The following is a 112,905-nucleotide window of genomic DNA, read 5'->3' as shown; positions in this document are numbered from 1 at the left end:
GTGCCAGTTCCTTGCTCCCCAACGGCAGCAGGAAGGCGATGCCGAACAGCAGGCTGGCCTGCATCACGGCAGCCTGCATCAGCACCGGATGGAAAGGGGCGGTCTGCAATTCCTTGCGCGCCTTGCGCATGGCGGCGCGTGGTGCGGCGTCCGAATCGGCTGCTACGCATTGGCTGCCGGTTGGCAGGCGGCACTGCATGTTCAGCAGCGACGTGCTGGCGGTATTCAGGAAGGCGAACAGCATGAAGGCCGATAGCACGAAGGTGACCAGCCAGCGCGCACTCTTCTTGCCGCGCGTCGGTGCGCGGCTGGTGCCGGGCGGCCCTTTGCCGAAGCGCAGCGCATTGCCGATGTTCAGGAGCCGCAACAAGCGTAGCCTTGCCAGCAACCAGAATGCGCGCGGGGCGCTGGGCAGGGCCATCATGCTGCCAGGCTGTCTTGCTCGGTGAATTTGAGGAACAGCTCTTCCAGCGTGCTGTTGTCGCTGCTGGCACCGCGCAGTTCTTCCAGCGAGCCGGTGGCGACCAGGGCGCCGCGGTTGATAATGCCGACGCGGTTGCACATGCGCTGCGCCATGTCGAGCAGATGGGTCGACACAAATATGGTTTTGCCGGCGGCGGCGCTGGCAATCAGGCGGTCCTGTACTTCGCGCGCCGCGCGCGGATCGAGGCCGTTGATCGGTTCGTCCAGGATCAGCACGGCGGGATCGTGCACCAGGGCGCAGGCCAGGCCCAGTTTTTTCTTCATGCCCATCGAGTAATTGACGGCGAATTCCTCGCTCACGTCCTGCAGTCCGAATTCTTCCAGCAACTGTGCGGCGCGTTCGACGGCGGCCTTGCGCGGCATGCCGTGCATTTCGGCGACGAATTGCAGGATCTCGCGCCCGCGCAGGAAGTCGTAGAAGATCGGGTTGTCCGGCAGGTAGCCGACATGCCGCTTGACCTCGGCGGCATCGGCCTGGCAATCCAGGCCGTCGACCAGCACGCGGCCTGCGCTGGGCACCAGGATGCCCATCATCATGCGAATGGTGGTGGTCTTGCCGGCGCCGTTCGGTCCAAGGAAGCCAAACACTTCGCCGCGCTGCACTGCCAGCGTCAGCGGCTGCACGGCGGAGAAATCACCGTACTGCTTGGCCAGTCCCTGGAAATCGATCATGGCCGCAAGCTCATGCCGATACGTTCCGTGCGTGGCGCCCAGTTGCCCAGGATGTCGGCGGAAACCAGCACGCGTTCGGCGCGGCCGATCAGCAGCTTGCGCGGCACGAAGCCGATGAAGCGGGAATCGCGGCTGTTGTTGCGGTTATCGCCCAGCATCAGGTAGCTGTCGGCCGGCACGGTGACGGGACCGAAATCGCGCTTGGCGTCGACTTGCGGCAGGACCTGGATGCTGTAGCTGGCGCTGGCATTGTGTTCCTGCAGTTGCAGCGCCTGCAAGTCGCCGACCTTGTCGATATGTTCGGTGGCGTTGCCCAGCACCACGTAGTCGGCAGTCTTGCCGTTGATGATCAGGTGTTCGCCGCGGATTTCCACACGATCGCCAGGCAAGGCCGCGATACGCTTGATCAGGCGGGTACGGTCTTCCGGCGAGAAGAAGGTGACCACGTCGCCGCGCTGTGGTTCGCCCAGATGGCTGACGGAGTAGTCGGTCAGCGGTACTTTCAGGTCATAGGCGATGCGGTTGACGAAAACCACGTCGCCTTCCAGCAGGTTGGGGTGCATGGAGGCGGACGGAATCGGGTTCCAGTCGGCGATTGCGGTACGGAACACGCCCAGCGTCAGCAGGAAGACGATGAAGCCCTTGTTTTCACGAATGAGTTTTTTCACGACCGGAGTCTCCGCCTTGGTTCAGGAAACTGCATCATCTTATCAAAACCTTAAGCGCCGCTTAGACCGAAGGCTGCCAGCATCTGGCGTTGACCTTTCGGCGCTACTTGCAGCGCGCGGCTGTCGAGATCCTGCTCGACCCAGCCGCGTTTCAGGGCCAGTTGCAGCAAGGCCGCGCCGAGCGCCCCGCCGAGGTGCGGCTTGCGCTCGCTCCAGTCCAGGCAAGGGCAGGCAAAGCGGCGCCGCAGCTTGCGCAGGGCCGGCAAGTCCAGCCCCAGCTGCGCGAACTGCTGTTCGCCCGCTGCGCTCAATTCGTAGCCGTCGCTGGCATCGGCCAGCCAACCCTGGGCGGCGAAATGATCATGCAGCCTGACTGCCACCGTGCCTGCCATGTGATCGTAGCAGGTGCGCGCGTGGCGCAGGCGATCGGGCGTGCTGGGCTTGAATTCGCCGCGTGGCAGGCCGGCAACGACCAGCAAGGCTTCCAGTGCGCTGGCGACTTCCTGGCTGGCGAGCTGGTAGTAGCGATGCTTGCCTTGCGCGAGTTGCACCAGCAATTGCTCGTCCTTGAGGCGCGCAAGATGGGCGCTGGCGGTGGACGGGCTCACTTCGGCCACGACCGACAGCTCCGTTGCGGTGCGCGCATGGCCGTCCAGCAGGGAGCACAGCATGCGGGCGCGGGCAGGTTCGGCGATGGCGCCGGCAATGTTGGCAAGCTTGGAATCCATATTTCGGTGTCGGACGAATTGTCGTTGCGCTTTTTTCAGCATACTGCAATTTCTTGAACGTTGCCGGAGATTGGAATGCAGAACCTGGAATGGGATGAAGGGCGGGGATTGTGGATCGCCGCCGGTACCGCGCTGGTGGAACAAGTGCTGGGCCATCCGGCACTACGCGTGCGTCCGTTGGCCGAGCCGGTGCCTGCCGCCATCGCCGGCGGTGGCGCCGGCGAGGTGTTTGGCGCACTGGTGCGCATGAACGATGGCGCGCGCCACGCCGCGCCCAAGCTGGCCCTGCAGCGTGCGTTGGCTGGCGTGGCCACTGGCGATGCCGCCCGGCAGCGTGCCCACGCCGTGGCGGCCGACCTGCTTGCGCAGGGGCGTCCAGTCGGCGCCTGGTGTTTCGAAGCGCCCGTCAGCACGGTTGCCAGCCTGCTGGGCTTCGCCAATGCGCAGTTGCCCGCCGTGGCGCGCTGGATGGCCGATTTCGTGGCCTGCCTGTCGCCTTTGAGCAGCGCTGGGCAAATCGAACAGGCACACGCGGCGAGCCTGCGCCTGCTGGCCGCCATGCGCGAGCTGCTGCAAGCGGCGCCGGAAAATTCGCTGGCTGCAAGCGTGGCGCAGGAAGCCGCCGCCGCCGGCTGGCGCAACGACCACGCCATTCTCGCCAACCTGGTCGGCCTGCTGTCGCAAACCTATGAGGCCAGCGCCGGCCTGCTTGGCAACAGCCTGGTCGCCATCCAGCAAGGCGCCGCCTGCGCGGACGCCAACGCACTGGTGGCGCATGTCATGGAGACGGACCCGCCCATCATCAACACCCGCCGTTTCGCCGCCGAGCGCTGCCAGGTCGGCAGCGTGACAGTCGAAGCAGGGCAGGCGATACTGGTCATGCTCGGCGCAGCAAGACGCGGCTTTGGCCATGGCCGCCATGCCTGCCCCGGGCAACAGCTTGCGCTGCAGATTGCCGCCGGCTGTCTCGAAGCGCTGTGCAGCAAACCGCTGCCGCAGCTGAGCTGGACTTACCGCGCATCGCTCAACGCGCGCATACCGGAGTTCCACCAATGATTGCAGTGATTTTTGAAGTAACGCCCGCCGAAGGCCGCAAGGACGCCTACCTGGACATCGCCGCGCGGCTGAAGCCAACGCTGGAGCAGATCGATGGTTTCATCAGCGTCGAACGCTTCCAGAGCCTGGCCAATCCCGGCAAGATGCTGTCGCTATCGTTCTTCCGCGATGAACAAGCGGTGCAGGAATGGCGCCGGGTGGAAGCGCATCGCGCCGCCCAGCAAGCCGGGCGCGAACACCTGTTCGCGGATTACCGGCTGCGCATCGCCAGCGTGGTGCGCGACTATGGCCTCAATGAGCGCGCCGAGGCGCCGTCCGACAGCCGCGAGCGGCACGGATGATCAGTGCCCGCGCTTTTGCACCAGGGCGCTTCCCACGCCATGGCGCTTGCCTTCGCTGACCGCGGTCACCGTGCCATCGGGATTGAAGACGATGGCGTTGGCGGCGCCGATCTCCTCGGCCGAGGCGTCCCAGCGCTGGCCGAAACGCTCCAGTGCCTTGGCTTGTGCGCTGTCGGCAAATCCGGGTTCGACCGACGTGGCCTGGCCGTTACGCTCCGAAATGCGTGGTGCGTTCAGTGCTGACGGCATGTCCATGCCCAGGTCGATATGGTTGAAGATGGTCTGCAGCACCGTGGTCACGATGGTGGCGCCCCCCGGGCTGCCGATGGTGAAGGCCGGTTTGCCGTTGCGGAAAGCGATGGTCGGCGACATGCTGCTGCGTGGGCGCTTGCCGGCTTCCGGCACGTTCGGATGCGGGCCGGTGAAATCGAAGTCCGTCATCTCGTTGTTCAGGATGAAGCCGTAGCCCGGCACCGTGATGCCGCTGCCGCCCCATGACTCGATGGTGAAGGTATAGGCCACGATATTGCCGTCCTTGTCCGACACCGCCAGGTGGGTGGTGTGCGCGCTTTCAGAAAGCAGCCTGGCCTTGGCGGCGCTGGCCGGGCGCAGCGGCACGCTCGGGTCTTGCTGGAACAGGTAAGGATCGCCAGGCTGAGCGTGGTGATGCGCCTGCGTCGGGTCGATCAGCTCACGGCGGCGCGCAGCGTACTCCTTGCTGACCAGGCCCGCTACCGGCGCATCGACGTATTCGGAATCGGCCAGGTAGGCGTTGCGGTCGGCGAAGGCCAGCCGCACCGCTTCCATGTACAGGTGTTCGGCTTTCTCGCGCGGCATGGACTTCAGGTCGAAGCCCTCCAGGATATTGAGCGCCTCGGCAATCGTCACGCCGCCGCTGCCTGGCAAGGGCATGCCAACCAGCTCATAGCCGCGGTAGCTGCTACGCACCGGCTGGCGCCAGCGCGCCTCGTAATTGGCCAGGTCGGCCAGCGACATCTGGCCCGGGCGCACTGAAACGCCGGCAGCGACCGGCGGCCGGTTGACCGAGTCGACGATCGCCTGCGCCAGCTTGCCCGAATAGAAGGCCTTCACGCCGCCGGTGGACAGCAGCCTGTAAGTCTTGGCCAGGTCGGTATTGCGCAGCAAAGTGCCGGCCGGCAGCGCCTTGCCGTCCCGCATATAGCGTGCTGCTGTCTCGGGGAACAGCGCGAACTTTTTCTCGTTTTCCTTGACCAGGGCGACGAAGTTGTCATTCAGCTTGAAGCCGTCTTGCGCCACCTTGACGGCCGGTGCCAGCACTTGTTTGAAGGACATGGTGCCATAGCGCTCGAGCGCATCGTGCCAGCCGCGCACCGTGCCCGGCACGCCGACCGCCATGCCGCTGGCAACCGCCGTGTCGAAGTCCATCGCCTTGCCGTCCGCTGCGAAAGCGTCGGCGCGGAACGATGCCGGCGCCACCTCGCGGTGATCAAGCGTGATCACGCGGTTTTCCTTGGCCAGGTAAATCACCATGAAGCCGCCGCCGCCGACGCCGCAGCTGAACGGATCGGTCACGCCCAGCGTGGCCGCCGCCGCCACGGCCGCATCGACCGCGTTGCCGCCCTTGTTCAGGATCGCCAGCGCCGCTTGCGAGGCCGGCTCGCTGATGGTCGCTACAGCGCCCCCGGTGCCGCTGGCAACCGGGGTCTTGGCCCAGGCCGGGGCGCTGAACGCCAGCGCAATGATGATGGTGGAAGTCAGTCGTCGGGGCTGGGCGTTTGGCGTCATGGGCAGCTATGTGGGCTGGGAAATATTTACCCGCAAGCTTACCCGATAATCCGGCGCCGGTGCCTTCAGCGATGGCGGTTCAGCGGGCTCCACTCCCTGTAGCGTGAAGGTCAGCCCGTTGCGCGTCACTGCCTTGCTGGCGCCCGGCATGTCCTCTGCCAGCACGAAGCTGGTGGCGCCCTGCTGGTCGGTCAACACGAAACTGTAGCTGATATAGCCAGCCCAGACGCAAACTGCGCCTGTTTTACAGCGGCTGTCATTAACGCGCTCGAGCTTGAGCGTGACGGCAGGAGCCAGCGTGACGACTTCCCCTTGTGCCAGGACGTAGCTGGCGCTGGTGCGCGGTGCCGGGCGACTGGCTGCGTCCTCGGCAGTACTGCGGGTTGAGCCGCAGGCGGTGGCAATGGCGAGGACCAGGCCCGCCATGCCCAGACAGATCAGTCTAGCTTGCATGATGTTCTCCTCTGGCCTGTGAACAGCTTAGCAAATCGCAAACTACCGTGTTGCACTGTTGAGTCCACTCAACAGTGGGGTGTAAATATTCCCGATCAAGAAAAAAAAACGCCCCGCAGGGCGTTAGTTTTTATGGTTGGTTTTCACAACTTATTTTGTGCGGCGACGGCGGGCCACCCCCAGGCCCATCAGCCCGACGCCAAGCAGTGCCAGGGAGGCAGGTTCAGGAATTTCTTGTGCAGTAACAGGAGGATCGATCGGTCCGGTTGGATCGGTCGGGTCGGTTGGATCAGTTGGATCAGTCGGATCGGTCGGATCAGTCGGGTTGGTCGGGGCGTTGATATTGCCCGCCATAAGCTTGAAGGAAACGTTGGTGTTGTTGTCGTGGGTATTCAGGGAGTTCAGCTGGAAGGTGTACACCACTCCGGCCACCAGCGTGATGTCGTCCCAATAGGCCGAATATCCGCTGGGCTTGGTCTTGGTAACCGAGGAACCGTCGAGGAGGAAGTCGAAATCGAAGTCTTGCACGGAACCGCCGTTTGGCGGGTTGATGCCGAAGTCGAAGACGGTATCGGAATTGACCTTGACGTACAGCACTTCCTGGTCCTTGATATGGAGCCAGTCGGCGAAGGTCCAGACGGATTCACCGTCCGGATTCCAACTCGCGCTGAGCGTAGTGTCGGTCGACAGCAGCAACGGCTTGCCATAGGCCTGACCGTCTTTGGTTGGGCCTGCAACTGCGGAGCTTGCTGCTAGGGCGCAAATTGCGGACAGTGCGAGCTTCTTGAACATGGGTGACTCCTCAGTGGATTAGGCTCAAGAGTCATGTAGCAATCGTTATGCCAGAAACTAAAGTTCATCGATATCAAAGACTTAGTCACTGTTGCATATGGGAATGTAAAAATTCCCGACATTAAAAAGTTTGCTTAAAAATAAAAAAAGCACCGGTCCTCGCGGAAACGGTGCCTTTCACCAGAGTAGCCGGCTTAGATAAAGGCGGCCAGCGCCCCTTTCATTTTCTTCAAGGCCGCCGCTTCGATCTGGCGGATACGCTCGGCCGATACGCCGAACTCTTCAGCCAGCGTGTGCAGCGTTGCGCCGGAACCATCGTCATTGGCCAGCCAGCGTGCTTCCACGATGCGGCGCGAACGGGCATCGAGCTTGGACAGGGCGGTTTCCAGTCCTTCGGACTGCAGGCGCACCACCTGCTCCGCTTCCAGCACCTTGGTCGGCTCCATATTGTCAGAGGACAGGTAGGCGATCGGGGAGAACTTGTCGTCTTCGTCGTCGGAAGGCGCTTCCAGCGCGATGTCGCGGCCGCTCAGGCGGGTTTCCATCTCGATCACGTCCTCGCGTTTCACGTTCAGGGTCTTGGCCAGTTCGTCGATCTGTGCCGGCGACATGGCGTCCAGGCCCTGCTTGTGGCTGCGCAGGTTGAAGAACAGCTTGCGCTGGGCCTTGGTGGTGGCCACTTTGACCAGGCGCCAGTTCTTCAGGATGTACTCGTGGATTTCAGCCTTGATCCAGTGCATGGCGTACGACACCAGGCGCACGCCCTGGTCAGGGTCGAAGCGCTTGACGGCTTTCATCAGGCCGATATTGCCTTCCTGGATCAGGTCGCCGTGCGGCAGGCCGTAACCCAGGTAGCCGCGTGCGATCGACACCACCAGGCGCAGGTGGGAAGTCACCAGCGTTTCCGCGGCCTTGATATCGTTCCTTTCCTTCAAGCTCTTGCCGAGCGCCACTTCTTCCTCTTGGGTCAGCATAGGCAAGCGATTGACGGCCGAAATATAAGCGTCCAGATTGCCCAGGCTCCCGCTGAAGCCAAGGGTCAGCGCGTTGCTGCCGGCAGGTACCAGTGCGTTTATTGCGGTCATCTTATCTATCCTCGCTTGAAGGGAATGCTTTTCAGAGTTACCAGCATGCACGACAGAACTTAAATGATTCTTAACCTCTAACATGCCGTTCTGAACATATATTAGCACTCCCCCTTGGTGAGTGCCAATCGCTGAGATTTTATGGCTCTGATAGCAAAAACACTATCGGCGCAGCGCTATTTCTTGCGTTGGATCAAAGTCAGGATACGGCGGGGATGGCGTTGGCTCCGTGCGGGTACGCACGGAGCATTTTCAGTTCAGGCGCGACAGGTGGCGCTGGACGGACAGCAGGGCGCCCACCAGGCCGAGGCTGGCGGACAGGGCCAGCAGGGCTGCGGTGGTCAGCGGATCGAGCGGAACCAGCTGGAATTCGGACGCGTACAATCTTGCCAGGTCGGCAATAGTGCGGTTCAGCGGCTGCAGGGCCAGCGCGACGCCGCCGAGGGCCACGCCGCCGGCGCACAGGCCGAGCAGGGCGCCGGTGTAATAGAAGGGGCGGTGGATAAAGCTGTCGGAAGCGCCGATCAGCTTGGAAACCAGGATCTCTTCACGCTGGGTCATCACCTGCAGGCGAATCGTATTGAAGACCACCGCCACCACCACGCTGCCAAGCGTCACTGCCAGCAGCAGCAGGGCCTGGCGGACCACGCCAAGGATGGCCGCCAGGCGCATGACCCAGGCCGAATCCACCTGCACCGATTCGACGCCCGGCAAGGCGCGCATCTGCTCGGCAATGCTGTCGATCCGGGCCCCTTCTGCCGCATTCTGGAAGGCATTCAGCTTGATCACATAGCTGTCCGGCAGCGGGTTTTCGCCCAGGGTTGCCACCACGTCGGATAGGCCGTTCTTGGCGTTCAGCTCTTCCAGCGCCGCTTCGCGGGTCTTGAAGATGATCTTGGCCTGCGGCGTAATGCTGCGCAGCGACGACGCCAGCCCGGCGGCCTGCTCGCGCGGGGTGTCGGCCTTGATGAAGACGCTCAGTTCCGGTTCCACCCCCATGTGGCCGGACATCGGCCGCACGTTGTCGAGCAGTGTCACGCCCATGAAGGGCAGGGCCAGCGCAATCGCGACCACCAGGATATTGAACAGGAAAGAGCCCGGCGCCCGGCGCACATGCACCAGCGCGGAGCCGAGGGCGAACCAGTGGTGGCGCAGCCAGCTGCTCATGCTGCCTCTTTCATCAGTTCGCCGCGTTCGAGATGGATCACGCGCGCCGCCGCGTCCAGGATCTGCTCATCGTGCGAGGAAATCAGGCAAGTCACGCCCACCGAGTGGAAGGCGTGCAGCGCATCGATCACCTTGCTGGCGCTGGCACGGTCGAGATTGGCGGTTGGCTCGTCGGCCAGGATGATTTGCGGACGGTTGACGATGGCGCGGGCGATCGACACGCGCTGCTGCTCGCCGCCGGACAGGGCCAGCGGCTGGGCATCGGCACGGTCCAGCAGGCCGACTTTGTCGAGCGCGGCGCGGGCGCGCTGTTCCGCGGCCGAGCGCGCCGCTCCGGTCACCAGCAGCGGCATCATGACGTTGGCCAGCACGCTGCGGTCGTTCAGCAGGCGCTGTTCCTGAAAGATCAGCCCCAGGTTACGGCGCAGGAAAGGAATGCCGGCACGTTTCAGGGCGCCGATGTCCTGGCCATTCACCAGTACCTTGCCGGAGCTCGGGCGCTCCATGGCGGCGATCATCTTCAGCAGGGTCGACTTGCCGGCGCCGGAAGGGCCGGCCAGGTACACCAGCTCGCCTTTGGCAATGGTGAGGGAAATGTCGCGCAGGGCGACACCGTCGGGAGAATACTGTTTGCTGACGTGCTGGAATTCGATCATGTCGGCCGCTTAGGCGAGCAGTGCTTCAACAAATTCAGCTGCATTGAACGGCTGCAGGTCTTCAATCTTCTCGCCGATGCCGATGAAGTACACCGGAACCGGGCGGACGCGGGCGATGGCAGCCAGGATGCCGCCTTTCGCCGTGCCGTCGAGCTTGGTGATGATCAGGCCGGACAGTTGCAGTGCGTCGTCGAAGGCCTTGACCTGGGCCAGTGCATTCTGGCCGGTATTGCCGTCGATTACCAGCAGGGTTTCGTGCGGCGCCCCTTCCATGCCCTTGCCGATCACGCGCTTGATCTTCTTCAGCTCTTCCATCAGGTGCAGCTGGGTCGGCAGGCGGCCGGCGGTATCGATCATCACCACATTGGTGCCGCGCGCCTTGCCGGACTGCACTGCGTCGTAGGACACGGCAGCCGGGTCGCCCGATTCCTGGGAAATCACCGTGACGTTGTTGCGCTGGCCCCACACCATCAGCTGTTCGCGGGCAGCCGCGCGGAAAGTGTCGCCGGCAGCCAGCAATACCGACTGGCCGTGGGCCTGCATATGCTTGGCCAGCTTGCCGATGGTGGTGGTCTTGCCTGCGCCGTTGACGCCGGAAATCATCATCACCAGTGGCTGGTGGCGGCCCAGTTCGAATTGCTTTTGCAGCGGCTGCAGCAGGTCGATCATCAACTGCTTGAGCGCCTCCTTGACCTGGGCAGCGTCGAGCAGCTTGTCTTCCTTGACCTTGCGCTTGAGTGCATCGAGCAGGTACTGGGTGGCGTCGACGCCGGCATCGGACATCAGCAGCGCCGCTTCCAGCTCGTCGTACAGGTCGTCGTCGATCTTGGCGCCGACGAACAGGATGGACAGGTTGGCGGAAGTTTTCGACAAGCCGGCCTTCAGGCGGCTCATCCAGCTTTGCTTGGGTTCGGGCCTGGCGGCGGTTTCGACTTCAAACGCCAGCGGCGCCGCAGTCTCGGTGCTGGCCGGCACGGCAGGAGCAGCGACCGCAGGGGTGGCGGCCGGTGCCGTTGGCGCGGCTTCCGGCGCGACCGGTTTCTTCTTGAAAAAACTGAACATGGACAGGTTGGCAGAGGGTCCTTCAATCGAACCGCGTATTCTACCAGAGGCTAGCTGAGGGCTTGCCGTTGGCGCTGCCGCCATGCGGTGACGGCCGCGCAGATTTCCTCCAGTTCGCACACCGTCACATGGCTTGGCGGGCGCTTGCGCAAGGCGAAGTTGTTGCCGCCGGCCCAGATCTCGGCCTGTTCCGGCAGGCGGGCATGCAATTCGCGCAGGCTGTCGCTGACGTGGCGCGGATTCATGGTGGCGGAAAACGACAGCGCAACGATGTCGGCCTGCAGGGCGCGCGCGCCCTCGACAATGTCAGGCAGCGGCGTCTGAACCCCAAGCGGGATGCATTGCGCGCCTTCGGCAGCGAACATGGCCTCGGCCATCAGCAGGCCCAGGCCGTGGCGCTCCTGGGGTAGGGTGGTTAACAGCACGCGCGGACGCGGCGCTGCACTGCTGTGGTTTACCTGCGGCACCGAGAAAACCGCGCTGCGCAGCACGATCTGCACCGATTCTGCAAACAAATGCTCTTCAAATACCGCGAACTGGCCACAAGCCCAGGCTTCGCCCACCAGTGTGGCGAGCGGCGCGACCAGCTTGGTGACGAAGTTCTTCAAGCCCATCACCAGCATCGCCTGCGTCAGTTTGCGGCGAAATGCTTCCATTTGATGCGATTTGCACAAATCTATATAGGCTTGCAGTTCGGGGTCGGGCGCGGCCTGCTCCCTCTGGCTGGCGCCGCTCTTCTGCGCCAAGGCCTGCAATTCATCAGCCGAATAGCCGATGACCTTGCCGGGACGATAGCCCTGATCAATCAATCTCTTGATCAATCTCAATTTAATTACTTGTTCGCTTGGATAGACTCGCTCTCCGAACGTGTCGCGCTCGGGGCGGGGGAAATCGTAACGGCGCTCCCAGACCCGCAAAGTTTCCTTGGCCAGCCCGGTGTCCCGTTCCACGTCGCTGATGGTGGATGGAATTGTTACAGAAATCGCACTCGTTTTCATTCGCCGCCAGCGCCCCCAGATTGATACGCGACTTGCATTCTAACGCCGAAGTCCGCTCGAAAGTTGCCTACGGTGCAGGGCAGTTTCACTATGAAACCGGGGTTCGCGGTCCTTGTCCATGACACAATGTTGGCACTTCGCGTTTAGCCCCCAAAAGCCTGGAAAGTGTGAATTATGTCCTGAACAAAAAAGTTTCAAGTTAGATAAATTTTATTCGGTTTGCAGTAGCAAAAGCCGTCATCTTGCAATACGTATTACTACGTGAATAGCAGGAAATATTGAGATCATATAAAATGGCGGGCGATCAGTGCCGGAGAGCCCTGGTGATCGATAACAAAGTAAACAAAAGGAAGAAGCACATCATGAAGAAAACCCTGATTTCCCTCGCAGTCCTGGCAGCAGCATCCGGTAGCGCATACGCCCAGTCGAATGTAACCATCTTCGGTATCATGGATGCCGGCATCGTGTCCGAACACGGTGGCAAGAACGGTAACGTGACCAAAGTGTCGTCCGGCGTCGCCAATGCATCGCGCATCGGCTTCAAAGGCACCGAAGACCTGGGTGGCGGCCTGTCCGCAGTGTTCCTGCTGGAAGGCGGCATCAAAGGCGACACCGGTGAATCCGACGTGTCCGGTTCCGTATTCCAGCGTCAGGCTTACGTAGGCCTGGTGTCCAAATCGGCTGGTACCCTGACCCTGGGCCGCCAGTACACCCCCTTGGTACAACGCCTTCGTGCAAGTTGGCGATCCGTTCCAGGCTGGCCTGTCCGGTTCGGCTAAGAACATCTTCCCAGCAAACGGCATCAACGTACGCAACAGCAACTCCGTGTACTACAAGTCGCCAGACCTGATGGGCATCACCGCTGAAGTGTTCTACGCTGCCGGCGAACAGAAAGAATCCTCGACCGGCCGTCAACTGGGCGCGTCGATCGGCTACCAGAACGGCGACTTCAACGCCCGCCTGGCCTACAACAACCGTAACAACGACACCGTTGCCAACAACATCGTGACCGGCCGTGACATTGGCCGCAACACCCTGCTGGCTGTGAACTACGACTTCAAAGTCGTTAAAGCCTTCGGTATGTTCGGTGTCAACAAGGGCCTGAGCAGCGTTGCATACCCTAATGGTACCGCTTACACCGCAGCAGCAGTGGCTCCTTCGACCGACAGCCGCAACTACCTGCTGGGCGCGACCGTGCCTGTGTCGGCAGCTGGCTCCCTGGTGGCTTCCGTCGCCCGCGCGGATGACCGTGAAATCGCCAACCGCGATGCCAACCAGTTCGCAATCGGCTACCTGCACAAACTGTCGCCACGTACCACCACCTACATGTCCTACGGCAAAATCAAGAACCGTAACGGCGCTTCCTTCACCGTTGGCAACAACGCTGAATCCGGCTCCGGCGACTCCGCTTACAACGTAGGCATCCGTCACACCTTCTAATATCTGCCAGTTGCAGGTCAAAACGGCTGCCTCGTGCAGCCGTTTTTTTTTTACAATGCTGAAATGAAAACCTCACATCGCATCGGCAGCGCGCTGCTGCTCGCTTCAGTCACAGTCTTGCCTGCCGCGCTGGCGGCCAACAAGGCCGGCGGCCTGCCGCGCTACGGCGTGGTGGTCTACTCCGACCTGTGCGTGCACGAAGGCAGCGGCGAATATGGCGGCCAGCGCATGACGCTGCAGCGTTTTGCCGAAGTCGATACGGTGATTTACGAATATACGGCCGGTGGCCTGAGCTGGCCGCTGGTGGCGACCGATGTGAATGTCGACCCGCGCGGCAAGATGATGTATTTCACCGTGCAGGAGGGCGAGGAGGAGCGCACCATCAGCGGCAAATTTTCGCCCGGCGGCGAAACCCTGACGCTGGAGGGCGGCTATTGCGACGACCAGTCGCAGCCGATGGTGCTGTCGAAAGTGCGCGACTTCAGCCGCACAGCCAGGGCCTGCAAGGCCTGCCCCGCGCCGAAGCGGCAGGGCAGGGAATGATTACTTGCCGGCGGCGACAGCCTGCTGGCGCAGGGTGTCGAGGGTGGCGCCCGGGGTGATCAGGTTGCCGTCGTAGCGCAGCTCGATGATGGCCGGCAGGTTCTGCTCGCGGGTGAAGGCGAGGGCGCGCTGCAGGGCAGGCGCGAATTCCTCGGTGGCGGCAACGGTTTCGCCATGGCCGCCAAAAGCGCGTGCCACTGCGGCGAAGTCCGGGTTGTGCAGCGTGGTGCCGGAAACGCGGCCAGGGTATTCGCGCTCCTGGTGCATGCGGATGGTGCCGAACATCTGGTTGTTGAACACGATGATGACCACGCCCGCCTTGTATTGCACGGCGGTAGCCAGTTCCTGGCCGTTCATCAGGTATTCGCCGTCGCCCGCGAACGTCACGACGGTGCGCTCCGGGTCGATGATCTTGGCGGCTACGCCGGATGGTACCGAGTAGCCCATGGCGCCGCTGGTCGGCGCGAGCTGGGTGCGCATGCCGCCGTAAGGCCAGTAGCGGTGCGCCCAGGTGGCGTAGTTGCCGGCGCCGTTGGTGATGACGGTGTCGGCCGGGCATTGGGCCTTCAGCTCCTGCACTACCTGCCACAGGTTCAATGGGGCGTTGTTGTCCTTGAAGATCGACGGCTGCTGCTGCCAGGCGTTGTATTCGGCGCGCGCCTGCTCGACGCTGTCGCGCCATGCGCTCGCATCGACCGGCTCCATGGCAGCCAGCATGGCCGCGGCCTGCGGCATGCCGGAGGCGATCATCATTTCAGCCTGATACACGCTGCCCAGTTCTTCCGGGCTGGCGTGGATGTGCACCAGGCGCTGTTGCGGCACCGGCGAGGCGATGATGGAGTAGCCGCTGGTGGTCATTTCGCCCAGGCGCGGGCCGATGGCGATCAGCACGTCGGCTTCTTTCACGCGGGCGGCCAGCTTTGGATTGATGCCGATGCCGACGTCGCCGATGTAGTTCGGGTGCGCATTGTCCAGCAGGTCCTGGAAGCGGAAGGCGCAGCCGACCGGCAGGTGGTTCGCTTCGGCGAATTTGCGGATGTCGGACGTGGCCTGCTGGTTCCAGCCGCCGCCGCCCAGCAGCAGCAGCGGGCGTTTCGCTTCGGACAGCATCTGGCGCAGTTGTGCGATCTGCGGCGCGGAAGGCGCGCCTTGGGTCGGCACATAGGCGCGGGTGTCGGCCACGCTGGCTTTCGCGGTCAGCATGTCTTCCGGCAGGGCCAGTACCACCGGGCCCGGACGGCCGCTGGTGGCGACCTGGAAGGCACGCGCGATGTATTCCGGAATGCGGTCGGCGCGGTCGATCTGGGCCACCCATTTCGCCATCTGGCCGAACATGCGGCGGTAGTCGACTTCCTGGAAGGCTTCGCGGTCCATGAAATCGCTGCCGACCTGGCCGATGAACAGGATCATCGGGGTCGAATCCTGGAAGGCGGTGTGCACGCCGATCGAAGCATTGGTGGCGCCCGGGCCGCGGGTCACGAAGCAGATGCCCGGCTTGCCGGTCATCTTGCCGTAAGCGTCGGCCATGAAGGCAGCGCCGCCCTCCTGGCGGTTGATGATGAAGCGGATGCCGGATCCGTGCAGGGCGTCCAGCACGTCCAGGTAGCTTTCGCCGGGCACGCCGAAGGCGGTATCGGTGCCGTGGACTTGCAGCGCATCGACCAGGATCTGGCCGCCGGAACGAGGAGTTTGCGTCATGGTACTTGCCTTCTTATACATGGATTTGGCATTCTATGCCTGCTCTGGAGAAATAGCTTTTCGAAATGCGACACCGTTTTATGGTTGGTGTCAGGTATCAGGAGCTGACACCAATGATGTAGAATAACGCCCGAAGCAAGCCAGACAGCCGCTGGCTCATGTCGCAAGACATGGGCGGGAGGAAGGTCCGGACTCCACAGAGCGGGGTGACGGTTAACGGCCGTCCGCTGAAAGCCTGCTCCAGCGTACTTGTACGCTGGAGGTGGTATAAGGCGAGGAATAGGGCCACAGAGACGAGCGTATTAAGTTACGGTGAAACGCGGTAACCTCCACCTGGTGCAATTTCAAATAGGCACGCGATGATGTTGCTCGCGGAGCGTGCGGGTAGAAAGCTTGAGCGGCGGAGTAATCCGTCGCCTAGAGGAATGGCTGTCATAGCACCTTCGGGTGCCGTAACAAAATCCGGCCTATCGGCTTGCTTCAACTAATTCGTGAGAGATGACTCAATACATCCTCGCCCTGGACCAGGGCACAACCAGTTCGCGCGCGATCCTGTTCGACCACGAGGGCAACATCGCAGGATGCGCGGCGCAGGAATTTCCCCAGCATTTCCCCCAGCCAGGCTGGGTTGAGCACGACCCCAACGAAATCTGGAACAGCCAGATCACCGTGGCCCGCAAGGTCCTGCAGGACCGCGGCGTCGATGCAAAACAGGTGCGCGCCATCGGCATCGCCAACCAGCGCGAGACCACCGTGGTGTGGGACCGCAAGACCGGTGAGCCGATTGCGCCGGCCATCGTATGGCAGGACCGCCGCACCGCCGATTACTGCGAAGCGCTGCGCGCCGCCGGCAAGGCGAAAATGATCAGCGATGCGACCGGCCTCGAGCTGGACGCCTACTTCTCCGCCACCAAGGTCAAATGGATCCTGGACCACGTGCCGGGTGCGCGCGAGCGTGCGCGTAAAGGCGCGCTGTGCTTCGGCACCATCGACTGCTGGCTGGCCTGGAAGCTGTGCGGCGTGCATGTGACCGACGTGTCGAATGCCTCGCGCACCATGCTGTTCAATATCCACCTGATGCGCTGGGACGCGGACTTGCTGCAGCTGTTCGACATCCCGCAGGAAATGCTGCCGCAAGTGGTGTCTTCCAGCGAAGAAGTCGGCGCCACGCGCGAAGCGCTGTTCGGCCATGCGATCCCGCTGGCCGGCATCGCCGGCGACCAGCAGGCTGCCACCTTCGGCCAGGCCTGCCACAAGCCGGGCATGGTGAAGAATACCTACGGCACCGGATGCTTCATGCTGATGCACGCCGGCCGCCACCCGCGCACCTCGCACAACCGCCTGCTCTCCACCGTGGGCTGGCGCGTCGATGGCGCCACCGATTACATGCTGGAAGGCTCGGTCTTCATGGGCGGCGCCACCGTGCAATGGCTGCGTGACGGCCTTGGCATCATCCAGCAATCGGGCGACGTGGAAGCGCTGGCCAACAGCGTGCCTGACAGCGGCGGCGTGTTCCTGGTACCGGCCTTTGTCGGCCTCGGCGCGCCGCACTGGGACCCGTATGCGCGCGGCACCATCGTCGGCCTGACGCGCGGCAGCAACAAGGCGCACATCGCGCGCGCCGCGGTCGAATCGATCGCCTACCAGAGCGCCGAACTGCTGGCGGCCATGCAGAAAGATGCGGCGATGCCGGTGACGGAGGTGCGCGCCGACGGCGGCGCCGCCCGCAACGACATGCTGATGCAGTTCCAATCCGACCTTCTTGGCGTTCCCGTGCTGCGCCCGAAGGTCACCGAAACCACGGCGCTGGGCGCGGCCTACCTGGCCGGCCTGGCCGTCGGCTTTTGGGAATCGCAGGAAGAAATCGCCAGGCAGTGGGCCTGCGAGCGCCGCTTCACCCCATCGATGGGGGATGACCAGCGGGCCGAGTTGCTGGCAAAATGGAATCGCGCCACAGAGCGCGCCAAAGCATGGGAGACACCTTTATGACGGACCGTCCTTGGAACGTGGAGCTGGACGCGATCGAGAAACTGTTCGACGCGATGACTGAAGTAGCCTTCTTCGTGAAGGATCGCGACGGCCGCTATGTGGCCGTCAACAACACGTTGGCCCGCCGCTGCGGCTTGCGCAGCAAGTCCGACATCCTCGGCAAGACCGTGATGGACGTGCATCCGCGCCCGCTCGCCGCCGCCTATGAGGCGCAGGATCGGCAGGTGATCGACATGGGCGCAACCATCGAGAAGCACCTGGAACTGCACCTGTACCCGAACCGCCGCCGCGGCTGGTGCCTGACCCACAAGGCCCCGCTGCGCAACGAGCAAGGCGATATCGTCGGCCTGGTCGGCACCTCGCACGACCTGGGCCTGGTGGACGAACAGCATCCAGTGTACCGCCAGGTGGCGCGCATTGCGCAGCGCATCCGCGACAACTTCCACATGCAACTGAACCTGGCCGACCTGGCGCGCGAAGAAGGCCTGTCGCTGGCGCGTGTTGAGCGCCTGTTCCAGAAAGTCTTCCACTACAGCCCGCGCCAGCTCCTGCTGCAATCGCGGCTGGAAGGCGCGCTGGCGCTGATCGAAGCCTACCCTGCGCGCAGCATCGCCGACATCGCGCGCGAATGCGGCTACACCGACCACAGCGCCTTCAGCCGCCAGTTCAAGGCGATGACGGGTTATACGCCAAGCCAGTTCCGCAGCGGTTCCGGTTCGCGTTCCCCTGTGGCTTTTTCGTCGATCGCCTGTGCAGTTCCCGTTGCCTGAAGCGGCGAAATCACCATAACGGCGCGCACGATTGAAATCGCGCCACCTCTCCTCGTTAGCATGGGCGCTCCCATTACATAACAGAAGAGGTGGAGACATGATGTTGAAAGTAATCGGCGCCGCAGCCCTGCTGCTCGCCGCGCAAGCCCAGGCCGATAGCGGTAACAAGCTGCATCAGCCGCCCGCGCCGCACCAGCGGCAAACCCTGCCGCCATCGGTGGAACAGAGCAAGTACGACCTGGCGCCAACGCGCAAGCCGCGCAATGACCTGATGCCGCGCAGCCTGAAGACCAGCATGGCGCCGATGGCCGCAACGCCGCAGTGCAAGGACATGAACACCCTGGCCAGCTACAGCGGCGCGGCACTGGCCGAATACGTGGCCACGCTGCCGGACTATGAGTGCACCTATCCGCTGTTTTCCGCCGCGCCGGCGCTGGCCGCCAGCATCTACTCCAGTGCCAACGTGAGCGCCGTCGCCAGCCGCCTGGCCAGCGAAGCGGCCAGCTACAACGGCAGCAATATGAAGCTGGTGAACCTGGTGCTGTACCTGCGCGCCGGCTATTACCAGGCCAGCGGCGGCACCATTCCGGCCCTGACCGAATCGGTGCGCGCTCCGCTGCGCACGGCCATCCACGGCCTGGTGCAGGGCAGCGGCCTGTACGCCAACAACACCGTAGCGCCTAGCACGGCAGGCGAAACCTGGAAGCTGGTCACCAATATGCACGACGAAGTGCAGTTCCTGCCCGACGCGAAAGCAACCGTGGCCCGGTTCACCAACAGCTCGGCCACGGCGCCAGGGCCGGCAGAGCTGTTGAAGCAGGACAGCGCCGGCGCGGGCATGACCGGTGCGCTGACCGTGCTGTTCCGCGCCCATGCGATGCCCGAGGTGGGCACCATCCTGTCGAACGACATTTCCTATGCCAACGCACTGTACAAGTTCATCACCAACAACAAGCCAGCCCTGCTGAACAGCAATGCCGCCTACCAGTTGACCGATGCATCGAACGAAACCTTCCGCTTCATGCAGTACGCCGGCCTGAAGGCGCAGGTCAAGCCGATGGTGCAGAACACCCTGAACAGCAGCACCATGCTGGGCGCCGACAGCGGCATGTGGCTGGCGGCAGCATCGGCTGTGAAGTACTACGACAACGGCAATTGCGCGCAGTATGGCGTGTGCAACTACGAAGACCAGTTGGCCAATGCGGTGCTGAAGACCAGCTATAACTGCAGCCCGACCCTGCGCCTGCGCGCGCAGGACGTGACCCAGGCGCAGGTGCAGGAAATCTGCTCCGCACTGGCAACCGAAGAGGGCTATGCCCACGCCATGCTGCAGACCAACCGCACCCCGGTTGCGCATGATAACAACACCGCGCTGGAACTGGTGGTGTTCGACGACTACACCAACTACAGCAAGTACGCCAGCGTGATCTACGGCATCGACACCAATAACGGCGGCATGTACCTGGAAGGCGATCCGTCCGTGGTGGGCAATCAGGCGCGCTTCATCGCCCATGAGGCTTCGTGGCTGCGCCCGACCTTCAAGGTGTGGAACCTGGAGCATGAGTACGTGCACTTCCTGGACGGCCGTTACGACATGTACGGCGACTTTGGCCAAGGCACTTCGGTACCGACCGTGTGGTGGATCGAGGGTATCGCGGAATACCTGTCGCTGAAGAATAACAACCAGCCGGCCATCGACATGGCGCGTAGCCGCAAGTACCGCCTGAGCGACATCTTCGGCAATACCTACGCGATGTCGGACTACCAGGACCGTGCCTACCGCTGGGGCTATATGGCGACCCGCTTCATGATGGAGCGCCACCGTTCCGATGTGGACCAGGTGCTGGCCAAGTTCCGGGTCGGCGACTATGCGCGCTATAACGATTTCATGCGCGACATCGGTAGCCGCTACGACAGCGAGTTCGCGGCCTGGGCCGACGCGGCCACCACCGCCGGTGAGCCGCCGCTGCCGGACAGCGTGTCCAGCCTGCCGGCCTGCAGCGGCCAGGCGTCGCCAAGCTATCTTGGCAAGAACTGCGCGATCCGCAACCTGTCTTCCGGTTCGCGCAGCTACCTGCACCTGATGGTGCCGGCCGGCGCCAGGAACGTGAAGATCATGAGCGCAGGCGGCAGCGGCAATATGGACATGTACGTGGCCCTGAACCGCTACCCAAGCACCACGTCTTATGATTACGCTTCCAGCAACTCCGGCAATGCGGAAAACATCAGCATTCCGAACCCGGTGGCCAACCAGTGGTATTACCTCACGCTGGAAGCCAAGCAGCCGTTCAGCGGCGTCACGGTAGGCGTCACTTACGAGTGAGAAGTGGCGCAAGCCGTATAATGTAGGCAAGCGGCGGCAGCGCCATTTGTCTATACAAATTGCCGCCCAGTCCACACTGGGCGGCATGTTTTTTTCGAGGGTAAAGATCGCGCGCAAAGCGCGGCAGGCAGTGATTCTCCGGTGCTTCCGGGTCTACGCCATTTGTTGCTATTTTGCTCAAATGTCGTTGTCTTCAGGCAACCATCTGCGGTTTTCCAGATTTATTTCTAGTCATTTTTCCCGCATTTGACCAGCCCTGCATGTGAAGTAGCACTTTCAGTATCTTTCATAAGTCCCTAATTTCTCAATGGTTTTTACTTCGGCTATTTCTCAAGGAATGCCGCTAAGTCCTTAATTTCATTGGACAAATCGCTGTTTTCGCTTGGGAAATTCGCTTGACCACCTTGTGCGCTTCCTCTAAAGTGGGCGATAGTGTGAAAAAGTGTAGTTTTGTGGGATTTTTTAGAGAAGGTTAAGTCGTGTTCCAAGGCGCGTCCGCGATCACATTAGATGCGAAAGGCAGGATGTCCATCCCGGCCAAGCATCGTGACGCACTGATGATTCAGTGCGAAGGACGGCTCACGCTTACCAAACACCCGGACGGCTGCCTGTTGATGTACCCGCGCCATGTCTGGGAAGCCAAGCGCGACCAGATTGCCGCATGGCCGATGTCGGCCCGCGGCTGGCAGCGCATCCTGCTGGGTAACGCCGCCGACGTCGAGATGGATTCGGCCGGCCGCATCCTGGTTGCCCCTGAACTGCGCGACGCCGTCGGCCTTGGCCGCGAAGTCGTGCTGTCCGGCATGCTGACCCACTTCGAAATCTGGGATCCGGTCAAGCGCGCCGAAAACGAGCAAACCACCATCGAGGTGGGCATGCCCGATACCCTGTCCGATTTCTCCTTCTGAGGCCCGGTTCAATATGACGACGACCTCGGTGCCAGAGTTCCAGCATCGCACGGTGCTATTAGATGAAGCGGTGGATGCGCTCGACCTGACCGGCGCGCGCGCCAACGGCATCTATATAGATGGCACCTTCGGCCGCGGCGGCCATAGCCGCCTGATCCTGTCCCGCCTGGGCCCGGAAGCCCGCCTGATCGCCTTCGACAAAGACCTGCAAGCTATCGCCAACGCCGAAACCATCGGCGACAAGCGTTTCACCATCGTGCACGACAGCTTCGCCACCATGGCGGATGCACTGGCCGAACGCGGCATTCCCGCCGTCGACGGCATTTTGCTGGACCTCGGCATCTCGTCACCACAAGTGGACGATGCGGCGCGCGGCTTCAGCTTCCGTAACGATGGCCCGCTCGACATGCGCATGGATACCACGCGCGGTATCTCCGCCGCCGAGTGGCTGGCCACGGAATCAGAAAAAACACTGGAAAAGGTGATAAGGGATTATGGGGAAGAACGGTTTGCTTTTCAGATTGCAAAGGCGATTGTTGCTCGCCGGGCAGTCGAACCAATTTCAAGCACACGACAGCTTGCCGGTATCGTGGCAGGCGCGGTCAAGACTCGCGAGAAGGGCAAAGATCCGGCCACCCGCACCTTTCAGGCTATCCGGATTTTCGTCAATCAGGAGCTTGAGGACCTCGAATCGGCCCTGAGCCAGGCGTTCGACGCCCTGAAACCGGGCGGCATCATGGCCATCATCAGCTTCCATTCGCTGGAAGACCGCATGGTCAAGCAGTTCCTCGCTTCCAAGGCCAAGGTGGAGCAGCCGGACCGGCGCCTGCCGATCAGGGCGGTCGACCTGCCGCAGCCGGAACTGAAGCTGCTGGCGCGCATCAAGCCGTCCGATAAGGAGGTCGATGAAAACCCGCGCGCCCGTTCGGCCGTGATGCGGGTTGCCATGCGCCTGCCTGCGAGCGGAGGCGTGCCATGAGCAACAAGATCAATATCGTGTTGACGGCACTGCTGGTCGCTTGCGGCCTGTCGGCCGTTAACGCGCAATACCAGGCGCGCCACCTGTTCGTGGATAAGGAGCGCGCGGAAGCGCAGGCACGCCAGCTCAATACCGAATGGGCCCAGCTCCAGCTCGACCAGTCGACGCTGGGCAAGCATGCCCGTATCGAGGAAATCGCGCGCCGTGAACTGAACATGACCCAGCTCACGCCGAACCGTACCCAATACCTGACGGAGGGCGAAAAGTGATGCGCTCCAGCGGCGGAAACGGGACGGCGCGCGTGGCGCGCTCGCAGGGCGTGGCCTTCTCCAAGAGCCCGGTATTGGCGGTGCGCCTGCCAAGCTGGCGTTCGCGCGTCGTGCTGTTCGGGATGTTTATCGCCTTCGGGGCATTGGCGGCACGCGCGGTCTGGCTGCAAGGGACTTCCAGCCAGTCGCAGTTCCTGCAGAAAGAGGGCGCCAACCGCTACCAGCGCACGCAGGAATTGCCGGCCGTGCGCGGCAAGATCACCGACCGCAATGGCCAGGTGCTGGCTTCGTCGATCCCGGTGCGCGCCATCTGGGCCGCGCCGGACGAATTGCTGGCTGCGCCGAAAGAAAAGATCCGCGCCCTGGCCGGTTTGCTGGAGATGAGCGAGGCCGAGCTGCGCAAGAAGCTCGATTCGGACCGCAACCTGGTCTACCTGAAACGCCAGGTCGAGGTGGAAACCGCCGACAAGATCAAGGCGCTGGACCTGGACGGCATGGATATCCGGCCCGAATACAAGCGCTTCTACCCGCAAGGCGAGGTGATGACGCATATGGTCGGCTTCACCAATGTGGATGACAAGGGCCAGGAGTCGATGGAACTGGCGCAGCAGTCCAACCTGGTCGGCAAGCCCGGTTCGCGCCGCGTCATCAAGGATGGCCAGGGCCGCATCGTCGAAGACATCGGCGGCAAGGTGGAACCGCACAACGGCAATGACGTGCTGCTGTCGGTCGACAGCAAGATCCAGTACATCGCCTACACCCAATTGAAATCCGCGGTCGAGCACTTCGGTGCCAAGGCCGGTGGCGCGGTGGTGCTGGACGTGCATACCGGCGAGGTGCTGGCGCTGGCCAACTACCCAAGCTACGACCCGAACGACCGCCGCAACCTGACCGGCGCCCAACTGCGCAACCGCGTGATGACCGACACCTTCGAACCGGGTTCGACGCTGAAGCCGATCACGGTGGCGCTGGCGCTGGATAGCGGCCGCGTCAAGCCGAATACCTTCATCGATACCGGCGGCGGCAAGCTCACCATCGCCGACCGCACGATCTCCGATACCAAGGCGCACGGCGTGATCAACGTGGGGCAGATCATTGAAATGTCGTCCAATATCGGCACGTCGAAAATCGCACTCAGCATGCCGGCCCAGGATATGTGGGAAATGTTCACCAAGGTCGGGTTCGGCCAGCAGCCCAAGTGGGGCTTCCCCGGGGCGGTGGCGGGAAGGGTGCGGCCTTATAAATCATGGCGGCCGATCGAACAGGCGACCATGAGTTACGGTAACGGTATCTCGGTGTCGCTGATACAGCTGGCGCGCTCGTACATGATGTTTGCCCGGAATGGTGACACCATTCCTTTGTCGTTTGAGAAGGTCGAAAAAGAGCCGCTGGGCCAGCAGATCATCAAGCCCCAGACCGCCGCGCAGATGCGCGAAATGCTGGAGAACGTGGTGTCGGGCAAGGACGGCACCGCCAAGAAGGCGCAGATTCCGGGCTACCGCGTGGGCGGCAAGACCGGCACCGCCTACAAGGTGGAGAACGGCCGCTACGCGATGCCGCGCAAGTACATCGGCTCCTTCGTCGGCATGGTGCCGATGTCGGCGCCGCGCTTCATCATTGCGGTCATGATCGACGAACCGACCCAGAACGGCCACTTCGGCGGCTCGGTCGCAGCACCAACTTTTGCGGCTGTCGCAATCAATGCATTGCGCGCCTCCAATGTGCCTCCTGACTCCAACGTCACCGAAATCGTGGTGCCGGCGGACACCGGACCGGAGGCCATGTAAATGACTACGATGAATCATCAAGAAATTATCGACTGGATGCGGGATGCTGCGCCAAACGCGCAGCTGGCATCGGACTCGCGCCGCATCCAGGCTGGCGACGTTTTCTTCGCCTATCCCGGCGACGCCAAGGATGGCCGCAGCTTTATCGCCGCGGCCATCGCCAACGGCGCCGCCGCCGTGCTGTACGACGACACCGGGTACGCCTGGGATGCCGCTCATGCCGTGCCGCACCTTGCCGTGCCGGGCCTGAAGAAGCAGGCCGGCCCGATCGCGCACGCCTGGTATGGCCAGCCCGATGCGAACATGTTCACCGTGGCCGTCACCGGCACCAATGGCAAGACCTCCTGCGCGGTGTGGACCGGCCAGGCGCTGGCCAAGATTGGCGAAACGACCGCGGTCATCGGCACGCTGGGCGTGGGCATGTTCCGTGCCCGCGGCGAAGTGGAATTCGACGAAACCGGCTACACCACGCCGGATGCCGTGCTGCTGGCACGCAAGCTGAACGAAGTGCATGCCGACGGCGCCCAGGCGCTGGCGATCGAGGCTTCCTCCATCGGCCTGCACCAGGGCCGCACCGACGGCATGCATTTCGATGTGGCGGTGTTCACCAACCTGACCCGCGACCACCTGGATTACCACGGCGACGAAGCGAATTACGAAGCCGCCAAGACCATCCTGTTCGACTGGCCTGGCCTGAAGCACGCCGTGGTGAACCTGGACGACCCGATGGGCCACCGCCTGGTGGCGCACATCAAGGCTTCCAAGGCGGCGCGCAAGCCGGCCATCATCGGCTACACGCTGAAAGACATCAAGGCGCAGGCGAATGTGCCGGGTATTTCGATGCTGCGCGCCAGTGCGCTGCGCAGCCGCAACCTGGGCACGGAATTCAACCTCGATTCGACCTTCGGCCATGCCCATGTGCGCACCCAGCTGGTGGGGCCGTTCAACGTGAGCAATGCGCTGGCCGTGCTGGCCGCGCTGCTGGCGAAAGGAGTCGCCTTCCGCACTGCCATCGACGCCATCGAATCGCTGCAGCCGGCCCCAGGGCGCATGCAGCAGATCGGCGGCCAGGAGGCGCCGATGGTCGTGATCGACTACGCCCATACGCCCGATGCGCTGGAAAAGACGCTGCAGGCGCTGCGTTCCGTGGTGGCCGACCGTGGCGGCCACCTGTGGTGCGTGTTCGGCTGCGGCGGCGACCGCGATCCGGGCAAGCGTCCGCAGATGGGCAGGATCTCGCAGATGGCGGAGCATGTGCTGGTCACCAGCGACAACCCGCGCAGCGAAGATCCAGCCGAAATCATTCGCCAGATCGTGGCGGGCATGGACCCGCAACATCCGAATTCCGAATTCCTGACGGTGGAAGACCGCGCCGCGGCAATCCTGTCCGCCGTGCGCAATGCCGGCAAGGCGGACGTGATCCTGCTGGCAGGGAAGGGCCATGAGCCCTACCAGGAAATCAAGGGCCGCAAGATGCCGTTCTCGGACGCCGAGCACGCCCAGCTTGCGTTGTCTGCACGCCTGACCATGATGAGGCCGCACTGATGCGCAGCACGATCGCCCATATCCTGCCTGCGCTGAGCGGCGCGCACCTGCATCACGGCGTGCTGTCCAATGACGCCGCGCTGGCGCTGGACTTCGACGGCGTGTCGACCGACACCCGCACCGCCGGCGCCGGCCAGTTGTTCGTGGCCCTGCGCGGCGAAGTGTTCGACGCCCACCACTTCCTGCAGCAGGTGATCGACAAGGGCGTCGTCGCGGTCGTCGTCGAGCAGCTGCCGGAAGGCTGGACCCTGCCGGCCATCGTGGTGCCGGACAGCCTGGTGGCGCTGGGCCAGATCGCCAACTACTGGCGCCAGCAGTTTGCGCTGCCGCTGATCGGCGTGACCGGCTCCAACGGCAAGACCACTGTCAAGGAAATGATCGCCTCCATCCTGGCCGCCGCCCATGGCGAAGACGGCCGGCTGGCGACGCGCGGCAACCTGAACAACGAGATCGGCGTGCCCTTGACGCTGTTCCGCCTGAATGCTTCGCACCGCTCCGCCGTGGTGGAACTGGGCATGAACCATCCGGGCGAGATCGGCCGCCTGAGCGCGATCGCCGCGCCGACCATCGGCATGGTGAACAACGCCCAGCGCGAGCACCAGGAATTCATGCACACCGTGGAAGCGGTGGCGCGCGAAAACGGCAGTGTGCTGACGGCATTGCCGGGCGATGGCGTGGCCGTGTTCCCGCATGGCGACGAATTTACCCCGATCTGGCGCGAGCTGTCCGTCGGCCGACGCGTACTGACCTTCGGACTGGATGCGGCCGCCAACGTGAGCTGCACCTACGCCGCCGGCGACTTCGGCTCCGAGCTGGAAGTGACCGTGCGCCCGGCAGCCAATGCGCACGCTGCCGGCCATGGCGCCGCGGCGTCGTTCTCCGCGCCGGACGCGGTGCAGCGCCACTTCAGCGTCTCGCTGCAGGCTGCAGGCGAACACAATGTGCGCAATGCGCTGGCCGCGATTGCCTGCACCTATGCCGCCGGCATCGATACTTCCACCATCCGCACAGGACTGGAAGCGTTCGCGCCTGTAAACGGCCGGCTGCAGAAAAAGCAGGCCGCCAACGGCGCGCTGCTGATCGACGACACCTATAACGCCAACCCCGATTCGGTGCGCGCTGCCATCGACGTGCTGGCCAAGGCCAAGGCACCGCGTGTGCTGGTGCTGGGCGACATGGGCGAAGTCGGCACGCAGGGCAAGGAGTTTCACGAAGAAGTCGCCGCCTATGCTGCGACGAAAGGCATCGAGCACTTCTTCGCCACCGGCACGCTGGCCGCCCACATGGCGCCACATGCCGAGCACCACCAGGAATTCGACGCGCTGCTGCAGGCCGTAAGCGCCGCGGCAACGCCGGATGCAACCGTATTGATCAAGGGCTCCCGCTTCATGAAGATGGAACGGGTCGTGCAGCATTTGATTGGATCGCAACACGCTACAAAGGAAACACACTAATCATGCTGCTCTGGCTGGCACAAATCCTGCAGGACGACATTGGGGCTTTCCGCCTCTTTAACTACATCACCTTCCGCGCCGTGATGGCTACCATCACGGCCCTGCTGATCGGCCTGATCGCCGGTCCCGCCGTGATCCGCAAGCTGACCGTCATGAAGTACGGCCAGGCGGTGCGTACCGACGGTCCGCAGACCCACCTGAAAAAGCACGGCACCCCGACCATGGGCGGCGTGCTGCTGCTGATTGCCGTCGGCGTCGCCACCGTGCTTTGGTGCGACTGGTCGAACCGCCTGATCTGGCCGGTGATGATCGTGACCATGGGCTTTGGCGCCGTGGGCTGGGTGGACGATTACCGCAAGGTGGTGCGCCAGGACCCGGAAGGCATGCGTTCGGCTGAAAAATACTTCTGGCAGTCGCTGGTCGGCATCGCCGCCGCGCTGTACCTGGCATTCTCGGTGTCGGCGCCGACCCCGGCCAAGGTATTCGAGCTGTTCTTCCAGTGGGTGCAGTCGGGCTTCTCGATGGACCTGCCGCCGAAGGCCGACCTGATCGTGCCGTTCGTGAAGACCATCAGCTACCCGCTGGGCGTATGGGGCTTCATTGCGCTGACTTACTGCGTGATCGTCGGTACTTCGAACGCGGTGAACTTCACCGACGGCCTCGATGGCCTGGCCATCATGCCGACCGTGATGGTGGGTTCGGCGCTGGGCCTGTTCGCCTACCTGACCGGCTCCGCGACGTATTCGAAATACCTGTTCATCCCGCACATTCCAGGCGCCGGTGAGCTGATCATCTTCTGCGGCGCCATGGCGGGTGCCGGCCTGGCCTTCCTCTGGTATAACGCGCACCCTGCGCAAGTGTTCATGGGCGACGTCGGCGCACTGGCGCTGGGCGGCGCGCTTGGCACCATCGCCGTCATCGTGCGCCAGGAAATCGTCCTGTTCATCATGGGCGGCATCTTCGTAGCGGAGACCGTGTCGGTGATCATCCAGGTCGGCTGGTTCAAGTACACCAAGAAGCGCTACGGCGTCGGCCGCCGCGTGTTCCTGATGGCGCCCTTGCACCACCACTTTGAACAGAAGGGTTGGAAAGAGACCCAGGTTGTCGTGCGCTTCTGGATCATCACGATGATGCTGGTGCTGGTTGGCCTGTCCACTCTGAAGCTGCGCTGATGATATATAACGGCAAAATTGCACTGGTGCTGGGGCTCGGCGAATCGGGCCTGGCGATGGCGCACTGGCTGGCGCGCTGCGGAGCGCTGCTGCGCGTTGCCGACACGCGCCCGGTGCCGGAGCGCCTGCCGCTGCTGCGCGAGCAGCTGCCGGGCACGCAGTTCATTTCCGGCCCGTTCACTGCTGCGCTGCTGGATGGGGTGGATTTCGTCTGCGCCAGCCCGGGCCTGGGCCCGAACAAGGAACTGGCCGAGATCATCCCGGCCGCAGCGGAGAAGGGCATTCCGGTCTGGGGCGAGATCGAGATCTTTGCCCAGGCGCTGAAATGGCTGAAGGACGACCGCGCCTACGTGCCGAAGATCATCGCCATCACCGGCACCAATGGCAAGACCACTGTCACCAGCCTGACCGGCCAGCTGTGCGAACGCGCCGGCCTGTCGGTGCGCGTGGCAGGCAACATCAGCCCGGCCGCGCTGGACGTGCTGCGCGACGTGATGGAGAACGACAGCTTGCCGCAAGCATGGGTGCTCGAGCTGTCCAGCTTCCAGCTGCACACGACTTATAGCCTGAACGCGGATGCGGCCACGGTGCTGAACGTGACCCAGGATCATCTGGACTGGCACGGCAGCATGCAAGCCTATGCCGACGACAAGAAACGCATCTTCGGCGACGACACCGTGCGCGTGCTGAACCGCGACGACAAGTGGACCATGGCGATGGCCAACCCGATCGGTGAAAACGTCACCTTCGGTACCGATGCCCCGGAACTGGCGCACAGCTTCGGCCTGGTCAACGAGCGCGGCGTGTACTGGCTCGCAACGGCCGAACCGAGCGACGAGGCCGAACCGCCGAAGCGCCGCAAGAAGAATGACCCGCCGCCACCGCCGGTGGAGTGCTATACCAAGAAGCTGATGCCGGCCGATGCGCTGCAGATCCGCGGCACCCACAACGCGTCCAACGCACTGGCCGCGCTGGCACTGTGCCGCGCCATCGGCCTGCCGTTTGCGCCGCTGCTGCACGGCTTGCGCGAGTACAAGGGCCAGCCGCACCGCGTGGAACTGGTGGCCTCGATCAATGGCGTCGATTACTACGACGATTCCAAAGGCACCAATGTGGGCGCAACCGTCGCCGCGCTGGTGGGTCTGGGCCAGTCGTTTGCCGGCGGCGAGCAAAAGCTGGTGGTGATCGCCGGCGGCGACGGCAAGGGCCAGGAGTTCGACCCGCTGGCCGGCCCGGTACGCCGCTTCGTGCGCGCCGTGGTGCTGATCGGCCGCGATGCGCCGGCCATCCGCGCGGCGCTGGAGCCGACCGGCGTCAAGATGGAAGATTTCGCGACGCTGGAAGAGGCCACCAAACGCGCCGCAGCGCTGGCCCATGCCGGCGATGCCGTGCTGCTGTCGCCGGCCTGCGCCAGCCTGGACATGTTCAAGAACTATGCGCACCGCGCGCAGGTGTTCATCGACACCGTGCGCGAAATCGCACTTGATGCGGGGCAGGAGATCTGATGGCAATCCAGCTTCCATTCCGCTTCGGTGGCGCCGAGTCTCCAGCTCCGCTGGATGGACGCGCACGCCACTCGAAGATGATGGAATACGACCAGCCGCTGGTCTGGTCGGTGCTGCTGCTGATGCTGTTCGGGATGGTGATGGTGTATTCGGCTTCCATCGCGCTGCCGGATTCGCCCAAGTTCGCCGCCTACAAAAACCATTACTTCGTGCAGCGCCAGGCGATCTTTATCGGCATTGCCATCGTGGCCGCCGCCGTGGCATTCCGCGTGCGCGTGGAAATCTGGCAGAAGGCCGCGCCCTACCTGTTCATTGCCACGCTGGTGGCGCTGGTACTGGTGCTGGTGCCCGGCCTGGGCGTCAACGTGAACGGCGGCCGCCGCTGGCTGAACCTCAAGCTGTTCCAGTTCCAGCCGTCCGAGCTGATGAAGCTCTTCATCGTGCTGTACGCGGCCGACTACACCGTGCGCAAGCAGGAATTCATGCACCGCCTGTCCAAGGGCTTCGCGCCGATGGCGCTGGCGGTGGCGTTTGTCGGCCTGTTGCTGCTGCTGGAGCCCGACCTGGGCGCGTTCGGCGTGATCGTCTGCATCGCCATGGGCATCCTGTTCCTGGGCGGGGTCAACGCAGTCTGGTTCGGCGGCATCGCCGGCATGCTGGTGACGATTTTCGTGGCCATCATCTGGCTTTCGCCGTTCCGCCGCGCGCGCCTGTTCGCTTACCTGAATCCCTGGGAAGAAGAGAACGCCCTGAACAAGTCCTACCAGCTGACCCACTCGCTGATTGCCTTTGGCCGCGGTGAGATCGGCGGCGTGGGCCTGGGCGCCAGCGTGGAAAAACTGCACTACCTGCCGGAAGCGCATACCGACTTCCTGCTGGCAGTGATCGGCGAAGAGCTGGGCATGATCGGGGTGCTGGTCACCATCGGCATGTTCTACTGGATCGTCAAACGTGCTTTCGACATCGGCCGCCAGGCTATTGCCATGGACCAGACCTTCGCCGGCCTGGCCGCAAAAGGCATCGGCATCTGGATCGGCGTACAGACTTTTATCAATATGGGCGTGAACCTCGGCTTGCTGCCAACCAAAGGGCTGACCCTGCCGCTCATGAGCTATGGCGGCACCGGCATCATCATCAACTGCGTGGGCCTGGCGATTTTGCTGCGCATCGATTTCGAGAACCGCCAGATGATGCGGGGAGGGCGGGTATGAGCAAGCGCCTGATGATCATGGCAGCCGGTACCGGCGGCCACATTTTCCCCGGCCTGGCAATTGCCCAGGTCATGCGCGCCCGCGGCTGGGAGGTTTCCTGGCTCGGTACTTCGCACGGCATGGAAACGGAGCTGGTGCCGAAGCATAACGTTGAAATGGACCTGGTCAACTTCAGCGGCATGCGCGGCAAAGGCCTGGCCCACTCGGTAAGCGGTGCATTCAGGATGATCGGCGCCTTCATCGATTGCTTCCGTTTCATCGGCAAGCGCAAGCCGGACGTGGTGCTGGGCATGGGCGGGTATGTCTGCGTGCCGGGCGGCGTGATGGCCAGGCTGCGCGGCGTGCCGCTGGCCCTGGTGAACGCCGATGCGGGCCTGCTGCTGTCGAACAAGACCCTGGCGCCGATGGCGAAGAAGGTCTTCTTCGGCTTCACCGCCGATTTCGGCGCGGTGGCCGGCAAGGCGGTCGTCACCGGCAACCCGGTGCGCAAGGAAATCCTGGCGCTGCCGGCGCCCGAACAGCGCTTCGCGGGCCGCGAAGGCGTGCTGCGCATCCTGGTGGTAGGTGGCAGCCTGGGCGCCAAGGCGCTCAACGACGCGCTGCCGGCGGCACTGGCGCTGATCGCGCCCGAACAGCGTCCGCTGGTGACCCACCAGTCGGGCAAAAAGAATATTGAAGCCCTGCGCGCTGCTTACGCGCAGGCGCATGTGGAAGCAAACGTGGTCGATTTCATCGACGACATGGCGGGCGCCTATGCGCAGGCGGACGTGGTGGTCTGCCGCGCCGGCGCCATCACCGTGTCGGAACTGACTGCCGCCGGCGTCGCCAGTGTGCTGGTGCCCCTGGTGGTCTCGACCACCAGCCACCAGCGCGACAACGCGCAATGGATGGCAAAGCAGGGCGCGTCCATCCACATGCCGCAGACGGAACTGAATCCGGAAAGCCTGGCAGCGCTGTTGCAGACCTTGAGCCGCAGCACCTGCCAGAAGATGGCGGCCGCCGCGCTTGCAGTGGGCAAACGCGATGCGAATGACGCCATCGCACGAGAATTGGAAGCACTAGCATGAAACATAAAGTAAAGAACATTCACTTCGTCGGCATCGGCGGCAGCGGCATGAGCGGCATCGCCGAAGTGCTGGTCACGCTGGGCTATAACGTCTCCGGCTCGGACCTCGGTTCGAATGCCGTGACCCAGCGCCTGGTCGACATGGGCGCCATCGTGCACCAGGGCCATGATGCAGCTTTCATCGGCAATGCCGACGCGGTCGTGACCTCGACCGCCGTCAAGGCCGACAACCCGGAAGTGGTTGCCGCGCGCGCGCGCAAGATCCCAATCGTGCCGCGCGCCGTGATGCTCGGTGAGCTGATGCGCCTGAAGCGCGGCATCGCCATTGCCGGCACCCACGGCAAGACCACCACCACCAGCCTGGTGGCGTCGGTGCTGGCCGAAGGCGGCCTGGACCCGACCTTTGTGATCGGCGGCCGCCTGACCGCGGCCGGCGCGAACGCCAAGCTGGGCTCCGGCGAATACCTGGTGGCCGAGGCGGACGAATCGGATGCATCGTTCCTGAACCTGACCCCAATGATCGAAGTCATCACCAACATCGATGCCGATCATATGGAAACCTACGAGCACGATTTCGAAAAGCTGAAGCAAGCCTTCGTGCACTTCACGCATCGCCTGCCGTTCTACGGCCGCGCCATGCTGTGCGTCGATGACCCGCACGTGCGCGCCATCATCCCGCAGGTGACTAAGCCGGTCACCACCTATGGCTTCGCGGAAGACGCCGAAGTACGCGCCGTCAATGCGCGCGCGGTCGGCACCCAGATGCATTTCACTGTGCTGCAGGAAGGTTTCCCGGACCTGGACATCGTGCTGAACCAGCCCGGCATGCATAACGTGCAGAACGCCTGTTCCGCTGTCGCCATCGCGCGCGAGATCGGCGTGCCGGATACGGCCACGCAAGCCGGCCTGGCGGGCTTCGCCGGCGTGGGCCGGCGCTTCACCAAATACGGCGAAGTGGCCATCCCATCGGGCGGCAGCTTCACCCTGGTGGACGACTTCGGCCACCACCCGATTGAAATGGAAGTGACCACCGCCGCCGCGCGCGCCGCCTATCCTGGCCGCCGCCTGCTGCTGGCCTTCCAGCCGCACCGCTACAGCCGCACGCGCGACCTGTTCGAAGATTTCGCCAAGGTCCTGAGCACGGTCGACGTGCTGGTGCTGTCGGACGTGTATGCAGCGGGCGAGGCGCCGGTGGTGGCCGCCGATGGCCGCGCGCTGGCGCACGCCATCCGCGCGCGCGGCAAAGCCGAGCCGGTATTCGTCGAAAACATCGCCGACATGCCGGAAACGATCATGAACGTGGTGCGCGACGGCGACGTCGTGCTCACGATGGGCGCAGGCTCGATCAGCGGCGTCCCTGCAAAACTCACGAACTGGAAGGCTTGACGCGATGACGAAACTGACTGCACAAGAAGCGCAAGCATTCGGCAAGGTGGGCGTGCTGTTCGGCGGCAAATCCGCCGAGCGCGACGTGTCCATCATGTCCGGCACCGGCGTGCTGGCGGCCCTGCAATCGCAGGGCGTCGATGCCCACGCCTTCGATCCAGGCCAACGTTCGCTGGCCGAACTGGCCGGCGAAAAATTCGACCGCGTGTTCATTGCGCTGCACGGGCGCTACGGCGAAGACGGCAGCATCCAGGGCGCACTGGAGTTACTGGGCATTCCTTACACCGGCTCAGGCGTGATGGCCAGCTCGGTAGGCATGGACAAGATCACCACCAAGATCCTTTGGTTGCGCGAAAACCTGCCGACGCCGGAATATGCGGTGCTGGGCGCCGATTCCGACCTGGACGCTGAAGCTGCGCGCCTCGGCCTGCCATTGATCATGAAGCCGCCGCATGAAGGTTCGACCATCGGCATCACCAAGGTGAGCGACTCGGCCGGCCTGAAAGCCGCCTACGATGCCGCCGCCGCGCTGGACGACTGCGTGCTGGCAGAGGAATTCGTGGAGGGCCGCGAGTTCACCGTCGCCGTGCTGGGCACCGGCAAGGACGCGCGCGCGCTGCCGATCGTGGAAATCGTCGCCCCGCAAGGCAATTACGACTACCAGAACAAGTACTTCACCGACGACACCAAGTATTTTTGCCCGCCGCAGCTTGACCAGGCGATGCAGGACGACATGCAGCGCCTGGCCGTGGCGGCCTACCGCGCCGTCGGTTGCGAAGGCTGGGGCCGGGTCGACGTGCTGCTGCGCGCCAAGGACCACAAGCCATTCCTGCTGGAGGTGAATACCTCGCCGGGCATGACCGGCCACTCGCTGGTGCCGATGGCTGCCCGTGCGACCGGCGTGAGCTACGAGGAACTGTGCGTGGAAATCCTGCGCACCGCGCGGCTGAAGCTGAAGAAGTAAAAGGAGCAAAGACGAACCATGTGGCACGACGTCAAAGCCTTGAATGCATCCGCCAGCGGCTTGGTCGCGCTGTCGGTGCTGGCTTGCGCCGTTGCCGGCGTGTGGTGGGTGGCGAATCGTCCTGTATTCGATTTGCGCGCCATCCGCGTTGAAACCATGGACAAGTCGGAGTTCAAGCATGTGAACCACCTGACGCTGCGCAACGGCACCCAGGGACGCCTGCTTGGCAACTTCTTCACCGCCGACCTGGAGCAGGTGCGCAAGGTGTTCGAGTCGGTGCCGTGGGTACGCCGCGCCAGCGTGCGGCGCGAATGGCCGAACCAGCTGATCGTGTCGCTGGAAGAGCATGAAGCGCTCGGCACCTGGGGCGAGGATGGACGGCTGCTGTCGGTGAAAGGCGATGTCTTCACCGCCAACCTGGCCGAAGCGGAAGAGGATCACGAGCTGCCGGAGTTTTCCGGCCCGGACGGCAGCGAGAAGGAAGTTTTGGCGCGCTATGGCGAGTTGAAGAACTGGTTTGCAGCGGCCAGCCTGGTGCCGAAGAGCGTGGCCCTGTCTGGACGCTATGCGTGGACGGTGAAGTTGGACAACGGCGCCAGTGTGGCGCTGGGACGCGAGGCAACGCATGACACCCTGCATCAGCGGGTGCAGCGCCTGGTCGGGATCTGGCCGCAGATTTCCAGCCGCGTGCCGAATATTGAAACGATTGATATGCGCTACCAGAACGGCCTGGCTTTGAGCGCAGCGGGATTGAAGATCCCGTCGGATACGAAGAAACGTTGAAAGCAGGGCATAGAGATGACTAAAGACGCTAAAAACCTGATCGTCGGCCTCGACATCGGCACCTCCAAAGTGGTGGCCGTGGTGGCCGAGGTGATGGGCGATGGACGCCACGAAGTGATTGGCCTGGGCCAGCACGAATCCAGCGGCCTGAAAAAAGGCGTAGTGGTGAACATTGAAGCGACTGTCGAATCGATCCAGCGCGCGCTGGAAGAAGCGGAGCTGATGGCCGACTGCAAGATCCGCAATGTGTATGCGGGCATCGCCGGCAGCCATATCCGCAGCTTCAACTCCAGCGGCATGGTGGCGATCAAGGACAAGGAAGTCACCGCCACCGACGTGGCGCGCGTGATCGAAACGGCCAAGGCAGTCAACATCCCGACCGACCAGCAGCTGCTGCATACGGTGCCGCAGGAATTCATCGTCGACTCGCAGGACGACGTGCGCGAGCCGATCGGCATGAGCGGTATCCGCCTGGAGGTGAAGGTGCACATTGTCACCGGCGCGGTGAGCGCGGTGCAGAACATCGTCAAGTGCGTGCGCCGCTGCGGCCTGGAAGTGTCGGACCTGATCCTGCAGCCGATGGCTTCCGCCGACGCGGTGCTGACCACCGACGAAAAGGAATTGGGCGTGGTGCTGATCGACATCGGCGGCGGCACCACCGACGTGGCGGTGTTCAGCGACGGTGCGATCCGCCACACGGCCGTGATCCCGATTGCAGGCGACCAGATCACCAACGATATTGCGATGGCGCTGCGCACCCCGACCGGCGAAGCGGAAGAAATCAAGATCCGCTACGGCGTGGCCAAGCAGGTGCTGGCCGATCCGGGCGAGCACCTGGAAGTGCCGGGCCTGGGCGACCGCGGTCCGCGCAACCTGTCGCGCCAGGCGCTGGCCGCGGTGATCGAGCCGCGCGTGGAAGAACTGTTTGCGATGGTGCACCAGGTGGTGCGCGAGTCCGGCTACGAGGGCGTGCTCTCGTCGGGCATCGTGCTGACCGGCGGCACCTCGATCATGCCGGGCATGGTGGAGATGGCGGAAGACATCTTCCTCAAGCCTGCGCGCCTGGGCACGCCGGACTACCGCGGCCAGTTGGCCGACGTGGTGCGCAGCCCGCGCTATGCAACCGTGTTGGGCCTGTTGTTGGAAGCTAAGAAGCAGTATCTGCGCGGCCACATCGTGACGCGCCAGGATGGATCGGTAAAGGCAGTTTGGCAGCGCATGAAGGAATGGTTCCTGGGTAACTTTTAATACTAATTTTTGAATAATAAACCCCCGCAGTTTTCAATCTCCAGTTCTCCTATTCATATGAGGCCTGGCGCTTGAAAACCGCATTCTAGATAGGAGTAAATCATGGAGTTCGATATGGTTGATAACGCAACACTGGGAACGGTCATCAAGGTCGTCGGCGTTGGCGGTGCGGGCGGCAATGCCGTCCAGCACATGATCAACAAGGGCATGAGCGGCGTGGAATTCATCGCTGCCAATACCGACGCACAAGCGCTGGCCACCTCGAAGGCAAGCAACATTATCCAGATCGGCGGCAGTGGCCTGGGCGCGGGCATGAAGCCTGACGTCGGCCGCGCGCTGGCAGAAGAATCGCGCAGCCGCATCGAAGATGCGCTGCGCGGCGCGCACATGGTGTTCATCGCTGCCGGCATGGGCGGCGGCACCGGTACCGGCGCAGCGCCGATCGTGGCGGAAATCGCCAAGCAGCAGGGCGCGCTGACTGTGGCGGTTGTTTCCAAGCCGTTCTCGCACGAAGGCCAGAAATGCCTGGACATCGCCGAGGCAGGCCTGGAAGCGCTGTCGCAGAATGTCGATTCGCTGATCGTGATCTGCAACGAGAAGCTGGAAGAGATCTACGAAGACGAATCGCTGATCGAGTGGCTGCAGCACGCTGACGACGTGCTGAACAACGCCGTAGCCGGTATCGCCGAAATCATCAACGTGCCTGGCCACATCAACGTCGACTTCAACGACGTGAAGACCATCATGGGCGAGCAGGGCAAGGCGATGATGGGTACTGCCACCGCTTCCGGTGTCGACCGCGCACGCGTGGCTGCCGAGCAGGCAGTTGCATCCCCGCTGCTGGACGGCGTCGACCTGGCGGGCGCACGCGGCGTGCTGGTGAACGTCACGGCATCGCGCGGCCTGAAAGGTAAGGAGATCAAGGAAGTCATGGCAGCCGTACGCGCTTTCGCCGCACCGGATGCGTCGATTGCACAAGGCATTGCCTACGACGACGCGATGGGCGACGACATCCGCGTGACCGTGGTGGCCACCGGCCTGGGTAAAGCCAAGAAGCATGTGCAACTGGTACCGCAGCAGCAACTGCGTACCGGCACCCACGGCGGCAACCCGCTGAACGTCAATGCAGGCCTGGGCGGCGGTGCGGCAACTGCTGCAGTGGGCGGTTTCGGCAACGCAGGCTTTTCCGGCAGCGCGTCCGACGTGCAGAAGCAGCCAGCTGTGTGGCGCCGTGAGTCGGCCACCGAGCAGGTGAACGCACTGGCCAAGTCGGGCATGGAAACCTACGACATTCCTGCCTTCCTGCGCAAGCAGGCTGACTGAATAAGGTCAGCCGCGCCGCCGGATCACGCGTCCGGCGGCGCGGAGTTATACTCTGGGTTTTCACAAGAAGGAGAACCCGAAATGACCATCAAGATCGGCGACAAACTGCCGGAAGGCCAGCTGTCCGAATTCATCGAGACCGAGACCGAAGGCTGCGCGCTCGGCCCGAATACCTTCAATGTGCAGGACATCGCCAAGGGCAAGAAGATCGCGATCTTTGGCCTGCCAGGCGCCTACACCCCGACCTGCTCCGCACAGCACGTGCCAGGCTACGTCAAGCACGCTGCCGACCTGCAAGCCAAGGGCGTGGATGAAATCTGGTGCATCTCCGTGAACGACGCCTTCGTCATGGGCGCATGGGGCCGCGACCAGAAAGCCACCGGTACCGTGCGCATGATGGCTGACGGCAACGCTGCTTACTCCAAGGCCCTGGGCCTGGATGCGGACTTCTCCAAATTCGGCATGGGCACCCGCTCCCAGCGTTACTCGATGCTGGTGGAAGACGGCGTGGTCAAACAGCTGAACGTCGAGCAAGGCGGCAAGTTCGAAGTGTCGAACGCAGAGACCATGCTGGGCCAGCTGTAATCTGCTCCCGCAGGCTCAAAAGCAACACGCTCGGCATGCCGAGCGTTTTTTATTTCAGGTCCAGGAATCCTTGCTGCTAAAATTGCAACCTTTGTTTTCTCGAGGAATTCCGTAATGTCGCCAGTATCTTCCCATCCATCCGTTCTTTCCAGCGCCCGCTGGTTCTGGTGGATCGCCGGCCTTTCGCTGGTCAACCTGTTCCTGTTTTACTCTGGCAGTAATACCAGCTTCGTGGTCGGCCTGGCGATGACGGCCGTAGCCAGCGCGGTTTTCACCGATCCGAAAGTGATTGGCCTGCTGCTGGCGGCCTTGATCATCGGTTACTACGTGGCGGTCGGCTATTTCGCGCAGCGCGAGAAGCTGTGGGCGTTCTATCTGGGCTTGCTTGTCTACGTGCTCGACGCCCTGATCTATATGTACATCGGCGACTGGATGCCGGTCGCCTTTCACGCGTATGTGATCTTCCACCTGTTCAAAGGCATGTCGGCCATCCGCGGCCGCAGCGATGCGGTGGCAGCGCCGGTGGAACAGGCTCAGTCGCCTGAAGCGGGAGCCTGAGTCAGGGTCTTGCCGCGCGACTTGCGCTTCTTCGGTGCAAGCATGACGCCGGGACAGGAGGGCGCGCCGCAGTAGCAGGCGAATGCCTTCTTCACCTTGGCGGTATGGCGGGCCTCGTAGATCAGGCCGTAGTTGTAGTTCAGCTCTTCGCCTTCTTCGATGTCGCGCAGCGCGCAGATGTAGACGCGGTCTTGGTCGTCTTCCTCGGCTTCGCAATTCGGTTCGCAGGAATGGTTGATGTAGCGCGCCTCGTTGCCGCCCGAGCCGCCATCGATCAGCATGCCGTTGTTCAGGCTGAAGAAGAAGGTGTGCCCGATCGGGCCGCCTTTCTCCTCGGTGCGGCGGCAGCATTCTTCCCAGTCGACGATCTCGCCGGTGTATTCGATGATGCGGGTGCCGGCCGGAATCATCCGGCGCGCAAAAACACCACGCCCATGCACGGGCGACTGGTGAACCACATAGAGTGGTTCGACCTGTTCGATCACTTCGACTAGTAGCGCTTCTGTATTCATCCCAGCATCATAACTCGCCACGAATTTCTTCGTGATTTCTTTCGGAAGCTGGGAACAAATCCAGTGCCCGCTTGTCTCATCGTTTTTGCATAACGGGCGCTTATATGGGGCGAATCGAATTCCAGGAGTTTTCACGGCTTCGCACCAATGAAGGAAAGTGCCTACTTGCTGCTGGGCTGTATGCAGGCAGCTATTACCTGACTGGTTACGCTGTCGAATGCGGCCTCAAAGCCGTGATAGCGAGAAATTGCGAGCGATTCCAATTTCCTGACAAGGGGTTCGCCACCGCTTGCTACACGCATGACTTGAGGGTCTTGATCAAGCTGGCCGGGCTGCAGCCGGCGTTTGTCGAGACAATGCATTCCTGCGGTGCCTTTTAGGGAGAATTGGGAAGCTGTAAGCGAGTGGAACGAAGTAGCCCGGTATAGATCCAAAGTTTCGGTGAACAAGGAAGGCGTACTAACATGGATAGAGCACTACCGGTAGAGGGCGTCATGACGAATGGCATGGTCGAATGCGGACGGGATTTGTTGTCGGGGCTCGATATCGAAGGCCTGCATCCGCAAGCCATGTACTGGGAATATAACGAGGAGTGCAGGGATTGGTATCTGCAGATCATTACGAAGAAGATGGACAAGGGCGACCCGCGTAAAATCATTCGGCGTGTTTTCAAAGTCATTGACTCCATGCCGGCTGTGAGGCAGCAACTTTGGCCCGACTACTTCAATATCCGCGGCACCTGGGATGGTGTTTATGAAGAGGCTCGAAACCGAATGCCGTATGGCAGACAAGGGGTCCCTGCCGCACAGCATGAGTGGTCAAACCGGGACTTCTACTGTTACCGGCTAGGCTGACACTGCCTCAGCAGCAAACCATTTCTTTCAGTACAATGGACGACCCGGTAACGGATTTTGGGCCTCCATCGTGACTCCACAACAAAAAGAAAACCTGCAAGCTATTTACGCCATGGTGGCCGCGGTCGCCATGTTCTCCCTCATGGACGCATCCATGAAAGTGCTGGCCGCGCGCTATCCGGCCGTACAGGTGACGGCGTTGCGATGCATGCTTTCGATGCCCCTGGTGTGCGCATTCATGGCCTACCGCGGCAAATTCAGCGGCATCTTCAAGGTACGCTGGCCGCTGCACCTGCTGCGTGGCGCGGTTGGCATTGCCATGCTGTCGCTGTTCGCCTACGCGCTGAAAACGCTGCCGCTGGCCGATACCTACGCCATTTTCTTCATCGCGCCGGCGCTGGTGACCGTGCTGGCGGTATTCATCCTTAAAGAGAAAGTCAGCCTGGGACAGTGGGTGGCGATCTTCGTCGGCCTGGGCGGCGTGCTGGTGGTGCTGCGACCGGACGGCACCAGCTTCGTCTCGGTTGCCGGCCTGGCCGTGCTGGCTTCAGCGGTTTGCTACGGCATTTCGGCCATCGCCGGCCGCGTGCTGGCCAAGACCGACGCGCCGGAGCACGTGATGTTCTGGGTGTTGACCCTGATGGGCGTCGGCGTCGCGCCGCTGGCCATCAACGCCTGGGTCAGCATCGACTGGTCGCTGTGGCCGGCCATGGCCGCGCTGGCAGTGAGCGGCTTCTTCGGCCAGCTCGCGCTGACGCGCGCTTTCAGCATGGGCAAGGCCTCCATCGTGGCGCCGTTCGAGTACACCGCGCTGGCATGGGGCGTGGGCATCGACTGGCTGCTGTGGCACACGCTGCCTGACGCCTACACCCTGGTGGGCGCGGCCATCATCATCGGCTCCGGCATCTACCTGGTGCGCCGTGAGACCGAACATTCCGAGGCTGAGCACCCGTAAGCGGGGAAGGGCGCAGGGCGCTATAATTCTTGCATGCTGAAACAACGAACCATCAAAGAAATCGTCCGCACCACGGGTGTGGGCCTGCACTCCGGCACCAAGGTCGAGTTGACCTTGCGCCCTGCTGAGCCGGATACCGGCATCGTCTTCCGCCGTGTGGACCTGGTGCCGCAGGTTGTCTTCCCGACAAGGGCGGACATCGTGGGCGATACCCGCATGGCAACTGTGCTGATGAAGGATGGCGGCCGCGTTTCGACTGTCGAGCACCTGATGTCAGCCTGCGCCGGCCTCGGCATCGACAACCTGTGCGTCGACGTGACGGCGGAAGAAATCCCGATCATGGATGGTTCGGCATCGTCGTTTGTCTACCTGCTGCAGCAGGGCGGTGTGCAGGAACAGGAAGCGCCGAAGAAATTTATCAAAGTCAAAAAGCCGATTGAGATCCGCGAAGGCAAGGGCAATGCCGAAAAGTGGGCGCGCCTAGTGCCGCACGATGGCTTCAAGCTGGACTTCTTCATCGAATTCAACCACCCGGCGGTGGATGGCACGGCGCAGCGCGCCACCGTGGACTTTGGCGACGTCTCCTACATCCAGGCGATTGCCCGCGCCCGCACCTTCGGCTTCATGCAGGACGTGGAAATGCTGCGCGGGATTGGCCTGGCGCGCGGCGGCTCGCTGGAAAACGCCATCGTGATGGATGAATACCGCATCCTGAACCAGGATGGCCTGCGCTACGACGACGAATTCGTGCGCCACAAGATCCTCGACGCGATCGGCGACCTTTACATGGTGGGCCACCCGATCATCGCCAGCTACGAAGCGCACAAATCCGGCCACGCCCTGAACAACCAGCTGCTGCGCGCCATGCTGGCCGACCCGGATTCCTACGAACTGGTCACCTTCGATTCCCTCGACAGCGCCCCGCCGTCCTATGCCAGGCAGATGACGCGCGAGTGGGCTTACCTGTAAAAAATGTCCACCTTGGGGTCAGGAACAAAAGCGGACATTCTTTAAGGAATGTCCGTTTTTGTTCCTGACCCCGAAGTGGACATTTAGCCGCGGCGGCGGGCGACCAGGCGCCGCATCGCTTCGATCAGCGGCTCGTTGGCGGCGGTCGGTTCCAGCTTCTGGCTCAGCTCGTCGAAGGAATCGACGGCTGTTTCGGGCAATTTCAAGCCTTCCCCGCTCGGGCCGACGTGCGCGATCCCTTTCGGCATCTGCACCCGGAAGCGGATGTTGCTTATCTGCCACCCTTTCCCGTTCAGCGTTTCTTGCAGTTTTGGCACTTGCTGCTTGAGCTTGGCGGCTACCGCCGTGTTGGGCACGGCCAGAGTCAGTTCGCCGCCGTCGAAAGCAAAGACTTCGCAGCTTTTGAAGGCCGAAGGCAGTACTTCCGCACAATCGCGTTGTAATTTCGCCATGCGCTGCACCGCCGGCAACAAAGCTGCCAGCCGAGCGTTGCCACGCAAGAAATCCGTTGCTTCCTGCGGTGCGTACTTGCGATCTGTGAACGAGAAACCCATGCCGCCATTTTACAGTGGCGGCCCCAGCAGGTGAATTTTTCATCGCTAGCCTATTGTTATATAGGTCCAGATCCCAACCTTGCTACGAACGCATGATAAAATCACGCACTTTTGCCATTGGCGGACCCGAGGAAGAAATTAAGAAATGTCCTTACTGACCCAGATTTTCGGCAGCCGCAACCAGCGTCTGCTTAAGCAATACCAAAAAACGGTAAAGGCGATCAACGCCCTGGAACCGGAGTTTGAAAAGCTGTCGGATGCCGAGCTGCAAGCGAAAACGCCTGCCCTCAAGGAACGTGTTGCCAATGGCGAAGCGCTGGATGACCTGCTGCCGGAAGCTTTCGCCGTTTGCCGCGAAGCGTCCAAGCGCGTGTTCAAGATGCGCCACTTCGACGTCCAGCTGGTCGGTGGCATGGTGTTGCACTACGGCAAGATTGCTGAGATGGGCACCGGGGAAGGCAAGACCCTGACCGCGACCCTGCCGGCTTACCTGAATGCACTGTCCGGCAAGGGCGTGCACATCGTGACCGTCAATGATTACCTGGCACAGCGCGATGCCGAGACCATGGGCAAGCTGTATCGCTGGCTGGGCCTGTCCTGCGGCGTGAACCTGTCGCAGATGCCGCACGACGACAAGCAAGCCGCTTACGCGTCCGACATCACCTACGGCACCAATAACGAATTCGGTTTCGACTACCTGCGCGACAATATGGTGTTCGAAGCCAGCGAGCGCGTGCAGCGCGCCCTGAATTTCGGCATCGTCGACGAAGTCGACTCGATCCTGATCGACGAAGCACGTACCCCGCTGATCATCTCCGGGCAGGCCGAAAACCACACCGACCTGTACCACAATATCAACCAGGTACCGCCGCAGCTGACCCTGCAAATCGGTGAAGAAACCGTGGACGGCAAGGGCAAGATCGAAGTCCCCGGCGACTATACCAAGGACGAAAAAGCGCACCAGGTGCTGCTGACCGAAGCCGGTCACGAAAAGGCCGAGCGCATCCTGACCAAGATGGGCCTGCTGCCGGAAGGCGCGTCCCTGTACGATTCCGCGAATATCACCCTGGTGCACCACCTGTACGCCGCCCTGCGCGCGCACGTGCTGTACTTCAAGGACCAGCACTACGTTGTGCAGAACAACGAAGTGGTGATCGTCGATGAATTCACCGGCCGCCTGATGACTGGCCGCCGCTGGTCCGACGGCCTGCACCAGGCGGTTGAAGCCAAGGAAGGCGTCAAGATCCAGAACGAGAACCAGACCCTGGCCTCGATCACCTTCCAGAACTATTTCCGCATGTACGCCAAGCTGGCGGGCATGACCGGTACCGCCGACACCGAAGCTTACGAATTCCAGGAGATCTACGGCCTGGAAACCGTGGTGATCCCGCCGAACCGTCCTTCGCAGCGCAAGGACCGCCAGGACCAGGTATACAAGTCCAACGCCGAAAAGTACAACGCGATGATGCTCGACATCCGCGACTGCTACGAGCGCGGCCAGCCGGTGCTGGTGGGTACCACCTCGATTGAAAACTCCGAACTGCTGTCCGGCATCCTGGACAAGGCCAAGCTGCCGCACAACGTGCTGAATGCAAAACAGCACGCGCGCGAAGCGGAAATCATCGCCCAGGCAGGTATTCCGAAAGCGATCACCATCGCCACCAACATGGCGGGCCGTGGTACCGACATCGTTTTGGGCGGCAATATCGAGAAGCAGATCCAGATCATCGAAGCCAACCCTGAGTTCAGCGACGAAGAGAAGGCAGCCAAGGCGCAGCACCTGCGCGGCGGCTGGCAGTCGCTGCACAACCAGGTGGTGGCGGCCGGCGGCCTGCATATCGTGGGTACCGAGCGTCACGAATCCCGTCGCGTCGACAACCAGCTGCGTGGCCGTTCCGGCCGCCAGGGCGATCCGGGCTCCTCGCGCTTCTACCTGTCGCTGGACGATCCGCTCCTGCGTATTTTCGCCGGCGACCGCGTGCGCGCGATCATGGACCGCCTGAAGATGCCGGAAGGCGAACCGATCGAAGCGGGCATCGTGTCCCGTTCCATCGAATCCGCACAGCGCAAGGTCGAAGCCCGCAACTTCGACATCCGTAAGCAGCTGCTGGAATATGACGACGTCGCCAACGACCAGCGCAAGGTGATCTACTCGCAGCGTAACGAGCTGCTGGAAGCGACCGATATTTCCGAAACCATCATGAACCTGCGCCATGGCGTGTTCACCGACGTGGTGCGCACCTACGTGCCGGAAGAATCGGTGGAAGAGCAGTGGGACATCCCGGCCCTGCAGAAGACCCTGGCCGCGGAATGGATGATCGACGTGCCGCTGGTCGAGATGATGGCGAAGGAAAGCAGCATCACCGACGAAGACATCGTCGAACGTGTTGTCGCCGCAGCCGATGCCGTGTACCAGGCCAAGGTGGATATCGTATCGAAGGAAGCCTTTGGCGGCTTCGAGCGCAACGTCATGCTGCAGTCGGTGGACACCCACTGGCGCGAACACCTGGCGGCACTGGATCACCTGCGTCAGGGTATCCACCTGCGCGGCTATGCGCAGAAGAACCCTAAGCAGGAATACAAGCGCGAAGCGTTCGAACTGTTCGGCACCATGCTGGACATGATCAAGAACGACGTGATCCGCATGGTGATGATGGTTCGCATCCAGTCGCGCGAGGAAGTCGAAGCTGCAGAAGCCGAGATGAACAAGTCGCACGTCGAAAACGTCCACTATCAGCACGCCGACTTCAACCCGAACGCGGCACCGGAAGAACTGCTGGCTCCAACCGCCATGCCGGCGGGCGATATGGACGCGGCGATCAGCCAAGGCCTCAAGGTTGGCCGCAACGACCCATGCCCATGCGGCAGCGGCAAGAAGTTCAAGGCTTGCCACGGTAAGCTGGCTTAAGACCTAAGCCCCAATAAAAACGGCCCGGCCGCGTGAGCGCCCGGGCCGTTTTTTTTTGATTCGTGGCTGGCCTATTGCTCGCGTTGCGGCGAGACGCCAGGGAGTATCACGCGGACTTTGGTGCCTTCACCTGGCGCGGACTCGATGGCGATGCGGCCGCCCATCACGCCGGTGACGATGTTGTAGACGATATTCATGCCCAGGCCCGTGCCGCCGTTGCCCATCTTGGTGGTGAAGAAGGGATCGAATACTTTGCGCTGCACTTCTTCCGACATGCCAATGCCGTCGTCGCGGAATACGATCTCGATCTGCCCCCCTTCCACAGGACGGGCGGAAAGCCACAGCTGGCCGCAATTGCGCCCTTCAAAAGCGTGGATCAGGGCGTTGTTGATCAAGTTGTTGAAGACCTGGTACACGCTGCCCGGATAGGAATCCAGCTCCAGTTCGTAGGGCACGTCGACTTCCATCTGGATCGCGCTGCGGCGCAGCCGCGGCATGTAGGTTGCGGCGGTATCGAGTGCCACTGCCTGCAGGCGGAAACGGCGCCGCTGGTCGTTGGTCTGGTCGACAGCGATCTGCTTGAAAGAGGCGATCAGGGCGGCGGCCTTTTCCAGCGAACTGGAAATCAGGCCGCACGCTAGCTGCACTTCTTCCAGATGGTGATTCAGGGTGGAGCGCCGTACCGAGCCGTCTGCGACCGATTGCTTGAATTCCTTGACACGGTCGTCCAGCGCCGTGGAGGCCAGCAGGCTATTGCCGATCGGCGTGTTCAGTTCGTGCGCGATGCCGGCCACCAGGGAGCCAAGCGACGCCATTTTTTCGGACGCGATCAGGTCATGCTGCGTGCGCTGCAAAGTCTCCAGTGCATGCGACAGGTCGCGGTTGACCTGTTCCAGCGCGGCAGATCGCTCGCGCACGCGCGATTCCAGCGCATCGTTCAACTCGCGCAGCTGCTGCTTGGCCTGCATCTCCTGCGTCAGGTCGAGCAGGGCCCAGATGATGGCGTGCTTGCCGTCCAGGAGCAGGGAAGAAGACCAGATCGCCACTTGTCCCGGGCCACCGTCCGGCAGTACCACGTCGGCCATCTCGCCGCGCACTACGCCATGCAGGCGGAACTCGTTCCAGATGCGCTGGCGCTCGTTAGGCGAGGCCCAGAACGTCACTTCGTCGGAGCGCCTGCCTATCAGTTCGTGCAGCGGTGTGCCGAAGGTGCGCACCAGCGCCTGGTTGGCGCCGATGATGCGGCCATCCTGGTCGGATACCGACAGTGGCAACGGCGTCATGTCGAACAGGGTGCGGAAACGTTCTTCCGACTCGCGCAGGCGGCGCTGCGATTCTTCGAGTTGGGCGATGCGCTCGCGCAGTGCTGCGCTCATCAGGTTGAGCGAGTGGGTCACCACCTCCAGCTCGTCGCCGCCGCTTTCGGGCAACTGGCTGAACTGGCCTTCCGCCAGTTTTTCCGAGTGGCGCGCCAGGGCGCCAAGGCGCTTGCCGACGCCGCGCGTCATGGCGTAGAACAGCAGCAGGGCCAGCGCGAAGCCGAGCATGGCAATCAGGCCACCCTGCCGCAGCACGTCGTCGCGCGCCGTCACCAGGTCGACAGTAGATAAGCCGAAGTGCAGCATGCCCACCTGGTTGTCTTTCAACAGCAGCGGCGCTTGCGCGTGCAGCAGGTTGCCGTCGACGGAAGTGCGCACGCCGCCGCCGAGCTGGGCCTGGCGCAGCGCCTCCGGCATGAATTCGGGGCGTTCGCCCGCTTCCAGCACTGGTTCGCCGGAGGCGTCGAGGATGACGATATAGCGCAAAAAGCTGTCGCGCGGGTCGGACAGCATTTCCGACCAGTAGCTGCGCAATTCGCCCAGCCGCCCGCTGCTGGAATAGGGTGTCAGGGTCAGGTTGAGGTTGACGGCGTACTCATGGGCGACGCGGTCGGCGTTGCGGCTGACGGCATTGGTCATCAGGCGCAAGCTGTTGCCGATTAGCAGGGCCACCACCACGGCCTGGACGAAAGCGCTCAGCAGCAGGAATTTCGCGCGCAGCGAAAGTTTCAAGTTGTGCTCCCCAGCGTTGTTAATTTTTGATTATCACGGCATTGTATCGCTTCATTAGTGAAAGTTGCCGAAATCTAAAAAAAACGCCGCCCGGCTGTTGCGGGGCGGCGTTGGCGCGTAGCGGGCGCAGTAAAACTTTAGGGCTTACGGCAGGGTCAGGATGACTTTGACGCTGTCGTCGACAGCCGATTTGTCGATGTAGCCAATGGCTTTCGGATCGTCCGCCACGGCCTTCTTGACCTCGGCGTTGGACTTGAATTCCTTCGGTGGCGTGGCCTTGCCGGTGAACACCAGCTTGGACCAGATGGCTTTCACCTGGGCCGGGTCTTTCTCGGCGACTTTCTGGTAGAAGTCAGTGCGGATCTTGGATCCTTCAGACTGGTCCACCGGCGTGAACATGGCCGATTTGCCGAGGAAGAATTGCGACGCCTGTTCCGAGAACATGCGCGAAGCCGGATTGTCCTTGTTGACGATCACGACGATCTCGGCCGATGCCGGCAAGGCTGCGGCAGCCAGGGCCGAAGCGAGGAGGGCGCTCAGGATTTTTTTCATGGCCAGATCTCCTTAGAAGACGAAGTCGATGCCGGCGGCATAGACGTTCACGCTGTTGTTGTAGGTCATCACGCCGCTAGGCAGGATCAGGGAGCCGCCTTTTTTCTGTGGCTTGACGTGGTCGATCTGCACCTTCAGGGCCAGCGACTTGGCGAAGTCCCAACGCATGCCGATCAGGTCGGATTTCTGCTCAGGCGACGCCAGCAGGCCGCGCACGGCGCCGAAGGTCGCTGCCAGTGGGTGGCCGGCCGGCAAGGTCGGCACGGTCACGGAAGTGCCGGCGTCCTTGTAATAGGCGTGGGCGTAGTAAGGCAGCACTTTGCCGAAGCGGTAGCCGGCCATGATGTAGCCCGAGTTGGTCTCAGGGATGTAGACCGGCTCGTGGGCGCGGCGCTGGGCGTACTCGGCTTGCAGCACGATGTTTTTCCAGTCCATCGTCAGGCCGATCTCGGTGAAGCTCATCTTCTTGCCGCCCTTCAGGGTCAGGTCGTCGGCGAGCTGGATTGCGGCAGGCACCTGGGTTGCGTTCAGGCCGTCGGTCAGTGCGTTGATCGGGGCCAGGTTGTTGACCTCGATCTTGGCGCGGGCGTGCGCCAGGCGGGCGGTGAACGGGCCGTACTCGGCCGTCACTGCTGCGCCGAATACCGGCGACTGGTGCTTGGCGACGGCGCCGCCGCCGGTCGGGATGTACAGTTTGCCGCGGCTCACGCCGCCGAAGCCTTGCACGGTGACGTTGGTGTCGCCGAAGGCGTGCTGCCAGTTGACGTCGGCGCCGTCCATGTTTTCAATTGGAGCCTGGCCGTACATTTCGATCGGCGGGCGCATCATGGTGTTGGCGTAGCCAACGTTCTGGTAGTCGGAGATCAGGAAGGCCGGCAGCACAACGCGGCCCAGGCGCACATTGGTCTCGTCGTTCAGCTTGTATTTCAGGAAGCCCCAGGTGAAGTCGGTGGTGAACTGCTGGCTGGTGTTCTTGCGGGTCAATACCTGCACGGTGCCCGACAGGCTGTCGTTGAAGGTATAGGTGGCTTGCAGGCCAAGGTTGCTATCCAGGCCGATGCGCGGCGAGTCGCCGGTGCCCGCAGCCTGGTTGTAGCGTGCGAATTTTGCGTCATCGGAGTTGGTCTTGGCCACACCCAGGGTGCCAAAGCCACTGATGCTCAGGTTGCCGTCGCCCAGGGTACCGGCCTGAGCCATCATGCTGGTAGCAGCCAGCATGGCGGCGGCGAGAAGCTGTTTCTTCATGAAAGTGATCCGATCGAGTGTTATTTTATTGATAGTGCGGTGCACCAAAGTCATGTCATTTTATTTATGACAGTTTCTCATGATAAACTAAAATTGAACTGAATTGAATCGAAACCTGCACAAATAGAGAGCAGCTTCTACAAAGTGTGGGGATTTTGGATTCTTTGATTGGCGTTATTGCACTGCGCACCGGAATGCGCGTGCGTTTAAAATAACAGCTTCGTTCCCTATCAAGATTGAGAAGAAAACCATGGCCGTCAATTCCCCTATCCCTGTCGCCGCCGACCTGAAGCCGGTTGCCGGTATCGAGCTTGGCTTTGCCGAAGCTGGTATCAAGAAGCCGGGCCGCAAGGACGTGCTGGTCCTGAAGCTGGCCGAGGGCGCCACCGTCTCGGGCGTGTTCACCCTGAACCGCTTCTGCGCCGCGCCGGTGCAGATTTCCAAGGAAAATCTGGCGGCCGTGAAAGCGGGCGGCAAGCCGATCCGCGCGCTGATGATCAACACCGGCAATGCCAATGCCGGCACCGGCGAATCGGGCCTGGCCAATGCCCGCACCACCTGCGCCGCGCTGGCCAAGGAATTGGGCTGCGACGCGCAGCAGATCCTGCCGTTCTCCACCGGCGTGATCCTGGAACCGCTGCCGGTCGAAAAAATCGTGGCCGGCCTGCCGAAGGCCATCCAGAACCTCAAGCTCGATAACTGGTTTAACGCCGCTGAAGCGATCATGACCACCGACACCCAGCCGAAAGCTGGTTCGCGCACTGTCGATATCGCCGGCCACAAGGTCAGCATGACCGGTATCTCGAAAGGCGCCGGCATGATCAAGCCGAATATGGCTACCATGCTGGGCTACCTGGCTTTCGACGCCAAAGTGGCGCAGCCGGTGCTGGACGTGCTGGTCAAGGAAGCGGCTGACAAGTCCTTCAACTGCATCACGATCGACGGCGACACGTCGACCAACGATTCCTTCATGCTGCTCGCCACCGGTGCCGGCACCCTGGTGGTCGATTCCGTCGATTCGCCTGAATACAAGGCGCTGGCCGCGGCCGTCACCGAGCTGTCGGTGTTCCTGGCGCAGGCTATCGTGCGCGATGGCGAAGGCGCCACCAAGTTCATGACCATCACGGTGGAGGATGGCAAGGACACCGACGAGTGCCGCAAAATCGCTTACTCGATCGGCCATTCACCGCTGGTGAAGACTGCCTTCTTCGCCTCCGACCCTAACCTGGGCCGCATCCTGGCCGCCATCGGCTATGCCGGCGTGGACGACCTGGACGTCAGCAAGATCAACCTCTACCTGGACGACGTATGGGTGGCCAAGGATGGCGGCCGCAATCCGGACTACAAGGAAGAACAGGGCCAGCGCGTGATGAAGCAAAGCGAAATCACCGTGCGCGTGAAGCTGGCGCGCGGCACTGCCGCTTCCACCGTCTATACCTGCGACCTGTCGCACGACTACGTGTCGATCAACGCCGACTACCGTTCCTGAGCGGATGTCGAACCAACTCGACCAATTCCTCAAGCGCGCCGAGGCTTTGCTGGCGCGCGTGGAAGCCATTGTGCCGCCGGCCGCAGCCAAGCCGGACTGGCAGGCTTCCACGGCCTTCCGCTGGCGCAAGCTGGGCCACACCGGCTTTCTCCAGCCGGTGCCGCGTCCGGCGAAGATCGCTTTTGAAGATCTGCAGCACATCGGCCGCCAGAAGGCGCAGATCGAACAAAACACGCGCCAGTTCGTGGAAGGCAAGCCGGCCAACAATGTGCTGCTGACCGGCGCGCGCGGTACCGGCAAGTCTTCGCTGATCAAGGCCTGCCTGGCGGCGTTCGCACCGCAGGGCCTGCGCCTGATCGAAGTCGACAAGGCCGACCTGCGTGACCTGCCCGATATCATGGACCTGGTGGCGGGCCGCCCGGAACACTTCGTGGTGTTCTGCGACGACCTGTCGTTCGAGGAAGGGGAGAGCGGCTACAAGGCGCTGAAAGTGGCACTGGACGGCTCGGTGTCGGCCGTAATCGATAACGTGCTGATCTACGCGACGTCCAACCGCCGCCACCTGATGCCCGAGCGTATGTCGGACAATGCTTCGTACAAGCATGACGAGGATGGCGACCTGCATCCGGGCGAAACAGTGGAAGAGAAGATTTCGCTGTCCGAACGCTTCGGCCTGTGGCTGTCGTTCTACCCGTTCAAGCAGGACGACTACCTTGGCATCGTGGCGCATTGGCTGGCCGCCTTCGGCTGCAGCGTGCCGCAGATCGCTGACGCCCGCGCCGAAGCCTTGCAATGGGCGCTGCAGCGCGGTTCGCGCTCCGGCCGCGTGGCCTGGCAATTCGCGCGCGATTACGCGGGGAGGCTGAAATGAGCGACGCAGCCCCGCGCCCGATCGATGTCGCAGTCGGCATCCTGATGCAGCCGAACGGCGACGTCCTGCTGGGCCAACGCCCGGAAGGCAAGCCGTACGCCGGCTACTGGGAATTCCCGGGCGGGAAGGTCGACCCCGGCGAAACCATCCTCGAAGCATTGAAGCGCGAGTTCGTCGAAGAACTCGGCATCCACATCCAGAGCGCGGAAGAATGGTGCGGCGTCGAGCATGTCTACCCGCACGCCCACGTGCGGCTGCACTTCTTCATCAGCCGCGAATGGACTGGCCAGCCGCAAAGCCTGGAAGGCCAGGCCTTCGCCTGGCAGGGGACGGTAGGCGTCGAACCGCTGCTGCCAGCCACCATTCCCTTGCTGGAGTGGCTGGACAAAGTACGCTATTAAAAGTCGGGGTCAGCTCCGGCAATCGGACATAAATTTCGCAAAGCGAAATTTATGTCCGATTGCCGGAGCTGACCCCGACTTTCTTATTGCTTGTCGTCGTCGAGGGGATCGGTGGGGGCGGAACCGGGGATGGTGTATTTTTCCTCGGCCCAGGCGCCAAGGTCGATCATCTTGCAGCGTTCGCTGCAGAAAGGGCGGTATTTATTGGCTTCCGTCCACTCTACCTTGGCTTGGCAAGTGGGGCATTCAACGACAGTAGGCATGGTGCTTAGAAATTACAGAGGGTGAGCTCGAATGGTACATCTTCGTCCAACGGCTTGGGTTTCAGGTCCCCGCCCTGGGAAGTGAATCGCACCCATAGCATGTATTTGTTGGCCGAAATCTCGGGAATCGCTCCCAGCGCTCCGTCGACCGACAGACGCAGCATCTGGTAGACCTTGCCTTGCAGCATCTGCTGGTAACTGCCGGCATTAGCGATCATTTTTACCGGTGCGCCGGAATCGCGCAGCAGGCGCAGCACCAGGGCCAGGGCGTCAAACAAAGGTGCCAAAGGGTTGAACCAGGTGACGATATCGTTGAAACGCTTCTCGGCCGACTGCTTTTGCCAGGCGTAGTAGGACGGCAGGTCGAATTCGCAGGCGCCGCCCGGGATGATGGTGCGGCCGCGAATGCTCATCAGCCATTCATTGTCGCGCACGTTCTGCCCGGTCTTGCCTTGCGAGGCGACCAGGGCGCTGGAAACGCTGTCGAGTTCGGAGAGGATGGCGTCCAGCATTTCGGCCTGGACATTCGGGTTGGAGCGGTAGCCAAGCAGGCTCTGGCGCTGGCGCTCGAGTTCCTGCAAGAGGTCGGATTTGAGGTCGGCACGCCCGGCCACTTCAAGCATGTCGAAGATGGTGGCCAATGCGACGTGATGCTGCATCGGGTGTTCCTGATGCACGAAGAACTTGAATTTCTCGTATAGATCCTCCAGGCGCAACAGGGTGCGGATGCGCTCATTGAAAGGATATTCGTAAACGATCAAAGCATCCCTCGTGTAGAAGACCTATTAATAATCTCGTGATTCTGAACTATGCGAAGCAAAATTACAAATATTGCTGATAAAAACCATGCAAACGGTCTACTTGAGGAGTTAAAGCTTCGATCCGGCCGCCATTGTCTATGACATCGTCGGCCGCCGCCAAGCGCACTGCGCGCGGTACCTGGGTCGCCATAATGGCCCGCACCTGGTCTTCCGCCAGGCCATTGCGCGCCATCACGCGCGCCACCTGGATTTCTTCCGGGCAGTCGATGACCAGCACGCGGTTGACGCGCTGCTTCCAGACGCCGGATTCGACCAGCAGGGGAATGGCCAGCATCACATAGTCGCCAGTGGCGTCGGCGGCCGCCGCCAGGGTGGCGTCGCGGATCATGGGGTGGAGGATGGCTTCCAGCCGGCGCTTGGCAGGCGGTTCGCGGAACACCAGTTCGCGCATTTTCGCGCGGTCCATAGCGCCGTGGCTGTCGGCCATGTGGGGGCCGAATTCGGCCAGGATATCGGGCATGGCGGCGCCATTGGGCCCGGTCAGCGCGTGGGCAATCTGGTCGGTGTCGACGATGCTGGCGCCGCGGTCGGCAAACATATTGGCGATCAGGCTTTTTCCGCTGCCGATGCCGCCTGTCAGGCCGACCACGAAGCGCGCCGGCATGTCAGCCCGGTGCCCCGTACAGGAAACCGGTGATTTGCTGGCCGCACAGCAAGGCCAGCAGGCCGGCACCGGCCAGGTAAGGGCCGAATGGAATCTTGTGGTCGAAGCCCATGCGCGAGGCGATGATGATGCCGATGCCGACCAGCGCACCGACCACCGAGGACAGCAGGATGATCGCCGGCAGCATCTGCCAGCCCATCCAGGCGCCCAGCGCCGCCAGCAGCTTGAAGTCGCCGTAGCCCATGCCTTCCTTGCCGCGCACCAGCTTGAACACCCAGTACACCGTCCACAGCGCCATATAGCCGGCCGCTGCGCCCAGCACCGCGTCCTGCAGCGGCACGAACAGGCCTTTCACGTTGACCAGCAGGCCCAGCCACAGCAGCGGGAAGGTCAGGTCGTCCGGCAGCAACTGGGTGTCGAGATCGATAAAGGTCATCGCGATCAACAGCCAGCCGAATACCAGGGCGGCCATGCCGGCCCAGCCGAAGCCGAAATGCCACACCAGGCCGGCCGACAGCAAGGCGCTCAGCGCTTCGATGGCCGGGTAGCGCGCCGAAATCGGCGCCTTGCAGGAGCTGCATTTGCCGCGCAACACCAGCCAGCTAATCACTGGAATGTTTTCCAGCGCCGTGATCTGGTGGCCGCAATGCGGGCAGGCCGAACGCGGTACCACCAGGTTGTAGCGTTCCGGATGCGGTTCCGGTTCGTCGCGCTCGCAGGCGCATACGCTGTCGACCTCGCGCTGCATCATGACCGGCACGCGGTGGATCACCACGTTCAGGAAACTGCCGATCAGCAGGCCGAGAATGCCGGCCACCACGGCGGCGGCCAGCGTTGCCGGCGGCGAGAACAGCATGAATACGTCTTGCATGCTGATTACACCACCGAACCGAGTTTGAAGATTGGCAGGTACATTGCAACCACCAGACCGCCGATCACCACGCCCAGGATCACCATGATCATCGGCTCCATCAGGCTGGAAAGCTGCGCTACCGCCTCATCCACTTCTTCTTCGTAGAAGTCGGCTACCTTGCCCAGCATCGAATCGAGCGCACCGGATTCTTCGCCGATGGCCACCATCTGGGTCACCATGCTTGGGAAGACATCTGCATTCTGCATCGCCACGGTCAGGCTGGTACCGGTGCTGACTTCGGTCTGGATCCTCTTGGTCGCTTCCATGTACACATGGTTACCGGATGCGCCACCCACCGAATCCAGCGATTCCACCAGCGGCACGCCGGCGGCGAACATGGTCGACAGGGTACGGGTCCAGCGTGCCACGGTGGCTTTGCGAATCACTTCACCGAACACCGGCACCTTCAGCAGCAGGCGGTCCATCGAGGCCTTCATCTTTTCCGAGCGGCGCCAGCTCTGGAAGAAGAAGTACAGCCCGGCGCCCAGGGTACCGAAGATGAGGTACCAGTATTTGACGAAGTATTCCGAGATCGCCATCACGAACAGGGTCGGCGCCGGCAAGTCGGCGCCGAAGCTGGAGAACACCTCTTTAAAGGCCGGCACCACCCAGATCATGATGACCGAGGTCACGATGAACGCCACCGCCAGAACGGCGATCGGGTACGTCAGGGCCGACTTGATCTTGGCCTTGATGGCCAGCGTCTTTTCCTTGTAGATCGCGAGGCGGGTCAGCAGGTCTTCCAGAATACCGGCTTGCTCGCCGGCTGCCACCAGGTTGCAGAACAGCGGGTCGAAATACAGCGGGTATTTGCGGAACGCCATGTTCAGGCTGGTACCAGTCTCGATATCGGCGCGCAGGTCCAGCACCAGCTTCGATACCGAAGGATTGGCGTGGCCTTTGCCCACGATGTCGAAAGCCTGCAGCAGCGGCACGCCGGCCTTCATCATGGTCGCCAGCTGGCGGGTAAACAGGGTCAGGTCTTTTTCGGTAACCTTCTTGCCCGAGCGGTAGACCTTCTTCTTGATCTTGGTGACCATGATGCCCTGGCGGCGCAGGGTCACATTGACCACGGCCTCGCCGCCGGCGCGCATTTCTCCGCGCACGGTCTTGCCAGTTTTATCCTTGCCTTCCCACGTGAAAACCTGTTCTTTTGCGGTGCCCGCAGTAGCCATATCCTAATTTCCTATTCGTTGGTGCAGCCCAGCACTTCTTCCAGGCTGGTCAGTCCGTTTTTGACTTTGACCAGGCCCGATTGGCGCAGGGACTTGACGCCCTCTGCCTCCGATTGTGCCGCGATCTGCATCGCGTTACCGTGTGCCAGGATCAATGCTTCGATCGCGGGCGTGATCGGCATGATCTGGTAGATACCGACCCGGCCTTTATAGCCCGAGCCGTTGCAGCGCTCACAGCCCACCGGGCCGTAAGGTTTCCATGTGCCGTCCAGGTCTTCATCCTTGAAACCGGCTTTCAGCAGCAGATCGGGCGCAATGTCGATCGGCTTCTTGCAGGTACACAGCCGGCGCGCCAGGCGCTGCGCCGTGATCAGGATGACCGAGGAGGCGATATTAAAGGGCGCCACGCCCATATTCATCAGGCGCGTCAGGGTCGATGGCGCGTCATTGGTGTGCAGGGTGGAGAACACCATGTGGCCGGTTTGCGCAGCCTTGATTGCGATGTCCGCCGTTTCCAGGTCACGGATCTCACCGACCATGATGATGTCGGGATCCTGGCGCAGGAAGGCTTTCAGCGCCACCGGGAAACTCAGGCCGGCGCGGTCGTTGACGTTGACCTGGTTTACGCCGGGCAGGTTGATCTCGGCCGGGTCTTCCGCGGTCGAGATATTGATGCCTGGCTTGTTCAGGATGTTCAGGCAGGTATACAGCGACACCGTCTTGCCTGAGCCGGTCGGGCCGGTCACCAGCACCATGCCGTAAGGGCGGTGCACGGCGTCCAGCAGGATTTCCTTCTGGTCCGGGTCGTAACCGAGCGAATCGATGCCCATCTGGGCCTGGGTCGCATCCAGGATACGCATCACGGTCTTTTCGCCGAACAGGGTCGGCAGCGTCGATACGCGCAGGTCGATGGTCTTGGTGGACGATACGATCAGGCGCATGCGGCCGTCCTGCGGCACGCGTTTTTCCGAGATGTCGAGCTTGGACAGCACCTTGATACGCGATACCAGCTTGTCCTTGATCGAGGTCGGCGGCTGGGCGTGCTCCATCAGGTTGCCGTCGACCCGGAAGCGGATGCGGTAAAACTTTTCGTAGGGTTCGAAATGCAAGTCGGAGGCGCCCATATTGACCGCATCCAGCAGCATCTTGTTCAGGAAACGCACGATTGGCGCGTCTTCCACTTCGGCTTCTGCCGCGGCGCCCTGGGCCTGCGACAGGCTTTCCTCCTCGGCGAACTCGATATCGCCTTCGTCGCCGGTCATCTCAAGGACGGTCTGGGCCGAGCTCTTGGTCAGGGTTTCGAGCAGCTTGAGCAGCACGTCGTGCTGCACGATGACCGGCTCCACCGTCGATTCGGCCTGGAACTTGATCTGGTCCAGGGCCTGGGTGTTGGTGGGGTCGGACAGCGCCACCGACATCTTGTTGCCGCGCTTGGCCAGCGGAATCACGCGCTGGGTGGCCATCAGACGGGTATCGATGGCCTTGGGCGGCAGGATTTCCAGATTGATCGCGTTCAGGTCGAGCAGCGGGTAGGCAAAGGTTTCAGCACAAAAGACTGCCAAATCGCGCGCATTGATGGTGCCGCCAGCCAGCAGCACATCAATAAACGTTGATTTTTCGGCAATAGCCTTTTTATTCAGCGCGTCCGCTTGCTGCGGGGTAAGACGCCCCGCTTGCATCAGGGCCCGGGCCAGTCCCGACATAGGGGAACCGGACGCCGAGGTGGGTTGGACTGCTGCCATAGGAGCGCACTATCAGAATGTTAATAAAGAGTGAGTCTCCGGATGATGCCTGCAGGCATCATTTTTGTAAAGGTCCGCACGGTTCACTCGGCCTGGCGGAACTCCGGACGTCGCAATTTCACTACTTTAATGGCCTGGTCTTGTGCTTGGACCACTTCCACGATGCAATTCCCCACTTTGACGGAAATGGGCGCATCGGGAATATCTTGTAAAACTTCCAGCAGCATGCCGTTCAGGGTTTTGGGCCCATCAAGAGGAAAGTTTAAACCCAGACGCTTGTTAATGTCACGTAATGCCGTGCTGCCCTCCAGCAGGCATGCGCCGTGCTCGTCCCAGCCAAAGCTGTCGGCCCGCGCCGCGCTTGGGGTGGAAGTGGTGAATTCGCCAATCATTTCCTCGATGATGTCGTCCAGCGTGACCAGGCCCTGCACCTCGCCGTATTCGTCGACCACGATGGCCAGGCGTTCCTTGTTCTCCTGGAAGTTCTGCAGGGCGGCAAAGGCTGGCGTGTCCTGCGGGATGAAGAAGGGCTCGGACAACAGCTTGCGGAAGTGTTCCACCGTCAGTTCGTCCTGCTCGTTCAGCAGGGCGATGGCCTTGCGCACGTGCAGGATGCCGACAATCCGGTTGATCTCGCCGTCATATACCGGCAGCTTGTTGTGGAAGCAGGTGGTGAGCTGGGACATGATGTCCGCCACCGGCATGGCCAGGTCCAGCGCCTCGATGTGGGCGCGCGGCGTCATGATGTCTTCCACCGAGATGGTGTCCAGGTCGAACAGGTTGAGCAGGATGCTTTTGTGCTTTTTCGGGATGAAGCTGCCGTTCTCCAGCAGCACCGAACGCAATTCGTCCGGCGACAGCATGCCTTCTTGAATCTGGCCGGTGGGCTTGATGCGGAACAGGCGCAGCAAGGTGTTGACGAACAGGTGCACGAACCACAGCAAAGGCTTGGAGACCGAGAGCAGCGGGCGCAGCACGAAGGACGCAGGCAGCACGATCTGGTCGGCATAGCGCGCGCCGACGATCTTGGGCGAGATTTCGGCCAGCACGATCAGGATGAACACCACGATCACGGTCGACAGCAGGATCACATGCTGTTCCAGCCCGAACTGGGTAATGGCGATAGCGGTCGCCAGGGCGATCGCCATGGCGTTGAGCAGGGTGTTGGCGACCAGCACCAGCGACAGCAGCTGCTCGGTGCGCTCAAGCAGCCACAGGGTGGCGATGGCGCGGCGGCTGCCGCGTTTGGCCTGATGGCGCAGGCGGAAGCGATTGGCCGCCATCAGGGCGGTTTCGGCCATGGCGAAGAAGGCCGAGGCGAGAATCAGGAAGGCGAGGGCGGCAAATTGCGCCCACAAGGGAACGGTATCCAAGGTCGTAATGACGAGTCAGTAAGGGGGCGATTCTAACATGGCGCCCCAGCCGGCCGCGCCGCCGCCCGTCGCCGGCAGGCACGGTCGAAGCCCCCTATAATGCTGGCCATGCGTGATGTGGATGCGATTCCGGCGCCGATGCGCCTGGCCATAACCCCACCGCCCAGGCTGGCGGGCGTGGTGCGCTATTTTCATGTCGAACTGGATAGCCCCGGTGCCGTGCTGGTGCCCGCTTCCCCCTGTCCGATGGTTACTTTCTTCGTCCGCGGCGGCTCGCGCTTCGTGGAAGCCGATGGCCGCGAGCGCCTGTATGGCGAGCCGTTTGTTACCGGCCCGCTGACGCAGCATTTCCCCGCCGTGTGGGAAGCCGGCACCACCTTCATCAGCGCCGTGATTGAACCGGGCCAGTTCGGCCGCCTGTTCGATATTCCGCTGGGCGAATTGTGCGATGCCGTGGTGCCGCTGGCGGACGCGGCTCCCGAGTGGCGCGGCACGGCGGCGCTGGAGCACCAGTTGCGCGCCAGCGCTGATACTGCAGCCTGGGTCGCGCTGATGTGCGATTGGCTGTTGCAGCGCCTGGCCGCGCGCGCGGACCGGCTGGCGCGCGGACCGGCGCCGTTCATGCTGCCGCCGGCTTTGCTGGCACTGCCTACCGATGAAATAGCTGGCCGCTTCGGCATCAGCGTGCGCCAGCTCGAACGGCGCGTGATGGCCAGCTACGGCCAGAGCATCCGCGATGGCCGCCGCATGATGCGCTACACCCGCGCTTTGTCGCGCATGGTGGCCGCGCCGCTGCGCCACGGCGGCTTGACCCGGCTGGCGGTCGATTGCGGCTACCACGACCAGGCGCACATGGTGCGCGACTTCGTGCTTTTCACCGGGCTTGCGCCCAAGGCCCTGATGGCAGCGGCCGGCGACGCCAACGGCGCGCTGCGCCTGTTGCGCTACGACGCGGCCTCGCGCGCCATCGTCACCCGCGAGGATGACTAGGACGCCGCGCATGTCGCCTCCATACAATGTTTTTCCTGCACTCCCCGCTATCGTGGCGACGCTACTGAAAGGGGAACCAAATGGAATTGGAAGCTACTCTGGAGCGCGACGGTTACGTGCTCACTTCGCTGGACGCGCTGATGGAAACGGTGCGTACCGACAGCCTGTGGTATTTGAGCTTCGGCCTGGCCTGCTGTGCGGTGGAGATGATGCAAGCTGCTGCGGCGCGCTATGACATGGACCGTTTCGGCATGTGCCCACGGCCATCGCCGCGCCAGGCCGACCTGATGATCGTGGCCGGCACCCTGACCAACAAGATGGCGCGCGCCATGCGCAAGGTGTATGACCAGATGGCCGAGCCGCGCTATGTGGTGTCGATGGGTTCCTGCGCCAATGGCGGAGGGTATTACCACTACTCATATTCCGTGGTGCGCGGCTGCGACCGTATCGTGCCGGTCGACGTCTACGTGCCCGGCTGCCCGCCGACGCCGGAAGCCTTGCTGTATGGGCTGATGCAGCTGCAGCGGAAAGCCCGGCGCGGCGAGCGGGCTCAACTGCCCCGGTAAGTCGAGTACGACCAGGGCGACACCACCAGCGGCACGTGGTAGTTCTGGTCGGCGTGCGCAATGCCGAAGGCAATCGTCACCTGGTCGATGAAGCGCGGCGTCGGCAGCGCGACGCCCTGCGCCGCGAAATAGTCGCCGGCCCCGAATACCAGCTCGTACTGGCCGGGACGCATGGTGTCGCCCTCCAGCAGCGGCGTGCCGCAGCGGCCATCGGCATTCGTTACATCTTCCTTTAGCAGCGTGCGGCTGCCGCCTGTCAGCGCGTACAGCGCCACGCGCACCCCGGCGCCGGGCCGGCCATTGGCGGTATCAAGGACGTGAGTGCTGAGTTTTCCCATTTTGCATTCCTTATTTTGCTTATCCGGCAGATCATATACCGGTGCCATAACGCCAATATATTATTGCGCGTATACCTTTGATCACGGACCATCATGAGCAATTACCCTCGCGACCTCGCCGGCTACGGCCCCAATCCATCCCATCCGCAATGGCCGGGCCAGGCCCGCGTGGCCCTGCAGTTCGTGCTGAATTATGAGGAAGGCGGCGAGAACTGCGTGCTGCACGGCGATCCGGCTTCGGAGACTTTCCTGTCCGAGATCATCGGCGCTGCCGCGTTCCCGAGCCGCCACATGAGCATGGAATCGATTTACGAATACGGTTCGCGCGCCGGCCTGTGGCGCATCTTGCGCATGTTCGAAGAGCGCAAGCTGCCGCTGACCGTTTTTGGCGTCTCGATGGCCCTGCAGCGCCATCCGGAAGCGGTGGCCGCTTTCCAGGAGCTGGGCCACGAAATCGCCTGCCACGGCCTGCGCTGGATCAGCTACCAGAACATGGATGAGGAAACCGAGCGCGCCCACATGCAGCAAGCGGTGCAGATCATCAAGGACCTGACCGGCAGCGCGCCGCTGGGCTGGTACACCGGCCGCGACTCGCCCAACACGCGCCGCCTGGTGGTGGAACACGGCGGCTTCCGCTATGACGCCGACTATTATGGCGACGACTTGCCGTTCTGGCAGGAAGTGGCGCACACCGGCGCCGATGGCAAACCGGCCGTCACGCCGCAACTGATCGTGCCGTACACGCTCGATACCAACGATATGCGCTTTGCCGCCATGCAAGGCTTTAACAGCGGCACCCAATTCTTCGATTACCTGAAGGACGCATTCGACGTACTCTATAAGGAAGGCGACCCGAACGGCCTGAACCAGCCGAAAATGCTGTCGATCGGCCTGCATTGCCGCCTGGTTGGCCGTCCGGCGCGCGCTGCCGCCCTGGCGCGCTTCCTCGACTATGTGCAAAGCCATGACAAGGTGTGGATCACGCGCCGCATCGATATTGCCGAGCACTGGCACAAGCATCATCCTTATATGCGAAATGCCTGATATTCAAAATCAGAGTTTTCTTATACGGCTGGGGTGCGGTAATGTTATCTTGCAAGCTAGGAGACCTGCGAGGACAAGATGTCAGAACCGATCCGCTTTTACTATCGTGGCGCCGTACATGAAGTACGGGACGCCGCCCCGACGCAGACCGTGCTGCAGCACCTGCGCGAAGACTTGCACTGCACCGGCACCAAGGAAGGCTGCGCCGAAGGCGACTGCGGCGCCTGCACCGTGGTGCTGGGCAGCGTGGTCGATGGCAAGCTGGAGCTGAAAGCGGTCAATTCCTGCATCCAGCTCACCCCGACCCTGGACGGCAAGGCCTTGTTTACCGTGGAGGACCTGCAACAGGCCGATGGCGCGCTGCACCCGGTGCAGCAGGCGCTGGTGGAATGCCATGGCTCGCAATGCGGCTTCTGCACGCCGGGCTTTGCCATGTCGTTGTGGGGCCTGTACCTGAAAAAAGAAGGCCAATGCGCTTCGCGCAAGGAAATCGACGACTGCCTGTCCGGCAACCTGTGCCGCTGCACCGGCTACCGCCCGATCATCGACGCCGCCCAGCGCATGGTCGAACTGCCGCAAATCGAATTCGACGCAGCCCATGTGGCCGAACAGCTCGAAGCGCTGAAACGCGACTCGCTGGCCGTCTACAGCGCACATGGCCAGACCTTCCTGGCCCCGCGCACCCTCGATGAACTGATCCAGCTGCGCGCAGCCAATCCGTCCGCCGTGCTGCTGGCCGGTTCCACCGATGTCGGCTTATGGGTCACCAAGCAGATGCGCGAGCTGGGCGACATCATTTACCTCGGCCACGTCGATGCGCTGAAAGTGCTGCGCGTGGACGGTGATGAAATCGAAATTGGCGCCGGCGTATCGCTGGAAGATGCCTACCAGGTGCTGTGCCAGCACTACCCGAACCAACTGGGCGAGATGCGCCAGCGGTTCGCCTCGCTGCCGATCCGCAATGCCGGCACATTGGGCGGCAACGTCGCCAACGGCTCGCCGATCGGCGATTCCATGCCATGGCTGATTGCCCTTGGCGCGCAAGTGGTGCTGTGCGGTGCCGCCGGCGAACGCGTGCTGGCGCTGGAAGACTTCTACCTCGATTACATGAAGAAGGATCTGCAGCCGGGCGAATTCGTGCAGGCCGTGCGCTTGCCCCTGCCGCGCGCAGACGTGCGTTTCCGCACCTACAAGCTGGCCAAGCGCTTCGACCAGGATATTTCCGCTGTCTGCGCCGCCTTCGCCTTCCGTATGGACGGCGATGCGATTGCCGAAGCGCGCATCGCTTTCGGCGGCATGGCGGCCACGCCGAAGCGCGCCGCGCAAGCGGAAGCAGCGCTCAACGGCCGCGCCTGGAGTGAAGCCGCACTGGCCGACGCCATGGCGGCACTGGCGCGCGACTACGCGCCTTTGAGCGATATGCGCGCCAGCAGCGAATACCGGATGAAGACCGCGCAGAACCTGCTGCGCCGCTTCTGGCTTGAAACGCGCAGCGATGCGCCGCTGGCGGCCGATGCCGTCAATGCCTTTGCCGTCAGCGCGTAAGGAGGCTACATGAACCATCCCGTCACGCCTGAACTGAAGGCCGCCACCTGGACCGGCGTCGGCATTCCGCGCCCGCATGAATCGGCCGAACTGCATGTGCTGGGCCAGGCGACGTATACCGACGATATCCTGGAGGTGCAGGGCACCTTGCATGCGGCGCTTGGCTTGTCGTCAAAGGCCCATGCCCGCATTACTTCGCTGGACCTGGATGCGGTGCGCGCCGCGCCCGGCGTGGTGGCGGTGTACACGGTCTCCGACATTCCGGGCACCAATGACTGCGGCCCGATCATCCACGACGACCCGATCCTGGCCGATGGCCTGGTGCAGTACGTCGGCCAGCCGATCTTCATCGTGGTCGCCGACTCGCACATCAATGCGCGCCGTGCCGCCAAGCGCGGCGTGGTCGGCTATGAAGAGTTGCCGGCCATCCTGACCCCGCAGCAAGCCAAGGCTGCCGCCTCTTACGTACTGCCGCCAATGAAACTGCTGCGCGGCGACGCGCAGGCTGCGTTTGAAACAGCGCCGCACACGGTCAAGGGCCAGCTCTACGTCGGCGGCCAGGAACAGTTTTACCTCGAAGGGCAGATTGCCTACGCGATCCCGAAAGAGGGCAAGGCCATGCTGGTGCAATGCTCGACCCAGCACCCAAGCGAGATGCAGCACGTTGTGGCGCATGCGCTGGGCCTGCATTCCCACCACGTGACGGTGGAGTGCCGCCGCATGGGCGGTGGCTTCGGCGGCAAGGAATCGCAATCGGCGCTGTGGGCGGCTGCTGCGGCCATTGCTGCCAAGCGTACCGGCAAGCCGGTCAAGCTGCGCGCCGACCGCGACGATGACATGCTGGTGACCGGCAAGCGCCACTGTTTCTATTACGAGTACCAAGTCGGCTATGACGACAGTGGCCGCATTCTGGCCGCCAAGGTCGACATGACGTCGCGCGCAGGCTATTCGGCCGACCTGTCGGGCCCTGTTGCAACGCGCGCGGTCTGCCACTTCGATAATACCTACTACCTGTCGGACGTGGAAATCCACGCCGCTTGCGGCAAGACCAACACCCAGTCGAATACCGCTTTCCGCGGCTTTGGCGGCCCGCAGGGCGCGATTGCAATCGAGTACGTGATCGACGAGATTGCGCGCAACCTGGGGCAGGACCCACTGGACATCCGCCGCCTGAATTTCTACGGCAGGACAGAGCGTAATGAAACGCCCTACGGCCAGGTGATCGTCGATAATGTGATCCACGAGCTGGTGGCGGAGCTGGAACAAAGCAGCGAATACCGCGCGCGCCGTGCCGCGGTGGCAGCCTACAATGCGGCCAGCCCGGTGCTGAAGCGCGGCCTGGCGCTGACCCCGGTAAAATTCGGCATTGCCTTCAACGTGACCCACCTGAACCAGGCGGGCGCGCTGGTGCATGTCTACGTCGACGGCTCGGTGCTGGTCAATCACGGCGGCACGGAGATGGGGCAGGGCATCAACACCAAGGTGTTGCAGGTGGTTGCCCACGAACTGGGCCTGGACCTGGAACGCGTGCGCATCACGGCAACCGATACCAGCAAGGTCGCGAATACTTCGGCCACTGCGGCTTCTACCGGCGCGGACCTGAACGGCAAGGCGGCGCAGGATGCCGCACGCCAGATCCGCGAGCGCTTGGCGGCATTTGCCGCCAAGACGCTGGGCGGCGAGGCTGCCGATGTGCGCTTCTTCGCCAACCAAATCCATGTGAACGGCCAGAGCGTGCCGTTCGAAGCGCTGGTGCAGAAGGCTTACCTGGCCCGCGTGCAGCTGTGGTCCGACGGGTTCTACGCGACACCGAACCTGCACTGGGATCCAAAGACCATGAACGGTCATCCGTTCTCTTACTATGCTTACGGCGCCGCCGTGTCGGAAGTGGTGGTTGATACCCTGACCGGCGAATGGAAGCTGCTGCGCGCCGATGCCCTGTACGATGCGGGCCAGTCGCTGAATCCAGCCATCGATATCGGCCAGGTGGAAGGCGCCTTCATCCAGGGCATGGGCTGGCTGACCACCGAGCAGTTGTGGTGGAACGGGGCCGGCAAGCTGATGACGCACGCACCTTCCACTTACAAGATCCCAGGCATTTCCGATTGCCCGGAAGACTTCCGCGTCAAGCTGTTCCAGAACCGCAATGTGGAGGATTCGATCCATCGCTCGAAAGCGGTGGGCGAACCGCCGCTGCTGCTGCCGTTCTCGGTGTTTTTCGCCATCCGCGATGCGATTTCCGCAGTCGGCGGGCATCGCGTCAATCCGCCGCTGAACGCCCCGGCGACCAGCGAAGAAATCCTGCGCGCGATTTCGGCCGTTGAAGCGGCAGCCGCAGCGGCTGGCTGACATGGCTGACTGGTTGACGCCAGCCGGGGAACCGGCGGTACTCGTGACGGTCGCGCGCGCCGAAGGTTCTGTGCCGCGCGAGGCGGGTACGCACATGCTGGTCACCGCCCACAGCCAGTTCGACACCATTGGCGGCGGACACCTGGAGCACAAAGCCTTCGTCATCGCCCGCGAAATGATCGCCGCCCACCGCGCCGGCGGCCCGGCCGCGCCGCGGCTTGAACGCTTCCCGCTGGGCCCGAGCCTGGGCCAATGTTGCGGCGGCGTCGTCTGGCTGCTGTTCGAGCCTGTCAGCGGCGGGCTGGAAGACGTCATGGCGCAGTTGCGCCAGCGCCGCCGGGAGAATAGCTGTCGTATCACCGCTATCGATGGCGAGCTGGATTGCCGGCTGGTCGCGGAGCAGCATAAGCAAACCCACATCCACACCGATGCCGGCGGCCGCCGCTGGCTGGTCGATCCGGTCAATGCGCCGCGCGCCCACCTCGTCCTTTTTGGCGCGGGCCACGTCGGCGCCGCCATCGTGCGCGCCTTGGCCGAGCTGCCGTGCACCGTAACCTGGGTCGATGAGCGCGACGCCATGTTCCCGGCCGAGGTGCCTGGCAATGTCACCATCGAGGCCACCGATACACCGGAAGCCTGCGTCGATCAGGCGCCCGACAACGCCAGCTACCTGGTCCTGACCCACAGCCACGCGCTGGACCTGCAGCTGACCGAAGCGATCCTGCGCCGCCCCAAGGTCGGCTGGTTCGGCCTGATCGGCTCCAAAACCAAGCGCGCCCAGTTCAGCTCCCGGCTTGAGGTCAAGGGGCTGGGCACGCAAAACATGGTATGCCCGATCGGCCTACCGGGTATCATCAACAAGGCCCCAGCGGTGATTGCCGCCTCGGTTGCCGCCCAATTACTGATGGTCTGGGAATCCCAGGCGAAAGACTAAGCAATGAGCAAAACCACCAGCGTGCAAGCCTACCGAGCAGGCTTGCTGCATTTTCACGCCGATCCGGCCTTCTTCGAACGTGCCCATGCATGGCACGAAGACGGCCTGTTGATCGTGGCGGACGGCAAGGTGCAGGCAGCCGGCGACTACGCCACGCTGGCGCCAACCCTGCCGCCGGGCACGGAAGTGAAGGACTACCGCGGCAAGATTGTCATGCCCGGCTTTATCGACTCCCACGTGCATTACCCGCAGACCGACATGATCGCCTCGCCGGCGCCCGGCCTGTTGCCATGGCTGGAGCAATACACTTTCCCGACCGAACGCCAGTTCGCGGACCCGGCGCATGGCGTCCAGGTGGCCGAGTTCTTCCTCGATGAATTGCTGCGCAACGGCACCACCACCGCCATGGTCTATGGCACCGTGCACCCGCAATCGGTGGACGCCTTTTTCGCCGCCAGCGAAAAGCGCGACCTGCGCATGATCGCCGGTAAAGTCATGATGGACCGCCATTGCCCCGACTTCCTGTGCGATACCGCCGAAAGCGGTGCCGAGGAAACCGAAGCCCTGATCCAGCGCTGGCATAAGAAGGGCCGTTCGCTGTATGCGATCACCCCGCGCTTTGCCCCGACTTCGAGCGAAGCCCAGTTGCAGCTGGCCGGCGAGCTGGCGCAGAAATACCCGGACACCTTCCTGCAGACCCACGTTTCGGAAAACAAGGAAGAATGTGCCTGGGTCAAGACCCTGTTCCCGAAGGCGCGCAGCTACCTGGACGTGTACGACCGCTACGGCATGATGCGTCCGCGCGCCGTCTACGGCCACTGCATCTGGCTGGACGAGACCGACCGCGCCCGCATGGCTGAAACCAGAGCCGCCGCCGCCGTGTGCCCGACGTCCAACCTGTTCCTCGGCTCCGGCCTGTTCGACTTCGAGCAGGCCGACAAGGCCGGCATGCTGCTGTCGCTGGCCACCGACGTCGGCGCCGGCACTTCATTCAGCATGTTGCAAACGATGAATGAAGCCTATAAAGTAGCGCGCTTGAAGGGCAGCTACCTGCCTGCCATGCGCATGTTCTACCTGGCGACGCTGGGCGCCGCGCGCAGCCTGCACCTGGACGACACGATCGGCAGCTTTGCCGCCGGCCGCGAAGCGGATTTCATCGTGATCGACCCGCAGGCCACGCCGCTGCTGGCACGCCGCAGCGCCAATACCGACAGCCTGGAAGAACAGCTGTTCGCACTGGCGTTGCTGGGGGACGACCGCGCCATCGCGGCGACGTACTCGGCAGGGCGGCTGGTCCACCAAGCACACTGATAAGGGAACGCCCATGCAAAAGAACCTGACCGGAATGGTGGTCGCCGCGGCAATTGCTGCCGCTTTCGCCGCGCCTGCCGGCGCAGCATCGAACGCCGAGATCACTGCGCGCCACTTCGCCTCGCTGGTCTCGGGCCCGGCGCCGAAGACTGCCGAACTGGCCATGTTCTTCAACAATATGCCGAAGGGCGCCGACCTGCACCACCATTACTCCGGCTCCATCTATGCCGAGCAATACCTGGAGTGGGTCGACAAGCTGGGCTACTGTGTCGACAAGACCAGCTGGGTGGTCCAGACCGACAAAGCCGCCGACCGCAAGCATTGCGCAACCGTCGCCGAACTGGAGAAAGACCCGCTGGCCTACCGTTCGCTGATGCACAAGTGGTCCACCATGGACTTCTACAATCACAGCGAAGACCAGCTGGCGCCGGACCTGGCCTTCTTCACCACTTTCCTGCGCTTCGACGGGGTGGCGTCGACCAATGGCAATGACGGCCAGAAGCGCCTGAAAGAGCGCGCGATCGCGGAAAATGTCGGCTATATCGAAACCGTGTTCGAAATCGCCCCGATCACCTTCGACGCTGAATTCGACGGCAAGCTGAGCGACGACGCCAGCTTTGCCGCCTACCTGGCCAAGCTGGAAGCCAGCCCGGCCTTCAACAAGAGCATCGCCGACTACAGCGCCTATGTCGACAGCAGCAGCGCCGGCATCGACGACGAAAACTTCACCATGCGCTACCAGCCGTTCGTGCTGCGCTTCCTGTCGCCGTCGATCGTGTTCTCGCAGATGGCAGCGGGCTTCAAGATCGCTAGCCAGAACCCGAAGGTGGTGTCGGTCAATATCGTCGGCGCCGAGCACTATCCGGTGTCGATGCGCGACTACCGCCTGCACATGCGCATGTACCAATTCCTGAGCGCCAAGTACCCGAACGTGAAGCTGTCGCTGCACGCCGGCGAGCTGGCCCTGGGCCAGGTGCCGCCGGAAGGCTTGAAGTTCCACATCGCCGAAGCGCTGGAGGTGGCCGGCGCCAAGCGCATCGGCCATGGCATGGACATCGCTCACGAACGCCAGCCGCTGGCCATCCTGAAGAAGATGCGCGAGAAAAATATTCCGGTCGAAGTGAACCTGACTTCGAACGAATTCATCCTCGGCGTGAAAGGGGAGGCGCACCCGGTCAATATTTACCGCAAGTACGGCGTCCCGTTCGTCCTGTCGAGCGACGATACCGGCGTCAGCCGCAATACCCTGTCGAACGAGTACCTGCTGTTTGCCAGCCGTTACAAGACCAGTTACGCCGAAGTGAAAAAGCTGTCATATGACAGCATCCGCTTCGGCTTCCTGGCCGACGCCGACAAACAGCGCCTGCTGAAACAGCTTGACGCCCGGTTTGGCAAATTCGAATCCGACGTTGCAACTTCGCTGAAGTAAGCCTCCCTTCGCCGCACTTGTGGCCCTTTCACCACAAGTGCGCGCATCGTTTTACAAATCTCCAATGTTTCAAAAGCCTCTAAAGGCTTGGGATTCTTTATAATCCCGCCTTAACGCCCTCCGGTAATTGCTGAAAAACGTATAACGAAGAGCAATTTATTTTCCCTACGTATAAATACGCAAAGGAAAATGAATTTGTCTTCAACTGCGCCTTTCAGGCATAGTTGACGGAAAGATACGTCTATGCAACTGGGAATTCCCAGCGTCACACAAAGGTCACAAAGCTGTCGCACTCACGTCATAGTTGGTGCGTAAACTCGCTGGGCGGCAACAATTTTTGCAACATTAGTAAAAAGCGCAAATGCGGCAAGCAGCAAGATGCCGACATTTACCAATAATTTGTTCTCTTTTGGGGTATATCAATGATGAATCAGAAACGGCTCCGGCTGACGCAAATCGCGTTTAGCCTGTCCCTCGTGTTTGCCGCTCCGGCATTCGCGCAGAACACGACCTCCGCCATCGGCGGTCGTATTTCGGGCTCGGATGGCAAGCCTGCTGCTGGCGCAACCGTTACGGTAATGCACGTAGAGTCCGGCTCGGCCAGCAATGTCCTGACCGACAGCGAAGGCCGCTATATTGCCCGCGGCCTGCGCGCCGGTGGTCCGTACACGATTACCATCACCAAGAACGGCGTTTCCGAGAAGCGTGAGAACGTCTACGTTGAGGTTGCTGAAACCGCCGCTGTCGACGCTACCATCGGCCAGGCTATCCAGACCGTGACCATCGCTGGCGCCAGCGCCGCACGTGCCGAGAAGTTCTCGCGCACCAACATGGGTACCCAGACTTCGATCAGCGCTTCCGAACTGGCAATCCAGGGTTCGATCAACCGCAACCTGCAAGACTACGCCCGCAGCGACCCACGCGTTTCCCAGACCGACAAGGAACGCGGCGAACTGTCCATCGCCGGCCAGAACTCGCGCTTCAACTCGATGACCATCGACGGCGTCGCCGTGAACGATACCTTCGGCCTGGAAGCCAACGGCTCCCCAACCGCCAAGCAGCCGATCTCGATCGAAGCGATCCAGTCGGTGCAGGTGAACGTCGCCAACTATGACGTGACCCAGAAGGGCTACACCGGCGGCAACATCAACGCCGTGACCAAGTCCGGCACCAACAAGGTCAAAGGCTCGGTTTACTACGTATTCCGTAACGATACCCTGGCAGGCGACCGCTACAACCTGTCGAACGACACCTATACCGCTCCTGCCCCGTTCAAGGAAACCACCAAGGGCGCAACCGTAGGCTTGCCGCTGATCAAGGACAAACTGTTCCTGTTCGCCAACTACGAGAAGCTGGAATCGTCGCGCGCCGCACCGCAGTTCGGTCCGCTGGGTTCGAGCATGACCAACGTCGGCATCACCCCTGCCGCGATTGCCCAGGCGCAGGACATTTCCAAGAACAAGTACGGTTTCGATGCCGGCACCTCGCAAGTGCCTAGCGGCCTGGCGATGGACGTCACCGACAAGCTGTTGAAACTGGACTGGAACATCACCGACGACCACCGCTTCATGGTGCGCTGGTCCAAGACCGCGCAGTCCGAGCCGCAATTCCCTGGCCTGAGCAACACCGGCCTGTCGCTGAATTCTTACTGGTACGCCCAGAAGAAGTCGATCGAGACCAAGGTAGCCCAGCTGTACTCTGACTGGACCCCAAGCTTCTCGACCGAATTCAAGCTGTCCACCCGCGACTACGATTCCGTGCCAGAGGTGAATTCCACCCTGCCATCGATCGGCCTGCAGTTCTCCGGTCCTAACCCAGCTGGTACCCCATCGACCGTGCCGACCGGCAACCGTTTCCTGAACATCGGTACCGAGTTCTCGCGCCAGCGTAACGTGCTGGGCACCAAGACCCTGGACGCTTACCTGGGCGGCAACCTGGCCCTGGGCGACCACCAGCTGAAATTCGGCGGCGACCTGAACAAGAACGAAGTGACCAATGCCTTCCTGCAGGGCGTATATGGTTCCTACACCTTCGCTTGCTTGAACAACGTCAACTACGCGTTCAACAACAACGCCCCGCTGAACTGCGGTACCGCAAACAACCAGCAGGTCATCAATGCCGTGCTGGAGAACTACTCCAACGGCCGTCCTTCGAGCTACTCGGTGCAGGTGCCACAGGCTGGCCGTACCTTCAACGACGCGATTGCCAAGTTCACCCTGAAGTCCTACGGCCTGTTCCTGCAGGACACCTGGACTGTGAACGACCGCCTGAGCGTGATGGCTGGCGTGCGCGTGGATTACGCCGACCTGCCTGAAACCCCGACCCAGAATACCGCTGTGGCTGCCGCAGCAGTTGCTGGCACCGCTGCAACCCAGGGCCGCCAGACCGGTGGTTTCGGTCTGGATAACACCAACACCATCGACGGCCAGAAACTGTTCCAGCCGCGCGTTGGCTTCAACTACAAGCTGGATGCTGAGCGCCCGACCCAGATCCGCGGCGGTGCAGGCCTGTTCCAGGGCGCGGCAATGTCCGTGTGGCTGGGTAACCCATACCAGAACAACGGCGTGGCAACCATGACCATCCAGTGCGGCAGCACTTCGACTCCTTGCCCGACCGGCATCTTTACCCCGGACGTGACCAAGCAGCCAGGCCTGGCCGGCGGCTCGCCACCAGTGGCCAACGTCGATGTGCTGGCGAAGGGCCTGCGTCAGCCTTCCGTATGGAAAGCTAACATCGCCTTCGACACCGAACTGCCATGGAATAACGTCGTGTTCGGCGCAGAACTGCTGAAGCTGAAGACCAAAGACTCGATCTACTACCAGAACCTGAACCTGGGTGCGCCACAGAAGATCGGTAGCGACGGCCGTCCGCTGTACTACACCGACAAGGCCCTGCAGCCAGGCTGCTGGACCGCGACCGGCAGCCTGACCACCACCAACGGCACCGCACCAGGCAGCGCCCAGTGCGCAGGCGCGCGCAGCAAGGCAAACAGCAACGCCAACTACGGCAACGTACTGGTAGCGAACAACACCAAGGGCGGCGAAAGCACCCTGGCGACCCTGTCCCTGAGCCGTCCGCTGCTGGGTGGCTACGGCTGGTCCATGGCTTACACCTACACCGATGCGAAGGAAGTGTCGCCGCTGACTTCGTCCACCTCGGGTTCGAACTACGGTTCCCGTCCAGCCTTCAACCCGAACGAAGAAGTTGAGTCCAACTCCTCGTACCTGGTGAAGGACCGCTTCAACGCGATGGTCAACTTCCGTAAGGCGTTCTTCGGCAACTACAACACCACCTTCGGCCTGTTCTACGAAGGTAAGTCCGGCAAGCCATACAGCTGGACCTTCAACAACGACATGAACGGCGACGGCACCAACTCGAACGACCTGATGTACATTCCATCGGCACCTGGTTCGGGTGAAGTCATCTTCGCGGGCGATACGGCTACCAGCCACGCCAACGAAGACAAGTTCTGGGCCACTGTTGACCAGTACCGTTCCCTGCGTAATGCCAAGGGCCACGCCGTGAAGCGTAACGATTCGTTCGCTCCATGGACCCACTCCTTCGACTTGCGCGTGAAGCAGGAAATCCCTGGCATGTTCAGCGGCCACAAGGCTTCCTTCACCTTCGACATCTTCAACGTCGGCAACCTGCTGAACAAGAAGTGGGGTCATATCAACGAAGTCGGCTTCAACTCCGCCGGCGGCCACGCTCGTTCCTTCGTGGACTTCGCTGGTGTCGATACTGCGACCGGCAAGTACGTGTACCGCGTGCGTGACTCGGTGGAAGACTACGAAGTTCGCCAGGTCAAGGGCGAGTCGCAGTGGGCCATCCAGGCTACCCTGCGTTACGAGTTCTAAGCTTGAATGCATGAAGCAAAAACGGGCCGCGAGGCCCGTTTTTTTTGTGCGTAACATATCGTTTCCCAGTATGTGCCGTGACTGGCAGCACCTGTACAATCTCCTTTTATCCAGAGCGATTCCCCATGAAGTCTTTCCTGCGCCCCCTGGCCCTGGCGGCCCTGTTGGCTGGCTGCGCAACGCAGCGTCCCGGCAATCACGTTGAATTGACGCTGGTCGGCCTGAACGACCTGCACGGCCATCTGGAAGCGTCGCGCTTTGAAGACGGCAAGGCGGGCGGCATCGATGCCCTGGCCGCGACTCTGCAAGCCTGGCGCAAGGACGATCCGGAGCTGGTGGTGGTGGGTGCCGGTGACATGATCGGCGCCAGCCCGGCCATGTCGGCCATGTTCGCCGATGAGCCGACCATCCAGGCGCTGAATATGCTCGGCATGCGCGCCACCTCGGTCGGCAACCATGAATTCGACGCCGGCCGCGTGGAACTGCTGCGCCAGGCCAAAGGCGGCTGCGCCAATTCGCCGCGCCCGGAAAAAGCCTGCAAATTCAACCCGTCCTGGGATGGCGCCAAGTTCAGCTACCTGGCCGCCAACGTGATCGACACGCGCAGCAACCAGACCCTGTTGCCGGCTTACCGCATCGACGAAGTCAAGGGTGTGAAAGTCGCCTTCATCGGCACCGTGCTGAAGGATGCGCCTGAACTGGTGGCAGCGAGCGGCATCAGCGGCCTGCAATTCATCGACGAGGCGCAAGCCGTCAACCGCCTGCTGCCGGAATTGCGCGCGCAAGGCGCGACTGTGTTCGTCGTGCTGATCCACCAGGGCGGCTATTCCAAGGCGCGCTACGACCAGCAATACTGCAGCGACCTCGATGGCGACATCGCCGACGTGGTCAAGCGCCTCGACCCTGCCGTGCGCCTGGTGGTCAGCGGCCATTCGCATACCGGCTACCTGTGCCGCGTGGATGGCAAGCTGGTGACGCAGGCCGACAAATTCGGCCATATGCTGTCGCGCATTTCGCTGGTAGTGGATCGCCAGACCGGCGCCGTGCTTGAAACCAGCGCGCGCAACATCGTGGTGGAGCCGGGCAAATATGCCGGCATGCCGGAAGTGGATGCGCTGCTCGCCACAGTGCGGGCGCGCAGCAGCGTAGAGCTGGGCAAACCGGTGGCGAAGATCGCCGTTCCTTCGATCAGCAAGACCCTGATGTCGAATGCCGACGAATCCCCGCTTGGCCAGGTGGTGGCAGACGCGATCCTGGCTTCCGCCCGCAATTGGGGAGCGCAAATTGCGTTCACTAACACTGGAGGAATCCGCACCGCGCTGGACGCCGGCGTGGACAATGTGGTGAACGCAGGTCAAACCCAGGCCGTGCTGCCGTTCGGGAACGAGATCGTGGTGATGAACCTGACGGGTGCGCAAATCCTGGCCTTGCTGGAAGGGCAGTGGAGCGGCAGTGAGGCCGACAAGCGCGGCCTGCTGCAAGTGTCGGAAGGCTTCAGCTATTCATGGGATGCGCGCAAGCCGAAGGGCCAGCGCATCGTGCGCGACAGCGTCAAGCTCGGCGGCGCTCCGTTCGACGAAGGCGCCAGCTATCGCGTGGCGGTGTATAACTTCCTGGCCGAAGGCAATGACGGCTTTGTGACGTTCCGCCAGGGCAGCAACCAGGCGGCGACCGGCGTGCGCGATGTCGATTCGCTGCGCAGCTACCTGGTGCGCCTGGAGCAGGACAACAAGCCGGCCGGCACTTACGGCGCCGTTCCGCGTATTATCCGCATCAAGTAAAGAAAGGAAGGCTATGCGCCGCTATCTTCTCGCAGCCGCACTGGCTGCATGTTTCACCAGTGCCCACGCGGCTTTCCAGATTCCGGGCTTTGAACTGGTGCAGACTGCGCCTGTGGAAACCACGCTGAAAAGCGACGACCTGCGCGGCCCGATCGAGGTCTGGAGCGAGTTGTTCGACAACGCGAAATCCGAAATCTGCATCGGCCAGTTTTACGTTGCCAGTGTGCCCGGCGCGCCGTTCGAGAAGGTGATCGAGCGCCTGGAGGCGGCCGGCAAACGTGGGGTGAAGATCCGCTTCCTGATCGACAAGAAGGGCGTGGGTGGCCTGTCCGACAAGGCTACGGTGGATCGGCTGCGTGCCATCCCGAACCTGGAGATGCGCGTGCTGGACGTGAGCCAGCTCACCGGCAACGGCATCATCCACGCCAAATACATGACCGTGGACCATAAGGCCGTTTTCATCGGCAGCCAGAATTTCGACTGGCGTGCATTCACGCATATCCACGAAACCGGCCTGCGCATCAGCGATGCCAAGGTAGTCGGCCAGGTGCAGGCGATTTTCGAGCAGGACTGGAGCGCGCAGGCGTTGCTGGCCGCAGGCAAGACGGTTGCACCGCTGCAGGCCAAGGCCGCCATCCTGGCTGGCGCACCGCCGGCAGCCGCGCTGGCGTCGACGTTGCCGTCCGATGCGAACTTTTTGATTGCGAGTCCTGGCGGCTACAACCCCGCAGGCGTGGCCGATTCCGAAGTTGTCTTGCCGGCGCTGCTGGCCGATGCCAAACAGGAGATCCGCGTCTCGATGCTGGACTACGCGCCCCTGAGCTATGGCCCGAACGGCACCCGTCCGTTTTACGCAGTGGTCGACAACGCATTGCGCGCAGCCGCCACACGCGGGGTCAAGGTCAAGCTCATGGTGTCGAACTGGAACCTCGAGAAACCGGCCATCCAGCACCTGAAATCGCTTGCCATGTTGCCGAACGTGGAAGTGCGCATCGTGACGATCCCGAAAGCCTCCACCGGCTTCATTCCGTTTGCCCGCGTATGGCATAGCAAGACCCTGGTCATCGACGGCAAGCTGGCGTGGGTCGGCACCAGCAACTGGGCCGGCGGCTATTTCGACTTGTCGCGCAATATGGAAGTGGTGATGCGCAACGAAGCCATGGCCAAGCGCCTGTATGCGCTGCAGGAGCAGGCATGGAGCTCACAGTATGCGGAGCCGCTGGACGTCAGCAAAGATTACCCGAAACCGAACAAAGGGAAAGAAGAATGAAGAAGCTAGCACTGATTGCCGCGCTGTCCGGCGCCTTCCTGTCCACCAATGCCTTGGCCTGGGGTAATGCCGGCCACCGCGTCGTGGGCGCGATTGCCGATAACCTGATCAAAGGCTCCAATGCCGAGAAACAGGTGAAAGCCTTGTTGCAGCAGGGCGAAGACCTGGAAAAGATCGCCAACTGGGCCGATTGCGTGAAGGGTACGTTCTGCGGCCCGCAGACGCAGGAAATGAACGATTACGTGGCCGCGCATCCGAAGCACAGCGAATACCACTACACTGACGTGCCGTTCCAGTTGACCGAGTATCACCTGCACGGCGCCGGGACTTCCGAACATGACGTAGTGCAGACGCTGCAGCAGTGCATCGCGACCTTGCAGGGCAAGGGCGACGGCAAATTCACCAAGCGCCAGGCATTGTTGATCCTGACCCATCTGGCCGGCGACATCCATCAGCCGCTGCACGTAGGCGCGGCCTTTGTCGACAAGGAAGGCAAGTTCGTCGTGCCGAAGACCGACAAGGAAATCGACTCCCTGAACATCTTCGATTCGCGCGGCGGCAACAACCTGCAGATGGACGAAGCAGCACTGGCGGCAGCCAGCGTTAAGAGCGGCATCCCCGCTGGCGAAGATGCGCCGGCAAAGTACCCGACCAAGCCATTCCACTCCTACTGGGACACCACGGCCGTCGACTACGCCATGCGCCGCAGCAGCATGCGCACGGTGGACAAGTTTAGCCAGTGGGCGATTGACGGCAAGCCAGTTGTCACCCTGCCGAAAGGCGACGCCATCACCTGGCCTGCGCAGTGGGCCAACGATTCGCTGGTGGCCGCCAAACAGGCGTACGCCGACGTGAAAGTGGGCGTGGCGAGCAAGCAGACCAGCCGCGGCGGCGAGACTTACACCGTGTGGGCGATGACCGTGCCGGACAACTACCCCGTGCCTTCCTCCGCGCTGGCGCGCGAACAGTTGATCAAGGGTGGCTACAACCTGGCCGGCCTGCTGCAGAAGATCTGGCCCTAAGGCCTGAACCACAACTCGCTGCGCTGGAGCGGAGTCTCCGGCGGCAGCGCCGGGTTATGCAGTTCGATGATGCGCCGCTTGCCGATCTTGGCCCGCTCGATGAGCGGGTCTTTGTGTTTGTGGAACAGCGCGACGAGCGAGCCGTCTTTCAGCATTATCTCCAGGCCCGCCTTGATGCGCTCCGCGAGCCTGGCGCCTTCCGTATCGCGCCGTACAAAAAAATAGCGGGGTAGGGGATAGCGCAACATCAGCGTTGGTTCGATCACGATTTCCGGATAGGACTTGCTGATCACGTCATATTCTCGGGGTGCTTCATCCAGTGCGCGCGGGAAGAAATCGAAGCGGCCCGCTTCCAGCATGCCGAACAGGCTGCCAGGCCGTGGTGATTCCACCACGCTGATGCCGGCGGCCGACAGAACCGCCGTGTCGACCCATCCCTTGCCCTGGCCCGCACTCAGGTGCCGCAAGTCTTCCAGTGTGCGCACGCTGGCAAAGCGTGCCATGTCGCTTTTGCGCACCAGCAGCAAACGCATGCCCATCAGGCCGCGGTCGATCGGAATCCGGATCGGCTGGAATTGCGCTTCCAGGTCGCGGTGGGTGGCGCGGGCGATGACATTGACGGCGCCGTCGGGGCGGCTCAATTCCTGCAGCATGCGCGGCACGGAGAATGGATCTTGCGATTGGGCCAGTGTAAAAGGACCGTATTTAGGCACTGTCTTTTCCAGCGCGGCACGCAACACGATCCAGTCGAACCCCTTGCTGGTGTCGAGTATCGAGAAATAGCGGGGATAGACCACTGTTGTCGCGGGGCCGTCGTGCGCGTGGGCAGGCAAGTACAGACAGCATATTGCTGCTGGCAATAATCTCTGCAAAATCCAGGCGCGCCGATTCATTGGACGACTCCTCCTTGCTCCTTGCAATATAAACCTGCTACTCGCCGGGCACAACAGCGATGCGTGTTGCGCACGGCATACCGGCTGGGTTCGGTCGTTGGCGGCTTACTGCTAGCATCAAAGTCCGGTTCTCACGTGGGAGGGCATCATGGCTTGCAAACATGTTTTGGCGCTGACATTCGCGTGCGCCGCGGGCGGCGCCTGTGCGGAAGATTGGCAATTCAGTTACACGGGCTTTGAAGAAAATGGTGCGTTCGTTCGAGATGCCCGCGTTGACGGCAGCTTCCGCGGAATGGACCTTAACCTCGATGGCGTCATTTCACTGGTGGAGCTTTCTTCACTGGTCATCGCGGGGCGTGAATACCTGGATGGATGCCTGAGCTTGAGCGACCCATATTTTCGCTGCGAGATTGCTGGATTCAGCTACAAGTTGACAGGCCAGTTGTGGGTTGATGCCAACTGGTGGGGGAACGATGAGGCGTTCTCGGGCTGGGGCGCGGGCTTTCGCACGGGGGACCAGTACTCGCAGTGGAGCTACGGATGGCAGGACTGGAGCCGTACTTTGTATTGGACCGGCCAGACCGTATTCGCCATTACGCCAGCGCCGGTTGTGCCGGAGCCGGCGACCGGGGGCATGCTGCTGGCGGGATTGGCTACCCTGGCCGGCTTGAGCCGGCGCAGGGCGAAGAAGGGCGCGCTTAGCGCGATTTGACGAACGGTACGCCGATCGCTTTCGGCGCCACCGACTTGGCCATCAGGCCAGCCAGCACGATCACGGTGACGACGTAAGGCACCATCTGGATCAAGGCGCCAGGGATGCGGCCGATCACCGGCAGGTCCACGCCTTCAAGCTGGATCTGTACCGCGCCAAAGAAGCCGAACATCAAGCAGCCGAGGAAGGTGTACAGCGGACGCCAGTTGCCGAATACCATGGCGGTCAGCGCCAGGTAGCCGGCACCTGCCGACATGTCGCGCAGGAAGAAGCCCGATTGCACGATGGCCAGGTAGGCGCCGGAGAAGGAGCACAGCACGCCGGCAATCAGCATGGCGGCGTAGCGGGTGCGTTCAACGGAGACGCCTGCTGCATCGGCTGCATGCGGGTTTTCGCCGCAGGCACGCAGGCGCAGGCCGAAACGGGAGTGGTACAGGAACCAGTGCACCAGCGGTACCAGCAGGAAGGCCAGGTAGACCAGCACGGAGTGGCCGCCAATCAGCCTGGTGTAGAACCAACCGAGGAAAGGTACGTCCGCCACGGCGGCGCTGCCTGGCAGTACGACGTCGAACAGGCGTGCTTCGCCCAGGTCCGGGGTGCGGCCGCCTTGCTGGAAGAAGTACTGCGCGAGCACGAAGGTCAGGCCGCTCATGGCGATATTGATGGCGATGCCGCCTACCAGCTGGTTGCCCTTCTGGGTGACGGCGACGAAACCTTGCAGCATTGCCAGGGCGACCGATACGCCCATGCCTGCCAGGATGCCGAACCAGGGATTCTTCGTGGCGAAGGCTACGGCTGCCGAGACGAAGGCGGAGGCCAGGATCTTGCCTTCCAGGCCGATGTCGATCACGCCGGAGCGTTCCGCGAAGAGGCCTGCCATGGCGGCGAAAATCAGCACCGGCGCATTGCGCACGGTGGAGACGAGGATGGAGCCCAGGTGGAGATCTTCGAAAGTCATGATGTTAGCCCTTGCGCGATTTGAGCAGCTTGATGATGACCGGGGCGTACAGGTTTTCCATTGCGCCGCAGAACAGGATGATCAAGCCCTGGATGAAGATGAAGGTTTCGGTCGGGATGTTCGGTTTTTCCAGCGACAGGTCGAAGCCGCCCTGGATCAGCGCGCCGAACAGGACGGAGGACAGGAAGATACCGACCGGATGCTGGCGGCCCATCAGCGCAATCGCGATGCCGACGAAGCCCGCGCCGCCGACGAAGTTCAGCGACAGGTAGTGGGTCGAGCCCATGATGGAATTGACCGCGCCAAGGCCGGCCAGTGCGCCGGAGATGGCCATCACGATAATGATCATGGCGCTGATCTTGACGCCGGCGTAGTGGGCGGCGTGCTGGTTCAGGCCCAGTGCGCGTACCTTGTAGCCCCAGGCCGAGCGCCACATCACGATGCCGTACACGGCCAGCGCGATGATGGCGAAGAAGAAGCCGATATTGAGCGGGGTTTCACCCAGGATTGGGAACCATGCGTTCAGGCGCGGCATTTCCGCTGCGGCCGAGAATACGCGCGAAGCAGTATTTTGCTCGCCCGGCGGGATCAGGTACTTCACGATCACGAAATTCATCAGCGAGGCGCAGATGAAGTTGAACATGATGGTGGTGACCACGATGTGCGAGCCGCGCTTGGCTTGCAGGTAGCCGGGAATGAAGGCCCACAGCGCGCCGAACAGGGCGGCGCCGAGAATGCCGGCGACAATCAGCAGGTACCACGGCAGGGAGGCGTCAAACGCCAGCATGGCCAGCGTCAGGCCTAGGCCGCCAAAGTACATCTGGCCTTCCGCGCCGATGTTGAACAGGCCCGCCTGCATTGCGATCGACACGGCAAGGCCGGTGAAGACGAAGGTGGAGGCGTAGAACAGCGTGTACGACAAGCCTTCCGGATTGACGACGGCGCTATTGATCAGGATCTGCAGCGACTCCAGCGGGTCTTCGCCGAGCAGGTGGATCACCAGCGCGGACACGAGGAGCGCTGACAGCAGGTTCAGGATGGGCAGGACAAAGCCGGTTGCCCAGCGTGGCATATCGTTCGTGGTCATGATCAGTGTTTATGCATGCCACCCATCAGCAGGCCGATGCGGGTGGTGTCGAATTCGTCGATTTTCAGTTCGCCGGTGATTTTGCCGCCGCACATCACGAGGATGCGGTCGGCCAGGGCGCGCACTTCTTCCAGTTCCACCGATACCAGGAGGATCGCCACGCCCTGGTCGCGCAAGGCCAGCAGCTGGGTATGGATGGATTCGATGGTGCCGATGTCGACGCCGCGGGTCGGCTGGCCGACCAGCATCAGCTTCGGCTTGGCCAGCACTTCGCGTGCGATCACCACCTTTTGCTGGTTACCGCCGGACAGCAGGCCGATGCGCAGTTCCGGATTGGCCGGGCGCACGTCGAACTCCTTCATCAGGCCGGCGCAGCGCTGGGCGATGCCTTTGAAATCGATCAGGCCCCACTTGTTCTTTACCTTGTCCTGGTAACCGAAGAAGGTGTTCTGCATCACCGAGAAGGCCTTGATCACGCCGTCGCGCAGGCGGTCTTCCGGCACGTGGCCGATGCCCAGGTTGCGGAACTTGGTCGGCAGGCCGTCGGCATCGCCGCTTTTCGGGAAGGGCAGGGCCTTGCCTTCGAAATGTACTTCGCCGGAGGTAGGCAGCTTCATGCCGGACAGGATTTCCATCAGCTCGGACTGGCCATTGCCGGATACGCCTGCAATCGCCACGATCTCGCCGGCGCGCAGGGTGAAGCCGATGTCCTGCAGCAGCTTGACGCCATTGTCGTCGGACAGCTGCAGGTTCTTCACCTCCAGCACCGGCGCGCCCGGCTTGTACTCGCCGCGCGGCAGGTTGTTCTCGATCGGGCGGCCGACCATCATCTGCGCCAGTTCTTCCTTGGTGGTGTCGGCAGTCTGCACTGCGCCCACCACACGGCCTCCGCGCATCACGGTGACGGTGTCGGTAATGTCCTTGATCTCCTGCAGCTTGTGGGTGATCAGGATGATGGTCTTGCCCTGCTCCTTGAACAGCTTCAGGATATCGAACAGCGATTCGGTTTCCTGTGCGGTCAGGACGGCGGTCGGCTCGTCCAGGATCAGGATGTTGGCTGAGCGGTAGATCTGCTTCAGGATCTCGACGCGCTGCTGCGCACCCACGGACAAGTCGTGAATGGTCGCCAGTGGATCGACATCCAGGCGATAGCGGCCGCAAATCTCGCGCAGCTTCTTCTCGACGGTAGCGCGGTGTTCGCGCAGGCGGAAGCCGCCCTCGCTACCAAGCATTACGTTGTCCAGCACGGTCATGTTCTCGACCAGCATGAAGTGCTGGTGCACCATGCCGATGCCAAGGCGGATCGCCTCGTGCGAGTTGTGGATGTGCTGCACCTTACCGTCCAGCAGGATCTCACCGCCATCTGCGCGGTAATAGCCGTAAAGGATGCTCATCAAGGTCGACTTGCCGGCGCCATTCTCTCCCACCAGGCCATGAATGGCTCCTTTGGCGATGGAGAAACTGACGTCCGTATTCGCCTTTACCGCTCCAAAGTGCTTGGAAATGTTGCGGAATTCTACTGCTGGCGTCATAAGGATTTTTCGGGTCTTATTTACTGAAAAACGCGCCGGACGGGAGTCCCCGTCGGCGCGTTCTCTTTAATGGTATTGCTTGTTAGGCCGGGCAGGCTGCGTTGGTGGTGCGGATGTCGATGACTTTAACCTTGCCATCGATGATGTCCTTACGCGCGCCCATGACTTTCTTTTCGATCTCAGGCGTGATCACCTTGCGGTTGTTCTCGTCCAGTGCCCAATCCACGCCGCCTTCTTTCAGGCCCTTGGCGCTGACGCCGGCCTTCCAGGTGCCGTTCTTCATTTGCATGAAGGAGTCGTACACGGCGTTGTCCACGCGCTTGACCATCGAGGTCAGCACCGAACCCGGGTACAGGTGGTTCTGGTTGGAGTCGACACCGATCGACAGCTTGCCTTTTTCCTTGGCAGTCTGCAGGGTGCCCATGCCGGAACCGCCGGCCACCGCGAACACCACGTCCACGCCGCGGTCAAACTGGGCACGTGCCAGCTCGCCGCCCTTGGCCGGGTCGTTCCAGGCGGCCGAAGTAGTGCCGACCATGTTCGAGATCACTTCGGTTTTCTTGTCGGTCGCTTTGGCGCCCTGGGCATAGCCGCAGGCGAAGGTGCGGATCAGCGGGATGTCGATGCCGCCAATGAATCCCAGCTTCTTGGTCTTGGAAGCCATGGCCGCAGCCACGCCCACCAGGTAAGAGCCTTCTTCTTCCTTGAACGTCACGGAATTGACGTTATTACCTTGCGCAACGCCGTCGATCAGGACGAAACGCACTTTCGGGAATTCTTTGGCGACTTTCTGCACCGCCTGGGTCTGGGCAAAGCCGATCGAGGCGATCAGGTCCAGGTTCTTGCGGGCCAGGCCGCGCAGCACCTGCTCAGCCTGGGTATCGCTGCTGGCTTGCACTTCGATGAATTTGATGCCGGTCTCTTTCTTGAAGCGCTCGGCGCCTTCGAAAGCGGACTGGTTGAACGACTTGTCGAACTTGCCGCCAGCGTCGTACACGATGCCCAGCTTCGGATCAGCCGCGTTTGCGCTGGCTGCCACCGCAACTGCGGCGATCATCATGCTAAGTTGTTTGATTTTCATGTAAGGGCTCCGTCGAAGTTCGTTATTGTATATTTTTATGGAGTGCCTCGTTCCGCTTTTTCGCGCCCATCCCTGCCACGGCGCCTTGTAGCTTGCCAACAACGCACAAATGCAAATTTTGTACATGTACCCTTGATTAATTCTTGGGCACGTAATCAAACTGCAATCACTTGATCCTGCAGCCGAATCCGCTTCTCACGGCATGGATTCGTGGCTCACTACTATGCAGTAGCCGCTATATGTATGGCAAATACGTTTTTACTTACTTATTTATATGTAAGTCAACTAAATGAGGGGTTTCTCGCAAGTAAGAGAGTGGATTTGCTTTCGTGTTAGCATTTGCGCCATTGCAACATTACGTTACTTTTCTTTTAAAGATTGGAACATCGGGTATGGATAAACGACTCAAACACTCCCTGATTGCCCTGGCGGTGGCCAGCGCCTTCCCTCTATATAGCGCTTCTGCCCAGGAAGCACAGCCAACCGAAGAAGTGAAGAAGCCGGGCCAGCTGGAAACCGTGATCGTTACTGCGCAGCGCCGCGCGGAGAACATCAAGGACGTGCCGATGGCGATCGCCACCCTGAAGGGCGAGAAGCTGGATGTGCTGACCTCCGGCGGCCAGGACATCCGTTTCCTGAACGGCCGTTCGCCATCCGTATCGGTGGAATCCGATTACGGCCGTACCTTCCCGCGTTTCTATATCCGCGGCCTGGGTAACACCGACTTCGACCTGAATGCTTCCCAGCCGGTTGGCCTGGTGATGGACGACATCGTGCAGGAAAACCCGATGCTGAAGGGCTTCCCGGTATTCGACGTGGACCAGGTTGAAGTGCTGCGCGGCCCGCAAGGTACCCTGTTCGGCCGTAACTCCCCGGCCGGCGTGATCAAGTTCGACTCCGCCAAGCCGGTGTTCCGCCAGGAAGGCTATGTTAACGTCGGTTTCGGCAAGGACCGCGTGCGCAATTATGAAGGCGCGTACAACTTCCCGGTCAACGAAGTGCTGGCCACCCGCATCTCGCTGCAATCGCAGCACCGCGGCAACCGTGTGCACAATGACCGTCCGGGCGCGCCAACCACCGATTTCGAGGGCTACAAGGACAACGCCGGCCGTATCCAGTTCCTGCTGAAGCCTAATAAAGACTTCAGCGCGCTGCTGAACCTGCACGGCCGCGACATGGACGGCAACGCTACCCTGTTCCGCGCCAATATCCTGAAGAAGGGCACCAATGAGCTGGTCGACAACTTCGACTACAAGTCCTACCCGACCGACGGTGGCAACGAACAGCACCTGAAGAACAAGGGCGCCAGCCTGCGCCTGCGCTGGGATACTCCGGGCCTGACCTTCCACTCGATCACCGGCTATGAAAAGCTGGATTTCTTCAGTCGCGGTGACGTGGACGGCGGTTATGGTGCTTCGTTCCACCAGCCTAGCGGCCCAGGCACGATCCCGTTCCCGGTCGAAACTGCCGACCTGATTCCTGACCATAAGCAGTTGTCGCAGGAATTCCGTGTCGAGTCCAATAACAAGGGGCCACTGCAGTGGATCGCTGGCGTGTTCTACTTCGACGAGCACATCCAGATCGATTCGATCTCCTTCGATTCCTTCACCGCTGGTAACCCGCAAAATGCCGCCTACTCGACCCAGCAGCAGGACGCGAAGTCGTACGCAGCCTTCGGTACCATCAACTACACCGTGAACGAAGCCTTTAAGCTGCGTGCCGGCCTGCGCTACACCAAGGATAAGAAGGACTTCATCGCCACCCGCGTTGAACCGCCGCAATCGGTTTCCAACAAGCTGAACGACACCTCGAACAACGTGAGCTGGGACCTGAGCGGTACCTACACCCTGAACAAGGACACCAATCTGTTCGGCCGCGTCGCCACCGGCTACCGCGCTCCATCCATGCAAGGCCGCCTGTTCGACCTGACTTCCAAGCCATCGCAGGCTGACGCTGAAAAAGCGCTGTCCGTCGAATTCGGTGTGAAGCAAGACCTGTTCGACCGCCGTGCGCGCATGTCGGCAACCGTGTTCAACTACCGCATGAAGGACAAGCAGCTGACCGCAGGTTCCGGCACCGTGAACATGAACCAGTTGATCAACGCCGACAAGGTTACCGGCCGTGGTGTGGAACTGGACCTGCAGGCCAACTTGAGCGATGCCTGGGCCGTGACCTTCGGCTCCAGCTACAACGACACCAAGATCAAGGATGCGGATCTGTTCGTCCAGTCCTGCGGCGGTGGTTGCACCCCGCTCGATCCACGGATCGAATTCAAGGACGCCAACGGCAACGTCATTGGCAGTGCGGCCCTGATCAACGGCAACCCACTGCCGCGCGCTCCGAAGTGGCAGCATAACTTCACCCTGCGCTACAGCCAGCCACTGGGCAACGGTGAAATCTATGCCTACACCGACTGGGCATACCGTACCTCGTACAACTTCTTCCTGTACGAAGCGTCCGAGTACAAGGCCAAGGAGCTGTTGGAAGGCGGCCTGCGCGTCGGTTACCGTTGGAACGATGGCAAGTATGAACTGGCAGCATACGGCCGCAACATCACCAACCGTATCCAGGCCCTGGGCGCGATCGACTTCAACAACCTGACCGGTATCGTCAACGAACCACGCACCTACGGCGTGCAATTCAAGGCGAACTTCTGATCGGCTCGTAGCGTCCACCAACGCGCACTCCGGTGCGCGTTTTTTTTCGCCTGTGCTGGGGTAAGATGTGGCCTTCCTTGGGGGAGGGGAGATGCAAACTGCTGTCAATATGTGGCCGCTGCTTGGCGTGGCCGTGATTGTGCTTGGATTCCTGCTGCGGCTGCACCCGGTGCTGGTGGTTGTCGCGGCCTGCTTCACTACCGGCTTTGCCGCCTTCATGCCGGTCGAGGCGCTGCTTGCTTCGCTCGGTACAGCTTTCGTCAAGACGCGCAACCTGCCGATGATTTACCTGCTGCCGCTGGCGGCGATCGGTTTGCTGGAGCGCTTCGGCTTGCGCGAGCATGCGCAGGCAGTAGTGGCGCGCATGCGCTCGGCGACTGCCGGGCGGCTGCTGATTGTTTATCTCGCAGTCCGCGAACTGTCCGCCGCAATGGGCCTGACTTCGCTGGGCGGCCATCCGAATATGGTGCGCCCGGTGGTGGCGCCGATGGCGGAGGAGGCGGCGCAGCTTCGTAACCCTTCACTCAGTGATGAACAACGCCAGCACGTCCGTGCCATGGCCGCCGCCACCGATAACGTAGGCCTGTTCTTCGGCGAGGATATTTTCGTAGCGTTTGGCGCCATCGTCCTGATGCAGACCGTGCTGCGCGCGGAGGGCATTGAAGTCGATCCGCTGCATATGGCGTTGTGGGGCATTCCGACAGCGATCAGCGCCTTCATCATCCACGCGTGGAGGCTGCGACGGCTGGATCGTTACCTGGGGCCGGGCGGCGGAGGGCGCGCATGATCATCCGCGTTGAGTATTTCTATTATCTGCTGGGGATCATGCTTGCCTTGGTCGCGCTGATGTCCTTTGCCGACCGCAGCAATCCGCGCCGCTGGACCACGGGGCTATTCTGGACGTTGTATGCCATGGTGTATCTGGTTGGCGAGCGCCTGCCGCCGGCCATGGTGGGGCTGGCGATGATCGTGATGGCGCTGCTGGCAGGCTTCGGCGGCGTCAAGAGCGGTAAGCCTGACGTGCTGCCTGATGACGCGCGCCGCGCCAGTGCTGCTCGGCTTGGGCATAGACTGTTCTTACCGGCGCTGGTTATTCCAGCCGTTACGATGGCCGGCTCCACGCTGCTCAAGGATGTGCGCATCGGCCAGTTGTTTGTGCTGGACCCGAAACACCTTACCCTGGTCAGCCTTGGTTGCGCGACGGTGATTGCCGTTGGCGTGGCCTGCTGGATGACGCGTTCCACTCCGCTGCAGGCCGGCCGCGAATCGCGCCGCCTGATCGACGCCATGAGCTGGATGATCGTGCTGCCGCATATGCTGGCGGTGCTGGGCCTGTTGTTCAGCGAGGCAGGCGTGGGCAAGGCCGTGGCACAGGTGACGACGACTTATATCGGCCTCGATTCGAAACTGGTTGCCGTGGCGGTGTATTGTGTCGGCATGGCGCTGTTCACCATCGTGATGGGTAATGGCTTTGCCGCTTTCCCGGTGATGGCGGGCGGTGTCGGCGTTCCGGTGCTGGTGGCGAAGTTTGGCGGCAATCCTGCGGTGATGGCGGCGATCGGCATGTTCAGCGCTTATTGCGGCACGCTGATGACGCCGATGGCGGCCAATTTCAATATCATCCCGACAGCGTTGTTGGATTTGACCGACCGCAATGCCGTGATCAAGGCACAGGTTCCGACGGCTTTGCCGCTGCTGGGCGCGAATATCATCTTGTTGTATTTCTTGTTATGAAAACTGTTCTGCTGACCGGCTTCGAGCCATTTAACAAAGAGCCTATCAACCCTGCCTGGGAAACTGTGCGTGCGCTGGATGGCTGGGGCGAGGGCGATTTCCGGGTTGTGGCGCGCCAATTGCCTTGCGTGTTCGGGGATGCGAATGCGTCCATGGCGGCCCTGATCGATGAACTGCGGCCGGCGCTGGTGATCGCGGTCGGCCAGGCTGGCGGGCGTGTGGATCTGTCGGTGGAGCGGGTGGCGATCAATGTCGACGATGCGCCGATCAAGGACAACGCGGAGCAGCAGTTGGTGGATGAACCGATTGTGCGTGACGGTCCGGCGGCGTATTTTGCGACGCTGCCGATCAAGGCGATCGTCGCTGCGCTGCGCGCGGCAGGCTTGCCGGCCTCGGTATCGCAGACTGCGGGCACCTTTGTTTGCAACCACGTGTTCTATGGCTTGATGCACGCCGTGGCCGGACGCCATGACGTAAAGGCCGGCTTTATCCACATTCCTTATCTACCGGAGCAGGCGGCGCGCCATCCTGGTGCGGCCAGCATGTCGCTGCAGCAGATGAAGGAAGGATTGCGCGTCGCGATCCGTACGGCGCTGGCGGTTGACCGCGACGCGGCGCTGGCCGCCGGTGCCACGCATTAAGTGCTGGGCGGGCGCAGTATGTTGAGGAAGGCGCGCACGACGGGCGCGTCGTCCAGCGTGGTGTAAGTGATGTACAGGTTCGCCGACGGCGGATTGGGTTCGGATCGGCAGGAATACCACGCCCGGCCAGCCGATACGCGCGGTGGTCTCAGGCATCAGCGTCACGCCCAGTCCCGCACCCACCATGGCCAGCAAGGTTTGCGGCTCGTGCGCTTCCTGGAAAATCTCAGGGTGGAAGCCGGCATTCACGCAACACTGGATCAGATAGCGCGGAAACGCCGACTTATCCAATGCCAGTGTCAGCATCGGGTCGTCGGCAATGTCCGCCAACTCGATCGCATCCATTTTCGCCAGCGGGTGATGTTCATTCACCGCAACGCAGACATTCTCGCGGAAGCACAGCTCCTGCTTCAGGTTGTCGCGCCGCAGTTTCATCGTCGTCCCAGCTTCGGCTCGCGCCAGAAGCCGACGTCCGATCTGCTTGGCGCGCAGGGCGTCGTATTGCACCGTCGGGCCGGACTCGTGGATGGTCCAGGTGACGCGCGGATACTTGCTTTGGAATTCCTCCAGCATGGAGGGAATCGGCCCCCACATCGCCGAGCCGACGATGCCGACGCGCAGGCGGCCCACTTCGCCGCGGTCGATCTGGCGCACGGTATCGATGGTCATGCGCATCTTGGCCAGCAGGTCCGAGGCTTCTTGCATCAGCGCCTTGCCGGCCACAGTCAGCTCAAAGGTGCGGGTGGTGCGGGCGAACAGCTTCACGCCCAGCTCCGCTTCCAGCTTCATGATCTGTTGGGAAAGCGGTGGCTGCGAGATATGCAGGCGTTCGGCGGCGCGGCTGAAGCTCTTCTCTTCGGCGACGGCGAGGAAGTACTTTAACTGTTTCAGGTCGATGGACCATGGATGCTCCTGCAGCTCACGCGCCAGGGCAGCGCCGACGCGTGCGTTGTTTTTCACCAGTGCGATATTTGTCTTCAGGCTGCGACCCTCGGTAAGGGTCTTGATGCGGGCCAGCAGGAAGGGCGTAACCTTCTTGCCGGTGACGCCGTTTTGTTCCGCTTCCTGCAAGGCGCGCAGGGTGATGGCGTCGATCTCGTCTTTCGGCATGGCTTCTTCCACCGGTACCGGCGCGGAAACCACCACGCCGCCGTTCAGGCCGAGGGCCCACTTGGTCGCGATGAAGGATGCCTGATCGGTGGCCGTGTCGAGCTGGAAGTCGGCATTGAAGCCGCTTTCGCGCGTGAAGAATGCCGGGGAAGCCAGGCTGGCCGACGGATATCACCGGCACGCCATGAGTCTCCAGGTATTCCAGCGTCAGGCCGATGTCGAGGATCGACTTCACGCCCGCACACACCCACGGCCACGTTGGTCTGGGCCAGTTCCTGCAGGTCGGCCGAAATGTCCATGCTGGTTTCAGCGCCGCGGTGCACGCCGCCGATGCCGCCCGTGACGAACACCTTGATGCCGGCCAGTTGCGCGCAGATCATGGTGGCGGCCACGGTAGTGGCGCCCAGTTTGCCCTGCGAGAGCACATAAGCCAGGTCGCGGCGCGATACCTTGATTGCGTCCGGCGAATTGCCCAGTTCTTCCAGCTGTTCTTCGGGCAGGCCGATGCAGATCTTGCCGCCGATGATGGCGATGGTGGCCGGTACTGCGCCCGCATCGCGGATGATCTGTTCCACTTCACGCGCGGTCTGCACATTCTGCGGGTAGGGCATGCCGTGAGAAATGATGGTCGATTCCAGCGCGACGATCGGTTTGCCGGTGGCACGGGCGTTGGCCGACTTCTGGAGAGAAGGACAGGAATTGGTGCATGGTTTTACTCCTCGGTATGCGCAGTAGCGAGCAAGTCAGCGCTCAGTTCGGGCGACACGGTGTGCGGGCTGGCCAGCGTGATGGAGGCGGCATTCAGTCCGCGCTCGCAGGCCAGGGTCAATTGTTCGGGTTCTTGCAGCAGCGACCAGCAGACGGCGGCCGAGAAGGCATCGCCGGCGCCGGTCACGTCGACCACCTCGGCGTCGTGCGCCGGCAGCCAGTGCAGGGCCTGGCCCAGGGTGTGATAAACGCCGCTGGCGCCGCAGGTGACGATGATGTCGCGCGCACCATCGGCTTGCAGCTGGTGGCACGCTGCCTGCACATCGGCTTCGGTCGGCAGCGGGCGGCCGGCGCGGGTTTCCAGTTCGCCGCGGTTCAGGATCAGCAGCGACAGGCCGTTCAGGTCTTTCGGCAGGCGTGCCATTTTCGGCTGCGACACCGCGACCACCACCAGCGGCACACCGGAAACGCGGGCGTCGGCCAGCAGCATGGCAACCGATTCGATCGGCAGGTTGAGGTCCGCCACCACCATGCCGGCGGCATTGCGCTGTGGCTGGCGGCTGGCGACCCAACCCGGGGTAAGCTGGTCGAAGATGGCCATGTCGGCCAGCGCGACCACCATTTCGCCGGAAGCATCCAGCACGGCGGTGTAGGTGCCGCTGCCGATGCCGTTGACCTGCAGGCTGCCCTCCATGCCGATGCCGAATGCTTCGGCCTGGGCACGCAGGGCGCGGCCGGAGGAGTCGTCGCCCAGGGCGGTCAGCAGGGAGCAGGGCAGGCCGAGCTGCGCCAGGTTGGCCGCGATATTTCGTGCCACGCCACCGAAACTTTCCTCAGCGCAAGCTGGATTCGAGGTGGCCATTTGCAGCGGGGCGTGCGGGCGCAGCTTGCGGTCGAGGCAGGCGGCACCGATGCACAGCACGGTGCGCTCGTTGCGCAAGACATAGGCTCGGCCCAACAGCTTGCGTTCGCGGATCAGGCTGGCGATGTGGCCGGCCACGGCAGAGCGCGACAGGGCGAGCTGCTCCGCCAGCTCTTGCTGGGAAATAAAGGGGTTAGCCCGAATCAGCTCGTAAAGCTGTTCCTTGCGGGAGAGATCGGTCACGAAAAGCTCGCTATAAACATTTGTTTGCGATGCTAAACATTTGTCCGTTGCATGTCAAACGGAAGGCGCTCCTATAATAAACTCATATTTATAGCGCTTGCGTATAAATAGCAAAGAAAAATGGTATTTGCCATACATATAGACGATGATGCATAGTGTCGTGGTACGTTCAAAGGGCCTGTTCTGGCCAGCTCACCTAAAGATATAAAAACGAGGAACTCCATGTCTTCCAATACCCCATTCCAGGCAGCCGCCATCATCCGTGCTCGCATGCCGGCCAATTTCCAGCCACGCGTTGCAATGATCCTGGGCTCCGGCCTGGGCGTGCTGGCCGAACAGATGACCGATGCGGTGTCGATCTCCTTCGACGAACTGCCAGGTTTCCCGATCTCCACCGTGCATGGCCACGCCGGCCAACTGGTACTGGGTACGCTGGCTGGCGTGCAGGTTGTCTGCCTGAAGGGCCGCGGCCACTTCTACGAAGGTTACGGCCCTGCGGTGATGACTTCCGCCGTGCGCACCATCAAGCTGCTGGGCTGCGAAATGCTGTTCGTGACCAATGCGGCGGGCTCGCTGCGTCCTGAAGTGGACGCCGGTTCGCTGGTGGCGCTGAATGACCATATCAACTTCCTGCCTGGCACCCCGATGGTTGGCCCGAACGACGAACGTTTCGGTCCGCGCTTCTTCTCGATGGCGAATGCTTACGATGCGGACCTGCGCAAGCTGCTGCAGTCGACCGCGGCCGACAAGTCGATCACCCTGCATGAAGGCGTGTACATCGCTTACCCAGGACCGAACTTTGAAACCCCTGCCGAAATCCGCGCCTTCAAGACGCTGGGTGCTGACGTTGTCGGCATGTCTGTGGTGCCGGAAGTTGTGTCGGCCCGTCACTGCGGCCTGAAGGTGGTTGGCGTTTCCGTGGTTACCAACCTGGCTGAAGGCCTGTCGCCGTTCCCGCTGTCGCACGAGCAGACGCTGAAGTACGCGGCCGTTGGCGCGGAATCGCTGATCAAGCTGATTCTGGCGTTCCTGGATAATGTGGCCAAGGCGCCAAAGGCTTAAACCGGTAAATCTGGGTCAGGCACAAGTGCCTGACCCGACCCGCGGCCGCCGCATTAGCGGGTCTGACCCTTGGGTCAGACCCAGAATTTCGGGTTTGAATTGAGAGGCATCCCATGTCCCGCGCATTTATCCTGTTGTTAGACTCCTTCGGCCTCGGCGCAACGCCGGATGCCCACAAATACGGCGACCAGGCCTACAACACCTTCGGCCACATCGCGAAATGGGCGGCCAGCGAAGGCAAGCCGATGTCCCTGCCAACCATGGAAAGCCTGGGCCTGGCCGCAGCCGCGCATACCGCGTCGGGCGAATGGGCCGCCGGCTTTGAAAAGCGCGACGGTTTCACCGGCGCTTACGGTGCGGCGCGCGAGCAATCCACCGGCAAGGACACCCAGTCGGGCCACTGGGAAATCGCCGGCGTGCCGGTGCTGTTCGACTGGGGCTACTTCCCGAAAGAAGTACCGTCCTTTCCTAAAGAGCTGACCGACAAGCTGCAGGAACTGACCGGCGTGCCGGGCTTCCTGGGCAATTGCCACGCCTCCGGTACAACCATCATCACCGACCTGGGCGACGAGCATGTCGCCACCGGCAAGCCTATCCTGTACACCTCCGCCGACTCCGTGCTGCAGATCGCATGCCATGAAGAGCACTTCGGCCTGGAGCGCCTGTACGATATGTGCGAGAAAGCCTATGAGCTGGTCAAGCCGTACAACATCGGCCGCGTTATCGCCCGCCCATTCCTGGGCGCGAACGGCGACTACAAGCGCACCGCCAACCGCCACGATTACGCCGTGCCGCCAAGCGCGCCAACCTTGCTGGACCACGTGAAGAACGAAGGCGGCGAAGTGATCGCGCTGGGCAAGATCAGCGATATCTACGCCGCGCAAGGCGTGAGCCGCGTGCTGAAGGGCCCTGACAATATGGCGCTGTTCGACAAGCTGCTGGAAGCGCAGCGCGAAGCGGGCGACAAGTCGCTGACCTTTGTCAATTTCGTCGACTTCGACATGCACTTCGGCCACCGCCGCGACGTTGCAGGCTATTCGAACGCGCTGCATGAAATGGATGAGCGCCTGCCGGAATTCATCGCCAAGCTGAAGGACGGCGACTTGTGCGTGATCACTGCCGACCACGGCTGCGACCCGACCGCACCAGGTTCCGACCACACCCGCGAACATATTCCTGTGCTGTTCTTCGGCCCTGGCGTCAAGCCGCAGTCGCTAGGCATCTCGGAAACTTTCTCCGACATCGGCCAGACCATCGCGCATCACCTGGGCGTGAAACCTCTTTCCAACGGAACCAACCTGCTATGACTATGACCCCTGACTTCAAGCGCAACGAGGCGATTGGCCTCGACCTGGGCTGGCTGAATCACATCCATGTGAACAAGTCCGCCGCGGACCGCCGCGCCGCATCGCTGGCGAACCGCCGCACCGTGAAGAAAGAGTACCAGGCCGCCTGGCTGGTGAAGGCGATCGAGCTGATCGACCTGACCACGCTGGCTGGCGACGACACCCCGGGCCGCGTTGAGCGCCTGTGCATGAAAGCCATGCGTCCGCTGCGCCAGGACCTGGTGGAAGCTCTGGGCCTGCAGGAGCGCAAGCTGATGACCGGCGCCGTCTGCGTGTACCACGAGATGATCCAGCACGCCGATGCAGTGCTGAAAGGCCGCCTGCCTATCGCTGCGGTGTCGACCGGTTTCCCGGCCGGCCTGACCAGCATGGAAACCAAGGTGCGCGAAGTTGAACTGTCGGTCGCGGCAGGCGCGAAAGAGATCGACATCGTGATCACCCGCCAACACGTCCTGACCGGCAACTGGCAGGCGCTGTACGATGAGATGCTGGCTTACCGCAAGGCTTGCGGCGAAGCGCACGTGAAGGCCATCCTGGCTACCGGCGACCTGGTGACGCTGGAAAACGTGGCGAAGGCATCGTGGGTCTGCATGATGGCAGGCGCCGATTTCATCAAGACATCGACCGGCAAGGAAGGCGTCAACGCCACCATTCCGGTATCGCTGGTGATGGTGCGTGCAATCCGCGAATACTACGAGCGTACCGGCTTCAAGGTGGGCTACAAGCCGGCAGGCGGCGTGGGTAGCGCCAAGACTGCGCTGCAATACATGACCGTGATGAAGGAAGAACTGGGCAACGAGTGGCTCGAACCGCACCTGTTCCGTATCGGTGCATCGAGCCTGCTGACCGACATCGAGCGCCAGCTGGAGCACCATGTGACCGGCGCCTACTCCGCCGCCCATCGCCACGCGCAACCATAAGAAGACATCGCCATGCCAACAATTAACGAGATCCTCAATACCATGGACTACGGCCCTGCACCAGAAAGCCAGAAAGAAGCGCAAGCGTGGCTGGAGCAGCGCTCCCGCAAGTTCGGCCTGTTTATCGACAACGAATGGACTTCGCCAGGCGAAACCTTCGCCAGCTACAACCCGGCTGACGGCTCGCAACTGGCCGAGCTGACCCAGGCTACCGCTGTCGACGTGGCGCGCGCTGTGACCGCGGCGCGCAAGGCGCTGCCGGGCTGGCAGGCACTGGGCGGCCACGGCCGCGCCAAGATCATGTACGCCATCGCACGCCTGATGCAAAAGCATGCGCGCCTGTTCGCCGTACTGGAGACCCTGGACAACGGCAAGACCATCCGCGAAACCCGCGACGCCGACCTGCCGCTGGTGGCTCGCCACTTCTACTACCACGCTGGTTGGGCGCAACTGCTGGACGAAGAATTCCCAGGCCACCGCGCCGTCGGCGTCGTCGGCCAGATCGTGCCTTGGAACTTCCCGCTGCTGATGCTGGCATGGAAGATTGCTCCTGCGCTGGCCGCCGGTAACACCATCGTCTTCAAGCCGGCTGAATTCACGCCGCTGACCGCAATGCTGTTCGCCGAGATTTGCCAGCAAGCCGGCGTGCCAGCCGGTGTCGTGAACATCGTGACCGGCGACGGCCGCACTGGTGAAGCCATCGTCGGCCACCAGGGCATCGACAAGCTGGCTTTCACCGGCTCCACCGAAGTTGGCCGCATCATCCGCGAAGCCACCGCCGGCACCGGCAAGAAGCTGTCGCTGGAACTGGGCGGCAAGTCGCCGTTCATCGTCTTCGAAGATGCTGACCTGGACGCCGCGGTCGAAGGCCTGGTCGATTCGATCTGGTTCAACCAGGGCCAGGTTTGCTGCGCCGGTTCCCGCCTGCTGGTGCAGGAATCCGTACAGGAGCGCTTCCTGAAGAAGCTGAAAGCGCGCATGGACAACCTGCGCCTCGGTTCTCCGCTGGACAAGTCGATGGACATCGGCGCCCTAGTCGATCCGATCCAGCGCCAACGCATCGCAGGCCTGGTGGACTCCGCCCGTGCCGAAGGCTGCGAGGTGTACCAGCCAGCTGGCTGCGAACTGCCGGCCACCGGCTCGTGGTTCCCGCCAACCCTGATTACCGGCGCGTCGACTTCCGCTGCCGTGGCGCAAGCTGAAATCTTCGGCCCTGTGCTGGTGGCGATGAGCTTCCGTACCCCGGCTGAAGCAGTGCAACTGGCTAACAACACTGTGTACGGCCTGGCTTCCTGCGTGTGGACCGAGAACATTTCGCTGGCGCTGGACATGGCGCCGCAAATCAAGGCCGGCGTGGTGTGGATCAACACCGCCAACCAGTTCGACGCTGCTTGCGGCTTCGGTGGCTACAAGGAATCGGGCTATGGCCGTGAGGGCGGCCGTGAAGGCATGTTCGAGTACCTGGTGCCGGTGTCGGAAGATGCACGTCCGGCCGCGCCATCGTTCAAGAAGCCTGCCAAGCCGGATACCGAACACGTTCCTTCGACCGATCCGTTCGCGGTCGACCGCACCGCCAAGCTGTACATCGGCGGCAAGCAGTCCCGCCCTGATGGCGCCTACTCGCGCGCCGTCCACGGCGCCGACGGCAAATTCCTGGGCGAAGTGGGCGAGGGTAACCGCAAGGACATCCGCAACGCCGTTGAAGCTGCGCACAAGGCGACCGGCTGGACCAAGGCCACTGCGCACAACCGCGCGCAAGTGCTGTACTACATCGCCGAGAACCTGGCTGCCCGCGGCGCCGAATTCGCAGAACGTATCGCGGCGCAGACCGGCACCAAGAACGCCGAGAAGGAAGTGCAAGCTTCCATCGAGCGCCTGTTCTACTGGGCAGCATGGGCTGACAAGTACGACGGCCTGGCACACCAGCCGCCGATGCACGGTATCACCGTTGCTCTGAACGAAGCGATCGGCGTGATCGGCGTTGTCTGCCCGAACGAGAACCCGCTGCTGGGCTTCATCTCGCTGGTGGCTCCAGCTATCGCCGTGGGCAACCGCGTGGTAGCTGTGCCATCGGAAGCGTATCCGCTGTCGGCAACCGATTTGTACCAGGTGTTCGATACCTCCGACCTGCCGGGCGGCGTGGTGAACATCGTCACGGGTTCGGCTGACGAACTGGCGCGCACCCTGGCTTCGCACGCCGACGTTGACGCAGTGTGGCGCCACGACGGTTCCGCAGCCGGTTGCGCGGAAGTGGAGAAGCTGTCCGCCGGTTCGTTGAAGCGCACCTGGACCGGCGGCGCGAAAGGCCGCGACTGGTTCTCGACCGCGCAGGCTGGTGGCCGCGTCGTACTGGCGCATGCTTCGCAAGTGAAAAACATCTGGATTCCTTACGGCGTCTAAACCCGCCAAACCCGGTAAACCAGGGTCAGACCCAAGGGTCTGACCCGCCTGATCCGCAGTCCGCGGCTTCGGCACCAGTGGGTCCGACCCTTGGGTCGTACCCAGGTTTACCGGTTGGAAGTAAAAAAGAAAAGAGAAAAAAATGTTCCTCCCACAGGAAATCATCCGTAAAAAACGCGACGGCGGTGTGCTGAGCAAAGAAGAGATCCAATTCTTCGTCAAAGGCATCACCGACAACAGCGTCAGCGAAGGCCAGATCGCCGCGCTGGCGATGGCGGTATTCTTCAACGATATGACCATGGACGAGCGCGTGGCGTTCACCCTGGCCATGCGCGATTCCGGCGAAGTGCTGGACTGGAAATCCCTGAACCTGCCAGGTCCGGTGATGGACAAGCACTCCACCGGCGGCGTCGGTGACGTAGTCTCCCTGATGCTCGGCCCGATGATCGCTGCCTGCGGCGGCTTCGTGCCGATGATCTCCGGCCGCGGCCTGGGCCACACCGGCGGCACGCTGGACAAGTTCGATTCCATCCCAGGCTACTCCACCGTCCCGACCAACGACAAGTTCCGTGAAGTGGTGAAGGATGTCGGCGTGGCCATCATTGGCCAGACCGCGTCGCTGGCGCCGTCGGACAAGCGCTTCTACTCGATCCGCGACGTCACTGCGACCGTGGAATCGGTGGCGATGATCACCGGCTCCATCCTGTCGAAGAAGCTGGCCGCGGGCCTGGACGTATTGGCGATGGACGTGAAAGCCGGCTCCGGCGCCTTCATGCCGACCTACGAGAAATCGGTCGAACTGGCCGAATCCATCGTCAAGGTTGGCAATGGCGCGGGCACGCTGACTTCGGCCTTGCTGACCGATATGAATGAATCGCTGTCGCCATGGGCCGGCAATGCGCTGGAAGTACGCGGCGCGATCGACTACCTGACCGGCAAGTTCCGTCCTGCTCGCTTGCACGAAGTCACCATGTCGCTGTGCGCCGAGATGCTGGTGCTGGGCAAGCTGGCTGCCAACGAGGCCGATGCACGCGCCAAGCTGCAGCATGCGCTGGACTCCGGCGAAGCGGCTGAGCGCTTCTCGCGCATGGTTACTGCGCTGGGCGGCCCTGCCGACCTGGTGGAGAACATGGACAAGCACCTGGAGAAGGCGCCGATCGTGGTGCCGGTGCCTGCGCCGCGCGCTGGCTACGCTGCTTCCACCGTTTGCCGCGATATCGGCCTGGCGGTGGTGTCGCTGGGCGGTGGCCGTCGCCGTCCGACCGATGCGATCGACTTCGCTGTCGGTTTGACCGACCTGGTGGAACTGGGGCAGCCGCTGCAGGCTGGCCAGCCGATGGCCATGGTGCATGCGCGTACTCAAGCCGCTGCCGAGCAGGCGGTGCGCGAGGTGCAGGCGGCTTATACGATTGCTGATACTGCGCCTGCGGCGAATCCGATCGTGTACCGTACGATTCGCCCATAAAACCGGTGAAGCAGGGTCTGACCCAAGGGTCAGACCCGTCTTTGGCCAGGCCACTGACTCCGGAGATGGCGGGTCGGACCCTTGGGTCTGACCCAGATTTACCGGTTTTGGAGAAAGAATGAACAACGAAAAACTGATCGAACAGGCCAAGGCGGCGCGCCTGAAAGCCTATACGCCATATTCCAACTTCAAGGTCGGTGCCGCGCTACTGGCGAAGGACGGCAAAGTTTTCCACGGCTGTAACGTGGAAAACGCCAGCTACGGCCTGTGCAACTGCGCCGAGCGTACCGCCTTCTTCAGCGCCATCGCAGAAGGCTACCAGCCGGGCGATTTTGACAAGCTGGCAGTCGTCGGCGAAACGGACAACCCGATCGCTCCTTGCGGCGCCTGCCGCCAGGTCACGCTGGAATTGGGCGGCAACCAGCTGCCGGTCGTGCTGGCCAACCTGAAAGGCGACGTCCGCGAAACCACCGCAGCCGAACTGCTCCCGGAAGCCTTCGGCGGCTGGGACTTGAAGAAGTAACACGCGTGAAGAAGGCCATCGACGTTCAAACGGCCGTCGCCATCGCGGCGGCGGAAGCCATTGCAGCAAAGACCCAGGGCACCTTCGGCGTCGGCGGCGTGATGCTGGACGCCAGCGGCAGCGTGCTCAAGGCGCTGCATAACAACGTCATCAAGCATGGCCTGATCTATGACCCTACCGCGCACAGCGAACGCCAGTTGATCGACTGGTACTTCGCCGAACGCGCGAAAGGCAATGAACTGCCGCCTCCAGAGGAAGTCACGATTGTGACCTCGCTCGACCCGTGCTGCATGTGCACGGGCGCCATCCTGGCGGCAGGTTTCAATGTCGTCGTAGCGGCGCCGGACAGCAAGGCCGGTATCAACTACAACGGTTCCGCCTTTTATCCATCGCTGCCGGTGGCGCTGCGCCCGCAGGCCGAGCGCACTTTCGCCTATCCGGCCGTGCTGGGTACTTCCTCGTATGCACGGCGCGGGGCAGGGGCCTCGCCGAAGCCATTTTTCATCGGCAAAACCATCGCCGAGCCTACGCAAGCCTTATGCTCGCTGGTGTTCGAGGCCACCTCGGCCAACGTGATGGACTTGTTTAATATCGATCCGCCGCAAGCGGAGTTGAAAGACCCGGCTACGCTGCCGGAAGACCATTTCATCGTGCGTGCGCTGAAGCGCGCCTTCCCCGATGCCTTGACCTACCGCTGCGCGCCGCGCACGCCGGACGTGGGGCTGGCGCCGTACCTGCGGCAAGCAATGGCGCGCGACAAGGCGCAAGGCGGCAAGGGCGATGCGGTGGCGCTGCTGGACTCGTTCGGCAACCTGCTGCTGTGCTGCCACGGCCGCCTGCAGACATCCACCATCCGCACCGCATTCATGGAGTGCACGCGAGCCTATGCACAACTGCGCTACAAGCTGATGGAAGGCGCCGATGCGGCAACGCAGGCCGAGGTGCGCCATTACCTGGGGCACCCGAAAGACGGCACGTTTGTGTTTGCAGTGGGCCCGGATGAAGGCGCACTGAGCTTCATGGCGCTCGGCGCGTATGGATCGACCATGGAAGGCGCTCTGCCGCACAACAATCCGGCCCAGTTCCAGTACGTGCGCCCGGCGATGCCGGAGCAGGCGCTGCACGAACTGTGCAGCCACCTGCCTCCGCTGTACCGCAGCCTGATCAAGATTCGCCCGGCCCAGGTGGCAGATGCCGCCCTGGTCGCGGCCATCAACTAGCACTCAGCCAAGCAGGTTGGCGTCGCGCGCCAGCTGCCATTTGCCGGCAACGTTCTTGCGGTACACCGACAGCACATTGCCTTGCTTGTGCATGGTCTCGCCGCCCGCCAGCGGCGTAATTGCCACCCGCAACTGTGTTGTGCAGTAGGCCAGGTTGCCGCCGACCTCGACTTGCTGCACCTCGGCGTGCGATTCCACGCGATGCGATGCCAGCACCGCGCGCACGCCTTTCTCGAAGGCGGCTCGGCCGCGCATGATGGGCTGGCCGGCGACGTAGAACTCGACGTCTTCGGTCATCAGCGGCAAAATGCGGTCGACGTCGGCAGCCAGGGTGGCGCGGGTCCACTCCGCGACCAGCTCGCGGATTGCCTGCTCATCGCTCATTCAAGCTCCCTCGAAGGATGCGCTGGCATCGTTCTGCATCATGCCGAAGATATTGCCGTCCGGGTCCTTGGCATAGGCCAGCCAGCCGACGCCGGGCACCGGCATTCTCGGCACCGCGACTGTGCCTTTCAGTTCCGTCAGCAGGGCAAGGGATTTGTCGAGGTCTTCCACATCGACGGTGCAGACGAAGGCGTTGACGGAGGCGCCTTCTTCCGGGCGCGGCCCGCGGCGCGGCAGCAGGCCGCCATTGATGCCGGGCGCACCGACTTCTCCGGTGCCGACCAGCCAGTATTCGCCGCCTTCCCATTTGGAAAAGCTCCAGTCGAACATCTTTCCGTAAAAATCGATCAGGGCTTGTGGCTCGCTGGCCTGGATTTCAAAGTGAACTGCGCGTCCCATCAGTGCTCCCAAGGGTCATAAGTGCCTATGCTCCACACATGCCCTTCGGGATCTCGACAGGTAAATCCACGGCCGCCGTAATCTTCGTCCTGCAAGGGCATCTCGATTGGCGCCCCGGCTTGCACGCAGCGCGCGTGCACTTCGTCGGCGTCGTTGACGACCAGGTAGGCGGTTTGGGTGACAACCATCCCGAGCTGGGCTGGCTGCCTCAGCAAACGGCCATAGTCGGTGTCAAAGATGGAGCTTAGCATGACCATGCCGTTACCGTAAGAAAGCTGGGCATGGGCGATGGTGCCGTCTTCGTTGGGGACCACCAGCGTGGCCTTGAAGCCCAAGGTGTTACACAGCCAGTCGATGGCGGCCGGCGCGTCGCGGTAACGCAGGCAGGGCAGGATGGTCGCGCGCGTGGCCTTTGGAATCGTCATCGTTCTCTCCCGGTAATCACGGCATAGTCAGGTCAATATAGACCAGCACCGTAGCGGGGGCAAGCGAGCGCGGGCGACCTACATTTGCTGGAATAAATGGGTGTTGCCGCGGCTGACTTCGAGTTCTTCGGTGGAGTTGCGCACGCGGACCATCTGGCGGCCGCGCAGGTCGCGCGTCACCTCGGCAATCGCATCGACGCGCACGAGGGTGGAGCGATGGATGCGCCAGAATTCATTCGGGTCCAGCTCGTCTTCCAGTTCCTTCAAGGTTTTGCGGATCAAGAATTCGCCCTGGGCCGTTTGCACGCGCGTATATTTTTCATCGGCGCGAAAGAACAACACTTCCTTGGTGGAGATCATGCGCAGGCTGTTACCGACCTGGGCCTGGATCCAGTGCAGGTATTCTGGCTGCGGCGCGCCTGCGCCGGCCGCCGGGCTGCGGCCGCTCTGCTGCAACAGCTGGCTGAGTTGGCGTTCGATATTATTGGGTGTCTTGCCGAGGCGCGTTTGCAGGCGCTCGCAGGCGGTTTTCAGGCGTTCCAGGTTGACTGGCTTGAGCAGGTAATCCAAGGCGCCTTGTTCGAATGCCTCAATCGCATATTGGTCGTAGGCAGTGATGAAGACGATGTGGCAACGATTGAACAGCATGCGTGCCGCTTCGATGCCGGTCAGGCCGGGCATGCGGATATCGAGGAACACGATGTCGGGCTGGTGCTGGCCGGCCAGCGCGATCGCTTCGATGCCGTTGGCCGCTTCGGCCACGATTTCCAGCTCGGGCCAGGCTTCGTGCAGGCGCTTGCGCAACATGTCGCGCATCGGTTCTTCATCGTCGGCGATGATGGCGGTGGCTTTGGGCTGGTTGCTCATGGCTCAGGGCTTGGCAAAGATATCTGGTGCAAACGGAATGCAGATCGCGGCGCGGCAGCCGCCGTCGACCGGCTGCTCAATCAGCAATTGTGCGCGGGTGCCGTACATCAGCTTCAGGCGTTCGCGCACATTGGTCAGGCCGACGCCATCGCCGGCATAGGCATTGAAGCCGACGCCGTCATCCTGCACGTCCACTTGCAGCACGCTGCCGTTGACGCTGGCGCGGATATCGATGCGGCCGCCCGCCACTTTCGGCTCCAGGCCGTGCTTGATCGAATTCTCGATCAGGATCTGCAGCATCATCGGCGGGAAGGTCGCGCTTTCCAGTTCCTGCGGCACGTCGATCGATACCGACAGACGCGACTTCATGCGGGCCTGCATGATGGCGAGATAGGAATGCGCCATCTGGATCTGGCGGCCCAGCGTGCCGTTGCCGCGCGAGCGCATCTGGGGCAGGGTGGCGCGCAGGTATTCGATCAAATGGGTGTGGATCTTGGCCGCTTCCGGCGGGTCGGTCTCGATCAGCTGGCCGATCAGGGCCAGGGTGTTGAACAGGAAATGCGGTTCGACCTGCGCCTGCAGGGCCGACATCTGGGCTTCCACCAGGCGCCGCTCCAGGCTTTCGTTGCCGGCCTGGGCCGCGGACTTGCGTGCTTCGATTTCCGCCTTGCGCTTGCCGCCGGCGAGGATCTTCAGGCCGGCTGAGCCGATGATGAAGAAAGCTACTTGTTTCGGATGCAGCACAGGCGTCAGGCCGAGCAGGAAGGCGAGCATCCACGTCACGACCAGCTGGCGCAAAGGCACCTGTGCCAGCCAGTCGAAGAAGTCCCACCACAGGCTGCTGGCCGTGTCGCCAATCTCCCCAACGAAAGAGAGCACGCTGCGCGTCCGTTTACCCATGTTGCTTTTTGTCTCCGAAGACGTTGATGGCCAGCTTGGCAATCAGCACGCCGATAAACAGGGTGATGACCAGGGGCAGGATGGTCAGGAACAGGGCGATCACAATGCACATGCCAACGATGGCGGGCCAGGACATATGGTCCAGCGTGCGCACGAAGTGGCGGCCGATGCCGATAATGGCTTGCCAGACTTCTTTCACGGTTTCCTTGGCGCTTTTGTTAATCGTTTTCATCATTTCCTCCTTGCGTTTCGATGATGCAACTGTACCGCTGCGGGCGGCAACAGTGGAGTGACATCCGACGAATTGCACTGCGGGGCGGATGACCTGCCATGGGGCGCGATGAACGGCTAGCGTGCAGCCAGCCAATCGGATCGCAGCAAGCCGAAAAAGTCGGTGTCGCAGATCTCGCCATTGATGATCCAGCGCTCACGCATATGGCCCTCGTGCACAAAGTGCAAGCCCTTCAGCAACTTGGCGGAGGCGGTATTGCGCGGATCGATGTCGGCTTCGATGCGGTGCAGGCGCAGGACGCGGAACGCATGGTCGATCAGGGCGGCCATGGCTTCCTGCATATAACCCTTGCCCCAGAACGCGCGGTCCAGCATATAGCCGATATCGCAGCGGCGGTTCTGGCGGTTGAAACTGTACAGGTTGATAATGCCGGCCAGCTCGCCCCCGACCTCCACCCCCATGCGCAGCAGGTCACCGCTTTGGTAGCCCTCCTGCGCGGCGGCGAGATAGGCTTCGGCCTGCCCCATGCTGTCCCACGGCGCGCTGCTCCAGTAGCGCATGGCGTCCGGGTCGGAATACATGCGGTACAGCGCAGGCACGTCGGCTGCGGACAGTGAGCGCAGTTGCAGGCGCTGGGAGCTCAGGGTGAAGGGTGCGAAAGCTGGCATGGAGTGCTGACTCTAGGAATTTTTTGCATTTTAACAAGGAAGGCCAGTAAAATCAGTTTTAGCTTTTTGATACTATTTTCTCACCCATTTACGGAGTGGTTTCATGCGTATTTTGCTGGCAAGTACCCTGGTTTTATCCCTGTTCGCCCCGGTGGCGCAAGCCCAGATGTCGAGCGGGAATGGCGGAGCGACATTCAACGGCATGGATCGCGCCGATGATCCGACCAAGGCAATGATGACGCGCTTTATCGATGCCAGCCGCATGACGCTGACTGGCAGCCAGCAATTGCTGGCCGCCCTGGGCCAGCCGCAGGAAGCGGCGGCAATGGGCGAGCGCGCCGGCCAGTTGTCCGAAGCGATGTCGCGCCGTGCGGTTGAGGAGACCCTGGAAACCCAGTTGCGCGGCGTGACCTCGGCCACCAAGGCGCTTGCCGCAGGCGGCCCGGTGCCGGCCGCACGGCTGGAACCTGGCCTGGCCACGCTGGCCCAGGCGGTTGCGCAATACGAGCAGCTGATGAAAGACTTGCCGGAAGCAAAGGCGGCAATGAATACCATGCGCAAGATCAGCAAGGTCGATACGCCCACCTTCTTCATGCTGCGTAGCCTGCCGGGCAGCACCGCCAGCCTGAAGCAGGAGATTCGCGCTGTGGCGCAGGCGTGCCAGCAAGCTGGCGTCAAAGTCCCCGAGGCCTTGCTGGCAATCTGAGCCAATGATAGATTGGCATGGTCCAAGCGATCGGAGGAGTTCGGCATGCAACTCGGTGTATTTTCCCTTAGCCTGAACGTCAAAGACATCCGTGCTTCGCGTGAGTTTTACGTGAAGTTCGGATTCAAGGACTTTGGCGGCAATATCGAGCAGAACTGGCTGATCATGAAGAATGGCGAGCAGGTGATTGGCCTGTTCCAGGGCATGATCGAAAAGAACACGCTGACCTTCAATCCCGGCTGGGACAGCAATGCACAGCTCGTGCCGGGCTACACCGATGTGCGCCAGCTACAACACCAGCTTGAAGAAAACGGCGTGGCGCTGGCCGCCCGCGCCGACGAATCGGGCAGCGGGCCGGCCTACATCATCGCCATTGACCCGGACGGCAATCCTATCCTGATCGACCAGCATATTTAAGCGCAGCACCACTTTGAAATTCCTTGATCGCCTTAGCCTTGACTCATCCACGGATGCGCGGGTCATTCGCCGCGCTTATGCTCGCGAACTGAAACTCATCAACCAGGAAGCGGAGCCTGCGGCGTTCCAGTCTTTACGTGAGGCCTACGAGGCCGCATTGCGCTGGATCGAGGAGGGCGCGCAGGAGCTTCCTGAGCCCATTCAGGAGCATGGGCCGAAGGAGGGTGCGCTGGCGCAATTGCATGGGCTTCAGTCGCTGGAGCACGCGCGGCAAGCGTTGCACCAGCTGCGTCCGGTGAACCTGGCGGATTCCGAGACTTTTGAAGCAGCGGTAGCGGCATTGCTGGATGAGGGTTGGCGTCCGGGACATGAGTATCTATTCCCGGCTGCATGTGAAATATTCTACTGGGATGGCCGCCGGCTGCCTGCCTACCTGGATGATTTTGACGCACTGGCCGGTGCCATCGAGGACCTGAAGTTTTTGCGGATGCAGCCGGAAGAGGCGCGCACCAATCATACGCGTGTGATCGACTGTCTGCGCGATACTGGGATGCCGGGCCTTGCAGACCTGGCGCGAGATATCCTGATTGCGGAATTCGTATCCACCAGGTACCCGGACTTGACGTACCTGACCTGTGCGCCGCGCAAGGTTGAACAGTGGCGCAAGCATATGTCGCAGCTGGTGGCGCAGGTAAAAGCGCAGGAAACTGGCCGGCTGGAGGAAACTGAATCGCGCTCACTCGAGTTGCTGCGCTGGTTCGGCCTTGCCTGGGTCGTTGCCTGGATCTACTTGGGTGCAACCGACTTCCGGATCTTGCGCAAGAAGGAACCGCTGCGGCAACTCACCGTGATGGAAATGCAGTGGATTACAAAGAATGTCGAACCGATCCGGGTCGAACGGCCGGTTGAATATGAAGTAAGCCTGAGCGAGAGTGGCGACATCAGCGGGCTTGATCTTGTAGAGAGCCAGGACGGTGCTGCCGTCAGCGGCGTGGCCGATGCAATCCGCATAGCCGCCCCTTACCCGGCTGAATATCCGAGAGTGTTCCGGGTCCGGTTCCCGATTTAAGGGGAACGACAACTTGAAACTGGAAAGCCAATGAAGATTCGCCTATCGATGATCGCGGCAGCACTGGCGTTTGGCGCGGTAAGCGCCTTTGCCGTGTCGCCATCGGAAGAACTTGCGCGACAGGCCGATGCATGGGACAAAGCCATCATCCGCAAGGACCGCGCCGCCATCGCGGACAACATGGCGGAAGAGTTCCGCCAGATCAGCGCGCGCGGCGACGTGGCCGGCAAGGCTGCCTTTCTCGACGCGATCATGTCGCCCAAGCTGGTCATCAATCCCTATGGCGTGGACGACATGGATATACGCTTCTACGGCGACGACGTGGCGCTGGTGAGCGGCCGCACGCGCATGACCGGGAGTTATGACGGAAAACCGTTCGGCAGCCATTACCGCTATATTGACGTCTATGTGCGCAAGGAAGGGAAGTGGCGCGTAGCAAGCGTGCAGATCACACCAGTACAGGAGTAGGCCATGAACGACCGGCTGGATCTTCCCCAATCGAAGCTGGTTGCCATCGTCGATGCCCAGCTTGAACTGGCGCGGCTTGGACCGGCCTTCGGCGCCCTGATGGACCTGGCTGCGGCAAAAGCCATGCAGTTGACTGGCGCGGATGGCGCCGTCATCGAGCTGGTGGAAGGCAGCGAGGTGGTCTACCGCGCGGCACATGGCCTGGCGGAAGCGCAGCTTGGCCTGCGCATGCAGATCAAAGGCAGTTTATCGGGACTCGTGCTGACCTCGCGCCAGCCTGCCACCTGTACCGATTCCGAAATCGATGAACGCGTGAATCGCGAAGCCTGCCGCCGAGTGGGTCTGCGTTCGATGGCGATCCTGCCGCTGCTGTTTGGCGAGCAGGCGGGCGGCGTGCTGAAACTGGCGTGGCGTGCACCGCGGCCTTTCGATGAAGATGAAGTGCTGCTGGGACAGGCGATTGCCGACATGACTGCCGCGCTGATGTTCCATGCTTCGCAAGAGGGCGCGCAAGTCCTGCAGCGCAAGGTGACGCAAGACCCCGCGACGGCGCTGCCAAACCGTTCTTCGTTTTACGAGCAATTGCGGGTCCGGGTTGATGATGCGATAGCGCGCAGCGGCCATGTGGGCGTGATGGTGGTGCGCGTGCGTCCGCAGCACCGCGACGTGATGGTGGAACTAGCGCGGCGGCTTGGCAGGGAATGCCGCGAGGGCGATGTGCTGGCACGCTTGGGTGTCGATGAATTCGGCGTGATCCTGAGCGTGGCTGCACGGCGCTCCATCGTCCAGAGCCAGGTGCTGCGCTTCAAACAGGCCGCGACAAGGGAGCCGCTGTTGTTGCCGGACGGCGCGAAAGTCGACCTGACGTTGCGCTTCGGTGGCGCGCTATATCCGGATGATGGCAGGGCCATCTCGGAATTGCTGGCGGTAGCGCGGGAGGCCGGGTGAGCGTCGCATTGCCTGGCTTGAGCTATGGTTTGGCGGGGAGCAGGGAGGCGATCACCAGCCTGGTGATGGTCTCTTCAGCATTGACGAAATCGGCGCCGGTCAATTGGCCGGTGCCAAGCACCAGCTGCATCTGCCTGGAGAAGTCGGCGTAGGACTGGGTCATGGCCCAGATCGCAAACAAAAGGTGGGTGGCGTTGACGGGGACGATGCGGCCTTCGGCGATCCAGCGTTCGAATACTTCGATATCCTTGCGCACCAGCGGCACCACGCGTGCTCGAATCTGCTCGCCATATAGCGGTGCGCCGCTGATCACTTCCATGGCGTAGACGCGCGAACCCCAGGGATGCTCGCGCGAGAAATCCAGTTTGGCTTTTATATAGGCTCGCAGCACTTCGGCCGGCTCGCCGTCCGGTTCCGCAATATTGGCCATGCGCGCCAGCCATTCGTCCAGCACATCGTCCAGTACGCGCTGGTAGAGCGCCTGCTTGGTCGGGAAGTAGTACATCAGGTTCTGTTTCGACAGGCCGACGTTGTCCGCAATGGTGGAGACGGAGGCGCCTTCGTAGCCCGACTCCGCAAACACGCGCACGGCTTCGGCGGCGATATCCGCTTCCAGCCGGTCGCGGTTGATCACGCGGCGCAATTTAGCTGATGCCATATTCCCTCCTGATGGACTGCAGGAAGTTCCGCAGTTGTGGGCTGTCCGAATAAGCGACGTTGAAGCGGAACCAGATCGATGCCGGCTGCCGTAATTGGAAAAACTCGCCGGGTGCGAGCAGGATGCCGGACTTCAGCGCCTGGTCCGCCAGCAGCTTGCCGTTGCAGTCCTGCGACGGCGCCTGTTGCCATCCGGCGCTGACGAACATGCCGCCGCGTGGCCTGGCGATCGGTGCCATGCCGGCCAGCGCAAGCAGGTCGGTGGTGCGCTCGCGGCCTTCGGCCAGTTGCGACACCAGCTTTTCCACCATGCGTTTGTAGGGCCGTGCGGTGATCGCGTGGTAGGCGGCGCGTTCGTTCACTTCCGAGGTGGTGAGGCCGGCCAGCATCTTCACGCGTACCAACTCTGGCAGCAGCGAAGCGGAAGCGCAGATAGAACCGACGCGCAGCACCGGCGACAGCGTCTTGGAAAAGCTGCCGACCCGGATCACGCGCCGCAAGCCATCCATCGCGGCCAGCGAAGCTTCGCCGCGTGCGGTGAGCTCGCGGTAGATATCGTCTTCCACCAGCCAGAAGTCGAACTGTTCGGCAAATCCCAGCAGGCGGTGCGCCTGGGCCTGCGTCAGGCTGGTGCCGAGTGGATTTTGCAGCACGGTGTTGACGAACATGAGCTTGGGCTGGGTCTCGCGTGCCTGCGCCGCGAGGAAATCCATATCCAGGCCATGCTCGTCGCGCGGAATGCCGACGGCATGGCAGCCGTGGTGGCGGATCAGCGACAGCAGGTTGCTGTACACCGGGTCTTCCACGAAGACCGTGTCGCCCGGCTTGGTCAATGTGCGCAGGATCAGGTCGAAGGCGTGAGTGGCGCCATGCGTGAGCAGGATCTGCTCCGCTTCAATAGCGAACAGTTCGTCGCTTAAGGTGGACGCCATGTATTGCCGCAGGCCGGGGAAACCGAGCGGGTGACCGTAGCCGCGCAGGCGGTTGGCCGGGATGCGCATGGCGTGGCGCACCGCGTCGAGGATGGTGTCTTCGCCATACCACTCGGGCGGCAGCCATCCGGCACCGACTGGCAGCGCCTCGGAGGCGCCGGAATACAGTTCGGGCGTCAGGGCATCGACGGCGGCCGGCGTGGCGAACATGGCCGTCTGCGGCAGCAGGGCCGGGACGTCGTGGCGAGCAACAAAATAGCCGGAACCGCGGCGTGATGACAACAGTCCGAGGGTGACCAGGCGGTCGTAAGCTTCGACAACTGTAAAGGTGCTGATGCCATTACACTTCGCAAATTGCCTGACCGACGGCATCTTTGTGCCAACGCGCAGCTCGCGGCTTGCCACCATGGCGCTGATGGCGTCCACGATCTTTTCAACCAGGCTGCCCTTCTTCGCGCGCTCAATGGAAAGCACGGGCCATGCGGAGTTGGGAGTTGCGCTGTCGTCCATTGGGGCCTCTAGAACTGTACTGTTTTTGCTACCTGTACGGTTGGAACGTTTCCGCGTATGTGTATATGTGCCATAGTTAACTTGCTGTCTATTATTGCATCATGATTTTGCCAACTGGTAAAGTTTTTTGAGCATCGTAAAAAACCCACCGAGGGAGATAGCAATGAACGAAGCCCGGCCGCAGTCCCTGGCATCTTTCTGGATGCCGTTCACGAACAACCGAGATTTCAAGGCCAGTCCGCGCCTGCTGGTTTCTGCGGAAGGCGTGTATTACAAGGACGTCGATGGCAACCAGATCCTGGACGGCACCGCAGGCCTGTGGTGCGTACCGTGCGGCCACCGTCAGCCGAAAATCGTGGCGGCAGTCAGTGAAATGGTCGGCCAGCTTGACTTCGCGCCAACCTTCCAGATGGGCCACCCGGCCGCCTTCGACCTCGCCGAAAAACTGATGGAATATACCAACCATCGCTTCGGCCACGTGTTCTATACCAACTCCGGTTCCGAAGCGGTGGATACCGCGCTGAAGATTGCGCTGGCCTATCACAAGGCGCGCGGTGAAGCTTCCCGCACGCGCCTGATCGGCCGCGAGCGCGCTTATCACGGTGTCGGCTTCGGCGGCATCTCGGTCGGCGGCATTGCCGGCAACCGCAAGCCGTATGGCACGCTGCTGCCAGGCGTCGACCACCTGCCGCACACGCACAACCTTGAAAAGAACGCCTTCACGCGCGGCGAGCCGGAGTACGGCACGCACCTGGCCGATGAACTGGAGCGTATCGTGGCGCTGCACGACGCATCGACCATCGCCGCCGTGATCGTGGAACCGGTGGCCGGCTCCACCGGCGTGCTGGTGCCGCCAAAGGGCTACCTGAAGCGCCTGCGTGAACTGTGCACCAAGCACGGCATTCTGCTGATCTTCGATGAAGTGATCACCGGTTTTGGCCGCCTGACCACGCCGTTCGCGACCGACTACTTCGACGTCGAACCGGACATGATGACCGCCGCCAAAGGCCTGACCAACGGCACTATCCCGATGGGCGCGGTGTTCAGCAAGAAGTTCATCCACGACGCCTTCATGGATGCGCCGGCTGGCATTGAGCTGTTCCACGGATACACCTACACCGGCCACCCGGTGGCCTGCGCCGCGTCGCTGGCCACGCTGGAGGTATTCAAGGAACAGAAGCTGCTGGACCACGCCAAGGAGATCCAGCCGTACTGGGAAGATGCGGTGCATTCGCTGAAAGGCCTGCCGCATGTGATCGACATTCGCACCATTGGCCTGGTAGCCGGCATCGAGCTGGCGCCGCGGGCCGGTGCGCCTGGCGCGCGCGCTTACGCCGCGTTCAAGAAAGCTTTCGCGGATGGGCTGTTGATCCGCACCACCGGCGACATCATCGCGCTGTCGCCACCACTCACCTTTGAGAAGAAGCACATCGACGAATTGTTCGACAAGCTTGGAAAGGTTTTGAAGACGCTTGATTGAAAACCGGTAAACCGGGGTCTGACACAAGTGTCAGACCCTGTCTGATCAGCTGGCGCGGGGTTGGTTCCAGGTCTTTGATTTTCGTCGAAAGTCAAAAGCCTCGAACCAAAACCAATAGCGGCTGAGCAGACAGGGTCTGACACTTGCCGGATGGCCGTCCCGTCAGACCCCGGTTTACCGGTTCCTAAAAACGAGAGGAGACGAACCATGTTGGTAGGCGTACCGAAGGAAATCAAGAATCAGGAATCGCGCGTTGGCCTTACCCCGGCCAGCGTAAAGGAACTGACACTCCGCGGGCACCAGGTCATGGTGCAACACAACGCGGGCGCTGCAATCGGTCTGACCGACGAAATGTACGTGGGCTCCGGCGCTACGATCATCCCGACCGCGGAGGAAATCTTCGCCAAGGCCGAAATGATCGTCAAAGTGAAGGAGCCGCAGCCGCAAGAATGCGCAATGCTGCGTCAGAACCAGATTCTCTATACCTACCTGCACTTGGCGCCCGATCCCGAGCAGACCAAGGCGCTGGTGAAATCCGGCGCGGTCTGCCTTGCGTATGAAACCATC

At 62.1% G+C, this 112,905-nt stretch carries 104 protein-coding genes, 1 other RNA gene and 2 pseudogenes (2 of these 107 running past the window's edge); 64 read left to right on the top strand and 43 right to left on the bottom strand.

Annotation, left to right across the window (positions count from 1 at the left end; translation table 11 throughout):
* The 4 genes in view from ACQ4MM_RS04205 to ACQ4MM_RS04190 are tightly spaced (at most 50 nt apart) and all read right to left on the bottom strand, a layout consistent with a single transcriptional unit that may run on beyond the window.
* Positions 1-424, bottom strand: the beginning of a protein-coding gene (locus ACQ4MM_RS04205; RefSeq protein ID WP_431476200.1) for a CPBP family intramembrane glutamic endopeptidase. The gene continues 1,919 nt to the left of window position 1, outside the view; the window shows 424 of its 2,343 coding nt (coding positions 1-424); it begins with the start codon at positions 422-424; its stop codon lies off the left edge, out of view.
* A complete protein-coding gene (locus tag ACQ4MM_RS04200; protein WP_431476199.1) occupies positions 421-1,155 on the bottom strand; it encodes an ABC transporter ATP-binding protein in 735 nt (244 codons plus the stop codon). Before ACQ4MM_RS04200 ends, ACQ4MM_RS04205 begins: the two co-directional genes overlap by 4 nt.
* A complete protein-coding gene (gene lepB / locus ACQ4MM_RS04195; RefSeq protein ID WP_431476198.1) occupies positions 1,152-1,823 on the bottom strand; it encodes a signal peptidase I in 672 nt (223 codons plus the stop codon). The genes ACQ4MM_RS04200 and lepB overlap by 4 nt, the downstream gene beginning before the upstream one ends.
* A gap of 50 nt (positions 1,824-1,873) precedes the next feature.
* On the bottom strand, positions 1,874-2,551 hold the full coding sequence (locus ACQ4MM_RS04190) for an ArsR/SmtB family transcription factor (protein ID WP_431476197.1): 678 nt from the start codon (positions 2,549-2,551) through the stop codon (positions 1,874-1,876).
* Positions 2,552-2,626: 75 nt separating this feature from the next.
* On the opposite strand from ACQ4MM_RS04190, the gene ACQ4MM_RS04185 reads away from it, so the two are divergent.
* Together ACQ4MM_RS04185 and ACQ4MM_RS04180 are read left to right on the top strand one after the other, a co-directional pair.
* The gene (locus ACQ4MM_RS04185; protein WP_431476196.1) at positions 2,627-3,607 is read left to right on the top strand and encodes a cytochrome P450; all 981 of its coding nucleotides are present in this window, start codon (positions 2,627-2,629) and stop codon (positions 3,605-3,607) included.
* Positions 3,604-3,948 carry an antibiotic biosynthesis monooxygenase family protein gene (locus ACQ4MM_RS04180; RefSeq protein ID WP_431476195.1) on the top strand — a complete coding sequence of 115 codons (345 nt, stop codon included), beginning with the start codon at positions 3,604-3,606 and terminating at the stop codon, positions 3,946-3,948. The genes ACQ4MM_RS04185 and ACQ4MM_RS04180 overlap by 4 nt, the downstream gene beginning before the upstream one ends.
* Here ACQ4MM_RS04180 and ggt read toward each other — a convergent pair whose 3' ends face one another.
* From ggt to ACQ4MM_RS04140, 8 genes are all read right to left on the bottom strand, one after another.
* Positions 3,949-5,715: a gamma-glutamyltransferase gene (ggt, locus tag ACQ4MM_RS04175; RefSeq protein ID WP_431476194.1), complete on the bottom strand. Its 1,767-nt coding sequence runs from the start codon at positions 5,713-5,715 to the stop codon at positions 3,949-3,951.
* Between the two features lie 6 nt (positions 5,716-5,721).
* Complete coding sequence (locus ACQ4MM_RS04170; protein WP_431476193.1) at positions 5,722-6,168, bottom strand: hypothetical protein; 447 nt, start codon at positions 6,166-6,168, stop codon at positions 5,722-5,724.
* Positions 6,169-6,318: 150 nt separating this feature from the next.
* Complete coding sequence (locus ACQ4MM_RS04165; RefSeq protein WP_431476192.1) at positions 6,319-6,960, bottom strand: PEP-CTERM sorting domain-containing protein; 642 nt, start codon at positions 6,958-6,960, stop codon at positions 6,319-6,321.
* A 194-nt stretch (positions 6,961-7,154) separates the two neighbouring features.
* Positions 7,155-8,045, bottom strand: coding sequence for an RNA polymerase sigma factor RpoH (gene rpoH, locus ACQ4MM_RS04160; protein ID WP_431476191.1), 891 nt, complete (start codon positions 8,043-8,045; stop codon positions 7,155-7,157).
* A 252-nt stretch (positions 8,046-8,297) separates the two neighbouring features.
* On the bottom strand, positions 8,298-9,212 hold the full coding sequence (ftsX, locus tag ACQ4MM_RS04155; RefSeq protein ID WP_431476190.1) for a permease-like cell division protein FtsX: 915 nt from the start codon (positions 9,210-9,212) through the stop codon (positions 8,298-8,300).
* Positions 9,209-9,868 carry a cell division ATP-binding protein FtsE gene (locus tag ACQ4MM_RS04150; protein ID WP_431476189.1) on the bottom strand — a complete coding sequence of 220 codons (660 nt, stop codon included), beginning with the start codon at positions 9,866-9,868 and terminating at the stop codon, positions 9,209-9,211. Before ACQ4MM_RS04150 ends, ftsX begins: the two co-directional genes overlap by 4 nt.
* Before the next feature lie 9 nt (positions 9,869-9,877).
* Positions 9,878-10,930 carry a signal recognition particle-docking protein FtsY gene (ftsY, locus tag ACQ4MM_RS04145; protein ID WP_431476188.1) on the bottom strand — a complete coding sequence of 351 codons (1,053 nt, stop codon included), beginning with the start codon at positions 10,928-10,930 and terminating at the stop codon, positions 9,878-9,880.
* 50 nt (positions 10,931-10,980) lie between these two features.
* A complete protein-coding gene (locus ACQ4MM_RS04140; protein WP_431476187.1) occupies positions 10,981-11,928 on the bottom strand; it encodes a MerR family transcriptional regulator in 948 nt (315 codons plus the stop codon).
* A 362-nt stretch (positions 11,929-12,290) separates the two neighbouring features.
* Here ACQ4MM_RS04140 and ACQ4MM_RS04135 point away from each other — a divergent pair, with 362 nt between their 5' ends.
* The 3 genes from ACQ4MM_RS04135 (at position 12,291) to ACQ4MM_RS04125 (ending at position 13,911) form a co-directional block, all read left to right on the top strand.
* The gene (locus ACQ4MM_RS04135; protein WP_431476186.1) at positions 12,291-12,707 is read left to right on the top strand and encodes a porin; all 417 of its coding nucleotides are present in this window, start codon (positions 12,291-12,293) and stop codon (positions 12,705-12,707) included.
* Entirely contained in the window at positions 12,661-13,368 is a 708-nt protein-coding gene (locus ACQ4MM_RS04130) for a porin (protein ID WP_431476185.1), read from the top strand. The genes ACQ4MM_RS04135 and ACQ4MM_RS04130 overlap by 47 nt, the downstream gene beginning before the upstream one ends.
* Positions 13,369-13,431: 63 nt before the next feature.
* Complete coding sequence (locus ACQ4MM_RS04125) at positions 13,432-13,911, top strand: hypothetical protein (RefSeq protein ID WP_431476184.1); 480 nt, start codon at positions 13,432-13,434, stop codon at positions 13,909-13,911.
* Here ACQ4MM_RS04125 and ACQ4MM_RS04120 read toward each other — a convergent pair whose 3' ends face one another.
* Positions 13,912-15,609, bottom strand: a complete 1,698-nt coding sequence (locus ACQ4MM_RS04120; RefSeq protein ID WP_431476183.1) for a thiamine pyrophosphate-binding protein — start codon at positions 15,607-15,609, stop codon at positions 13,912-13,914. It lies immediately after the preceding gene.
* Positions 15,610-15,741: 132 nt separating this feature from the next.
* On the opposite strand from ACQ4MM_RS04120, the gene rnpB reads away from it, so the two are divergent.
* From rnpB to ACQ4MM_RS04015, 21 genes are all read left to right on the top strand, one after another.
* Positions 15,742-16,095: RNase P RNA component class A (gene rnpB / locus ACQ4MM_RS04115), an RNA gene on the top strand.
* 12 nt (positions 16,096-16,107) lie between these two features.
* Positions 16,108-17,598 carry a glycerol kinase GlpK gene (gene glpK, locus ACQ4MM_RS04110; RefSeq protein ID WP_431476182.1) on the top strand — a complete coding sequence of 497 codons (1,491 nt, stop codon included), beginning with the start codon at positions 16,108-16,110 and terminating at the stop codon, positions 17,596-17,598.
* Entirely contained in the window at positions 17,595-18,368 is a 774-nt protein-coding gene (locus ACQ4MM_RS04105) for a PAS domain-containing protein (protein ID WP_431476181.1), read from the top strand. Before glpK ends, ACQ4MM_RS04105 begins: the two co-directional genes overlap by 4 nt.
* Positions 18,369-18,465: 97 nt before the next feature.
* Positions 18,466-20,691 (top strand): collagenase, encoded by a 2,226-nt coding sequence (locus ACQ4MM_RS04100; RefSeq protein WP_431476180.1) that lies wholly within the window; start codon positions 18,466-18,468, stop codon positions 20,689-20,691.
* A gap of 479 nt (positions 20,692-21,170) precedes the next feature.
* Positions 21,171-21,599, top strand: a complete 429-nt coding sequence (mraZ, locus tag ACQ4MM_RS04095; protein WP_431476179.1) for a division/cell wall cluster transcriptional repressor MraZ — start codon at positions 21,171-21,173, stop codon at positions 21,597-21,599.
* A 13-nt stretch (positions 21,600-21,612) separates the two neighbouring features.
* Positions 21,613-22,578, top strand: coding sequence for a 16S rRNA (cytosine(1402)-N(4))-methyltransferase RsmH (rsmH, locus tag ACQ4MM_RS04090; RefSeq protein WP_431476178.1), 966 nt, complete (start codon positions 21,613-21,615; stop codon positions 22,576-22,578).
* The gene (gene ftsL, locus ACQ4MM_RS04085) at positions 22,575-22,847 is read left to right on the top strand and encodes a cell division protein FtsL (RefSeq protein WP_431476177.1); all 273 of its coding nucleotides are present in this window, start codon (positions 22,575-22,577) and stop codon (positions 22,845-22,847) included. Before rsmH ends, ftsL begins: the two co-directional genes overlap by 4 nt.
* Positions 22,847-24,634, top strand: coding sequence for a peptidoglycan D,D-transpeptidase FtsI family protein (locus ACQ4MM_RS04080; RefSeq protein ID WP_431476213.1), 1,788 nt, complete (start codon positions 22,847-22,849; stop codon positions 24,632-24,634). The genes ftsL and ACQ4MM_RS04080 overlap by 1 nt, the downstream gene beginning before the upstream one ends.
* A 9-nt stretch (positions 24,635-24,643) precedes the next feature.
* Positions 24,644-26,179 carry a UDP-N-acetylmuramoyl-L-alanyl-D-glutamate--2,6-diaminopimelate ligase gene (locus ACQ4MM_RS04075; RefSeq protein WP_431476212.1) on the top strand — a complete coding sequence of 512 codons (1,536 nt, stop codon included), beginning with the start codon at positions 24,644-24,646 and terminating at the stop codon, positions 26,177-26,179.
* Complete coding sequence (locus tag ACQ4MM_RS04070) at positions 26,179-27,633, top strand: UDP-N-acetylmuramoyl-tripeptide--D-alanyl-D-alanine ligase (RefSeq protein WP_431476176.1); 1,455 nt, start codon at positions 26,179-26,181, stop codon at positions 27,631-27,633. The genes ACQ4MM_RS04075 and ACQ4MM_RS04070 overlap by 1 nt, the downstream gene beginning before the upstream one ends.
* A gap of 2 nt (positions 27,634-27,635) precedes the next feature.
* Positions 27,636-28,805 (top strand): phospho-N-acetylmuramoyl-pentapeptide-transferase, encoded by a 1,170-nt coding sequence (mraY, locus tag ACQ4MM_RS04065; RefSeq protein ID WP_431476175.1) that lies wholly within the window; start codon positions 27,636-27,638, stop codon positions 28,803-28,805.
* Positions 28,805-30,310: a UDP-N-acetylmuramoyl-L-alanine--D-glutamate ligase gene (gene murD, locus ACQ4MM_RS04060; protein WP_431476174.1), complete on the top strand. Its 1,506-nt coding sequence runs from the start codon at positions 28,805-28,807 to the stop codon at positions 30,308-30,310. Before mraY ends, murD begins: the two co-directional genes overlap by 1 nt.
* Entirely contained in the window at positions 30,310-31,521 is a 1,212-nt protein-coding gene (gene ftsW / locus ACQ4MM_RS04055; RefSeq protein WP_431476173.1) for a putative lipid II flippase FtsW, read from the top strand. Before murD ends, ftsW begins: the two co-directional genes overlap by 1 nt.
* A complete protein-coding gene (gene murG / locus ACQ4MM_RS04050; RefSeq protein ID WP_431476172.1) occupies positions 31,518-32,588 on the top strand; it encodes an undecaprenyldiphospho-muramoylpentapeptide beta-N-acetylglucosaminyltransferase in 1,071 nt (356 codons plus the stop codon). Before ftsW ends, murG begins: the two co-directional genes overlap by 4 nt.
* Positions 32,585-33,973, top strand: a complete 1,389-nt coding sequence (gene murC, locus ACQ4MM_RS04045; RefSeq protein WP_431476171.1) for a UDP-N-acetylmuramate--L-alanine ligase — start codon at positions 32,585-32,587, stop codon at positions 33,971-33,973. The genes murG and murC overlap by 4 nt, the downstream gene beginning before the upstream one ends.
* A gap of 4 nt (positions 33,974-33,977) precedes the next feature.
* Positions 33,978-34,937 (top strand): D-alanine--D-alanine ligase, encoded by a 960-nt coding sequence (locus ACQ4MM_RS04040; protein WP_431476170.1) that lies wholly within the window; start codon positions 33,978-33,980, stop codon positions 34,935-34,937.
* Positions 34,938-34,955: 18 nt separating this feature from the next.
* Positions 34,956-35,720: a cell division protein FtsQ/DivIB gene (locus ACQ4MM_RS04035; protein ID WP_431476169.1), complete on the top strand. Its 765-nt coding sequence runs from the start codon at positions 34,956-34,958 to the stop codon at positions 35,718-35,720.
* Between the two features lie 15 nt (positions 35,721-35,735).
* Positions 35,736-36,968, top strand: coding sequence for a cell division protein FtsA (ftsA, locus tag ACQ4MM_RS04030; protein WP_055932698.1), 1,233 nt, complete (start codon positions 35,736-35,738; stop codon positions 36,966-36,968).
* 102 nt (positions 36,969-37,070) lie between these two features.
* A complete protein-coding gene (gene ftsZ / locus ACQ4MM_RS04025) occupies positions 37,071-38,291 on the top strand; it encodes a cell division protein FtsZ (RefSeq protein ID WP_431476168.1) in 1,221 nt (406 codons plus the stop codon).
* 81 nt (positions 38,292-38,372) lie between these two features.
* Positions 38,373-38,876 (top strand): peroxiredoxin, encoded by a 504-nt coding sequence (locus ACQ4MM_RS04020; RefSeq protein ID WP_057245686.1) that lies wholly within the window; start codon positions 38,373-38,375, stop codon positions 38,874-38,876.
* A 114-nt stretch (positions 38,877-38,990) separates the two neighbouring features.
* On the top strand, positions 38,991-39,434 hold the full coding sequence (locus tag ACQ4MM_RS04015) for a hypothetical protein (protein ID WP_431476167.1): 444 nt from the start codon (positions 38,991-38,993) through the stop codon (positions 39,432-39,434).
* On the opposite strand, the gene ACQ4MM_RS04010 is transcribed toward ACQ4MM_RS04015, so the two are convergent.
* Complete coding sequence (locus ACQ4MM_RS04010) at positions 39,410-39,946, bottom strand: SET domain-containing protein (protein WP_431476166.1); 537 nt, start codon at positions 39,944-39,946, stop codon at positions 39,410-39,412. The two genes, ACQ4MM_RS04015 and ACQ4MM_RS04010, sit on opposite strands and share 25 nt — an antisense overlap.
* Positions 39,947-40,410: 464 nt before the next feature.
* Here ACQ4MM_RS04010 and ACQ4MM_RS04005 point away from each other — a divergent pair, with 464 nt between their 5' ends.
* The 3 genes from ACQ4MM_RS04005 to lpxC all read left to right on the top strand — a co-directional run bounded on the left by ACQ4MM_RS04005 (position 40,411) and on the right by lpxC (position 42,724).
* Positions 40,411-40,800 (top strand): hypothetical protein, encoded by a 390-nt coding sequence (locus ACQ4MM_RS04005; protein ID WP_431476165.1) that lies wholly within the window; start codon positions 40,411-40,413, stop codon positions 40,798-40,800.
* 112 nt (positions 40,801-40,912) lie between these two features.
* Positions 40,913-41,755, top strand: a complete 843-nt coding sequence (locus ACQ4MM_RS04000) for a DMT family transporter (RefSeq protein ID WP_431476211.1) — start codon at positions 40,913-40,915, stop codon at positions 41,753-41,755.
* Between the two features lie 33 nt (positions 41,756-41,788).
* Positions 41,789-42,724: a UDP-3-O-acyl-N-acetylglucosamine deacetylase gene (gene lpxC / locus ACQ4MM_RS03995; protein WP_431476164.1), complete on the top strand. Its 936-nt coding sequence runs from the start codon at positions 41,789-41,791 to the stop codon at positions 42,722-42,724.
* An 83-nt stretch (positions 42,725-42,807) separates the two neighbouring features.
* Here the strand turns inward: lpxC and ACQ4MM_RS03990 are convergent, their stop codons facing one another.
* Complete coding sequence (locus tag ACQ4MM_RS03990) at positions 42,808-43,278, bottom strand: DciA family protein (protein WP_431476163.1); 471 nt, start codon at positions 43,276-43,278, stop codon at positions 42,808-42,810.
* A 145-nt stretch (positions 43,279-43,423) separates the two neighbouring features.
* On the opposite strand from ACQ4MM_RS03990, the gene secA reads away from it, so the two are divergent.
* Positions 43,424-46,186 carry a preprotein translocase subunit SecA gene (gene secA, locus ACQ4MM_RS03985; RefSeq protein WP_431476162.1) on the top strand — a complete coding sequence of 921 codons (2,763 nt, stop codon included), beginning with the start codon at positions 43,424-43,426 and terminating at the stop codon, positions 46,184-46,186.
* 71 nt (positions 46,187-46,257) lie between these two features.
* Here secA and ACQ4MM_RS03980 read toward each other — a convergent pair whose 3' ends face one another.
* The 3 genes from ACQ4MM_RS03980 to ACQ4MM_RS03970 all read right to left on the bottom strand — a co-directional run bounded on the left by ACQ4MM_RS03980 (position 46,258) and on the right by ACQ4MM_RS03970 (position 50,034).
* Positions 46,258-48,237: an ATP-binding protein gene (locus ACQ4MM_RS03980; protein ID WP_431476161.1), complete on the bottom strand. Its 1,980-nt coding sequence runs from the start codon at positions 48,235-48,237 to the stop codon at positions 46,258-46,260.
* A gap of 144 nt (positions 48,238-48,381) precedes the next feature.
* On the bottom strand, positions 48,382-48,789 hold the full coding sequence (locus ACQ4MM_RS03975) for a hypothetical protein (protein ID WP_431476160.1): 408 nt from the start codon (positions 48,787-48,789) through the stop codon (positions 48,382-48,384).
* A 12-nt stretch (positions 48,790-48,801) separates the two neighbouring features.
* Positions 48,802-50,034 carry a porin gene (locus ACQ4MM_RS03970; RefSeq protein ID WP_431476159.1) on the bottom strand — a complete coding sequence of 411 codons (1,233 nt, stop codon included), beginning with the start codon at positions 50,032-50,034 and terminating at the stop codon, positions 48,802-48,804.
* Positions 50,035-50,284: 250 nt separating this feature from the next.
* On the opposite strand from ACQ4MM_RS03970, the gene argJ reads away from it, so the two are divergent.
* From argJ to mutT, 3 genes are read left to right on the top strand one after another with little or no spacing between them, the layout of a single operon-like run.
* Positions 50,285-51,523, top strand: coding sequence for a bifunctional glutamate N-acetyltransferase/amino-acid acetyltransferase ArgJ (gene argJ / locus ACQ4MM_RS03965; protein WP_431476158.1), 1,239 nt, complete (start codon positions 50,285-50,287; stop codon positions 51,521-51,523).
* 4 nt (positions 51,524-51,527) lie between these two features.
* On the top strand, positions 51,528-52,394 hold the full coding sequence (locus ACQ4MM_RS03960) for an ATP-binding protein (protein ID WP_431476157.1): 867 nt from the start codon (positions 51,528-51,530) through the stop codon (positions 52,392-52,394).
* The gene (gene mutT / locus ACQ4MM_RS03955; protein WP_431476156.1) at positions 52,391-52,795 is read left to right on the top strand and encodes an 8-oxo-dGTP diphosphatase MutT; all 405 of its coding nucleotides are present in this window, start codon (positions 52,391-52,393) and stop codon (positions 52,793-52,795) included. The genes ACQ4MM_RS03960 and mutT overlap by 4 nt, the downstream gene beginning before the upstream one ends.
* 83 nt (positions 52,796-52,878) lie before the next feature.
* On the opposite strand, the gene yacG is transcribed toward mutT, so the two are convergent.
* The 7 genes from yacG to ACQ4MM_RS03920 all read right to left on the bottom strand — a co-directional run bounded on the left by yacG (position 52,879) and on the right by ACQ4MM_RS03920 (position 59,686).
* Positions 52,879-53,058, bottom strand: a complete 180-nt coding sequence (gene yacG, locus ACQ4MM_RS03950; RefSeq protein ID WP_431476155.1) for a DNA gyrase inhibitor YacG — start codon at positions 53,056-53,058, stop codon at positions 52,879-52,881.
* 5 nt (positions 53,059-53,063) lie between these two features.
* Positions 53,064-53,819, bottom strand: a complete 756-nt coding sequence (gene zapD, locus ACQ4MM_RS03945) for a cell division protein ZapD (protein WP_431476154.1) — start codon at positions 53,817-53,819, stop codon at positions 53,064-53,066.
* Between the two features lie 61 nt (positions 53,820-53,880).
* Positions 53,881-54,483 carry a dephospho-CoA kinase gene (gene coaE, locus ACQ4MM_RS03940; protein ID WP_431476153.1) on the bottom strand — a complete coding sequence of 201 codons (603 nt, stop codon included), beginning with the start codon at positions 54,481-54,483 and terminating at the stop codon, positions 53,881-53,883.
* Position 54,484: 1 nt separating this feature from the next.
* Complete coding sequence (locus tag ACQ4MM_RS03935; protein ID WP_431476152.1) at positions 54,485-55,354, bottom strand: prepilin peptidase; 870 nt, start codon at positions 55,352-55,354, stop codon at positions 54,485-54,487.
* Positions 55,355-55,359: 5 nt separating this feature from the next.
* On the bottom strand, positions 55,360-56,571 hold the full coding sequence (locus tag ACQ4MM_RS03930) for a type II secretion system F family protein (protein WP_431476151.1): 1,212 nt from the start codon (positions 56,569-56,571) through the stop codon (positions 55,360-55,362).
* Positions 56,572-56,582: 11 nt separating this feature from the next.
* Positions 56,583-58,274: a type IV-A pilus assembly ATPase PilB gene (gene pilB, locus ACQ4MM_RS03925; RefSeq protein WP_431476150.1), complete on the bottom strand. Its 1,692-nt coding sequence runs from the start codon at positions 58,272-58,274 to the stop codon at positions 56,583-56,585.
* Positions 58,275-58,396: 122 nt separating this feature from the next.
* Complete coding sequence (locus ACQ4MM_RS03920) at positions 58,397-59,686, bottom strand: HlyC/CorC family transporter (protein ID WP_431476149.1); 1,290 nt, start codon at positions 59,684-59,686, stop codon at positions 58,397-58,399.
* 99 nt (positions 59,687-59,785) lie between these two features.
* On the opposite strand from ACQ4MM_RS03920, the gene ACQ4MM_RS03915 reads away from it, so the two are divergent.
* A complete protein-coding gene (locus ACQ4MM_RS03915) occupies positions 59,786-60,676 on the top strand; it encodes a helix-turn-helix domain-containing protein (protein WP_431476148.1) in 891 nt (296 codons plus the stop codon).
* Positions 60,677-60,756: 80 nt separating this feature from the next.
* Positions 60,757-61,242, top strand: a complete 486-nt coding sequence (locus ACQ4MM_RS03910; protein WP_431476147.1) for a NuoB/complex I 20 kDa subunit family protein — start codon at positions 60,757-60,759, stop codon at positions 61,240-61,242.
* Here the strand turns inward: ACQ4MM_RS03910 and uraH are convergent.
* Positions 61,227-61,580 (bottom strand): hydroxyisourate hydrolase, encoded by a 354-nt coding sequence (gene uraH / locus ACQ4MM_RS03905; RefSeq protein ID WP_431476146.1) that lies wholly within the window; start codon positions 61,578-61,580, stop codon positions 61,227-61,229. The genes ACQ4MM_RS03910 and uraH overlap by 16 nt on opposite strands.
* A gap of 93 nt (positions 61,581-61,673) precedes the next feature.
* Here uraH and puuE point away from each other — a divergent pair, with 93 nt between their 5' ends.
* The 10 genes from puuE (at position 61,674) to ACQ4MM_RS03855 (ending at position 78,122) form a co-directional block, all read left to right on the top strand.
* Complete coding sequence (gene puuE / locus ACQ4MM_RS03900; protein WP_431476145.1) at positions 61,674-62,624, top strand: allantoinase PuuE; 951 nt, start codon at positions 61,674-61,676, stop codon at positions 62,622-62,624.
* Positions 62,625-62,702: 78 nt separating this feature from the next.
* On the top strand, positions 62,703-64,169 hold the full coding sequence (gene xdhA / locus ACQ4MM_RS03895) for a xanthine dehydrogenase small subunit (protein ID WP_431476144.1): 1,467 nt from the start codon (positions 62,703-62,705) through the stop codon (positions 64,167-64,169).
* A gap of 9 nt (positions 64,170-64,178) precedes the next feature.
* On the top strand, positions 64,179-66,518 hold the full coding sequence (gene xdhB / locus ACQ4MM_RS03890; RefSeq protein WP_431476143.1) for a xanthine dehydrogenase molybdopterin binding subunit: 2,340 nt from the start codon (positions 64,179-64,181) through the stop codon (positions 66,516-66,518).
* Position 66,519: 1 nt separating this feature from the next.
* Positions 66,520-67,452 carry a xanthine dehydrogenase accessory protein XdhC gene (gene xdhC / locus ACQ4MM_RS03885; RefSeq protein WP_431476142.1) on the top strand — a complete coding sequence of 311 codons (933 nt, stop codon included), beginning with the start codon at positions 66,520-66,522 and terminating at the stop codon, positions 67,450-67,452.
* 3 nt (positions 67,453-67,455) lie between these two features.
* Entirely contained in the window at positions 67,456-68,763 is a 1,308-nt protein-coding gene (gene guaD, locus ACQ4MM_RS03880; RefSeq protein ID WP_431476141.1) for a guanine deaminase, read from the top strand.
* A gap of 13 nt (positions 68,764-68,776) precedes the next feature.
* Positions 68,777-70,192 (top strand): adenosine deaminase family protein, encoded by a 1,416-nt coding sequence (locus ACQ4MM_RS03875; protein ID WP_431476140.1) that lies wholly within the window; start codon positions 68,777-68,779, stop codon positions 70,190-70,192.
* 422 nt (positions 70,193-70,614) lie between these two features.
* Positions 70,615-74,049 (top strand): TonB-dependent receptor domain-containing protein, encoded by a 3,435-nt coding sequence (locus ACQ4MM_RS03870; RefSeq protein WP_431476139.1) that lies wholly within the window; start codon positions 70,615-70,617, stop codon positions 74,047-74,049.
* A gap of 125 nt (positions 74,050-74,174) precedes the next feature.
* Positions 74,175-75,830 carry a bifunctional metallophosphatase/5'-nucleotidase gene (locus ACQ4MM_RS03865; RefSeq protein WP_431476138.1) on the top strand — a complete coding sequence of 552 codons (1,656 nt, stop codon included), beginning with the start codon at positions 74,175-74,177 and terminating at the stop codon, positions 75,828-75,830.
* 13 nt (positions 75,831-75,843) lie between these two features.
* Positions 75,844-77,100 carry a phospholipase D-like domain-containing protein gene (locus ACQ4MM_RS03860; protein WP_431476137.1) on the top strand — a complete coding sequence of 419 codons (1,257 nt, stop codon included), beginning with the start codon at positions 75,844-75,846 and terminating at the stop codon, positions 77,098-77,100.
* On the top strand, positions 77,097-78,122 hold the full coding sequence (locus ACQ4MM_RS03855; RefSeq protein ID WP_431476136.1) for a S1/P1 nuclease: 1,026 nt from the start codon (positions 77,097-77,099) through the stop codon (positions 78,120-78,122). Before ACQ4MM_RS03860 ends, ACQ4MM_RS03855 begins: the two co-directional genes overlap by 4 nt.
* Here ACQ4MM_RS03855 and ACQ4MM_RS03850 read toward each other — a convergent pair.
* Positions 78,119-78,919 carry a hypothetical protein gene (locus tag ACQ4MM_RS03850; RefSeq protein ID WP_431476135.1) on the bottom strand — a complete coding sequence of 267 codons (801 nt, stop codon included), beginning with the start codon at positions 78,917-78,919 and terminating at the stop codon, positions 78,119-78,121. The two genes, ACQ4MM_RS03855 and ACQ4MM_RS03850, sit on opposite strands and share 4 nt — an antisense overlap.
* Before the next feature lie 244 nt (positions 78,920-79,163).
* Here ACQ4MM_RS03850 and ACQ4MM_RS03845 point away from each other — a divergent pair, with 244 nt between their 5' ends.
* On the top strand, positions 79,164-79,727 hold the full coding sequence (locus ACQ4MM_RS03845; RefSeq protein WP_431476134.1) for a PEP-CTERM sorting domain-containing protein: 564 nt from the start codon (positions 79,164-79,166) through the stop codon (positions 79,725-79,727).
* On the opposite strand, the gene ACQ4MM_RS03840 is transcribed toward ACQ4MM_RS03845, so the two are convergent.
* The 4 genes from ACQ4MM_RS03840 to ACQ4MM_RS03825 all read right to left on the bottom strand — a co-directional run bounded on the left by ACQ4MM_RS03840 (position 79,714) and on the right by ACQ4MM_RS03825 (position 84,385).
* Positions 79,714-80,685 carry an ABC transporter permease gene (locus tag ACQ4MM_RS03840; RefSeq protein ID WP_431476133.1) on the bottom strand — a complete coding sequence of 324 codons (972 nt, stop codon included), beginning with the start codon at positions 80,683-80,685 and terminating at the stop codon, positions 79,714-79,716. The genes ACQ4MM_RS03845 and ACQ4MM_RS03840 overlap by 14 nt on opposite strands.
* Positions 80,686-80,689: 4 nt before the next feature.
* Entirely contained in the window at positions 80,690-81,772 is a 1,083-nt protein-coding gene (locus tag ACQ4MM_RS03835) for an ABC transporter permease (RefSeq protein ID WP_431476132.1), read from the bottom strand.
* A gap of 2 nt (positions 81,773-81,774) precedes the next feature.
* Complete coding sequence (locus tag ACQ4MM_RS03830) at positions 81,775-83,304, bottom strand: ABC transporter ATP-binding protein (RefSeq protein WP_431476131.1); 1,530 nt, start codon at positions 83,302-83,304, stop codon at positions 81,775-81,777.
* 82 nt (positions 83,305-83,386) lie between these two features.
* Positions 83,387-84,385: a BMP family lipoprotein gene (locus tag ACQ4MM_RS03825; RefSeq protein ID WP_431476130.1), complete on the bottom strand. Its 999-nt coding sequence runs from the start codon at positions 84,383-84,385 to the stop codon at positions 83,387-83,389.
* A gap of 392 nt (positions 84,386-84,777) precedes the next feature.
* On the opposite strand from ACQ4MM_RS03825, the gene ACQ4MM_RS03820 reads away from it, so the two are divergent.
* The 4 genes from ACQ4MM_RS03820 to pcp all read left to right on the top strand — a co-directional run bounded on the left by ACQ4MM_RS03820 (position 84,778) and on the right by pcp (position 89,417).
* A complete protein-coding gene (locus ACQ4MM_RS03820) occupies positions 84,778-87,042 on the top strand; it encodes a TonB-dependent receptor (RefSeq protein WP_431476129.1) in 2,265 nt (754 codons plus the stop codon).
* Between the two features lie 91 nt (positions 87,043-87,133).
* Entirely contained in the window at positions 87,134-87,829 is a 696-nt protein-coding gene (locus ACQ4MM_RS03815; RefSeq protein ID WP_431476128.1) for a DUF969 domain-containing protein, read from the top strand.
* Positions 87,826-88,776 carry a DUF979 domain-containing protein gene (locus tag ACQ4MM_RS03810; RefSeq protein ID WP_431476127.1) on the top strand — a complete coding sequence of 317 codons (951 nt, stop codon included), beginning with the start codon at positions 87,826-87,828 and terminating at the stop codon, positions 88,774-88,776. The genes ACQ4MM_RS03815 and ACQ4MM_RS03810 overlap by 4 nt, the downstream gene beginning before the upstream one ends.
* Positions 88,773-89,417 (top strand): pyroglutamyl-peptidase I, encoded by a 645-nt coding sequence (gene pcp, locus ACQ4MM_RS03805; protein ID WP_431476126.1) that lies wholly within the window; start codon positions 88,773-88,775, stop codon positions 89,415-89,417. The genes ACQ4MM_RS03810 and pcp overlap by 4 nt, the downstream gene beginning before the upstream one ends.
* A 96-nt stretch (positions 89,418-89,513) precedes the next feature.
* Here pcp and ACQ4MM_RS03800 read toward each other — a convergent pair.
* The 3 genes and pseudogenes from ACQ4MM_RS03800 to ACQ4MM_RS03790 all read right to left on the bottom strand — a co-directional run.
* Positions 89,514-90,308: pseudogene (locus ACQ4MM_RS03800) on the bottom strand (LysR substrate-binding domain-containing protein); the annotation flags it as partial.
* A 24-nt stretch (positions 90,309-90,332) separates the two neighbouring features.
* A pseudogene (locus ACQ4MM_RS03795) lies at positions 90,333-91,235 on the bottom strand (pseudouridine-5'-phosphate glycosidase); the annotation flags it as partial.
* Between the two features lie 4 nt (positions 91,236-91,239).
* Positions 91,240-92,340, bottom strand: coding sequence for a carbohydrate kinase (locus tag ACQ4MM_RS03790; protein WP_431476125.1), 1,101 nt, complete (start codon positions 92,338-92,340; stop codon positions 91,240-91,242).
* A 222-nt stretch (positions 92,341-92,562) separates the two neighbouring features.
* Between ACQ4MM_RS03790 and xapA the strand changes: the two genes are divergently transcribed.
* The 7 genes from xapA to ACQ4MM_RS03755 all read left to right on the top strand — a co-directional run bounded on the left by xapA (position 92,563) and on the right by ACQ4MM_RS03755 (position 101,276).
* A complete protein-coding gene (gene xapA, locus ACQ4MM_RS03785) occupies positions 92,563-93,402 on the top strand; it encodes a xanthosine phosphorylase (protein WP_431476124.1) in 840 nt (279 codons plus the stop codon).
* A gap of 113 nt (positions 93,403-93,515) precedes the next feature.
* Positions 93,516-94,709: a phosphopentomutase gene (locus ACQ4MM_RS03780; protein ID WP_431476123.1), complete on the top strand. Its 1,194-nt coding sequence runs from the start codon at positions 93,516-93,518 to the stop codon at positions 94,707-94,709.
* The gene (deoC, locus tag ACQ4MM_RS03775) at positions 94,706-95,668 is read left to right on the top strand and encodes a deoxyribose-phosphate aldolase (RefSeq protein ID WP_431476122.1); all 963 of its coding nucleotides are present in this window, start codon (positions 94,706-94,708) and stop codon (positions 95,666-95,668) included. The genes ACQ4MM_RS03780 and deoC overlap by 4 nt, the downstream gene beginning before the upstream one ends.
* A 12-nt stretch (positions 95,669-95,680) precedes the next feature.
* Entirely contained in the window at positions 95,681-98,068 is a 2,388-nt protein-coding gene (locus tag ACQ4MM_RS03770; protein WP_431476121.1) for an aldehyde dehydrogenase family protein, read from the top strand.
* Between the two features lie 142 nt (positions 98,069-98,210).
* Positions 98,211-99,533 carry a thymidine phosphorylase gene (deoA, locus tag ACQ4MM_RS03765; protein WP_431476120.1) on the top strand — a complete coding sequence of 441 codons (1,323 nt, stop codon included), beginning with the start codon at positions 98,211-98,213 and terminating at the stop codon, positions 99,531-99,533.
* 118 nt (positions 99,534-99,651) lie between these two features.
* Entirely contained in the window at positions 99,652-100,056 is a 405-nt protein-coding gene (locus tag ACQ4MM_RS03760) for a cytidine deaminase (protein ID WP_431476119.1), read from the top strand.
* A gap of 5 nt (positions 100,057-100,061) precedes the next feature.
* Positions 100,062-101,276, top strand: coding sequence for a nucleoside deaminase (locus tag ACQ4MM_RS03755; RefSeq protein WP_431476118.1), 1,215 nt, complete (start codon positions 100,062-100,064; stop codon positions 101,274-101,276).
* Between the two features lie 3 nt (positions 101,277-101,279).
* On the opposite strand, the gene ACQ4MM_RS03750 is transcribed toward ACQ4MM_RS03755, so the two are convergent.
* The 7 genes from ACQ4MM_RS03750 to ACQ4MM_RS03720 all read right to left on the bottom strand — a co-directional run bounded on the left by ACQ4MM_RS03750 (position 101,280) and on the right by ACQ4MM_RS03720 (position 105,151).
* Positions 101,280-101,660, bottom strand: a complete 381-nt coding sequence (locus ACQ4MM_RS03750; protein WP_431476117.1) for a YybH family protein — start codon at positions 101,658-101,660, stop codon at positions 101,280-101,282.
* Positions 101,661-102,059, bottom strand: a complete 399-nt coding sequence (locus ACQ4MM_RS03745) for a VOC family protein (protein ID WP_431476116.1) — start codon at positions 102,057-102,059, stop codon at positions 101,661-101,663.
* Positions 102,059-102,484, bottom strand: coding sequence for a VOC family protein (locus ACQ4MM_RS03740; protein WP_431476115.1), 426 nt, complete (start codon positions 102,482-102,484; stop codon positions 102,059-102,061). The genes ACQ4MM_RS03745 and ACQ4MM_RS03740 overlap by 1 nt, the downstream gene beginning before the upstream one ends.
* A gap of 78 nt (positions 102,485-102,562) precedes the next feature.
* Positions 102,563-103,351, bottom strand: coding sequence for a LytR/AlgR family response regulator transcription factor (locus tag ACQ4MM_RS03735; RefSeq protein ID WP_431476114.1), 789 nt, complete (start codon positions 103,349-103,351; stop codon positions 102,563-102,565).
* A 3-nt stretch (positions 103,352-103,354) separates the two neighbouring features.
* Positions 103,355-104,251: a sensor histidine kinase gene (locus ACQ4MM_RS03730; protein WP_431476113.1), complete on the bottom strand. Its 897-nt coding sequence runs from the start codon at positions 104,249-104,251 to the stop codon at positions 103,355-103,357.
* Positions 104,244-104,486, bottom strand: coding sequence for a hypothetical protein (locus ACQ4MM_RS03725; protein ID WP_431476112.1), 243 nt, complete (start codon positions 104,484-104,486; stop codon positions 104,244-104,246). Before ACQ4MM_RS03725 ends, ACQ4MM_RS03730 begins: the two co-directional genes overlap by 8 nt.
* 113 nt (positions 104,487-104,599) lie before the next feature.
* Positions 104,600-105,151 carry a GNAT family N-acetyltransferase gene (locus ACQ4MM_RS03720; protein ID WP_431476111.1) on the bottom strand — a complete coding sequence of 184 codons (552 nt, stop codon included), beginning with the start codon at positions 105,149-105,151 and terminating at the stop codon, positions 104,600-104,602.
* A gap of 103 nt (positions 105,152-105,254) precedes the next feature.
* Here ACQ4MM_RS03720 and ACQ4MM_RS03715 point away from each other — a divergent pair, with 103 nt between their 5' ends.
* From ACQ4MM_RS03715 to ACQ4MM_RS03695, 5 genes are read left to right on the top strand one after another with little or no spacing between them, the layout of a single operon-like run.
* Positions 105,255-105,857, top strand: a complete 603-nt coding sequence (locus tag ACQ4MM_RS03715; RefSeq protein ID WP_431476110.1) for a hypothetical protein — start codon at positions 105,255-105,257, stop codon at positions 105,855-105,857.
* 45 nt (positions 105,858-105,902) lie between these two features.
* On the top strand, positions 105,903-106,274 hold the full coding sequence (locus tag ACQ4MM_RS03710; protein ID WP_431476109.1) for a VOC family protein: 372 nt from the start codon (positions 105,903-105,905) through the stop codon (positions 106,272-106,274).
* Between the two features lie 13 nt (positions 106,275-106,287).
* Positions 106,288-107,343 carry a hypothetical protein gene (locus tag ACQ4MM_RS03705; protein ID WP_431476108.1) on the top strand — a complete coding sequence of 352 codons (1,056 nt, stop codon included), beginning with the start codon at positions 106,288-106,290 and terminating at the stop codon, positions 107,341-107,343.
* A gap of 30 nt (positions 107,344-107,373) precedes the next feature.
* On the top strand, positions 107,374-107,811 hold the full coding sequence (locus tag ACQ4MM_RS03700) for a nuclear transport factor 2 family protein (RefSeq protein ID WP_431476107.1): 438 nt from the start codon (positions 107,374-107,376) through the stop codon (positions 107,809-107,811).
* A gap of 3 nt (positions 107,812-107,814) precedes the next feature.
* Positions 107,815-108,759, top strand: a complete 945-nt coding sequence (locus ACQ4MM_RS03695; protein ID WP_431476106.1) for a diguanylate cyclase domain-containing protein — start codon at positions 107,815-107,817, stop codon at positions 108,757-108,759.
* 22 nt (positions 108,760-108,781) lie between these two features.
* Here ACQ4MM_RS03695 and ACQ4MM_RS03690 read toward each other — a convergent pair whose 3' ends face one another.
* Together ACQ4MM_RS03690 and ACQ4MM_RS03685 are read right to left on the bottom strand one after the other, a co-directional pair.
* Complete coding sequence (locus tag ACQ4MM_RS03690; RefSeq protein WP_431476105.1) at positions 108,782-109,417, bottom strand: TetR/AcrR family transcriptional regulator; 636 nt, start codon at positions 109,415-109,417, stop codon at positions 108,782-108,784.
* Complete coding sequence (locus ACQ4MM_RS03685) at positions 109,404-110,858, bottom strand: PLP-dependent aminotransferase family protein (RefSeq protein ID WP_431476104.1); 1,455 nt, start codon at positions 110,856-110,858, stop codon at positions 109,404-109,406. The genes ACQ4MM_RS03690 and ACQ4MM_RS03685 overlap by 14 nt, the downstream gene beginning before the upstream one ends.
* Before the next feature lie 163 nt (positions 110,859-111,021).
* On the opposite strand from ACQ4MM_RS03685, the gene ACQ4MM_RS03680 reads away from it, so the two are divergent.
* Positions 111,022-112,338, top strand: coding sequence for an aspartate aminotransferase family protein (locus ACQ4MM_RS03680; protein ID WP_431476103.1), 1,317 nt, complete (start codon positions 111,022-111,024; stop codon positions 112,336-112,338).
* Between the two features lie 207 nt (positions 112,339-112,545).
* Positions 112,546-112,905: the beginning of an alanine dehydrogenase gene (gene ald / locus ACQ4MM_RS03675; RefSeq protein WP_431476102.1), read on the top strand. 756 nt of this gene lie beyond the right edge of the window; only the first 360 of its 1,116 coding nucleotides appear in the window; the start codon lies at positions 112,546-112,548; its stop codon lies beyond the right edge, outside the window.

The organism is Massilia eburnea, assembly GCF_050709955.1.
GTDB classification, from domain to species: domain Bacteria; phylum Pseudomonadota; class Gammaproteobacteria; order Burkholderiales; family Burkholderiaceae_D; genus Rugamonas; species Rugamonas eburnea_A.
The sequence above is the reverse complement of the archived record's forward strand: the minus strand, read 5'-3'. Positions and strand labels throughout refer to the sequence as shown.

Excerpts from the sequence above, each read along its gene's own strand:
- ACQ4MM_RS04015 (WP_431476167.1), top strand. The coding sequence starts at position 38,991 with ATGTCGCCAGTATCTTCCCATCCATCCGTTCTTTCCAGCGCCCGCTGG.
- lpxC (WP_431476164.1), top strand. The coding sequence starts at position 41,789 with ATGCTGAAACAACGAACCATCAAAGAAATCGTCCGCACCACGGGTGTG.
- ACQ4MM_RS03830 (WP_431476131.1), bottom strand. The coding sequence starts at position 83,304 with ATGACGCCAGCAGTAGAATTCCGCAACATTTCCAAGCACTTTGGAGCG.
- ACQ4MM_RS04080 (WP_431476213.1), top strand. The coding sequence starts at position 22,847 with ATGCGCTCCAGCGGCGGAAACGGGACGGCGCGCGTGGCGCGCTCGCAG.
- ACQ4MM_RS03720 (WP_431476111.1), bottom strand. The coding sequence starts at position 105,151 with ATGCCAGCTTTCGCACCCTTCACCCTGAGCTCCCAGCGCCTGCAACTG.
- ftsZ (WP_431476168.1), top strand. The coding sequence starts at position 37,071 with ATGGAGTTCGATATGGTTGATAACGCAACACTGGGAACGGTCATCAAG.
- ACQ4MM_RS03760 (WP_431476119.1), top strand. The coding sequence starts at position 99,652 with ATGAACAACGAAAAACTGATCGAACAGGCCAAGGCGGCGCGCCTGAAA.
- deoC (WP_431476122.1), top strand. The coding sequence starts at position 94,706 with ATGACTATGACCCCTGACTTCAAGCGCAACGAGGCGATTGGCCTCGAC.
- ACQ4MM_RS03825 (WP_431476130.1), bottom strand. The coding sequence starts at position 84,385 with ATGAAAATCAAACAACTTAGCATGATGATCGCCGCAGTTGCGGTGGCA.
- ACQ4MM_RS04035 (WP_431476169.1), top strand. The coding sequence starts at position 34,956 with ATGTGGCACGACGTCAAAGCCTTGAATGCATCCGCCAGCGGCTTGGTC.
- ACQ4MM_RS03740 (WP_431476115.1), bottom strand. The coding sequence starts at position 102,484 with ATGACGATTCCAAAGGCCACGCGCGCGACCATCCTGCCCTGCCTGCGT.
- mutT (WP_431476156.1), top strand. The coding sequence starts at position 52,391 with ATGAGCGACGCAGCCCCGCGCCCGATCGATGTCGCAGTCGGCATCCTG.
- ACQ4MM_RS03725 (WP_431476112.1), bottom strand. The coding sequence starts at position 104,486 with ATGATGAAAACGATTAACAAAAGCGCCAAGGAAACCGTGAAAGAAGTC.
- ACQ4MM_RS03680 (WP_431476103.1), top strand. The coding sequence starts at position 111,022 with ATGAACGAAGCCCGGCCGCAGTCCCTGGCATCTTTCTGGATGCCGTTC.
- ACQ4MM_RS04005 (WP_431476165.1), top strand. The coding sequence starts at position 40,411 with ATGGATAGAGCACTACCGGTAGAGGGCGTCATGACGAATGGCATGGTC.
- ACQ4MM_RS03935 (WP_431476152.1), bottom strand. The coding sequence starts at position 55,354 with ATGCAAGACGTATTCATGCTGTTCTCGCCGCCGGCAACGCTGGCCGCC.
- ACQ4MM_RS04010 (WP_431476166.1), bottom strand. The coding sequence starts at position 39,946 with ATGAATACAGAAGCGCTACTAGTCGAAGTGATCGAACAGGTCGAACCA.
- ACQ4MM_RS03910 (WP_431476147.1), top strand. The coding sequence starts at position 60,757 with ATGGAATTGGAAGCTACTCTGGAGCGCGACGGTTACGTGCTCACTTCG.
- rpoH (WP_431476191.1), bottom strand. The coding sequence starts at position 8,045 with ATGACCGCAATAAACGCACTGGTACCTGCCGGCAGCAACGCGCTGACC.
- ACQ4MM_RS03770 (WP_431476121.1), top strand. The coding sequence starts at position 95,681 with ATGCCAACAATTAACGAGATCCTCAATACCATGGACTACGGCCCTGCA.
- ACQ4MM_RS03695 (WP_431476106.1), top strand. The coding sequence starts at position 107,815 with ATGAACGACCGGCTGGATCTTCCCCAATCGAAGCTGGTTGCCATCGTC.
- ACQ4MM_RS04125 (WP_431476184.1), top strand. The coding sequence starts at position 13,432 with ATGAAAACCTCACATCGCATCGGCAGCGCGCTGCTGCTCGCTTCAGTC.
- ACQ4MM_RS04020 (WP_057245686.1), top strand. The coding sequence starts at position 38,373 with ATGACCATCAAGATCGGCGACAAACTGCCGGAAGGCCAGCTGTCCGAA.
- ACQ4MM_RS04200 (WP_431476199.1), bottom strand. The coding sequence starts at position 1,155 with ATGATCGATTTCCAGGGACTGGCCAAGCAGTACGGTGATTTCTCCGCC.
- ggt (WP_431476194.1), bottom strand. The coding sequence starts at position 5,715 with ATGACGCCAAACGCCCAGCCCCGACGACTGACTTCCACCATCATCATT.
- ACQ4MM_RS04180 (WP_431476195.1), top strand. The coding sequence starts at position 3,604 with ATGATTGCAGTGATTTTTGAAGTAACGCCCGCCGAAGGCCGCAAGGAC.
- ACQ4MM_RS03810 (WP_431476127.1), top strand. The coding sequence starts at position 87,826 with ATGATCATCCGCGTTGAGTATTTCTATTATCTGCTGGGGATCATGCTT.
- ACQ4MM_RS03970 (WP_431476159.1), bottom strand. The coding sequence starts at position 50,034 with ATGAAGAAACAGCTTCTCGCCGCCGCCATGCTGGCTGCTACCAGCATG.
- ACQ4MM_RS03835 (WP_431476132.1), bottom strand. The coding sequence starts at position 81,772 with ATGACCACGAACGATATGCCACGCTGGGCAACCGGCTTTGTCCTGCCC.
- ACQ4MM_RS03685 (WP_431476104.1), bottom strand. The coding sequence starts at position 110,858 with ATGGACGACAGCGCAACTCCCAACTCCGCATGGCCCGTGCTTTCCATT.
- glpK (WP_431476182.1), top strand. The coding sequence starts at position 16,108 with ATGACTCAATACATCCTCGCCCTGGACCAGGGCACAACCAGTTCGCGC.
- ACQ4MM_RS03960 (WP_431476157.1), top strand. The coding sequence starts at position 51,528 with ATGTCGAACCAACTCGACCAATTCCTCAAGCGCGCCGAGGCTTTGCTG.
- ftsA (WP_055932698.1), top strand. The coding sequence starts at position 35,736 with ATGACTAAAGACGCTAAAAACCTGATCGTCGGCCTCGACATCGGCACC.
- ACQ4MM_RS04105 (WP_431476181.1), top strand. The coding sequence starts at position 17,595 with ATGACGGACCGTCCTTGGAACGTGGAGCTGGACGCGATCGAGAAACTG.
- ACQ4MM_RS03730 (WP_431476113.1), bottom strand. The coding sequence starts at position 104,251 with ATGGGTAAACGGACGCGCAGCGTGCTCTCTTTCGTTGGGGAGATTGGC.
- xdhB (WP_431476143.1), top strand. The coding sequence starts at position 64,179 with ATGAACCATCCCGTCACGCCTGAACTGAAGGCCGCCACCTGGACCGGC.
- ACQ4MM_RS03715 (WP_431476110.1), top strand. The coding sequence starts at position 105,255 with ATGCGTATTTTGCTGGCAAGTACCCTGGTTTTATCCCTGTTCGCCCCG.
- mraY (WP_431476175.1), top strand. The coding sequence starts at position 27,636 with ATGCTGCTCTGGCTGGCACAAATCCTGCAGGACGACATTGGGGCTTTC.
- ACQ4MM_RS04075 (WP_431476212.1), top strand. The coding sequence starts at position 24,644 with ATGAATCATCAAGAAATTATCGACTGGATGCGGGATGCTGCGCCAAAC.
- ACQ4MM_RS03915 (WP_431476148.1), top strand. The coding sequence starts at position 59,786 with ATGCTGGCCATGCGTGATGTGGATGCGATTCCGGCGCCGATGCGCCTG.
- ACQ4MM_RS04070 (WP_431476176.1), top strand. The coding sequence starts at position 26,179 with ATGCGCAGCACGATCGCCCATATCCTGCCTGCGCTGAGCGGCGCGCAC.
- ACQ4MM_RS03690 (WP_431476105.1), bottom strand. The coding sequence starts at position 109,417 with ATGGCATCAGCTAAATTGCGCCGCGTGATCAACCGCGACCGGCTGGAA.
- ACQ4MM_RS03710 (WP_431476109.1), top strand. The coding sequence starts at position 105,903 with ATGCAACTCGGTGTATTTTCCCTTAGCCTGAACGTCAAAGACATCCGT.
- ACQ4MM_RS03855 (WP_431476136.1), top strand. The coding sequence starts at position 77,097 with ATGAAGAAGCTAGCACTGATTGCCGCGCTGTCCGGCGCCTTCCTGTCC.
- puuE (WP_431476145.1), top strand. The coding sequence starts at position 61,674 with ATGAGCAATTACCCTCGCGACCTCGCCGGCTACGGCCCCAATCCATCC.
- ACQ4MM_RS04170 (WP_431476193.1), bottom strand. The coding sequence starts at position 6,168 with ATGCAAGCTAGACTGATCTGTCTGGGCATGGCGGGCCTGGTCCTCGCC.
- guaD (WP_431476141.1), top strand. The coding sequence starts at position 67,456 with ATGAGCAAAACCACCAGCGTGCAAGCCTACCGAGCAGGCTTGCTGCAT.
- ACQ4MM_RS03745 (WP_431476116.1), bottom strand. The coding sequence starts at position 102,059 with ATGGGACGCGCAGTTCACTTTGAAATCCAGGCCAGCGAGCCACAAGCC.
- argJ (WP_431476158.1), top strand. The coding sequence starts at position 50,285 with ATGGCCGTCAATTCCCCTATCCCTGTCGCCGCCGACCTGAAGCCGGTT.
- ftsL (WP_431476177.1), top strand. The coding sequence starts at position 22,575 with ATGAGCAACAAGATCAATATCGTGTTGACGGCACTGCTGGTCGCTTGC.
- ACQ4MM_RS03840 (WP_431476133.1), bottom strand. The coding sequence starts at position 80,685 with ATGACTTTCGAAGATCTCCACCTGGGCTCCATCCTCGTCTCCACCGTG.
- ACQ4MM_RS04000 (WP_431476211.1), top strand. The coding sequence starts at position 40,913 with ATGGTGGCCGCGGTCGCCATGTTCTCCCTCATGGACGCATCCATGAAA.
- deoA (WP_431476120.1), top strand. The coding sequence starts at position 98,211 with ATGTTCCTCCCACAGGAAATCATCCGTAAAAAACGCGACGGCGGTGTG.
- ACQ4MM_RS03700 (WP_431476107.1), top strand. The coding sequence starts at position 107,374 with ATGAAGATTCGCCTATCGATGATCGCGGCAGCACTGGCGTTTGGCGCG.
- murC (WP_431476171.1), top strand. The coding sequence starts at position 32,585 with ATGAAACATAAAGTAAAGAACATTCACTTCGTCGGCATCGGCGGCAGC.
- ACQ4MM_RS03815 (WP_431476128.1), top strand. The coding sequence starts at position 87,134 with ATGCAAACTGCTGTCAATATGTGGCCGCTGCTTGGCGTGGCCGTGATT.
- ACQ4MM_RS03990 (WP_431476163.1), bottom strand. The coding sequence starts at position 43,278 with ATGGGTTTCTCGTTCACAGATCGCAAGTACGCACCGCAGGAAGCAACG.
- xdhC (WP_431476142.1), top strand. The coding sequence starts at position 66,520 with ATGGCTGACTGGTTGACGCCAGCCGGGGAACCGGCGGTACTCGTGACG.
- ACQ4MM_RS03975 (WP_431476160.1), bottom strand. The coding sequence starts at position 48,789 with ATGAAAAAAATCCTGAGCGCCCTCCTCGCTTCGGCCCTGGCTGCCGCA.
- secA (WP_431476162.1), top strand. The coding sequence starts at position 43,424 with ATGTCCTTACTGACCCAGATTTTCGGCAGCCGCAACCAGCGTCTGCTT.
- ACQ4MM_RS04150 (WP_431476189.1), bottom strand. The coding sequence starts at position 9,868 with ATGATCGAATTCCAGCACGTCAGCAAACAGTATTCTCCCGACGGTGTC.
- ACQ4MM_RS04100 (WP_431476180.1), top strand. The coding sequence starts at position 18,466 with ATGATGTTGAAAGTAATCGGCGCCGCAGCCCTGCTGCTCGCCGCGCAA.
- ACQ4MM_RS04190 (WP_431476197.1), bottom strand. The coding sequence starts at position 2,551 with ATGGATTCCAAGCTTGCCAACATTGCCGGCGCCATCGCCGAACCTGCC.
- ftsW (WP_431476173.1), top strand. The coding sequence starts at position 30,310 with ATGGCAATCCAGCTTCCATTCCGCTTCGGTGGCGCCGAGTCTCCAGCT.
- ACQ4MM_RS03820 (WP_431476129.1), top strand. The coding sequence starts at position 84,778 with ATGGATAAACGACTCAAACACTCCCTGATTGCCCTGGCGGTGGCCAGC.
- murD (WP_431476174.1), top strand. The coding sequence starts at position 28,805 with ATGATATATAACGGCAAAATTGCACTGGTGCTGGGGCTCGGCGAATCG.
- yacG (WP_431476155.1), bottom strand. The coding sequence starts at position 53,058 with ATGCCTACTGTCGTTGAATGCCCCACTTGCCAAGCCAAGGTAGAGTGG.
- ACQ4MM_RS03865 (WP_431476138.1), top strand. The coding sequence starts at position 74,175 with ATGAAGTCTTTCCTGCGCCCCCTGGCCCTGGCGGCCCTGTTGGCTGGC.
- ftsY (WP_431476188.1), bottom strand. The coding sequence starts at position 10,930 with ATGTTCAGTTTTTTCAAGAAGAAACCGGTCGCGCCGGAAGCCGCGCCA.
- ACQ4MM_RS04135 (WP_431476186.1), top strand. The coding sequence starts at position 12,291 with ATGAAGAAAACCCTGATTTCCCTCGCAGTCCTGGCAGCAGCATCCGGT.
- ACQ4MM_RS03930 (WP_431476151.1), bottom strand. The coding sequence starts at position 56,571 with ATGGCTACTGCGGGCACCGCAAAAGAACAGGTTTTCACGTGGGAAGGC.
- ACQ4MM_RS03735 (WP_431476114.1), bottom strand. The coding sequence starts at position 103,351 with ATGAGCAACCAGCCCAAAGCCACCGCCATCATCGCCGACGATGAAGAA.
- ACQ4MM_RS03860 (WP_431476137.1), top strand. The coding sequence starts at position 75,844 with ATGCGCCGCTATCTTCTCGCAGCCGCACTGGCTGCATGTTTCACCAGT.
- ACQ4MM_RS04040 (WP_431476170.1), top strand. The coding sequence starts at position 33,978 with ATGACGAAACTGACTGCACAAGAAGCGCAAGCATTCGGCAAGGTGGGC.
- ACQ4MM_RS03845 (WP_431476134.1), top strand. The coding sequence starts at position 79,164 with ATGGCTTGCAAACATGTTTTGGCGCTGACATTCGCGTGCGCCGCGGGC.
- coaE (WP_431476153.1), bottom strand. The coding sequence starts at position 54,483 with ATGCCGGCGCGCTTCGTGGTCGGCCTGACAGGCGGCATCGGCAGCGGA.
- xapA (WP_431476124.1), top strand. The coding sequence starts at position 92,563 with ATGTCTTCCAATACCCCATTCCAGGCAGCCGCCATCATCCGTGCTCGC.
- ACQ4MM_RS03780 (WP_431476123.1), top strand. The coding sequence starts at position 93,516 with ATGTCCCGCGCATTTATCCTGTTGTTAGACTCCTTCGGCCTCGGCGCA.
- uraH (WP_431476146.1), bottom strand. The coding sequence starts at position 61,580 with ATGGGAAAACTCAGCACTCACGTCCTTGATACCGCCAATGGCCGGCCC.
- ACQ4MM_RS04185 (WP_431476196.1), top strand. The coding sequence starts at position 2,627 with ATGCAGAACCTGGAATGGGATGAAGGGCGGGGATTGTGGATCGCCGCC.
- xdhA (WP_431476144.1), top strand. The coding sequence starts at position 62,703 with ATGTCAGAACCGATCCGCTTTTACTATCGTGGCGCCGTACATGAAGTA.
- ACQ4MM_RS04140 (WP_431476187.1), bottom strand. The coding sequence starts at position 11,928 with ATGAAAACGAGTGCGATTTCTGTAACAATTCCATCCACCATCAGCGAC.
- ACQ4MM_RS04120 (WP_431476183.1), bottom strand. The coding sequence starts at position 15,609 with ATGACGCAAACTCCTCGTTCCGGCGGCCAGATCCTGGTCGATGCGCTG.
- ACQ4MM_RS04165 (WP_431476192.1), bottom strand. The coding sequence starts at position 6,960 with ATGTTCAAGAAGCTCGCACTGTCCGCAATTTGCGCCCTAGCAGCAAGC.
- ACQ4MM_RS03750 (WP_431476117.1), bottom strand. The coding sequence starts at position 101,660 with ATGAGCGATGAGCAGGCAATCCGCGAGCTGGTCGCGGAGTGGACCCGC.
- murG (WP_431476172.1), top strand. The coding sequence starts at position 31,518 with ATGAGCAAGCGCCTGATGATCATGGCAGCCGGTACCGGCGGCCACATT.
- ACQ4MM_RS03870 (WP_431476139.1), top strand. The coding sequence starts at position 70,615 with ATGATGAATCAGAAACGGCTCCGGCTGACGCAAATCGCGTTTAGCCTG.
- pilB (WP_431476150.1), bottom strand. The coding sequence starts at position 58,274 with ATGTCGGGACTGGCCCGGGCCCTGATGCAAGCGGGGCGTCTTACCCCG.
- ACQ4MM_RS03875 (WP_431476140.1), top strand. The coding sequence starts at position 68,777 with ATGCAAAAGAACCTGACCGGAATGGTGGTCGCCGCGGCAATTGCTGCC.
- ftsX (WP_431476190.1), bottom strand. The coding sequence starts at position 9,212 with ATGAGCAGCTGGCTGCGCCACCACTGGTTCGCCCTCGGCTCCGCGCTG.
- rsmH (WP_431476178.1), top strand. The coding sequence starts at position 21,613 with ATGACGACGACCTCGGTGCCAGAGTTCCAGCATCGCACGGTGCTATTA.
- pcp (WP_431476126.1), top strand. The coding sequence starts at position 88,773 with ATGAAAACTGTTCTGCTGACCGGCTTCGAGCCATTTAACAAAGAGCCT.